This window comes from Vibrio sp. CDRSL-10 TSBA, from assembly GCA_039696685.1.
Classification (GTDB): domain Bacteria; phylum Pseudomonadota; class Gammaproteobacteria; order Enterobacterales; family Vibrionaceae; genus Vibrio.
On sequence record CP155566.1, the window covers coordinates 2,364,533 to 2,479,875 of the forward strand.

The window sequence follows — 115,343 nt, forward strand, 5'->3', positions numbered from 1 at the left end:
GTGTTCATATCTAATCTGCATCATATTCACATACTCGGTAAGGTGATGAAGGAAGCTTATGGCGACGCTGGAAAATCTGGACCTCAATCTGATCAAGGTCTTCTATTACATTTATCAGACACAGTCTGTTCACCTGGCGGCAGAGAAACTGCATCTCAGCCAGTCGGCCTGCAGCCATAGTCTGGCTCGTCTGCGTGAGCGACTTGATGATGAGCTGTTTATTCGTATTAACGGCAAAATGGTGGCAACAGAGCGCGCCATGTTACTGGCGGAATCGGTATTACCGGCTGTCAATTTGCTGCAGTCCGGCCTGAATAATGCCGTCCCCTTTGAACCAGCCATCGGGCAACATCAGTTCATTATTTCCGGCTACGATTTCAGTATCTGGTGTGTATTGCCTGAATTGAATGCTTACCTTGCCAGACACTACCCGAATATCAGTGTCCGGGTCGTGCAGAGTAGTGAACAGATCCCAGCAGAAAAACTTGAATCCGGAGACGTCGATCTGGCGTTAGGATTTGACCATGCAGCGGAACAATCTGCCCATATCGGTAATGCGGTCTGGAGCTCAGGTCGTTACTGTATTGCCATGGACAGACAACATAAAATGGCCGATGTAAGGAAAGGGCTGCGGATTGAAGACTTTCTGGACTATCCGCACATTCTTGTGACTCCCTGGAATGAGTCACGAGGAATTGTCGATAGTGCGCTGGCAAAAATAAACAAAAAACGCCAGGTAGCGATGACACTGCCCAGCGTGCTCAGTGCCCCTTATTTGCTGAAAAACACCCCGTATTTTCTCGCGATACCAGAAGTGTATATTCAGACGGTGAGCGACTCGATCGGTCTGATTTATCGTGAACCGCCCATCGCTATCCCAGACTTCCAGATAAAATTATATTGGCATAAAGTGCGTGAAAAAGAGGCCAAAGTCAGTTGGTTGATTCAGTTACTCTGCCGACTATCGACTCAAACAGCATGACGCTCACTAATACCAGCAGATAAAGACAGCACTGATATCCGTGGTTGGCATAACAGTCCCTGACCAGCATCAGGGACTGTAACCCATCGCCATCAGTTAACCAGTGGCGGCTCATCACTGCTTAAGGTTTCAAGAAAATCAACGATGGCGGTAATTTCCGAAGCGGTCAGGCTCAAAACATGCAATTTATCGGATCCCGGCGGGAACAGAGGGTCATAGCGGTATTCATTGATTTTGAGCTTACTGGAAACAATATGAACACCCATCGCATTGTTATAGGCGGTGACGGCTTCTTCTAAATCAAACCGGCCGGTGTGCATATACGGTGCGGTGTGCAACAATTCCCGCAGCGATGCCACCTTAAATTTGCCGGAGTCTTCCGCTGCCAGAGTCACGGCGTAGCGCCCCAGATCCTGATTGCTGCGGCCGTAATCAGATAAGCCGATATCTTCAAACTCATTATTGGTAAAATTAGGGCCCGAATGGCAATTCATGCATTTGGCTTTAGTGCGAAACAGATGCAGCCCCCATAACTCACGGTTAGTCAGATTAGTCTCATCGCGCAGGAAACGATCAAATTTGCTGTCACGCGAGACCACAGAAACGCTGAAAAGTAGCCAGTGACTGAGCAATCATCTCCGTGGTCAGTTGATCTTGTCCGAACGCCGCCTGCACATCGGCCTGATAATCGGCAAAGTCACCCTGATGAATACGGGCTTCGAGCTCCTCAAGAGACAGGTTCATCTCTATCGGGTTAGCGATCGGTTGCAACGCCTGCTCTTCCAGACTGGCTGCTCGCCCATCCCAGAACAGTGAATGCTGGAAGGCGGCATTGATGATGCTTTGCGCATTGCGTGTGCCCTTTTGCCCCTCATGGCCGACAGAGACGGTGAGGTTGTCATCCCAGCCCTGCGCCGGCGCATGACAGGTGGAGCAGGAAATGTCCCGGTTTTGTGATAGCCGGGCATCAAAGAACAGGCGTTTACCCAGATTATGGGCAGCCAGAGAATACGGATTATCACTGGGATATTCGACTGCCGGCAACTGACCAAGCGGCGTCCATGTGACTCCGTCATCCACACTCGGTGCAGGCCAGGTCGCCGGATCGCGGCTGGCGTAGAGAGCCGTAACCTCTGCGTATGCCTGACTGATTTCATCACTGGTTTGGTCGGTCTGACGTTGCAGGCTATCTTTATCGAGACGAGTAAACGACTTATAAATAACAGCAGCACTGCTCATTGTAACATCAGCAGTTATCGCGCCGCTGGCCACATCGAAAATAGCCGCATCCAGCGTCGCGCGCGAATTGTCGCGGTTGACCCAATAATAAGCAGCGTTCATAAATGGAAAAGACAACGGATACTGGACCTGATTATCCTCAATCACGGACTGCAGCTCTTCAACCGTAGGCACAGACCAGTTCACCACATTACACATGGCCTGATCATTTAAGTCCTGAATGCCTTCTTCCACCTCGGCCCACTCCTGAAACAAACTGGCGCTGGCAGCATCCGGATAGTGCCAGATGTTGACACCGTAACCGTAATTACGTAACGGTCTGGAACGACTGCGCAGATCATCCACGCAGCTCCACGGTTCCTGAGCATAATCAGCACTTTGTGAGGTCAGCAAATTACCGGCTTGGTCGATACGGAAGAAATCTTCCGACTCCGGGTTGGGATCACCCACTGACACCGCTGACGGATAATCACGATCCATGATCGCTTTTATCGCACTCTGGTTACTGACTTTAACCAGATTAGTCAGGTTTTCAGAGCGATACATATCCAGCGCCAGTTGATAACTGCTGTGACTTTGTGTTCCTTCCACCGAGCCATTGATGGCATAAATTTCCATCGCGGCGACGACATAAAGTAAGCCCTCTTCTTCCGCTTGCGCCAACTTCATGGTTCGGTCAGTCAGTTCGCTGCTGCTGAGTTTGCCGTCCGCGTCCGTATCGAGGTAGGCAAATTGCGCGGTCGATTCCGGCGTAATCGTCACGGCGATATTATTTTGTTCTGTCCGGGCCTGTTGAGCCACCATCACGCTGGTACTGCTCGACAAGCCTTTCAATACCTGACTGCCATTGCTGATGGTAATTTCCAGCGGATCATTACTGTCATAAGCCGCCACAGAAAATGTGGCCAGCGCATCTGAGTCCATTGTACTGAGATAAGTCAGGCCTGACTCTATCTGGCTGGCGCTCACCGAAGCATTGGCAAACACCGCCTGTAAATTTTCTGACACTGTCACACTAAAGGTGATGTCCGCTGCTGAAACATTCTCGTCAGCGTCTTGTTCATTTAAAGCATCACCACACCCCGAAAGCACAGCCGCCGAGAGCATAAAACCCAGATAATTACGCACCACTACCTCAATAAAAATAATTATGATAATTGTTATCATTAACTTTAGTCGACGTATCTTATTTAAAGCAATAAAATCAATCAATAAAATAATTAAGATAAGTTGCTTGAATATTTAATTTTTTTCTTGGGCTCACACCCATTTCACCGTATCAGCAGGAACACGCCTGTCCAGTCGGTTAAGAACACCGTCCACAACCGTGTGTCCCGTTTATTACCGTTTATTATGGTTCTGCGCCGATAAAAAAAGCGCCTCAAGAAGGCGCTTTCATATGGATATTGGTGTGGGTTACACGATAGGACGCTGGCCACGGCTGACCAGTTTCAGCAGCACACTATCTGCAGTTTCAGCGGCTGCGCCAGCCAGTTTGGCGGTCAGTTTTTTCTTCTGCACGTAATGGATAGCCAGTACGGTTTTGTCTTTGCACGCTTCAACTATCAGATCGTCTGAAGTTTTGATCTCATCGACCAGACCCAGTTCTTTGGCCTGAGTACCAAACCAGTGTTCACCGGTGGCGACTTTATCCAGCTCCAGCGCCGGGCGATGCTCACGAATAAAATCTTTAAACAGAACATGAGTCTCTTCCAGCTCCTGCTTAAATTTATCACGCGCTTTATCCGTGTTTTCACCAAACATGGTCAGAGTACGTTTGTACTCACCGGCGGTCAGCTGTTCAAACTCAATATCGTGCTTTTTCAGCAGCTTGTTAAAGTTTGGCAACTGAGCGACCACCCCGATGGAGCCGACAATCGCAAACGGCGCAGACACAATTTTATCAGCGATACACGCCATCATGTAACCACCGCTGGCAGCAACTTTATCGACCGAGATCGTCAGCGGCAGGCCGGCTGCTTTAAGACGATCCAGCTGAGATGACGCCAGGCCGTAACCATGCACCATGCCACCACCGGTTTCCAGTCGCAGCAGTACTTCATCGCCGGGTTTAGCCACCGCCAGAATCGCGGTGACTTCTTCACGCAGCGCTGAAACTTCTTTCGCATCAATGCTGCCGTGAAAATCCAGTACGAACAGATGAGGCTCATGTTTCGCCTCCAGTTCACCACTTTTGGCCGCTTTTTTGATCTCTTTTTCCCGTGCCTTGGCTTTTTCCTTTTCGCTTTTTTTGTCCGCTTTATGGCGGGCTTTCAGGAAGGCGTCGTCATGAAGATGCGATTCCAACTGCTCAACGGTTTGTTTATGTTGCTCAGTCAAATTCGTCACTTCCAGTTCACCTTTGGCTGAGCTTTGTCTTCCGCCGCTGGATTTAACAATGACTAACACTGCCACGATAGCGACGACGACAGTCGCAATCTTGGCCAAAAACAGGCCGTAGTCTAATAAAAATTCCAATGTGTTCATCCTCTTCAATGCGAATTGGTGTATTGTAACCACCTTGTCACGAAGACTTAAAGCAAATCATAAGAATAAGGAAACGTAACGTGGATTATTCAGTTTCTGCAGATGCCCTCAAAGATAAAGTCATTCTGGTCACCGGCGCAGGTGACGGCATCGGTAAACAAGCGGCACTCTCTTATGCCGCACACGGCGCGACCGTGATCCTGCTCGGCCGCACAGTGAAAAAGCTTGAACAGACTTACGATGAAATCGAAGCCGCAGGCTACCCGCAACCGGCCATCATTCCGCTCGATATGAAAGGCGCGAGCAAACAGAATTATCTCGATATGGCCGATACGATTGAAGGTCAGTTTGGTCGTCTGGACGGCGTGCTGCACAATGCCAGCCTGCTGGGTGTGCTGAGCCCGTTCGATCAAATTGGTGAAGAGACTTTTGATGAAGTGATGCAGGTCAACGTCAGAGCCCAGTTTCCTGATGACCCAGGCACTGCTGCCACTGCTGCACAAATCAGACGATGCACGCCTGGTGTTTACCAGCTCAACCGTAGGCCACGTTGGCCGCGCTTACTGGGGCACCTATTCTATTTCCAAGTTTGCCACCGAAGGCATGATGCAGGTGCTGGCCGATGAGCTGAGCGATACCCGGATTCGTGTCAATGCCATCAACCCGGGCGGCACACGTACCGGCATGCGCGCCAAAGCATTTCCGGCGGAAGATGCTAATCAGTTGAAGACACCACTCGATATTATGCCGCTCTATCTGTACCTGATGGCGCCGGAAGGCAAAGCTGTACACGGCGAATGTATCGACGCGCAGCCAAAAAAATAAGTCACAAAAGATCTTATTAATTCAAAGCTTTGCTCTATGAGCAGGGCTTTGTGTTTTTCAGAGCCGACATTTTTCTTGAATGTTCAACACAACAAAATATACTGTATATATATACAGGTAAATTGTTATGTATGAACTGATCGAACACCTCAAAAATAAACACTGGCTCTGGCAGGGTTCGCAAACCCAGACTGAGCCGGATGCCCATTCAACCGGCTTTAGCGAACTGGATAGCAAACTGTGCGGCGGTTTTCCGGCACACGGTGTAATTGATATCCAGTCCAAGAGCGGGATTGGTGAACTGCGCCTGCTGTATCCTTACCTGCAGCAACATGGTGAGCGCCTGACCGTGCTGATCAATCCGCCGGGCATTGTCGATGCTGAAAGTCTGAAAAATGACGGAATTAACATCGAAAACGTACTCATTGTGACGCCAAAATCAGCCAAAGAAGCATTATGGTCAGCTGAACAGTGTGCCAGAAGCGGAGCCTGCAGTCAGGTTCTGCTGTGGCAGGATAAGCTGGAAGTGCATCACGCCCGTCGCCTGCAAGTCGCCTGCGAGTCCGGAAGTTGTCTTAATTTTATCTTCCGTTCGGCGCAAGATAGCCTGTTTTCACTACCAGTCACTCTCACGTTAACTTTGAGCCCTCATCCGCAGGGGCTTGAAATCCGGGTACCAAAACGTAAAGGCGGCTGGCCGCTGGGTGCGTTTGCGCTCTCGATGGCAGAACGCTGGTCGCATCTTGCTCTGCCGCTGCCATCCTCGGTGGTTGTGCCATTTCCGCTGCGTAAACAGGGCTGACCATGACTCTATGGATCTATCTGCATTTTCCTAACCTGCAGCTCGATACGATGTTTGCGGAGGCCCCCTTAGCCGAGAATATGACGGCCGTCAGTATGCCCGCTGAGAACATGTCCGCAGATACGGCACAGGCTGCGTCTGCAACAGCAGCAGACCGGGCTGCCGCACCGGTGATAATCGTCGACGGACCTGCTCATCAGGTGGTGCAGGCCAGTCAGGCCGCGCTTAAGCAGGGCATCATACCGGGCATGGGACTTGGCAGTGCGGCGGCCTTGTGCAGCGACCTTCAGGTCTACCCGTATGAAGCGGACAGAGAGCAACAAGCAATTGAGGAATTGGCTCAGTGGCTGTATCTGCTGACGTGCGATATCGTGCTCTGTCCGCCGCAGGGACTGCTGCTGCGAGTAACCAATATGCTGTCGCTGTACGCCGGACTGGATAATTACTGGCAGGCACTGAGTCAGCATCTGAACCAGCGTCAGGTGCGTTATCACTACGCCAGCGGTTTCTCTCCTCTTGCCGCGATGTTACTCGCCAAAAGCGCTGCCGACTGGATCTGCTGCGAAGAGCAAGCGCTGCTCCAGCGACTGGAGCAGTATCCCCTCAGTGCTACCGAGCTGGATGCCAAGCAGATCGACAAACTGGCCCGGGTGGGGATGCGCGATATTCAGGCCCTGCTGGCGCTGCCCATGCAAGAGATAGCCCGCCGTTTTGATATCGACCTGGTCAACTATGTCGGCCGCCTGCTCGGACGCTTTAAACACCCGCTCAGCTTTTATCATCCGCCGCAGGCTTTTCATGCCCATCTCGATCTGTTGTATGAGATAGACAATGTACAGTGGCTGGAAAAGCCCCTCCAGCGCCTGCTCAAGCGCCTGGAAGCCTTTCTCACCCTGCGTAATCAGGTCGCGTTTGAATTGGAGCTGACGCTGCAACAGCGTGATAACACCAGTGAACTGATGCGCTTTACTTCCGCGCAAGGGGAATATCAGGCGCAAAAGTGGGCCTTGTTGTGCCGCCTGAATATGGAGTCGCTGCAACTGGCACGGCCGGTACTCAGCCTCAGTCTGCGAGTCATTCGCTCCGGCCTGGCCGAGCAGACGCCCGGCGATTTTTTTCGGATCCGCCAGGGCCAGCAGAGCCCCGCAGAACTGATCACTGTTTTACAGGCCAAACTGGGTACAGATCAAGTATGTAAACTGCAGTTAAGTGACGATCCCCGCCCTGAGCTACGCAGTCGTTATCTTACCGCCGATCAGCCATTCAGCCCGGGAAACGAAACCACTCAAGCGGCCAAGGCAGCCCGGAATAACGGCGGCGTCCGTTTAAGGCCCAGTCTGCGTCTGCCTGAGCCGCAACTACTGCACGAAACCGGTCTCGCTTATCCATGGTCCGGAGCGCATCGCGACCGGATGGTGGGACGGCCACAACATTATTCGTGACTATTTCATTGCCCGCACTCCTCAGGGACGCTGGTTATGGGTATTTCGTACCCCCGAACAGCAGTGGTTTGTGCACGGGCAGTTCAGTTAACTTCACAACCTGTTTAAATTGAAGAGGCAGCATGGCTTACGCAGAATTGTTTTGTCAGAGTAATTTCTCTTTTTTGACCGGCGCGTCCCATCCGGAAGAGCTGGTGATGCAGGCTGATTTTCTGCGTTATGATGCGATTGCCATCACTGATGAATGCTCACTGGCCGGCGTAGTACGTGCTCACACAGCGATCAAGCAGCATCAGCTTGGCATCCGGCAAATTGTCGGCAGCGTATTTACGCTCCATGATGAGTGCCGCTTCGTGTTGCTGTGCCCGGATCGCGAGGCATACACTGAATTGTGCCGCATCATTACCAACGCCCGCCGCCGCAGCGAAAAAGGCCACTATCAATTGTCCGAATGGGATGTAATGTCCGCGCGCCACTGCCTGCTGGTATGGTTGCCGGGACATCATCAACGTGACACTCACTGGGGACACTGGCTGACACAGCATCACAACGGCCGGTTATGGATTGGAGTACAGCGCCATCTTGGCCCGCAGGATCAGGTATATCTGAGCCATTGCCGGCAACTTGCCCAGCAACTGACTCTGCCGCTGACCGCCTGTGGTGGCGTGCTGATGCACAGCGCAACCCGCTTGCCCCTGCAACATGTGCTGACCGCCGTCTCACATAGCCAGCCGCTGGAAAAAGTGCAGGCTCATCTGCTGAGCAATACAGAGCGGGCACTGCGCAGTCAGAATAAACTCAGCAAGCTGTTTCCCGCCGAATGGCTGGCAGAGAGTGTGCAGATTGCCAGGCGCTGCCAGTTTCAGCTTAGCGAGCTGCACTATCATTACCCCAGCGAACTGGTGCCGCAAGATACGACGCCAATCGCCTATTTACGTCAGTTGGTGGCGCGCGGTAAAACTCTGCGTTTCCCGGACGGTGTGCCGCAAGACATTGATGAGCTGATCGAAAAAGAGCTGACTGTGATTAATGAGCTTAACCTGGCCTACTATTTTCTCACCATCCATGACATTGTGATGTTTGCCAAACGCAGTGGCATTCTCTATCAGGGCCGTGGTTCAGCGGCCAATTCCGTGGTGTGCTACTGCCTGGAAATCACCTCGGTTGATCCGCGCCAGATCAGTGTCTTGTTCGAACGTTTTATCAGTAAAGAAACGCGACGAGCCGCCCGATATTGATGTCGATTTTGAACATGAACGCCGTGAAGAAGTGATTCAGTACCTGTATCAAAAATATGGCCGTGAGCGAGCCGCACTGGCAGCCACCGTCATTTCCTATCGCTTTAAAAGTGCGGTGCGCGATGTCGGCAAGGCACTCGGCATCAATCAGGCACAGCTCGACTTTTTTATCAAAAACGTCAATCGACGGGATAAAGCCCTTGGCTGGCAGGCACAACTGACCGAACTGGGGCTGGAGCCGCAATCACTCAAAGGTGAACAGTTTATTGAACTGGTCAGTGAGCTGATCGGTTTTCCTCGTCACTTATCTCAGCATGTCGGCGGTTTTGTTATCTCTTCCGGACCACTGCACGAGCTGGTGCCGGTCGAGAATGCCGCCATGCCGGAGCGCACCATTATTCAGTGGGATAAGGACGATTTGGAAAGTCTCGGACTGTTTAAAGTCGACGTCCTGGCGCTGGGCATGCTGACTGCAATTCGAAAATGTTTTGCCCTGATTGAAGAGCACCACCAGCGCAGTCTGAGCATTGCCGCTATCACCCGTTTGCAGGATGACAGCAATGTCTATGGCATGATTCAGCGTGCTGATACGGTCGGGGTATTTCAAATAGAATCACGCGCACAGATGAGCATGCTGCCGCGCCTTAAACCGCGCTGCTATTATGACCTGGTGATCCAAATCGCCATTGTCAGACCCGGGCCGATTCAGGGAGATATGGTGCACCCGTTTCTCAAACGGCGCGATGGCCTTGAGCCCATCACCTATCCGTCCCAAGAGGTGGAAGCGGTGCTGACACGCACCATGGGTGTGCCTATCTTTCAGGAGCAGGTGATCAAACTGGCCATGGTTGCCGCCGGATTCAGCGGCGGTGAAGCCGATCAACTGCGCCGCGCCATGGCATCCTGGAAAAAAAACGGCGAACTGGCCAAGTTCAAACACAAACTGGTCGATGGCATGCGACAACGCGGCTATCAGCAAGACTTTGCCGAACGGATTTATCAACAGATTTGTGGGTTTGGTGAATACGGCTTTCCGGAAAGCCATTCAGCGTCTTTTGCCGTGCTGGCCTATTGTTCCGCATGGCTCAAGTACCATTACCCGCAAGCGTTCTACACCGCGCTGCTCAATAGCCTGCCAATGGGGTTTTACAGCGCTTCACAGCTGATTCAGGATGCCCGTCGCCATGGCATCTGTGTCCTGCCGGTGTGTGTTAACCATTCCGCCATTGATCATCAGGTCGTGCAGCATCAGCAGCAATTGGCAATACGGCTGGGTCTGCGCCAGATTAAAGGGCTCAGCTCGGGTGGTGCTCAGGCACTCATTGAGCAGCGCCCGCCTCAGGGCTTTCATCATCCGGGGCAGCTGAAACGTTGTGCGCTTAACCAGCGCGATCTCGAAGCGCTGGCTTCAGCCAATGCGCTGCACGCTATCGCCGATAACCGCTATGCCACGCGCTGGGCAATAATGGACTCACTCAGCGATCTGCCGCTGTTTGCCAACCTGGAAGAAGAAGCGCCGCCGCTGGCTCACCAGCCGAGTGATTTCGACACCCTGCTGGAAGACTATGCCGCGTTAGGACTGTCGCTGACTCAGCATCCGGTCACCCTGCTTGACCAGGCCGGAGAAACTGGGGCGCTTTACTCGCCAGCGCGATCTGACGGGTCTGGCTCATCAGTCTCTGGTAACCGTGGTCGGTGTAGTCACGGGTCGTCAGTCACCGGGCACCGCCGCTGGCGTGACCTTTTTCACTCTGGAAGACGATACTGGCAATATTAATGTGGTGGTATGGCAGGCTACCGCACGGGCACAAAAAAGTGCTTACATCGGTGCTAAGATGCTGATGGTAAAAGGGATATTAGAGCGGGAAGGCAGTGTGATTCACGTCATCGCCGGACGTCTTATCGATCTGACCCCTAAGCTGGAGCAGTTACAGACCCGTTCACGCGATTTCCACTGACAAGCTGGTAATAAAAAAGCGCTGAATATCAGCGCTTTAAAAATAGCTTCTGCAAATAGCGCTTAAATGAGTTCGCGCAGGCGATCCTGCACCGCTTCCACCAGCAAATCCGGCTGGAACTTGGAGATAAATCGGTTACAACCGACTTTCTGCACCATGGCTTCATTAAAGCTGCCACTTAACGAGGTATTCAGAGTAATAAACAGATCGGCCATACGCGGGTCATTACGTACTTCATAGGTCAGCTTGTAGCCATCCATCTCCGGCATCTCTGCATCGGTGATCAACATCAGCAATTCCTGGTTGATGTTCTTACCTTTATCGCACAACCCCTTAAGGAAATTAAGCGCTTCCAGGCCGTCACTGCATTCAATGATGTTGAGACCGAGCTGAGACAAAGTCCCCTTGATCTGGTTGCGCGCTGTCGAGGAATCATCCACGATCAGAACGTTGCGACCGACCATTTCATTGACCAGGGTCGGATCCAGAACCTCTTCGGAGATCGACACATCATACTCAATGATTTCGGCCAGCACTTTTTCCACATCAATGATCTCGACGATCTTGGTCTGATCCTGTTCTTTGATTTGGGTAATCGCGGTCAGATAGTTCGAACGCCCGGCCGATTTTGGTGGCGGCTGAATTTCGGTCCACGCGGTATTAACAATATTACGCACCTGCCCGACCAGGAAACCCTGCACGGTCCGGTTGTATTCGGTGATGATAAGGTTCTGCTCCGGGTTTTCCTCGCGCGATGGCGGGAAACCAATCGCCTGCCTCAGGTCAATAATCGGTACTGATACCCCCCGTAAAGAGGCGACACCGATAATGTTAGGATGAGAGCCTGGCATCTTTGTGGTTTTCGGAACTTTAATCACTTCCCGAACTTTAAACACATTGATAGCAAACACCTGGCGGCTATTCAGACTGAACAATAACAATTCCAGGCGGTTCTCACCTACCAGATTGGTACGCTGATCGACCGTATTCAAAATACCCGACATACAAAATCCCAATAAATAGACACATGACATCGCTACACAGTATAGCCATATTCACGCAGGTAAATATAATCAGAGTGGCAAATGTAAACCGGAGAGATGAAAAAACGAAGAAAAACTTACCCTTCGACCACTTTCATCAGCAACAAACCATCGTATAACGCCTGCTTGATCAGTGCAGCTCCCGGCATGGTCGCCTGTTTGTAGAAACGTGATTCCACCAGTTGTAAATCCTGATGATAAACCGGCAGACTTTGTTCTTCGATACAGCGCTGGATGGCCGGATACAAAACACTCTTCGCCTGGTTAATCACACCACCAATCAATATTTTTTCCGGGTTAAACAGGTTGATGACGATGGCAATCGCCGAACCCAGATAACGTCCCAGCTTTTCAATCACATCGACCGCTAGCGGATCGCCCTCGGCCGCTGCCAGACAGATGTCTTCGATACTGATCTCTTCCTGCTCACTCAGACACGAGGCTTCTCCGGCCGCAATGCGCTCGGTAACTTGCTCACGAATTGCCTGAGAAACTAGCGACCGTTTCCAGACAACCGATATTGCCACAATGACAACGCTTGCCGTGCGGATCGATCTGAATATGCCCCAGTTCACCGATGTTGCCGTGTCTGCCCTGCAGGACCCGGCCGTCAAGAATAATACCAGCACCTAAGCCGTGGTGAATTGATATCAGTACTGAATTGTCGACATCTTTGGAATGACCGAACAATTTTTCTGCCAATGCCCAGGCACGGGTATCATTGGCGACAAAGACCGGTAAGCCGGTCGCCTGAAAAATCGCTTCACCGAGAGCCAGATTTTCCACGTTGTAATGCGGCATTTGCAGCACCACACCCTGCTCTGAATTGACCAGACCCGGCAAAGTAATCGCGATACTGGTTACCCGTCCGAGCTGCTCGGCGTAAGTCTGAAAAAATTCGTCAATTTCAAACAGCAGACGCTGCAAAACGTCATCCTGGTCAATTTCATGGATGTCTATTTTTGTATCGATCAACACCTCGCCGCCCAGTTCATGCAGCGCGATGGTCAGATAACCGCGCCCAAGACGCATGGATAAAAACTGCCAGCCTTGGTTGTTGACCTGTAATCCGACCGCCGGACGACCACGACTGATCGCTTCCTGGACCGTCGTTTCATGAATCAGATGGGCATCAATTAATTCGCGGGTAATTTTAGTAATGCTGGCGGGGGCGAGTTCACTCTCTTTCGATAAGTCGATACGAGAAATGGGACCTTTTTGATCGATAAGTTTATATACACGGCCAGCATTGACCTGTTTGATGTGATCAATATGGCCTGGTTGAGCCATATACATAGGGCGCTCCAGAATTCAACAACATGCTAATTTTTTTACTTTGCGAACTAATTGTGAAGCGCTTTGGTGAATAGCCGTGACAAGCATCACGCATATACATAGAAGTTTGTGTTTTCAGTCAAAATGTCGATTCCTTACCCGTACTCAGGCTGGCCTGGCATTGGATGAAATAGCAGCAACAGGGCGATGCGCTATCCGGGTCAAAGCCGCGCTCTTAACGGCCGGATTCAAGCCCATCAGCAAACTTAACTGACGGACCTGCGGTTGAATCGGTATCCACTCGACCAAGCATGACACAGTGCAAATATCCGCCATAAAAGACAAACAATTCCAATATCTTGCATATACTTAAACACAGTTGAACTTTTATCACGCCCGAACATTTCAGGAGATCACTATGACCTCAGCTTTACGCAGAACGAAAATTGTCACAACTTTAGGGCCTTCAACCGATAAAGGGGAAATACTGGAAGCCATCATTCGTGCCGGCGCGAATGTGGTACGCATGAACTTTTCCCACGGCAGTGCCGATGATCACAAACTACGCGCGCAGAAAGTGCGTGAAATTTCCGCCCGGCTAGGTAAACACGTCGCCATTTTAGGTGACTTACAAGGGCCAAAAATCCGCGTCTCGACCTTCAAAGAAGGCAAAATCGAACTGGTCGAAGGCGAACGATTCATTCTCGATGCCGAACTCGCGCCGGGTGAAGGCGATCAGGATGCAGTGGGCATCGACTACAAAGCGCTGCCCAATGACGTACAACGGGAAGATATCCTGCTGCTCGATGACGGCCGGGTACAGCTGCAGGTGATTGCCGTTGAGGGCAATAAAATCCATACCAGCGTTCTGGTCGGTGGACCATTATCAAATAATAAAGGCATTAATAAGAAAGGCGGCGGACTCTCTGCCCATGCATTAACCGAAAAAGACAAACGCGACATCCTGCTGGCGGCAGAAATCAAAGTCGACTACCTGGCGGTCTCTTTCCCACGTAACGGCACCGATATGGATTACGCCCGCCGTCTGGCACGTGATGCTGGCCTTGAAGCGCGTATGGTCGCGAAAGTCGAACGGGCCGAAACGGTCGCCAGCGATGAAAACATTGATGACATTGTCCGGGCATCCGACGTCATTATGGTCGCGCGCGGCGATCTGGGGGTTGAGATTGGTGATCCGGAGCTGATCGGGGTGCAGAAAAAACTGATTACCCGCGCTAAATCGCTCAACCGTGTGGTCATTACGGCGACCCAGATGATGGAATCGATGATCGCCAACCCGATGCCAACCCGCGCGGAAGTGATGGACGTCGCCAACGCGGTGCTGGACGGCACCGATGCAGTGATGTTGTCAGGAGAAACGGCGGCCGGCAAATATCCGGTAGAAACCGTCAAAGCCATGGCCGAAGTCTGTATCGGCGCAGAAAAAATGTTTGAAGCTAATCAACAGAAACTACCGTATTGACCGCTCATTTTCGACCGCCGAAGAGACGGTAGCAATGTCGACAATATACGCGGCGAACCATTTGGAAGGGGTTAAAGCCATGGTCAATCTGACTGAATCCGGCCGGACCTCACTGATGACTTCACGTCTTAATTCCATCTTGCCTATCTTTGCCATGTCACGCAATGACAGTACACTCAATCGTTGTGCTCTGTACCGCGGCGTCATGCCATTTTATTTCGACAGTAAACAAGGTGAAGGCTTTGAAGTGGCTCAGGCTGCGCTGGAAGCCCTGAAAGAGAAAAAACTGCTGGCGTTTGGTGACCTGGTGATTATTACTCAGGGCGATATCATGGATGTAGAAGGCTCTACCAACTGCATGCGTATTTTACCGGTCCTGTAGCATCCGTAATAACTGAAACAGGGGCTCAAAGCCCCTGTTTTTTTTACAGTGAAAGCAACAGCTGCGAGATGCTGACTTATTGGTATCGAGCGGGCTATTCATCCAAATCCGGCTGTACCGACTTGTGCTGCTTGATACGTTCACCTTGCACATCTTCAGCAATCTGATACATGCGAACAAAACGATACCCTGCTTCAAGCCCGAGTTCATAATCGTGCAGCAGATCATCCTTATTGCTGAGCAATGAACTGGAACGCAGTGGTTCGCTCGGAGCGACCTGGACAATAAAACTATCGTCGGGCGGATGGCGCAAAAAGTCACAGGTCAGTGAATAGGTCTGATAGTGCACCATCAGCATATCGGCCAATCCTGAATCAAATTTATCACCAATCAAATGGCTGAGACGATAAATGTCGTCCGCACCGAATAGCCAGCGCCCGCCATTGAGGGTACTGAGATGCTTCTGCTCAATTTTCTGCTGTTTCGCCTTTTCGATCTGCTGGTTAAAAAATCCGTTCCAGTCTTGTTTCCATTGCAGCAGTTTAGTCTGCCACTGAGTCTGGATGGTGTTGACCGAATCACGAAACCATTTCACCGGCTCTGTCGGCTGCACCGATTCCAGCGGTATGTCAGGTTCTTCGGAAAAACTTTCCGTGCGAATGACGCCAATAAAACGCGCTTCACGCCGCCAGGCTTCCTGAACCGGTATGGATGCAGAGACCCCGCCATCAATATAATGTTGATTAGCAAGTTCCACTTCACGAGGATACAGACCGGGAATAGCGCACGTTGCAATCAGTACTTCACGCCATTCCGGGCCGAGAATCGGAAAATAAAAATCGCTCAGCGTCCGGGTCGACGTCACCGCGGCAAACGCCTTACGTTGCCCCAGCACCCGACGTCCCATATCCATATCCAGCCGATAAGGAAAATCACAGATTCTGTCCAGCGCCCAGTCAAGATCCATATGTTGCTTACGGCGGATATAACTGAACAGATGGAAAAAACGAGGGTCAGTGGTCAGATCAACGATAAAAGATTTGCCCAGCTCAGGCTGACGACACAAAAACGAGCTGAGATTTAATGCGCCCGCCGAGGTTCCGTAAAACTCGTCAAACGGGTCAAAATTGGACAGCATAAAGGCATCAAATACCCCGGCTGTGAAGATACCGCGTTGTCCACCGCCCTGTGCAACCAACGCTTTTTTTCCGCCAATAAATTTAGACAACCGGCTGATATCAACCTGAGTATCCAATTCAGAGACTGTTCCACTATTTTTCATCAGCAGAACCCTTTTACTTAACTTGAAATAGCTATCGTTTCCAAAGCCAATCAGTACCACAAACACGGTCACCACCACACCCAGTGCAAATTTGAAATCGTATTCCATACACACCTCCACGCGTTAGTCAGACAACGCTATCCTGACCCCGCTAACACTTTGATAGCTAACAAGGAAAGTCGAGCCGGGTTGGATACAGGCACGCGATAGCGTCTGTTAAAGCATAAGCCGTGGTGCGACGCATGTTCAAGAATTGCTGGTTTTTCGTGCATGATTATGAAGTTACTATCACAATTACTCAACCATCCGAAAAAAATTTTGAGGTTTGTGATGCGCTCGCTTCAATTTATTGTTTTTGTGTTTGGTTGCTGGTTTTCCGCCGCAGCATCCGCTGACGTTTACCTTACGCCTGCTGCCGGTTATGTACTGGGCGGCAAAGTGGAAGACAATACCGGAGAGTCCTACGACATCAACGCCTCTTCTGCTCTGGCCATCACGTTGGAAGTGCCGTTTGAGACCGGCCGGATAGGCCTATTCTACGCCCGGCAGTCTGCCGATGTCGATATCGTCCAGGATAAGGCGACTCTGCACTACCTGCTGTTTCAGAGCCGGATCAATTATCCGTTTGCTCCCGACTGGAGCAGTTATCTGGGCGCTGGCCTGGGCGCTTCTTATTTTGATGTCAGTTGGGTCGACAACAAATCCGGATTTGCAGCCAGCATTTTCACCGGGCTCGACTATCATATGACTTCATCCGTATCACTCAGCAGTCAGATTCGCTGGCTCGGAACCGTGGTCGATAATGAAACCAGCGCGTTGTGCAGCCTGCCTGAGCCGGGACGCTGCATCGTGCGCTTTAAATCTGACTGGATGAACCAGTTCTCCGCCAATCTGGGACTGACCATACGCTTCTGAGTTAATAGCACCGGATTGGAGAGATTCACTAGTGTGTGTATATATTTCAGTCATACGCTCTAGCGATAAATACAGTTTTATCAATTGTTATAGCTCCTCAGTCCAGTTTCATGGTCTGGATATTTTTAATTGTATAAAACTTTTCACTAATCAAAGAACAAAAAAAACAACAAAAAAACCACTAAACCAGCACAACATCATGTTTACAATCTATTGCCATGAGCGGCAGATATCTGTAGTCTCGATAGCAATGCGTAGCTGATTATTTCAGATTCCGCAAACACACATCGTAAAACTAAGAACAATATTCTGAGATCTCGACTAGCTTACAAAACTTATAACTAACATTTTGCTAATTACTGGATGATAGGCCATTTTTTTAACAATTTAGCCATATTCTGATTGGTTATATCCTATCCTAGTCCTTATTAGCTGTAGTGAAAGAGATGCTTCATACCTCAGGGATTATTAAGGAGTAACTTATGAAGCGAGAACAATGGGGTTCCCGAGCCGGTTTCATTCTGGCTGCTGTGGGCTCAGCAGTGGGACTGGGAAACATCTGGCGTTTCCCGTACATGGCCTATGAAAACGGCGGCGGCGCCTTCTTCATTCCTTACCTGTTTGCCATGATCACCGCCGGTATTCCGTTTATGATCCTGGAGTTCTCTATGGGTCAGCGTAACCGCGGTTCAGCTCCGGCAACTCTGTCACGTATTAACGCAAAATTTGAATGGCTGGGCTGGTTCCAGGTTGGTGTTGCCGCTGTGATTGGCGTTTACTACGTCGCTGTTATCGGCTGGGCGATCTCCTACTTTGGCATGTCGTTTGACCAAAGCTGGGGTACAGATACTAACGCCTTCTTCTTTAGTGAATACCTGGGACTGGGTGACAACTCCCCGACCAACCTGGGCGGCATTCAGTGGAAGATCGTGCTGGCGATGGTGATTGCCTGGGCTGTTACTTACGCTGCAATCGTTGGCGGGGTTAAATCCGGTATCGAACGTGCTTCTAAAGTGATGATGCCGGTACTGTTTGTCATGGTACTGCTGCTTATCGGTCGTATGCTGTTCCTGCCGGGTGCACTGGATGGTGTGAACTACATGTTCCAGCCAGATTTCAGCAAAATCTGGGATGTAAAAGTATGGGCAGCCGCTTATGGTCAGATCTTCTTCACCCTGAGTATCGGCTTTGCCATCATGCTGGCTTACTCCAGCTACCTGCCGGAAAAATCAGACATCACCAACAACGCATTTATGACGGTGTTGCTAAACTGTGGTTTCTCGATTCTGGCCGGTATCATGATCTTCTCGGTACTGGGCTACATGGCTCAAGAGCAAGGTAAACCGCTGACAGAAGTCGTCTCTGCCGGTGTAGGTCTGGCGTTCGTTACTCTGCCAGCAGCGATTAACCTGCTGCCACTGCCTTACGTATTTGGCCCGCTGCTGTTCCTGGCACTGATCGTCGCCGGTCTGAGCTCACACATTTCGATTCTGGAAGCCGTGACTTCAGCCGTGATCGATAAAATGAGCTGGAGCCGTAAGAAAGCAGCCAACATTGTTATCGGTGTCAGCTTTATCGTATCCATGGCTTTTGCAACCAACGGCGGCCTGCTGCTGCTTGACCTGGTTGACCACTTTGCTAACAACATCGGCATCATGTCGAGCTGTCTGGTTGAGCTGGTGCTGATGACCTGGCTGGTTAAAGTGTCTGATGCGCGTAAATACGTTAACTCAGTATCAGATTTCGCAGTTGGCGTTTGGTTCGATATCTGTCTGCGCTTTATCTCACCAGTCATTCTGGCCATCATTGTCGTGACCAAGGTGAAAACTCTGATGACCGAAGGCTACGGCGGTTACGATCTAACACTGGGCTGGGCGCTGATTGGCGTACTATTTATCATTGGTGTCGCTGTGAACGCGATGAGCCGCAAGGAGAATAACGCATGACCACTGGTGCAATCATCATGATGATTCTGGGCTTAGGGATTACCTGGGGTGGCGCAGCCATCTGTATCCGTAAAGCGATGAATAAATCAGAGTAATCACGTTTATTGAACGCTAAGTTCCATTGAACGTAAAAAGCCGGCAACCCAGTTGCCGGCTTTTTTATTAATTCGTATCTTAAGTGGTTGTGCTCTCTGACTCGTAGTGACATGACCTGTCATACAGTCAGAGCCAACCACTCAGAAACGGTATGTCACACCCAGAGCTGCGCCAAGTTGAAGCTCGGTATCATCATGCAACTGAAGTTCAGGGTGAACCTGACCATAAACATTCAGATTCTGGTTAATTTGCCAGTCCAGACCCAGCGGCACACGTGCACCAAAGTCATCATCCCACTCAGCCCAACCACCGACACCAACATACCAGTCAAAAGGGACATCCGGGTTATTAAAGCTGCCACGTTTTGCAATGTAATCGAACGCAGCACCTTGGTTACCCAGAGTAAAACGATATTGGTTGTTGACTTCCAGCACAGCACTTAACTGCTGATCGACCGCCAGGCCGACTTTCAGGTTAGGATCCTGCTGAGCATACGCTGCGGCCGATAAGCTAAGCAGTGCCACTGTCATCCCTAGTTTTTTCATTTATTGATACCCTTTATTAATTGTTCTAACACTACAAACTTTAGTTCAGGTCCGGCGGGGATATGTCAACCAAGGGTAAAGGGAATTCAAGGCTCCTGTAGAGAAACCATCAGAGTAGCATCAGGGTTTTTACAAGGGTTGTTGAGGGGTAACTAAGGCTATTACTAACGCCAGAACTGGTATCGCTGAAACAGAAAAGGAGGCCAAGCCTCCTTTCAACATTACTGCATATTGAACACCACCAGGCAGATTCAGCCCGGCAGTGAACACGGCTTAACTGTGGTTACGAATCCACTCATCCATATCGGTTTTCAGGTTATCTGACTTGGTACCAAAAATCGCCTGAACTCCGCCGGATACCACAACCACACCCGCTGCGCCGAGTTTCTTCAGCTTGTCTTGATCCACTGCGTCAGTATCTGCCACTGAGACCCGCAAACGAGTGATACACGCATCCAGATTGGTAATATTGGCTTTACCACCGAAAGCCGCCACCAACTCACCAGCCATTTCTGTGCCTGATGATGTGGTGGTGTCCGCACTTTCATCTTCACGCCCCGGCGTTTTCAAATCCAGTGCGCGAATAACAAAAGTAAATACCACGTAATACAGCACCGCATAGGCCACACCCAGACCGACCAGCAGTAACATGTTATCTGCACGGGAGGACTGCACGACAAAGTCAATAAAACCGTTCGAGAAGGTATGACCATGCACCACGCCCAGAGAGTTAGTCAGCACGAATGCTAACCCCGCCAGCAGCGCATGAATGCCGTACAGCACTGGTGCAATAAACAGGAACGAGAATTCGATCGGCTCTGTAATACCGGTCAAAAACGACGTCAGTGCCGCTGAAGCCATGATACCCATGACTTTAGCCCGGTTTTCAGGCTTGGCACAATGTGCTATCGCAAAGGCAGCGGCAGGCAGACCAAACATTTTAAACAGGTAACCACCCGCCAGCTGACCAAAACCATTCCCGGCAGCACGAGATGCATCGTCGGCGGTCAGGAAACAAGTCATGATGCCGTGTACTGTTTCACCAGCACCGTTAACACAAGTCCCGGCTTCGTAGAAGAAAGGGACGTTCCAGATATGATGCAGGCCAAACGGGATCAGAGAGCGCTCAACCACACCGTAAATACCGAATGCCAGAACAGGGTTTTGATGGGCAGCCCAGTCTGAGAAACGAAGCGATCACAGCACCGATTGGCGGCCAGATAAAAGAGAGGATGACACCCAGAATAATCGATAAGAAGCCGGTGATAATCGGCACCGCGCGTTTCCCGGCGAAAAAGCCCAGGTACTCAGGCAACTGAATCTTATAAAAGCGGTTAAAAGCCCACGCAGCGACACCACCAGCAAGAATACCCCCCAACACACCGGTATCTATGCTGTCGACCCCCATAGCAGCTGCCATTACTTTAAGGGTAGCGACCATAATACCGTATCCGACGATGGCCGATAAACCTGACACACCATCGTTGTTGGTGAAGCCCAAAGATACCCCCACCGCAAACAATAATGCCATCTGGCCGAATACTGAACCACCGGCCTGCTCCATCAGATGGGAAACGATTTCGGGTAGCCAGCTAAAATTAGCCGCCCCTACCCCAAGCAGAATACCCGCAACCGGCAGAACTGATACTGGAAGCATCAGCGCCTTACCGACTCTTTGCAGGTTAGCAAACGAGTTCTTTAACATGTTTATGCTCCTGAACGAATTATTAGAATTGTTGGGTTCTATACGTCTTGCCCCATAGCCTAAATGTTAGCACCCGGTAAAAATGTAACCACCTGTGTATTATATTTTCCGGCGCCAGCCAATTAATGATAATTCTCAAACTTTGCTCAGGATGGGCGCTATTTATGACAACTTTTTTGTCTGCATCACAATTTCGGGGATTTTATGTGCTTGACGTGGGCAGGTTCACAAACCGAAGTACTGGTCAGGATGTCAGCGGGACAGCAATAAGACTGGCGAAGATACCAAAAGAGGTACATAAGACAAAAAAAAGCCCGCAATTAAGCGGGCTTGTTACTACTGAGTCAGTCCTTTTTCCGTGCCCGGGTTTCATGCAACGGCTCAACATTGTACATGTAGAGCTGAATCGCCGAGTAGGCGGCATACAATCCCAACGTGGCACAAAAAAAGACGATTTTCTCTTTTTCGCGCGATAAGTACGTCGACAAATCCTTAGCTTTGATCCACTGACCACTGTCGACCCGCAGCAGGTATTTTCCCAGAGACTTCCCTATCAGCTTAAAACAGAGAGTACTGAATCCAAGATATATCCCGATAAAGATTAACAGCATCGCCAGTACAATCAGTAACAGAACTGGCAGAGCCATATTGTCATTCAATGACATGCCTCCGCTCTTCTCAGCGAAGACACCTGTTACCACCACCATCAGAACCGACATCACCGCTTGCGTGAACATCTTGGCCACCATCAAATCGATGATAAAGGCGCCGGTTCTTCTGAATTTGTCTCCGCTATTCATTACTTACCAAGCAGAGAGTTGATTTGTGCTTTGTAACCTGCAGCTTCTGCGCCGTAGATTGCCTGGATACCAGTTTCACCAACTTTAACCAGACCACGAGCACCCAGCTCTTGAGTCCAGTGTTCGTTGCCTTTCACCTGTGCACCATCTTTAACAGTGATACGCAGACGAGTGATACATGCATCCACATCAACGATGTTTTCTGCGCCACCCAGAGCTTCGATCATGTCTTTCGCTTTCTGGTTGTCACCAGCTGCACCACCTTTTGCTGCGTGGTAGTCTTTCTTAGAAACCACTGCAACTGCGCTGCCTTTACGACCTGGAGTCTTGATGTCGAACTTCACGATGAACCAACGGAACACGAAGAAGTAAACGAACGCGTAAGCGATACCAACTAGTGGGATGAAGTACCAGTTGTTCTCAACACCAGTCACGCCTGGCAGTACACCAAACAGAGCGAAGTCAATGAAACCGCCACTGAACGTCATACCAACTTTAACATTCAGCATATCCATCAGCAGGAATGACAGACCTGCCAGAGGCACGTGCACTGCATAGTACAGAGCTGGAGCCAGGAACAGGAAGGTAAATTCGATTGGTTCAGTGATACCAGTCAGGAATGCTGTCAGAGCAACTGAGAACAGAAGACCACCGGCTGCTTTTTTGTTCTCGTCATCAGCCAGAGTGTACATCGCGTACGCTGCTGCTGGCAGACCGAACATCATGAACGGGAACTTACCAGTCATGAAGTTAGTTGAAGTAAATTGAGAGAAGTCACCGCTTGCCAGAGAAGCGAAGAACATGTTCTGTGTACCCTTGATCACTTCACCAGCGATAGTTGCAGTACCACCGATTTCTGTTTGCCATAGTGGCAGGTAGAATACGTGGTGCAGACCAACAGGGATCAGAGAACGCTCGATGATACCGAAGATCAGAGACGCAACGTAACCGTGGCCACTTGCAGTCATCTCACCCAGAGCCGCACCGATTGCGCCGAACGCAGCACCAAAGAATGGCCAGATAAAGGTCAGAAACGATGCCGTAGAACAGCGCAGCAAATGCACTAATAATTGGAACAAAACGTGCGCCACCGAAGAAACCCAGGTAATCCGGTAGTTTTGCGTCGTGGTATTTGTTATGCAGAACAACAGTGATAGCACCTGCGATCAGACCACCAAACACACCCATACTCAGTGTGTTGCTGATACCCAGTACATCAGCCAGTACGCCCGGGTATTCGCTGCCCATCAGTACTACTGTGTTAGAGTCCAGGTTGATCATGTTCGCTACAGTCAGCGTTTTCGCGATTGCAACGTTCATTACCAGGTATGAGATCAACGCAGCCAGTGCAGCAGCACCTTTTTCAGCACGCGCAAAACCCACGGCGATTGCCAGAGCAAACATAACTGGCAGGTTAGCAAATACGATGCCGCCAGCAGCAGTCATTACTTGCAGGAAGCTATTCAGAATAGTTCCGTCCTGAAGCACACTGATGTTGTACGCTTCGATCATTGTTGGGTTAGTAAAACTACCCCCGATACCCAGCATGATACCCGCCGCTGGTAACAGCGCGATGGGTAACATAATGGACTGTGAAAGTTTACTAAAGAAACCTTTCATACGTTTATGCTCCTGATTAAGTTATTAGTATTCTTGAGTTCCAACGGCACACCCCCGTAGCCTCAGTGTTGGCTCTCAATGAAAATGTAACGCGAATGTCATTATATTTTCCGGCTCTAAATATATCTTGATGCCCCTCAAGCTTTCTAGCGACTAATGAAATTTAGTTTCAAATTATTAGACAGATCACAATACCTGTCACAGAGTGAAATCCTTTACATTCCACCTATCTCGCTGTTTTTAATGATATAAAAATAACTAACCATTAATTTTATGCAGTAAATAAAATAGAGCTAATTGTTATTTTACGTAACAAAATTTCATTTCAGCATTTTAGGACCGTATTTCCAACATTTTTGGTGAACAACAAGTATAAAAATGCACACCAAGACTATCAGGTATAAAAAACGGCCCCAAAAAGGCCGTTTTTTATACCGATTTATTTTTCATCGTAAAAAAAGTTGCTGAAAATTTTGGGTGGTTTTTTCGGCAACTTCCTTAAGAGATACACCTTTGAGCTGCGCAATATAAGCCGCGACTTCAACCACATATGCCGGTTGGTTTTGCTTACCGCGGTGTGGCACCGGAGCAAGATAAGGCGAGTCTGTCTCAATCAGCAGACGTTCCAGTGGTAATTGCTTCACCACGTCTTTCAGTTTCTTGTGCCTGACGGAAGGTAACGATGCCTGAGATGGAAATGTAAAAACCCAGCTCCATCGCCGCTTCAGCAAACGCCAGATCCTCAGTAAAACAGTGAATGACACCACCACAGCGCTCCGCTCCGCCTGCACGCAGAATATCCAGTGTATCCTGACGGGCATTTCGGGTATGAATAATCAGCGGTTTGTTGAGTGCTACCGCTGTTTCAATATGCTGCTTAAATCGCTCCTGCTGGAGCGGCGCCGTCTCCGGCTCATAATGGTAATCCAGGCCGGTTTCACCAATCGCAACCACTTTGGAATGTGATGCATACTCCTGAAAACGAGCGAGTTCAAAATCACTCGCAACATCGAGCGGGTGTACGCCACAGGAAGCGTAAACATTATCGTAGGGCGTGATCATTTCCAGCATGCCGGAAAATGAATCCAGGGTTACGCCGACCGAAAGCAGCTGTTTTACGTTAGCCTGTCTGGCCTTTTCTATCACATCTTCGATGCCGTTATGTAATTCATCATAATCGAGTTTATCGAGATGACAGTGCGAATCTACAAACATGCTTCCTCATTTAATTTCAGTAACCAATCAGTGATCAGCAGCTCACCGTTCAAACCGGTGAACGTTCTTAGTTGTTCTATCAGTTTAGCCAGGCGGTCAGTCTGTTGCTGTAACTGAGCCAAGTTCATCAGCCCGGCAACCTGTTCACAGCCGGGCGTAAAGTACGCCTGACGAATGCCAAACTGCACTTTCTGCGCATCCGTCAGCAAATACCATAACCAGCTTAAGCGTTGCACCGGCTGCGCTGCCGCCGCTTTGGCGCAATTGAGCAATGCACTGACATCACCTTGCAGCGCAGCAATAAACTGACTTTCCAGCGTGCCGTAATCCGCCACTCCGCCTTCGGCGATGAATGCCTGAGTAGTCAGCGGCGCATTGGCATGTATGTGCGCTGCATAAGGCGGCACGGTTTTATCCAGAGTCTCACTCAGCCAGCCAGACACCATTTGTGTCGCTGGCTCTGCGACGTTGATTTGCTGACAGCGGCTCACTATGGTCGGCAGAATATGACTGATGCGCGTCGTCACTAACACAAACACGCACTTACCTGCCGGCTCTTCCAGCGTTTTGAGCAGCGCATTGGCCGCCGATTCATTCATCGCTTCGGCAGGTTCAATCACAATCAGGCGGTAGCCGGACAGTTGCGACGATTCCTGCGCCAGACGATTACAGTGACGGATTTGCTCAACACTGATGGAACGGCCCTCTTTCTCCGGCCGCACCACATGGTAGTCAGGATGATTGCCCGACTGCATCAAATCGCAGCTGTGACAAAACCCGCACGCTTCGCCGTCCTGGGCGGAACACATCAGTGCCGCGGCAAACGGCTCAACCAGCTGAAATGCGCCCACGCCAGCCGGCGCTGCAATCAGGGTCGCAGCAGAAAAGGTCTGGTTTTTAAGCCGGGCCTGCCAGGCCTGCCAGGCATCATTCAGCCAGGGATAAATCGGTTGCATCGCCTAAACCGCCTTGAACCAGGAGTTCAGCGCCTGGCGAATGCTGCTGGCCACGTCTTCCATGCTCTGAGCGGCATCGATGATCACCACCGAATCATCCGCGCGGGCAATCTGCAGATAACGCTCGCGGGTACGTTCAAAAAAGCTGATGTCCATTTTTTCTATCCGATCCAGTTCGCCACGGCCGCGGGCGCGTTCGAGGCCAAGCTTAGGGTCAATGTCCAGATACAGCGTCAAATCCGGCTTAAAATCACCGAGCGTGGTCTGTTTAAGATTATGCAGGGTCTCGGCTGCTATTTGCCGACCGCCGCCCTGATACGCTTGTGAGGACATATCATGACGGTCACCCACTACCCAATCGCCTCGGGTTAACGCCGGCTTAATCACGTTTCTCAACTAACTGCACACGCGCTGCGTACATCAGCAGCAGCTCTGTAATGTCCTGCAGCACTTCACCGTCATGCTCTTCCTTAACCAGCGAGCGCATTTTTTCCGCCAGCACAGTACCGCCCGGCTCGCGGGTACGGGTTATATTGTCGATACCCTGCGCGTGCAGCGCTTCAACCACAGCCTGAATGGCCGTGCTTTTACCGGCCCCTTCCAGGCCCTCTACTACGATAAATTTTGCATTCATGGGTTTTATCTTTGCTAATCGCTATGTTTACTGCTGTCTGAGCTGTTTCAGATACGCACGCACCGCGCGATTATGCTCGGTCAGACTTTTAGAAAATACGTGGCCACCGTTACCGCTGGCGACAAAATACAGATACGCGCTTTGCTCCGGATTCAGAGCTGCCGCGATAGATGCCTCACCCGGCATCGCTATCGGTGTTGGCGGTAAACCGTTAATCACATAAGTATTATACGGGGTGGCTGTGCGCAAATCTTTACGACGGATATTGCCATCATAACTCTCCCCCATTCCATAAATTACCGTCGGATCCGTCTGCAAACGCATCCGCTTGTTAAGACGGTTAACAAACACCGAAGCAACCCGGGTACGCTCTTCTTCCAGTGCCGTCTCTTTCTCAATGATGGACGCCAGTATCAATGCCTCATAAGGCGATTTGAGAGGTAAATCAGCCTGACGCTGCTGCCAGGCGCTGTCCAGAATGGCTTCCAGTTTAGCGTGTGCCCGTTTCAGAATGTCCAGATCGCTGGTGCCCTTGGTAAAGTGATACGTCTCGGCCAGAAACAAACCCTCCAGTTTTTTCTGCTCGACACCCAGTAACTGCGCAATCTCGGCTTCTGATTTGCCGGCCAGTGTATGTTCCAACTGCTCATCATGTGCCAGCATCGCCAGCCACTCATTAAAACGGCTGCCTTCAACAAAGGTGATCGCAAACTGGTGCTCTTTGCCGGATACCAGCAAATTCAACGCATCACGCAGAGTGCTTTGCGGCTCTACCTGATAAGTACCTTTCTTTATCTGAACCAGTTCCGGATGGAAACGACGCACCAATTTGGCGGCAAAACTAGGCGCAATCCACTCGTCGCGAGTCATCTGAGTCAGCGCACTATTGAGACTGGTTCCGGCGTTGACCGTGAACAGTTGTTTACCTTCGATACTCAGAGGCTGAGTAAGATAATCTTCAACTTGCTTAGTGACATAGAAATAGCCGACTGCTGCCAGTGCCAGCAGGGTAAACAGCAGTGAAACAATTTTTTTAATCACGAATGAAAGCTCTCCTGAAAGCGTCGTGTGTAGTGACCGATTGGGTATGTCTGTCCGGATATTTCAATTACCGGAGCGGTTTCCATAATAGCATTAGAGATAAACACCTCTTCGGCATCCGCAAGATGGTCGAGCTTAAACGCCCCGCTCTCGAGGTTCAATCCCAAATCGGGCGCTTGCTCAACAATCAGCCGCCGCGCAACACCAGCTACCCCGGAGTTGCTGAGATCCGGTGTATACAAGGTATCGCCTTTACGCCAGAATAAATTCGCCATGGTGGTTTCGACCACATGCTGATTGAGGTCAAGACAAACGCCGTCGGCATAACCGGCCTGGTCCATTTCGCCTTTGAGCAGCACCTGCTCCAGGCGGTTATTATGTTTATGACCCGCCAGCATCGGGTTGAGCCCCATACGATGGTGGCAAACGCCGAGACGAATCCCCTCTTGCTGCCAGGCAGCATAGTGAGCAGGATATGAAAAATGACTGATGGTCACGTCAGGATGAAGTAAATTGGCCGGGCTGTAACCACGTCCGCCTTGGCCACGACTGATATGCAGCTTAAGTCCCGCTTTGTCATCAGCCAGCATCGCCTGCTGCAGCCACAGGCTGATCTGCTCCCAGTCTGGTAGGGGAATAGATAACACGTTCAGGCACGCTTCCATCCGTTCAACATGATAGCCCCAGAGCTCAATCTGGCCCTGCCTCGTCAGCATAGTGGTGAAACAGCCATCACCATATTGAAACGAGCGATCCGAAACCGAGACCACATCCGTCAGTTCGCCATTGTGCCAGAACATATTCTACTCCCTGAAAAAAAGAAACGGCTTAATGCTAAGCATCAAGCCGTTTCAACTCAAATATTTTCGCTAACTGTTGCGGTCAGGATTTTATACGCGTTTGAAAATCAGTGAACCGTTTGTGCCACCAAAGCCAAACGAGTTACACATAGCGTATTCCATACCTTCAACCTTACGCGCAGTATTTGGAACCAGATCCACACCCAGACCTTCTTCTGGATTTTCCAGGTTGATGGTCGGTGGAACAATCTGATCAACCAGAGACATCACAGTAATGATTGCCTCTACTGAACCCGCAGCACCCAACAGGTGACCGGTCATCGACTTAGTCGACGAAACCAGTACTTGCTCAGAGCCTGCTTCGCCCAGTGCACGCTTGATGCCTTTCACTTCCGCAACGTCACCAGCTGGTGTAGACGTACCGTGTGCATTCACGTAACCGATTTGCGTACCAGTTAGCTGAGCATCACGCATCGCCGCTTCCATTGCCAGCGCACCGCCTGAACCATCTTCACTTGGTGAAGTCATATGGTAAGCGTCGCCAGACATACCGAAACCAACGATTTCTGCGTAGATCTTCGCACCACGAGCTTTCGCGTGTTCGTACTCTTCGATCACCATCACGCCTGCACCGTCACCCAGTACAAAACCATCACGGTCTTTATCCCAAGGACGAGACGCTTTCTGTGGTTCATCGTTACGAGTAGACAGCGCTTTTGCTGCACCGAAACCCGCCATACCCAGAGGGGTTGACGCTTTTTCGCTGCCGCCGGCTACCATGGCGTCTGCATCACCGTATGCAATCATACGAGCAGCGTGGCCGATGTTGTGCAGACCTGTAGTACATGCAGTTGAGATCGCGATGTTAGGACCGCGCAGACCACGCATGATAGACAGGTTACCCGCAACCATGTTAACGATGGTAGAAGGAACGAAGAAACGGGCTCACTTTACGTGGACCTTTCTCCATAAGCGCCTGATGACCTGTTTCGATCAAATCAAGACCGCCGATACCAGAACCGATGGCAACACCAACGCGAGGCGCGTTTTCTGCAGTGATGACCAGACCTGAATCGTCTAGCGCTTGGATACCCGCGGCAATACCGTACTGGATAAACAAATCCATTTTACGGGCATCTTTTTTAGACATGTACTCTTCGCAGTTAAAATCTTTTACCAGACCTGCGAAACGAGTAGAAAAATTTGTTGTATCAAAGTGCTCGATATTCACGATACCACTTTGACCAGCTAGCAGGGCTTTCCAAGAAGATTCTACTGTGTTGCCTACCGGTGACAACATACCCATGCCAGTGACAACGACACGACGCTTGGACACGATCATATTCTCCGGAAATGAAAATTCTATGAGAGATAATAGATGAGTGAGAAAAACTCAGGCGGCCAGAGGGCCGCCTGGGGAGAGCATTACTGAGCGCTGTTTACGTAGTCGATCGCAGCTTGAACAGTAGTGATTTTCTCTGCTTCTTCATCAGGAATCTCAGTGTCGAATTCCTCTTCAAGAGCCATAACCAGCTCAACAGTGTCAAGAGAATCAGCACCTAGGTCTTCAACGAAAGAAGCTTCGTTTTTAACTTCTGCTTCGTCTACACCCAGCTGTTCAACGATGATTTTCTTTACGCGTTCTTCGATGTTGCTCATTTTTACTTTTCCTTTACAGATTTCGCCTAATGCGATGATGCCGTAGTTTATTCGAACTAGTGAAAGTTGCAAGGGGCACCTTGCTGGTCAAACCACAAAATTGGCGATTTTAACCGAAATTCACACCATTTTTGACTTATATCATGCACAAATCTTGCGCATTTAAACGTTAAGTTTCAGACGAAGTCAACCATTAACTTCACAGTTTGCGCTCACTTCGCCGCAAACTTAGCGTTAAACCATGTACATTCCGCCGTTAACGTGCAGAGTTTCGCCAGTAATGTACGCAGCTTCCGGAGATGCCAGGAAAGCCACTGCTGAAGCAATTTCACGTGGGTCACCCAGACGACCAGCCGGCACTTGTGCTAGTGTAGCAGCACGTTGCTCGTCATTCAGCGCTTTTGTCATATCAGTTTCGATAAAACCTGGTGCAACTGTGTTCACAGTCACACCACGAGAAGCAACTTCACGTGCCATTGACTTAGTAAAGCCAATTACACCCGCTTTTGCTGCTGCGTAGTTAGTCTGACCTGCGTTGCCCATAGTACCAACAACAGAACCTACGTTGATGATACGGCCATGACGTTTTTTCATCATACCACGCAGAAACCGCTTTAGACAGACGGAAGATAGATGTCAGGTTAGTATCCATGATATCTGTCCATTCATCATCTTTCATGCGCATCAGCAGGTTATCACGGGTGATGCCCGCGTTGTTAACCAGGATGTCTACGCCACCGAATTCGTCATTGATGTTTTTCAGTACTGCTTCGATAGATTCAACATCGGTCACGTTCAGTGCCAGACCTTTACCATTGTCGCCCAGATAAGCGCTGATCGCTTCTGCACCGCTTTCGCTGGTTGCAGTACCAATCACTTTCGCACCACGTGCTACCAATAGTTCCGCGATCGCTTTACCGATACCACGGCTTGCGCCAGTAACCAGGGCAACTTTGCCTTCCAGGTTCATGAAATCACTCATGTCTATTTCCTACTTTTACTTAACTGCGTCCAGTGAAGCGATATCGTTCACTGCTTGCGCGTTCAGCGTTTTCACAATACGTTTAGTCAGACCAGTCAATACTTTACCCGGGCCAACTTCAATCAGAGTCTCGATGCCTTGCTCGCTCATCTTCTGCACGCCTTCAGTCCAGCGAACCGGGCTGTGCAGTTGGCGAACCAGCGCATCTTTAATTTTTGCCGGATCCGTTTCAGCCGCAACATCTACGTTGTTGATCACCGGAATTTGTGGCGCATTGAACTCAAGTGCTTCCAGTGCCACAGCCAGTTTATCGGCTGCAGGTTGCATCAGAGCGCAGTGTGACGGTACTGAAACCGGCAGCGGCAGTGCACGTTTGGCACCCGCTTCTTTACACAGTGCACCGGCACGTTTCTACTGCGTCTTTCTGACCAGCGATAACCACCTGGCCTGGTGAGTTGAAGTTCACCGGAGACACAACGTCACCTTGCGCTGCTTCTTCACACGCTTTCGCAATCGCTTCATCGTCCAGGCCGATGATAGCAAACATAGCGCCAGTACCTGCTGGAACGGCTTCCTGCATCAGTTGACCACGCAGCTCAACCAGTTTGATGGCCGCTTTAAAGTCAATCACACCGGCACAAACCAGTGCCGAGTATTCACCCAGGCTGTGACCGGCCAGCACTTGTGGCTGTTCCAGGCCCAGCTCCTGCCATACGCGCCAGATAGCAACGGATGACGCCAGCAATGCAGGCTGAGTGCGGAAAGTCTGGTTGAGATCTTCTGCAGGGCCATTTTGAACCAGAGCCCAAAGATCGTAACCCAGAGCGTCAGACGCTTCTGCAAAAGTTTGTTTAACTACATCATACTGTTCGCCAAGCTCAGCAAGCATACCCACTGCCTGAGAGCCCTGACCTGGAAATACGATAGCAAACTTGCTCATGTTTTTTTCCTTAACTTAATAATGAATAAGGAGTCTTGCGACTCCTTAAGTCTGAATATTTATCGCGCGTTGCTGCTAAGTTCAACCGTCAGCTCTGAATCAATCAGAACTTAACCAATGCAGAACCCCAGGTGAAACCACCACCAAAGGCTTCCAGCAGCAGAGTCTGGCCACGTTGAATGCGTCCGTCACGAACCGCTTCGTCCAGTGCAGTAGGCACAGTAGCAGCAGAGGTATTGCCGTGACGGTCCAGAGTGACCACAACTTGATCCAGCGACATCGACAGTTTTTTCGCCGTCGCTGAAATAATTCGATAGTTCGCCTGATGAGGCACTAACCAGTCTAGTTCAGACTTGTGCATATTGTTGGCAGCCAGTGTATCTTTCACCAGCTTTGACAATTGTGTCACGGCGACTTTAAACACTTCGTTACCGGCCATATGCAGCCATTTGTCTACGTCACCACCGCGCTCCGGGACTTCCAGGCTCAGCAGATCGCCAAAACGGCCGTCAGCGTAGATGTGGGTCGACAGAATACCCGGCTCTTCGCTGGCACCGACAACCACGGCACCGGCACCGTCACCAAACAGAATGATGGTTGAACGATCGGTCGGATCACAGGTTTTTGACAACGCATCTGCGCCAATCACCAGCACATTTTTACACATACCCGATTTAATGTGTTGATCTGCCACCGACAAACCGTACATAAAACCCGAACAGGCTGCAGCCAGGTCAAACGCCGGACAGCCCTGAATCTCCAGTTTCGCTTGTACCTGACAAGCAGAAGACGGGAAAGTATGACTGCCGCTCGTGGTGGCGACAATGATCAGATCGATGGCTTCTTTATCAATACCAGCCATCTCAATTGCATTCTGAGCCGCATAAAACGCCATATCGGCAACCGTTTCATTTTCGGCAGCAATCCGACGCTCACGAATACCCGTACGAGTGACAATCCACTCATCACTAGTATCTACCATTTTCTCCAGATCGGCGTTGGTACGCACTTGAGATGGCAGGTAGCTGCCTGTACCTAAAATTTTGCTATACATGAAGACTAATAATGCCTCTCGAGTAAAACCGCTTCCAAACGATCGCTTATACGGCTGGGGACTTGTCGTTTCACTTCATGTACCGCTTCGGAAATGGCATTCACGACAGCGGATACATCAGCACTTCCATGACTTTTAATGACAATGCCGCGCAATCCTAGCAAACTTGCACCGTTATACTGGTCGGGGTTCAGTGTTTTTAGTTCAGTAAATAGTTCAGAAAACAGCTTTCTGGCAATCCAACCCTTTATGGATGAGGCTAAAAACTTACTTTTTAACTTATCGATAAAGAGTTGCGCAGTTTCCTTCACAGGTTTTCAAACAGATATTGCCGACGAAACCGTCACAGACGATCACATCCGCTGCATCGGTCAGCAGTTGGTTACCTTCAATATAACCGATAAAATTCACTGCGTTAGTCTGTTGCAACATTCCTGAACAACGTTTGACAAGATCATTACCTTTTATTTCCTCAGCGCCGACATTCAAAATAGCGACCCGGGGAATGCGGGACAAATGTTGCTCCGCCAATGCAGCACCCATAACGGCAAACTGGAACAGAGAATCGGCATCACTTGACACATTGGCGCCTAAATCCAACATCCACACTTTACCGCCGGACGCGGTGGGTAACGCCGATACTAAAGCAGGACGGTCAATACCAGGTAACAATTTGAGTCGAAAACGGGATAACGCCATCAAAGCTCCGGTATTACCCGCACTGACACAGGCATGGGCCTCACCTTCAGCGACCTGATCAATGGCCATCGCCATCGAACTGCCCTGACAATGACGTAGTGCTAATGAAGGTTTTTCGGAGTTAGAGATAACTCGGTCACTGTGCAGAATGCACAAACGGGCATCTGATTCGTAACCTAGAAGAGAAAGTTGCTGGGCGATCTCAGTCTGATCACCGATGAGAGTCACTTTTAGCTCTGGGAAATGCGACAGTGCCTGCACGGCGGCAGGCACTGTAACGCGAGGACCGAAATCCCCGCCCATTGCATCAAGTGCAACGGTTAAATTTTGCAAAGGTCAACCTTACTTGTTGATAACCTTTTTGCCACGGTAGTAACCGTCAGCAGTCACGTTGTGACGCAGGTGAGTTTCACCTGAAGTCGCGTCTACAGAAAGTGCAGCTGTAGTCAGCGCATCGTGTGAACGGCGCATGCCACGCTTAGAACGTGTTTTACGGTTTTGTTGTACGGCCATGGACCCTACTCCTATGTTATTGCTTAAAGATTTACTTCTTTAAACTTTTTAAAACATCGAACGGATTCGGCTTCTCTTCCAACACTTCGTCTGGAAGTTCACCAAACACCATATTGTCTGAAGTAACGCTACAATCTGCTTCGTCGTGCATCGCAACCTGGGGCAAGTTAATGATGAACTCGTCTTCAACTAACTGAATCAGGTCAACCTCACCGTACTCGTTCAGATCTACCAAATCGTACTCGTCGGGGGCGTCTTCTTCACTTTGTTGCCCTTTATAAGGGGTATAAGTGAATTCAACTTCACACTCGTGTGTGAAAACCTCATTACAGCGTTGACACTCTAAATCGACTTCGATGTTAGCTTTACCAGAGATAACAACAAGTCGCTGTTCATCAAGCCCAAATGACAATGAGACTTGAGCGTCGCGTTTAACGCCTTCGACTGACTCCTCTAAGCGCTTGAAAAGACTCATTTGGATGATGCCATCGTAATCAAGTCGTTTCTGAGCGGCTTTACCCGGATCAATCGTTCGCGGTATTTTTACCTTTTGCATAGGGCGCGAATATTATCTTCCAAAATAGATTTAGTCAAAGAAAAAGGCAAAAAAGTTACTTTTTTTTCCCTTTCCGTATAGAGAATTATGAGCAGCCTGTTTGTTGATATAAGCTGCCGTAAAACCCGTGATAATTGTACAGTAAGAAGCGTATAAAAAGATGCAAAATTACCAACTTGTTTTAGCGTCAACATCCCCTTTCCGTCAACAGCTGCTTGCCAAACTGCAGATCCCGTTTACCACTGCCACCCCGGATTGTGATGAAACCCCGCTGGCCGGTGAGAGTCCGGAGCAGTTGGTATTGCGCCTTGCGGAGGCGAAAGCGCGCTCCTGCCAGGTAACCGACAACAGCCTGGTGATTGGCTCGGATCAGGTGTGTGTGATTGACGGCCAGATTGTCGGCAAGCCCCACACCCGTGATAAAGCCATCGCACAACTGCTCAGTCAGAGCGGTCAGGCAATCACCTTCTACACTGGCCTGGCACTCTATAACCGCAGCACCGACAAGGCTCAGGTGGTTTTAGATACCTTTACCGTTCACTTTCGCCAGCTCACCCCGCAGATGGTCAGCCGTTACGTTGACCAGGAACAGCCGCTGCACTGCGCAGGCAGCTTCAAAAGTGAAGGACTCGGTATCGCCCTGTTTGAACGCCTGGAAGGCGACGATCCGAACAGTCTGGTCGGACTGCCGCTGATTCGCCTTATCCGCCTGCTGGAAAACGAACAGTTTCCGGTACTGTAAGCATTAAGCGAAGCTGAAATCTGATTCAGCCACATATCCTAATTCCGCTGCATATTTTAATTCAGCCACAAATAACGAAGGCTTGTCATCCGACAAGCCTTTGCATTGCTAAAACACCAGTCGCTCTGCTACACCATCAGTCGCCCGGACTGAAAGAATTAGCCTTCCTGACGCATTTTGGCCAGTGCCTGCTCCAGTTTATCGTCAAGCGGCGCATTAATTTCCATTTTTTCGCCGCTGCCCGGATGAACAAACTGAATGTTGGCGGCGTGTAAAAACAGGCGGTCAATGCCAAACTTAGCGGTATAGGCGTCAAAACGGCGATCACCGTAACGATCATCCCAGGCGATCGGGTGGCCCGTGTACTGAGTGTGCACGCGGATCTGGTGAGTTCGGCCGGTAATCGGACTTGCCTGCACAAGCGTCGCTTGTGAAAACTTCTCAAGAATTCTAAAACGGGTCTCTGACGGCTTACCGTTCGGGTTAACCCGCACAATACTGTTCACTTCGTTTTTCAGTAATGGCGCATTGACCGCTTTGCAGCTGGCTTTCCACTCACCCATCACCAACGCGAAGTAGTACTTCTGCACCGTTTTTTCGCGGAACTGGCTCTGCAGGTGACGCAGCGCCGAGCGCTTCTTAGCCACCAACAAAATGCCTGACGTATCGCGATCAATCCGGTGCACCAACTCAAGGAAGCGGGCCTGCGGACGCAGCGCACGCAGCGCTTCAATCGCGCCAAACTTTAAGCCGCTGCCGCCATGCACCGCTGTACCGGATGGTTTATTGAGCACCAAAAGATGCTCATCTTCATACAGTACGCAATGCTCGAGTTTCTGCGACCTTATTGAGCTTAGTGCTCGGTGCCGCGACCTCTTCTTCTTTCACTTCCATGGTCACCGGCGGGATACGCACCATGTCGCCGGCTGCCAGCTTATATTCGGCTTTGACGCGCTTTTTATTGACGCGCACCTCGCCCTTACGCAGGATTCGGTAAACCACGCTTTTAGGAATGTTTTTTAATTGGTTGCGCAAGAAATTATCAATGCGCTGACCAGCCATGTCTTCGTCGATATCAACGAACTGGACTTGGGTTCTTATTTCGCTCATGGCGGCTATTCTAACCGTAATAGGATGAAATTCACATTTTCTTGGTAACAAAAAAAACGCTTTCAGCTTAAAACTTAAGCTAAATTGTTGAAACTCACATCAATGCGACGCACTGCTCCGACAGTTCAAGCCTGGAATACGCGCAAAACTCAAATTTGTCACTGCTTTTCACCGAGAATTTTGCGTGTTCACTGACATTTTTTATACAGAGCCCCAAAATTTTAAGCGCTTTCTAATAAAGCAGATTGCTGAGTTTACCAGTCACTGCTATAGTTCACAGCTGCAATAATCGAACAGGTGGCAAATTATCTGTAGCCGTTTGATTAACGCAAGTTTATGAGTAGCTAAGCCAAAAACCGATGTGCTGCACACGGCGTAAGACACAGTTGATTAAGGCGTTCTTGTTGCTCTACTCATCGTCATTTCATGTTGAGTATCCTCCGCCACTACGCGGATCACAGGCGAGTGAAACGCTTGTGATACTGAAGTGCCCTCAGAGCATCCCCCTCCAGCCGGGAGGCTGTAATAACCAAGCCATGGGATCAGGCACCGTGAAAACGAAACAAAAGCAATAAGAACAACAATCAAAATGAAGAAAAGATAACGAGATTTTTAAATGAAAAGAATGTTAATTAACGCAACTCAAAAAGAAGAGTTGCGTGTCGCGTTGGTCGATGGCCAGCGACTGTTCGATTTGGATATCGAAAGTCCTGGACATGAATCTAAAAAAGCGAATATCTACAAAGGACGTATTACCCGCATTGAACCAAGTCTGGAAGCCGCATTCGTCGACTACGGCGCTGAAAGACACGGTTTCCTTCCTCTTAAAGAAATTGCCCGCGAATACTTCCCAGAAGGTTACAGTTACCAAGGCCGACCAAGCATTAAAGAAGTGCTGACGGAAGGTCAGGAAGTGATCGTACAGGTAGAGAAAGAAGAACGTGGCAGTAAAGGCGCGGCTCTGACTACCTTTATCTCACTGGCTGGTAGCTACCTGGTTCTGATGCCAAATAACCCTCGAGCCGGCGGTATTTCACGTCGTATCGAAGGTGATGAACGCACTGAACTTAAGGCAGCACTGAGCACACTGGAACTACCGCAAGGTATGGGTCTGATTGTTCGTACCGCAGGTGTAGGTAAAAGTGCGGAAGAGCTGGAGTGGGACCTGAATGTGCTTATCAATCACTGGAGCGCAATCAAACAGGCATCTGACTCTAACCCGGCCCCATTCCTGATTCACCAGGAAAGTAACGTCATCGTACGTGCCATTCGTGACTATCTGCGTCGCGATATCGGCGAAATTCTTATCGACAGCAACACCATCTATGAACGCGCTCTGGAGCACATCCGTTTGGTGCGTCCTGACTTCATTAACCGAGTCAAGAAATACGATGGTGAAGTGCCACTGTTCAGCCACTTCCAAATCGAGAGCCAGATCGAATCTGCTTTCCAACGTGAAGTTCGTCTGCCTTCCGGCGGTTCAATTGTTATTGACCCGACTGAAGCTCTGACCTCTATCGATATCAACTCAGCACGCGCAACCAAAGGCGGCGATATTGAAGAGACGGCTCTGAACACGAACCTGGAAGCGGCCGATGAGATTGCTCGTCAACTGCGTCTGCGTGACCTGGGCGGCCTGGTTGTTATCGACTTTATCGACATGACGCCTGTTCGCCATCAACGCGAAGTAGAAAACCGTCTGCGTGAGGCCGTACGTCTGGATCGTGCCCGCGTGCAGATCGGTCGTATCTCCCGCTTTGGTCTGCTGGAAATGTCGCGTCAGCGTCTGAGCCCGTCACTGGCAGAAGCAAGCCACCACATCTGTCCGCGTTGTACCGGTACTGGTGTGGTGCGTGACAACGAATCTCTGGCGCTGTCTGTACTGCGTCTGATTGAAGAAGAAGCTCTGAAAGACAATACCTCTCAGGTACTGGCTGTTGTGCCGGTCTCGATCGCTTCTTACCTGCTGAACGAAAAACGTCGTTCAGTTAACCACATTGAGCGTCACCAAGATGTGAAAATCACTGTGGTACCAAACTCTGATATGGAAACTCCGCACTTCGAAGTTATCCGTATCCGTGAAGGTGAAGAGCAGGAAATGCTGTCTTACCTGATTCCGCGTAAGCTGGAATCAATGAAAGAAGCAGAAGGCAAAGATCTGGGTGATGCCGATATCAAACCTAAGCGTCTGGAAGAACCAGTACTGAAAGGTTTTGCAGCTCCGACTCAATCGGCTCCGATTCCTAAACCACAGCCGGTAGAAGCACCACAACCTGCGCCTGCTGCTCCTGTACAACAACAAAAACCGGGCCTGATTTCCCGCTTCCTGAAAGCTCTGTCAAACCTGTTTGCAGCGCCTCAGGCAGAAGAGCCAAAACAAGCTCAGGAGACTGAGGAAAAACCACAGCAGAAACCGCAAGGTGACCGCAACAAGTCTTCCCAGCCTCGCCGTGAACGTAATAACGATCGCCGCCGCAACCCGCGTGATAAAAACAGACGCAAAGCGGATGACGTGAAAGATGCGAAACCACAAGAGAGCAATAAGCCTGCGGATAAAGACGCGCAAAGCAATCGTAAGCAAGAGCGTAAACCGAAGCAGGAAACGCACAGATCGTAACGAGCGTAGCGAACGTAACGACCGCAATGCTAACGATCAGCGTCGTAACAAACGTGACGACAGCAAACGCGATGAAGCGAAATCCAGTAAGGTGATGGAACAGGGTCGCAAACTGGCGACCGATGCTCAGCAACAAGACGTAACCGAAGCGCCTCGTCAGGAAGCGCAAGAGGAAAAAGCGGCCGTTGTGAAAGAGCGTCGCCAGCGCCGTAAACTGACCAAGCAAATCCGTATTAAGGATCAGACTGAAGAAGCCATCACTGCAGCCGCTCAACCAGAGCAGGCAGCAGAGGCAGAATCAGTGAAAGATAACAATACCTCGGTAAAAGATAACAATACCAAGGTTGCTGAAACTGACGCGGAAAACACTGAAAAAGACGAGCAGAAACAACGCCGTAACCGCCGTTCACCACGTCACCTGCGTGCCAGTGGTCAGCGTCGTCGTCGCGGTCGCGATCGCCGTCCTAACCCATTCCGTCTGCGTAAAGGTGGTGTAGCATCACCGGAAATGGCGATGGGTAAAGTGATGCCTCGTTATGACCTGCCGAAGCCGAAGAAAGCAAAAGCAGAACAACAGACGCAAACTAATGTCACGCTGGGCGGTTTCGCTTGTCCGGAAATGGCAATGGGTAAAGTGATCATCCGTCGTGAAGCGCCGGTGGCAGAGCTGGTAACAGACAATACAGCGCTTGAAGCAGCCGTGGTTGAAACTGCAGCTGTTGCGACTCCGGTTGCCGAGACTCCAGTCGTTACAACTCCGGTAGTTGAAAGCCCTGTGGTAGAAGCACCTGCCGTTGAAGCCAGTGCTCCGGAAGCCGCACCAACGGTAGCGACAGAAGAAGTCGCTGTGGCAGAAGTGGCACCTGAAGCAGTAGTGGCACCAGCAACAGAAGAAGTTGCAGTTGCACAAGCCGCTGCTGAAGAGGCGACTACGCAACCAAGCGCAAAACCAGCGCCTGTTGCAGAAGTGATCGAGCCAGTGATTGAAGAAGCGCCTGTGATTATTAAAGCGCCGAAAGCGATCGCCGTGACGTCCGGCCGTGCATCAGCACCAATGGCCAAAGCGCCAGGCAGCAGTGAACTGAAAGAGATTGCCGTCGTGGCAGCGCCATTCCGCGTTGAACGTTACCAGCCTCGCGGAGCCGGCAGCCAAGTTGCCCGCAACCAGGCCGGTGCAGCAATGACTAAGCCACAATAACTGGCTAAAGTTGCGGTTTACGCACTAATACGTTGAAAAGTAAAAGCCCACCTGAGAAGGTGGGCTTTTTTATTAAGACTTGTCGCTCAGAAACCAGCGATGTCTCTTTAAACGAACTGCGTCGCAAAGTACGGGACAAATACGCCGATTAGAAAGCGTAATTCAGACTGATGGTACTGTAGATTTCATCATGGTCTTTGCCAGACGCAACTTCCGTGTTGTAGATGTACTCTGTATCCAAAACCAGGGCCAGTCTCTCGGCCAGTTTGTTTTTCAGATACGCATTGGCTGTTGTGGTTGTGTTTGAATCACCGTAGTCCATCCGTACACCGCCACCAATATCGAGTGCGTCACTTACTTTCAAGCTGCCATTAATAAAGCCGTTGGCAATGATTTCATCCTCTGAACGGTTCGGATGGTCTTCATCAAAAGACTGACGTTTCGAATAACGGAAACCCGGACCAGCACCAACTTCCAGTTTTGATGTTTCGGTATCAACTAAGGTATAACCAAAACCACCGACTAACAGCGCCTGGTGACGATAAGTCGCATATTGGTCATGCTCGTACTTGGCGTTACCAAACACAAAAGAGCTTTGCGATAAGGTGTGTTTGATATCGTAGATCACACGATATTTGTTGGTACCGTCATCATCATCGTCACTATCGGACTTATGTGAATAGTAGGTCGCCAGAGAGAGCTTTTGCTTACGCATCTCTTCATCATAATTAAGTGTGGCGCCCGAGTTGATCGACATCGAAGTACTATCCGTTTTGGAATAGATAAAGCCTAGTTTGGCATCCCCGCTAAATTGTCCCCCTTGTGTCTCTTCTGCGCTTTGCTCCTGAGCAGCATAGGCAGAACAAGACAGTGCACTGATTAACGCCGTCAGTGCCGTATTTCTTGCTGACAATGGCATGGATAACCTCCAACTGAAAAAATGGCAAAGTCATCACTATATGACACCAGTCACATCACTCCGTTAATTTTCAGTCAGAACTTTACTTAACTGACGAGAAAATAAGCAAAAAGCCTTACAAACATCGCTATCGGCACACTCTGATCTGACACGCGACGTAGTTTCCCATCCCTCACCCTCGCAAGAATGTGTGTCCTGATAATGCATCTGATAACTGCACATGCAAGGATGTGTGTCCCGATAATTGCTTCCTGATAACTGCTGCTGATCGACCATTCATCACAGTGATAATTCCATCCCTGCTCAGACATTCGGCCGGTTAATTGTTGAACTTAATCACACTATTCAGTACCATTCTGCGCTCAACTAGCGACACCTAAACGCTGCTACTTTTTGATTTCCCAGTTTCGGTTGGTCCCGGATGATGCCAGTTGTCATCAGGCACTGCTAAACACAGCACGCACTAGTGTCGCCGTTCATTTAACGACAGCGAAAAACTGAGTACTCATGTTTGAATTCCCACAATTTTCCAAGCATTCGGTAAAAAATGACGTGTTATCCGGTCTGACGGTTGCACTGGCATTAGTTCCCGAAGCCGTCGCGTTTGCCTTTGTGGCAGGCGTGGATCCTATGGTTGGTCTGTATGCCGCCTTCATCGTCGGTCTGGTCACCTCTATTTTTGGTGGTCGTCCGGGCATGATTTCCGGCGCAACCGGCGCGATGGCTGTGGTCATGGTCAGCCTGGTAGCTGCCCATGGTATTCAGTATCTGTTTGCAACCATTATGCTGGCGGGTGTTTTGCAGATCTGTGCCGGTCTGTTTAAACTCGGCAAGTTTATCCGTATGGTGCCGCACCCGGTGATGATTGGTTTCGTCAACGGCCTGGCTATCGTGATTTTCCTGGCTCAGCTTGGCCAGTTTAAAGCACCGGATCTGAACGGCATCCTGACTTGGCTGCCGCAAGATCAGATGATGCTGATGCTGGGTCTGGTCGCACTGACCATGGCTATCATTTACTTCCTGCCAAAGCTGACCACCGCAGTGCCGTCTTCCCTGGTTGCGATAGTCACTATTACCTTACTGGTACAAGGCCTGGGTCTGGAAACTCGTACTGTAGTCGACTTCCTGCGCTCAATGTCAGGTAATGATGCTGCTACCCTGGCTGGCAATCTGCCGATTTTCGCTCTGCCAACAGTTCCTATGACACTGGAAACGCTGCAAATCATCCTGCCTTATGCGGTTATTCTGGCAGCAGTCGGTCTGATCGAATCCCTGCTGACACTGACGGTTTCTGGATGAAATGACCAACACACGCGGTCAGTCAAACCGTGAATGTATGGGTCAGGGCCTGGCGAATATGACCTGTTCCGTCTTCGGCGCTATGGGTGGTTGTGCCATGATTGGCCAGTCTATGATCAACGTTAACTCAGGCGGCCGTGGCCGACTGTCAGGTATCGTTGCTGCAGTCATGCTGCTGTTCTTTATTCTGTTTGCTTCCTCACTGATTGAAATGATCCCGCTGGCTGCGCTGGTTGGTGTGATGTTTATGGTCGTGATTGGCACTTTCGAGTGGGCCACCTTCAAACTGGCACGCCGCGTACCAAAACAAGACTTTTTTGTTATCGTACTGGTGACCGTGGTAACAGTGTTTACTGACCTGGCGATTGCAGTATTGGTGGGTGTGGTTGTCTCGGCTCTGATGTTTGCCTGGGAGCACGCCAAGCACATCTATGCCAGCACCCAAATCAACGAGGAAGGTTCAAAAATTTACCTGATCAACGGCCCGGTATTCTTTGGCTCTGCGGCTAATTTCCTCGAGCTGTTTGATGCCCAGAAACGACCCGCAAGATGTGATTGTTGATTTCGCCCAGTCACGCGTCGCCGACCATTCCGCGATTGAAGCGATTGAGACGATCGCCGAGCGTTACGCCTCGGTCGGTAAAACCCTGCACCTGCGTCACCTGAGTGAAGATTGTCGTGCCCTGCTGCACAAAGCAGGCAGCCTGGTCGAGATTAACGTCAAAGAAGACCCAAGCTACAAGGTCGCGACCGACACACTGGCTGGCTAATCAACCTCGCTGGCACTTGATGAGTAAAGTTAGTACGTAACAAAGTACGTACGTAAGTAAATAATTAGAAAGCCTCTCGGTTTAACGCCGAGAGGCTTTTTTAATTTGTTGCATCCTGAAAGAGACTGACTGGTTAAAGACTAAGCATCAGGTCCACATCACTAATACTGCAGCCAGGGCCACTAAAATCAGTCCCAGCCCGTCTTTAATGCGTACTTTCTGTCGTAACCAGAATACAGAGATCAGCATGGTGAAAAAGATCTCCACCTGGCCCAGCGTTTTCACATACGGTACCGCTTCCAGCGACATCGCACTAAACCAGCCGAGCGAACCGATACAGCTGCACACACTGGTCGCCACGACAATTTTAGGCCGCTGCCACAGAGCTTTGAGCGTCGCCGGATCGCGCACCAGCAGATACACCACCAGCATCAGAGTCTGGAGCGATATGACCGACAGCAACACCCAGGCAGCGCTGTACGGGAAAGGTAACCCGAGTGCAAGACTGGCTTCACGAATCCACAATGACGTTAACGCAAAAGCGCTGCCGCTGCCGAGGCCAAGTAAAATAGTCGGTACCGACAACTGACGCCAGCCGCCCTGAGTACTCATCATGAACACTCCGACACCACCAATCACTACCCCGCTCCATCCGAGCAGGCTCAGGTGGGTGCCAAAGAAAATCATCCCCAGAATGGCGGCCACCAAGGCTTCACTTTTGGCAAGTCCGGCCCCCACTGCATAGTTATTGAATTTAAACAGTTTCACCATCAAAGCCGTGGCGATGATTTGCATCACGGACGCTCCGATCACAAAGCCGGTAAAGCTGAGATTAAAAGTCGGCAGAGCTGCATCGGGTTGGTATTGATACAGTCCGAGCAGATAGAGCGCAGCGATCGGGCTTGCCCACAGAAAACGCGCCAGGGTCACACCAGCAGTTTTCACATCGCCGGAAAGACGGCTTTGAAAGGCATTACGCCAGGATTGCATGAAAGCAGCGAGAAAAGTAAAGAAAATCCATGTCATGGGCGATGATCCGATAAAGAGCGAAAGCGCTATGCTATGCAAACTGTGGTTTATCGGCAACCTAAATCCGGCCAGATACAGTAATAACGCCAGCCAACCGCTCCTCTTGCCCCTATCTGACGTCAGTCGGCCCAAGGCAGAGGAAAGCTCTCACCAGCGCATGAAGCGATGGTTTAACACTGACAATAAAAAACCCGCCGGATGGCGGGTTTTTAGTTTCATGGCTAGGTTTTCGTGCTAGCGAAAACTTATCTCATTACGCTTCAGCTTTGTCTTTTTTCGCTTTAGGCGCTGCGGCTGGAGCAGCTACTTTTGCAGCTTCCTGATCCGCTTTTTTCTTGATAACAGTGGTACCTTCGAAAGTTTCACCTTCAACGAACGCTTTACCGTAGTAAGAAGCAGACAGTACTTCTTTCAGCTCTGAAATCAGAGGGTAACGTGGGTTCGCACCAGTACATTGGTCATCGAACGCTTCAACCGCAAGCTCATCCAGTTTCGCCAGGAAGTCAGCTTCGTTGACACCTGCAGCCTGGATAGACATTGGGATATCCAGATTCACTTTCAGCTCATCCAACCATGCCAGCAGACGTTCAATCTTCTGCGCAGTGCGGTCGCCAGCCTGGCTCAGACCCAGGTGGTCTGCAACTTCTGCGTAACGACGACGTGCTTGCGGACGGTCGTATTGAGAGAATGCAGTCTGTTTAGTCGGGTTATCGTTCGCGTTGTAACGTACCACGTTAGAAATCAGCAGTGCGTTCGCCAGGCCGTGTGGCAGGTGGAACTCAGCACCGATTTTGTGTGCCATTGAGTGACATACACCCAGGAATGCGTTAGCAAACGCGACACCTGCGATAGTCGCTGCGTTGTGTACTTTTTCACGTGCAATCGGGTCTTTAGAACCGTTTGCGTAGCTTGATGGCAGGTATTCTTTCAGCATTTTCAGCGCTTGCAGAGCCTGACCGTCAGAGTATTCGTTCGCCAGAACAGATACATAAGCTTCCAGAGCGTGAGTCACCGCGTCGTAACCACCGAAGGCAGTCAGAGACTTAGGCATGTTCATCACCAGGTTAGCGTCAACGATAGCCATGTTAGGAGTCAGTTCGTAGTCCGCCAGTGGATATTTCGCACCAGTTTTGTCGTCAGTTACTACGGCAAACGGAGTGACTTCTGAACCTGTACCTGAAGTGGTAGTGATACATACCAGCTCAGCTTTCTGACCCATTTTAGGGAACTTGTAGATACGTTTACGGATATCCATAAAGCGCATTGCCAGTTCTTCGAAGTGAGTCTCTGGGTGCTCGTACATTACCCACATGATTTTCGCTGCGTCCATTGGAGAACCACCGCCCAGCGCCAGGATAACGTCTGGCTGGAAGCTGCTCATCGCTTCAGCACCTTTCTTAACCACAGACAGAGTTGGATCTGCTTCTACATCAAAGAAAGTCTGAACTTCCATACCCTGCGCTTTCAGCAGTTGTACTACGTCATCAGCATAACCGTTGTTGAACAGGAAGCGGTCAGTTACCAGGAAACGCGCGTTTTTTACCTTCCAGGTCGCTCAGTGCGATTGGAAGACTACCGCGACGGAAGTAGATTGACTTAGGTAGTTTATGCCACAACATGTTTTCAGCTCGTTTCGCTACAGTTTTCTTGTTGATCAGGTGCTTAGGACCTACGTTCTCAGAGATAGAGTTACCACCCCAAGAACCACAACCCAGAGTCAGAGACGGCGCAACGTTGAAGTTGTACAGGTCACCGATACCACCGTGAGTGGTTGGGATGTTGATCAGGATACGTGCAGTTTTCAGCTTGTCACCGAAGTAACGGATACGGTCTGCGTTCACGTCTTGGTTAGTGTAAAGACCTGAAGTATGGCCGATACCACCGATTTCAACCATGGTTACTGCTTGTGCAACCGCATCTTCGAAGTCATCAGCACGGAACAGACCCAGAGTCGGAGACAATTTCTCATGCGCAAATTCGTCGTCGTGAGAGACTTTGCCCAGACCTTCACCAACCAGTACTTTAGTGTCAGCAGGAACAGTCACACCCGCCATTTCCGCAATTTTCGCTGCTGGCTGACCTACGATTTTCGCGTTCAGTGCGCCGTTAATCAGCAGTACTTTACGTACTTTTTCCGCTTCAGCTTTGCTTAATACGTACGCTTTGTGAGAAGCAAAACGTGCTTTCACTTCATCGTATACTGAATCAACCACGATAGCGGCCTGCTCTGAAGCACACACTACGCCGTTGTCGAATGTTTTAGACATCAGGATTGAAGCCACTGCACGTTTGATATCGGCAGTTTCGTCAATCACAACCGGTACGTTACCCGCACCCACACCGATAGCTGGTTTACCTGAAGAGTAAGCCGCTTTCACCATGCCCGGACCACCAGTTGCAAGGATCAGCGCAATACCATCGTGTTTCATCAGCGCGTTAGACAGCTCAACAGATGGCTCATCAATCCAGCCGATGATATCTTTTGGCGCACCCGCTGCTACTGCAGCATCCAGAACCAGTTTCGCTGCATCATTAGTAGAGTTTCTTCGCACGTGGGTGTGGAGAGAAGATGATACCGTTACGTGTCTTCAGAGAAATCAGAGACTTGAAGATCGCAGTTGAAGTCGGGTTAGTGGTTGGTACGATACCGCAGATAATGCCGACAGGCTCAGCGATAGTCATAGTGCCCAGGTTGTCATCTTCTTCCAGAACACCACAAGTCTTTTCGTCTTTGTATTTGTTGTAGATAAACTCAGACGCAAAGTGGTTCTTGATTACTTTATCCTCAACAATACCCATGCCAGATTCCGCTACCGCTTGTTGCGCCAGAGGAATACGAGCTTGGTTAGCTGCCAGCGATGCTGCACGGAAGATTTTGTCTACTTGTTCCTGAGTGTAAGTAGCAAATTCGGCTTGTGCCGCTTTCACACGTGCTACAAGAGCATCAAGTTCAGCCAAGTTAGTTACAGGCATAATGAATCTCCTAAAAATATAAAAATGTTAAAAACTCTTTATTAAGCATGTGTCTTTAAGTTTTGGCCATTTCGTCAATCATTTATCTGACGACAGGCTTAGTAAATTGCTTTCATGGCTGAGTATAATCTTTCACTGTGTGACAAATATTGACTCAGATCAGTTATGAAAAAGTAATTACTACTCTAGGGGTATTTACCCAGAAAAAACAAACTTAAATTATTGAATTTTATATACAAATAAAAAATCACCACTCACTAAAATATTGCTTCACCCGATAAGAAAAACTAAAAAAACTACACAGCTTTGTAAAAAAGTTTCATTTTTGTACAACCGCACTACATGTACCCGTGGATTGATGTGCCACTAAGCAGTATATCTTTTCAGCGATATGCCTCCACACCACTGGATAAATTTTAGCCAAACTGTGCTCTGGTTAACATGCCAGCCTCAAATTGAATACAAAACCAACAATAACGAAACTCTTGGTTCACACTGAGTCATAATGATTAGTTTTTCTTAATCATCAGAGGCCTGCAGCGATACTTTTTTTCATTCGTGCTTTAACAGGCTTTGCACTACATTAAGCCTGTTTTTTATGTCAACCCTGTGATTTCAAGAGAATCCTTAATGCAATTTGAGTTCGCTATTTTTCTGCAGTTTTTTCTCGGCCTTGTGGCCGCCGTTAACCCGGTCGGTATCATGCCTGTGTTTGTGTCGCTGACCGGCCACATGACACCGGAAGAAAAGAATAAAACCGCAGCCACTGCCAATACAGCCGTTGCGGTCATTTTGATCATTGCATTGCTTGGTGGTCAGATGCTGCTGGATATGTTCAGCATTTCACTCGACTCTTTCCGCGTGGCAGGTGGTTTACTGCTGCTGAGCATCGCATTTTCGATGATGAGCGGTAAACTGGGTGAAGATAAGCAGAATAAACAGGAAAAGACCGAATACATCAGCCGTGAGCAGATAGGTGTGGTTCCTCTGGCCATGCCGCTGATGGCAGGTCCGGGTGCGATCAGTTCGACGATTGTTTATGGTTCGCGTTATCCGGCGATGATGGATACCTTAGGTATCGTCGTTACCATTATTTTGTTTTGCGTGGCATCATGGGTTCTGTTCCGCTCCGCACCTTATATCGTGCGCTTATTAGGCCAGACCGGGATCAACGTCATCACTCGTATCATGGGCCTGATTCTGGGCGCATTGGGGATTGAATTTATCGCCAACGGATTACGCAGCCTGTTTCCGGGACTGGCGTAAACCGCTGGCCGGATTAGCCTAACGCCCGACATAACGTTATGATATTGCAACGAGTGACACAGGTTGCAATATCATGACGGACAATACCTTTAAACACCAGCTTTACGTCGTTATCTTCGGTACTCACACCCGCGGCGGGCGTATTTTTGACATCGCATTGATTATTGCGATTCTGACCTCCATTCTGGCGCTGATACTCGAATCCATCCCCGAGGTGGCCGCCGTCTGGAAGCAGGAAATCCGCATCATCGAATACGTCTTCACTGCATTATTTACCATCGAATATCTGCTCAGACTGTATTGTTCCCCTCAGCCCAAAGCCTACGCAAAAAGTTTTTACGGCGTCATCGACCTGGTGTCTATCCTGCCGACTTACTTCAGCCTGCTGTTTCCTTCCGCCACCTTTATGGGCGCAATCCGCTTATTACGTGTAATGCGTATTTTTCGGATCTTTAAACTGGTGCGCTATCTGCAAGACTCCAACATTCTGATGCGCTCCATGCTGGGAGCCCGACGTAAGGTTCTGATCTTTTTCAGTACTGTGGCGGTTTTGGTCACCATTTTTGGATCTATCGTGTACGTAATTGAAGGACCGGAAAACGGCTTTACCAGTATCCCGCAGAGCATCTATTGGGCGATAGTCACCATTACCACCGTCGGCTATGGCGATGTCGCACCACAAACTCCGCTCGGAAAAGCAGTGGCCGCTCTGACCATGCTGCTCGGTTATTCGATCCTCGCGGTACCAACCGGCATTATTACCGCAGAGCTCAATCAGGAAATGAACTCACATCGTGAACTGGTGAAGTGCCCCAACTGCTCCCATGCAGGCCATGATCCGGATGCCATGTACTGTAAACATTGTGGCAGTGAACTGGCTGACCCGGATAAACGTGTGGTACCAACCAGGCTGCCACCAAAAGTTACCGCAGGCTCAGAGCAAAAAAACGTGCAGCCACCCGATGACTAACTGAGGTAAGTACGGTCAGTCATGACCACTTCGCCCAGTTGAGGATGTTGAGCGCCGTGATGGGGTGAACACTCGGTATGCCAAAGGAAAGGTATGCCAACGAAAGGGATCGTAACCAAAGGAATGGCAGGCCGTAACCAAAGAGAGTTACGAACTGTTAGTCATAAAAAAAGCGCCCGCAGGCGCTTTTTCCGAAACAGACTTGTTTTTCAGTCTGGGACGAAGTGTTATTACTTCTCAGCCAGAATGATACGCAGTGTACGACGCAGTGGTTCTGCCGCACCCCATAACAGCTGGTCACCAACGGTGAACGCGTTAAGGAAATCGTCACCCATCGACATTTTACGCAGACGGCCAACTGGCACAGACAGTGTACCGGTAACTTTCGCTGGGCTAAGCTCGCGTGCAGTGATGTCACGTTCGTTCGGGATAACTTTAACCCAATCATTGTGAGTCGCGATCATCTCTTCGATCTCATCCAGTGGCACATTCTGTTTCAGCTTGATAGTCAGTGCCTGAGAGTGACAACGCATCGCACCGATACGGACACAAGTACCGTCAATTGGCACCGGAGAATTAGATGAGCCCAGGATCTTGTTCGCTTCAACGCCTGCTTTCCACTCTTCTTTGCTCTGGCCATTGTCACGTTTAACATCTATCCAAGGGATCAGAGAGCCGGCCAGAGGTACACCAAACTGGTCAGTCGGGAAGCTTGCAGAACGCATGGTTTCCGCTACTTTCTGGTCAATATCCAGAATAGAGCTCGACGGGTTCGCCAACTCAGAGCTGACGGAGTCATTGATCACGCCCATCTGGGAGATCAGCTCACGCATATTCTGTGCACCGGCACCAGACGCCGCCTGGTAAGTCATGGCACTCATCCACTCAACCAGACCGCGCTCGAACAGACCACCCAGCCCCATCAGCATCAGGCTGACAGTACAGTTACCGCCAACAAAAGTGTTAGTGCCGCCATGGATACCTTGCTGGATTTGATTCAGGTTAACCGGATCCAGAGTAATGATGGAATCTTCAGCCATACGCAGGGTAGAAGCTGCATCGATCCAGTAGCCTTTCCAGCCAGCCTGACGCAGAGCAGGGTACACTTTCTCTGTGTAGCTGCCACCCTGACAGGTGATAACTGCGTCCAGTTGCTTCAGGCTATCAATATCAAATGCGTCTTGCAGTAAACCCGCTTCTTTACCAAAATTAGGAGCAGGGATACCGATTTGAGACGTACTGTAGAATACCGGCTCAATCAGGTTGAAATCGCCTTCTTCAACCATACGTTGCATAAGTACAGAACCAACCATACCACGCCAACCCACTAAACCTACTCTCATCGCACTAACTCTCCGTGTATTTCAATTAAAAATTCAGTCTACCATCTATAAGTGGTTCAGAAAAAAATCTCAACCCTTTCTTGGCAAAAGTTGTAACTTTTTCTTTTTCAGCCTCGCTATTTACGCCAATTTCACATTCAAGCCACAGAAATCAGCAATTTTTTGCCACAGTTTGCACAGTCAGTTGACCCGCGTGTCAGAGTTTGAATCCCCTTATCACCTCAACAAGATTATTATGTAAGGCTGCTTGTCCGGGTTGTCATCCGATACCGCGCACCGTTGTGGAACGCCGGTCAGGCGCTCTAACGGCAGGATCTTTTTACGGGTAAAGCGTAGAAGTCACCGTTTTAGTGCGCGACAGCGCAAATTCCGTTCACAGTGAAAAAGCCACGCGAAGAACTAACATACCTTCACCATTAAATTGAGGATGTTAGATAGAAAAAACAACGGGCGTTTTTTGCGCACAATTTATTTAAGGCTCTGGGAAAATGGCTTTAATCACGACAAAGAATCGGAAAAACTAGCATTTAAAGCAAAAACACGCAAAATAAAGTCTATTTTGAGTATTTTAGCCATCCGTCTGCAAGCTCAGCAAGCTTCTGGCACTGGCGAGAGTCTGCTGCAACTGTTTGGCTAAACTCTGTAATTCACCACCCGACGGTGTACCGCCCCGTTTAAGCTTGAGTTCGATGTCGGTGGCAATCTCTTTCAAACCCTTGGCTCCCAGGCTACTGGCGACGCCCTTAAGACTATGTACTTTCCGCTCGGCAGCTTCACGATCTGAGGCCAACAATTGACTGATCTGCTGATCATCATGCTGGTGATCTTCGACGAACACCGCCAGCAACAGATAAACCGATGCCTGATCGTTATCCAGAGTATTCAGCATCGCCTGCATATCCACTTCTGAGGACAATGCTTGCGGCTCGATCAACCCGGCATTGTCACTGGCTACTGCAGAAAAAGTCGGCGCTGCGTTTCCAGTTGCTGTCACCTCCGTTTGAGACACAGGGCTTTGGCTTTGCTCATTGCTGGCTGGTGAAGCATGACTTTCCACAATAAGCTGCTTCTCGCGTCTCATCAGCAGCCACACCACCAGAACTAACGCAGCGACACTACTTGCCATCGCCAGTATGGTTAACCACTTGAAATCCTGTTGCAGTTTGATTGCAACCAGCGTGACTTCATCATGCACCTGATGCTCGAGCAGTTTATTGACCTGATTGTCTGACTCTGCGTATTTACTCAGCAATGAAGAAACTGATGCCAGAGAGCGTTGCAGTTCGTTTCTCTCCTGCTCCGGCAATTGGTAGGAATACTGCAAAATGTCGTCGAAAGTGCGATACAGTTGCGGACTTTGCTGCCCTTGGGTATACAGAGCCTGCAGCACATAAGAGCCAATCTGCCAGTAACGCCGCTGTAATTCAGGCTGCGACACATACTTATCTCGCGACTGATTTAACCGACTGACAAAGTCACTGACTGACAGCTCAATCGCAACAAAGCTTTGAGTCAATTCAACGAACCGGTCAGTCACATACAGCAACTGAGACATATCCGGTTGCAACCAGCGTCCTTGCCAGTCGAGCTCAAGCTGACGGCGTAACGAGTAAATTTGCTGAATATTCAAAGCCAAATCGCTGGAACGGTTGGTTCGGTAAGGCTCTCGGAAATAGAGCATACTACGTAGATGAAAGACGCTATCCTGCAGTTCAGTCACACTGCGGTTACTGTTCTCCAGCGCCCGGTATTGCAGCACCACAAACAGCATCACCACGGCCCAAAGCGCCATGATTGCAAAATACCACTTACTTTTAAAAAAACCACCGAGCCTTTGCCTGACCATCTGTGAGCCTGCTGAACGATTTATTATTAAATACAAGCATATATCTAAATAGATTCACTGTCGTGCTACAGGCCGCAAAGGGGATAAAAAAAGAGCGCCGCAGCGCTCTTTCTGTCAATTCGGGATTTAGCTCATCTGGATCTGACTCAATCAGCCGTTTTTACGTGTCAGCTGGTCACGCAGGTTAGGCGGTGTGCCTTTGATGGTCAGGGTATCCGTCTCCGGATCGTAGAACACCCGTTCGCCCATCAGCAGACTGTCAAAACTGATGTTGAGACCGCCGCCGGCGCCAACATATTTGGTCAGCTTGCGAACGGTACTGCGATCGCCAGGGAAGCTCTCTTCCAGCTCATACCCGTGCTCACGGGTAAAATCCAGGAAACTGGTGCCGGTCTCGCTGGCTGGCAGCTCACCGGACAGCTCCTGAATCTGCACTTCTTCACCAGATTTAATCTGGTCATTACAGTAATCGTAGACCTGCTTTTTGTAGCTGATGGCGTCATCTTTTTCCAGCTTGGCATCAGTCACGAAGTCCTCAACCGCCTGCATCAGAACCTGGTTCTGCTGCTTAGGATCAAGGCCAATGTCAGCCTGCAGAAAATCAAGGAAGAAGTCGGCAACTTTACGACCCACGCGACCTTTAATGTAAGACAGGTAGCGGTTGGAGTCTTTATCCGTCTCATAACTCGACAGGTCGATGCGTGCCGCGATATCCATCTTATTGATATCGAGATAATCCGTCGCACTGATATCGAGTCCTTCGGTCACTTTCAGGCTCTGGTTAGACGGCAAAAGTGCGATAAACAGATAGTCCGTCGCCAATGACTGATACTCAGCCATGACCAGAATACCTTCGTCCGCGAACGGGTATTTGCTCAGCTCATCTTTAAGACGCTGGGCACTGACCTGGGAAAAGTCGTAAAAATTACGCTCTCCCTTACGTAACTCCTGCAACCAGTGCTGAAATTCGCTGTCCGATTTAAACGAACCGAAGCCTTTGCCCGCTTTCGAATTGAAAACACGATGTAACTCAGCGACTAAGTTTTCGGTTGAGGTATCATTATCAAGAGATTGAGCGCGGTAGTTAACCATCAGCTCGTCATTATCATTTTTGCGCAACTGATGCAAAATGACATTAGAAAGGTGCAAACTCATAGTGAAATAATCGTCGTACTGGTTTCAGTTGTAAGGCATAGTAGGTTATCATAAGCCGCTTTTACTATCATCATTAGAGTCTTTATGCCTATTACATCTAAATACAGTGACGAAAAAGTTGAAACTATCCTGACTGAAATCGCTGCCGTTCTTGATAAACATGATGCATCACCAGAGCTTACCCTGATGATTGCAGGAAACGTAGCCACCAATGTCATCAATCAGAACGTAGCTAAGGCACAGAGAAAAGCGATTGCAGAAAAGTTTGCGCAAGCTTTAATGTCTTCGCTGAAAGATTAATTTCATACTTAACACCGGATAAATAGAAAAATTCATGGTAGATAGCGGAAACACATACGGCGAACGAGTATCACGTCTGGTTGGTTGGGGACACTGGTTTGCGTTCTTCAATATCATCGCTGCGATGCTGATCGGGACACGCTACATTGCCCAGTCTCCTTGGCCGGACACCTTCCTGGGTCAGTTTTATCTGACTTTTTCCTGGGTCGGTCACTTTGGCTTTCTGGTTTTCGCCCTCTACCTGTTGATCCTGTTTCCGCTGACGTTTCTGATTCCGTCGCGGACACTGTTCCGGTTTGTCGCCGTCTGCTTTGCCACCTTTGGCCTGACGGTTCTGCTGATCGATACTCAAACCTATCAGACCATCAATTTGCACCTTACCCCTGTGGTGTGGGAACTGCTGTTCGCTGACGACAGTAGTGTCAGTGCCGATCTGCAGCATCTGTTCGTGGTTTTGCCGCTGATTTTCCTGCTGCAGCTCGGACTCTCCGAATGGGTCTGGCGCAAACAGCGTAAACTGTCGCATAAGCGTATCGGTCGGCCTCTGGCTGCGGTGTTCTTCGTTAGTTTCATCGCCAGCCATCTGATTTATGTATGGTCGGATGCGTACCTGTACACGCCGGTTACCAGCCAGAAATCTAACTTCCCGCTTTCTTACCCGATGACGGCTAAATCCTTTATGGAAAAACACGGCCTGCTAGATCGGGAAGAGTACCTCAAGCGTCTGGAAGAGAAAAACCGCACCAATGTGGACTTAGTCAGTTACCCGCTGGAAAAAATCCGCTTTGGCCGCCGGGCGAATAATCTCAATATTTTAGTGGTCAGCGTCGACAACCTGCGCGCTGATGCCCTGACCAAAGAACTGATGCCAAACATGTATCACTTTTCGCAGAACAACCTCAACTTCAGTAATCATTACAGCTCCAGTAATGACGCCTTCGGTATCTTTGGCCTGTTTTACGGCCTGCCAAGCAGTTATGCCAGCAGTATCAAGGTGCAGGGTACCTCTCCGGTACTGATTGACGTGCTGGAATCTCAGGATTACCAGTTTGGCTTGTTCAGTGGCGATAACTTCAGTGATGATCTGTACCAGGAAACCATTTTCCGTGGTCTGCCTCTGTCACAGGCTCCGTTCGAACCAACTCAGTCGGCAGATGAGCAAACCATTCAACGCTGGGCGCAATGGGTCAGTGAACAGAACCGCGCGCCATGGTTCAGCTATCTGGAACTGACCACAGTCGACAATTTCAGTAACTACGCACCGAACCAGGACAGCAAAGCGTCTGCGACGGACAAATTGCGTAACAATTACCATCACTCGGTCAATGTAGCCGACCAGGAGTTGTCACAGCTGTTCAGCCAATTGCAAAACCTGCAACTACTGGATGACACTGTCGTGGTCATTACCTCCAATCATGGTACTGAATTCAACGAAACCAAAACCAACAGCTGGGGCGCCAACAGCAACTACAGTCGTTACCAACTGCAGGTCCCTATGGTGATCCACTGGCCTGGCAAAATTGCCGCCAACTTCACCCATAGATCCAGCCATTTGGATCTCAGTGTCACTCTGTTACAGGATTTACTGGGCGTTTCCTCCAATCCGAATGATTTCAGCAGCGGTCGTAACCTTTTCAACGAAAGCAACCGCAAATGGATTCTGGCCGGTGATTCACGCGAATTAGCGCTGATTACCGATAAAGAAACCACAGTTATTGACAAGTTCGGTAACTTCAAGTTATTCGATGATAACTACCAACGCCTGAGCGAAGAGAACCCAACTCTGCCTATTCTGATGCAAGGTCTGACTGAATTGCAGCGTTTCTACTCAAAGGACAATTAAATCAGAATCTTATGGCGATAGTCAGTTGACGTTCAGGTAAAAACTGATTAGATTAATGTCATCGGACTGTAGCGCAGCTTGGTAGCGCACCGTCATGGGGTGTCGGGGGTCGGAGGTTCAAATCCTCTCAGTCCGACCATACACCTGAAAAAGAGAGCTTCGGCTCTCTTTTTTGTTTTACGCTGCCACCAACTCCCCTTTCTAAGCAGGACACTCACCCTCTGTGTTATCCAGATACGCCCAAGCTCATTCTCTTCTTTAACCGGGACACTCACTCCATTTCGCCTTATATTTTACGCGCTGGTTGGTATTTCACCATGCTCACTCGACACCCGATATTACAGACTCACGGGACACCTCTCGCTTAAACCTAGAGTCACCATTGCCATTACCGCCATGTCAGCCACAATCACTGCATGTTTCACCATGAATTACGCTTGTGACGACTGCCCGATCTCAACTGATATGCCCTGATATCACCCCTTATTATCACTGCGTGTCTCGCTGTGTACGACGCTCATTTCTATGTGGCGACGATCCACTCACCGGCGTTTCCTATTCACATCGACGCGACTGGGTTGAGCAGCGTTTGCTCGACCTGGCCTCCATCTATTGCATTCAGATTTGTGCTTACGCCGTGATGAGCAACCACTACCATCTGGTCGCTTTTATCGATAAACAAAGCGCTCTCGCTTTGTCTGATCAACAAGTTATCGAGCGCTGGTCGAGAGGTCATCATATTCCCGCACTGCTCCAACGTTTCCGCAATAATCAGGTGACGGCTCAAGCTGAAATCGACGCCTGCCATGAGATGATTGAAATATGGCGTGCACGGCTCTATTCACTTAGCTGGTTTATGCGTGAACTCAATCAGCACGTAGCCACTCATGCCAACAGAGAAGACAACTGTACCGGACGATTTTGGGAAGGAAGATTTAAATCACAGGCGCTGCTGGACGAAAAAGCTCTGTTAGCCGCAATGGCTTATGTTGACCTTAATCCGCTGCGTGCCAATATTGCCGCGACACCGGAGCAATCAGAGTACACCTCAATCAAAATGCAGTTGGAAAAATTACAACACAATCAGCTCTCTAACCCACCATTGCTGGATTTTATCGGTTATGACAATCATGACAAAACAGGAATCCCATTCCGCCTGATGGACTATCTACAATTGCTCGACTGGTTGGGGCGACAAGTTTCGCGTAGGGAAAGCAGGTTATATTGCGCCCAATACACCACAAATCCTGACCCGGCTATCTTTACCGCATAAGGAATGTCTTACCCTCTGCACGGCGTTAGAAATGCGCTCACGACTCTGGATTGGAACCAAAGAAAATTTAACCATAGCAAAGACGCGATTAAATCGTCAGCGTATGACAGCCATTACCATTTCTTAATAAAGGGAAGGTTATATTAATAGACTAGCCAAAGAATATTAATCGGGCACAGGCAGTTAATAAAAAATACCTGTACCCTAAAAATTATATATTTTGATTAGAAACGATATTCTGCACCGACAGAAACCTGATTAAAATCAGTATTAGTATCAGCACCATTCAGCGCATCATTCGCATCAAGATCAACGTCATACCAGGTATATTCAGCATTGACGAGGAAATTATTGGTCACTTTAAAGCCAACACCTGCACCAGCGAATAACGCTTCATCATCTTCATCACCATGCACTCCGGCAATATCGTAATCCGTGGTGTACCACAGCTGACCGCCTTTCGCATACAACTCAACACGTTTCTGCAATTGGCGCAGTGAGTTTTAAAGCGGCTGTGTAACCATCTGTTTCAGCTTTGGCAATACCACCACCATATTTACCAAAATCGATGTAGCTTCCCTCAACCGCTACATAGCGGTTAAGTTTGTAACCTGCCAACGCCTGCATGACATCATTGTCATCATCAAAATCATCTTGCCCGTCTACTTTTACATAACCGTAGTTACCACCTACATAAAAGCCACTTTCATCATCCATTACCGCAGCTTGTGATGCCGCGCTGAATGCAGTTAATGCCATGGCACTCGCTAGAATTGGAAGGTATTTATTCATCTTTTACTCCTAGTGATTTTGTCAAAATATTATTGGCGTGCTCTGTTTATCAATTTCGTTGTTCACACCAGCATGGTTGTGATTAATGATTAAAAAGTTTATTCAATCAATATAACGCTTTAATAAGTTAGCTGAATCAGATAGGGAATTGTTATTGTAAGGTTACTTTTAAGTCAGGGCTTAAACTAAAAAGCAAACATAACATTTAAATAAATTAACCAATAATTCGGTTTTAATTAGTGAGTTTGTTTAAAGCAAAGATCCAAAATGATATTAAATCCTTCCAAACAGAATGGTCTTAGAAAAAATTAATAGTATGAATAAATCCAACCATATATGAGATCAACATCCCATCATTTTTTATGAAGTGATGTGTGTCCCGGGAATAACAACCGAAAGAGGTCAGAAAAGACCATGCCGTGTGGATGTCGCTTATACAGGGGCGGACCTGCTTGCTCAGTGCTACAAGCGAAGATAACGGTGAGTGTCCTTGTAAAGAAAACGTCAGGGCAAAGAAAATGGTATGAAGTCAGGAGCGACTTCATACCATTGCGGTGGAATTAAAATTAACGACAATTACAGCGCTTTTTTATACAGCTCAATCACCTGTTCACGGGTCATCAGTTGATTGCGAACGATTTCGCGCATGATGGCCTGCGTTTCGCCATCAGATGCAAGACTGCGCCGTTCTTATAAGTAGTTGGTTCTGAGCCTATTGGACTCTGATAGCGCTTAAGTGGGCTAAGGTGATTCTTTTTCGTGCCAGAGAATGAGAAAAATGCCAGTTAGAACAAGTTTTTTGGCTCAAATGCGCATAATTTCAGCAAACGATTCAATTGGCTCTTTACAACATTTTATCGGGTCGCTAATATGCGCCTCAACAACGGAGAGATGGCTGAGTGGTTGAAAGCACCGGTCTTGAAAACCGGCGTACGTTAATAGCGTACCTAGGGTTCAAATCCCTATCTCTCCGCCACATTCGAAAAGCCGCTGATTTATCAGCGGCTTTTTTCGTTTCTGCCTGTCGCTAACCGTGTGTGTCCTACTTACATTCTTCCCGTTCAAAATTCTGCCAAGAGTTACGGTGTGTGTCCTCGCAACAAAAAGCATCTCGTCAGCCCTATATTCCCTAACCGGTGATGTGTGTCCTTTTTAAAAAGGTACTAACGGTGTGTGTCCCGTTAAGCATAAAAAGGTCTCGAAAAAAGTGCGAAACATCACCAAGGGATGGGTTGACCGTCATAGGCCAGGAACGAACCGCTTTGCTCAGGGGTGGCGTTTGCAATGATATCAATCAGTTGCTGTGCGACATACGCTGGGGTAAACAGCTTGCCGGGCGGTACGTTAGTCTGGAACGGCTCAGAGAGCGCAGTGTCTGTCGTGCCGGGATGCAGCGCCAAAACCGTGCCGTGTTTGAGGGTGCGCTGCCACTCTATCGATAAGGTTTTGAGCACCATATTCAGCGCCGCTTTCGAGGCGCGATAACTGTACCAGCCACCGAGACGGTTATCGCTGATGCTGCCGACTCTGGCCGACAAAGCGGCAAACTTGGGGGCCGGACTACGTTTTAGCAGCGGGGTAAAATACTTAGCCAGCAGCAACGTGGGTAACGTATTCGCCATCATAGTGTGCTGAAAAAACGCCGTGTTGAGCGCATTGAGACTCTTCTCCGGCCCCTGCTGTTCGGTGTGCAGCAATCCGACCGCGTTGATCAGCCAGTCGACCGAGTCCGTTGTATCACTTAATCTGCGTACCTCCTCTTCGTTACTGGCATTAAGCGGCTGCCAGTTAACGCGCGGATGCTGCCAGTCCGGCTGGCGACGGCGAAAGGTGGCGGTAATTCGCGCCTCAGGAAAACGCTGCAGCACTTGCTGCAGCATGGCAAATCCAATTCCGCCGTTACCGCCGATAATCACAATATGCATTACAGCTGCTCCAGATTAGCCAGATAAAATTCAGCCGTGTCAAGAATCGCGCTACGCTGCTCCGGATCCATGTTGTCCCAGGAGCGAAAAATCATCCCGGTTTCTCGGGTTCGTGGCGAGGCGCTTAGCGTGTTTATCCATAAACTGCCAGTACAAACTGTTGAACGGGCAAGAGCCCTCTCCGCTGCGCGCTTTATGATCATAATGACAGCTTTTGCAGTAGTCACTCATCTTGTTAATGTACGAGCCGCTGGCTGCATAGGGTTTGGTCCCAACAATCCCGCCATCGGCAAACAGCGCCATCCCACGAGTGTTCGGCATTTCCACCCATTCAATCGCATCGACATAAATTCCTAAGTACCATTCGTCGACCTGATCCGGGTCGATTCCGGTCAGCAGGCAGAAATTACCGGTCACCATTAAACGCTGGATATGATGGGCGTAAGCATAATCGAGTGACTGCCCTATCGCCTGCTGCATGCAGGCCATCCTGGTCTTAGCGCTCCAGAAATAGTGCGGCAGCGGCCGCGCGGCCTCCAGTTCGTTTTTAAGCGGGTAAGCCGGCATATTGGCCCAGTAGACACCGCGAATGTATTCGCGCCAGCCGAGGATCTGACGGATGAGGCCTTCGACCTGAGCGATATCGACTGCACGACTGGCGCGAAACATCGCCAGCGCCGCGTCGATTACCTCGCGAGGGTGCAGCAGCTTGGTGTTCAGCGCGAAAGATAAGCGGCTGTGGTACAAACTCCATTTGGCCTCATGCTGCGCCGTCATCGCATCCTGAAACTGACCAAAATGCGGCAGGCACACCCGGCAGAAATGCGCCAGCAGTGACAGGCTCTGCGCCCGGTTGACCGGCCATATCAGCTTGCCATCCAGGCGTCCGATGGTGTTGATTTGATGGCGCTGTAAGCGCTGTTGAATCTCGCTCACATCCAACGCAAACAGCAGTGGTTGCGGCAGTTGTTCAATATCTTTCGCTTTCAGTTTGTTGCGGTTACTGGCGTCATAATTCCATTGACCACCCTCTGGTTTCCCTTGCTGCATCAAGATCTCGAAACGCTTGCGCATCCGGCGGTAAAAGTGCTCCATCAGAATATGCTTACCGGGTGGAAACTGTTGCTCTATCTCGGCAAAAGGCAGCAGGAAATGCTCAGTATCAACACAATTCATCACTGCTTGGTTAAGTTTCAGGTTGGCCAGCTGCTCTAACAAGCGGTACTCATCCGGGCGCTGGTATTCAAATTTTGTCGCCCCCACTGCTCGGACGTAATGCTGAAGCAGTGCGGCCAAATCGCTAAACTGCGCCGTGTCATCCAGGGTGAGATGCAACACCTGATGACCTTCACTCTGCTTTTGACGGGCAAACTGCTCCATAGCGGCAAAAAACGTACAGCTCTTCTGAATATGATGTTTAACGTAGGTATTCTCTTGCCTGAGCTCGGCTATCAGGTACAGCACCCGCTCATCGACCTGTTCGAACCAGGAATGCTCGCTGTTGAGTTGGTCGCCCAGAATCAGGCGTAAAGTATCAAACTGCATTTATCCGTCTCTTCTTATCGTAGCAATCGGCCAATCCACCATATCGACAGAGTCTAGCTCCGCCTGTAAAGAATCCCCGTGCCAGCGGCGGATAAAATGCCCCTGCGGATCGTACAGCTCGGTCTGCTTTTCCAGATTAAACTGGCGTGAGCCGCGCGGATCGGCGCCGACACCTGCCAGATACTGCCAATTACCCCAGTTTCGAGGCGACATCATAGTCCAGCAACTGGGTTTCAAAATAAGCCGCACCATAACGCCAGTCGATCTGGAGTTCATGGATCAGGCAACTGGCCACCAGCTGACGACCGCGGTTAGACATATAGCCGGTCTCACGCAACTGATGCATACAGGCGTTAACGATAGCAAACGGCGTAGTCCCCTGCTTCCAGGCCTGAAAACGCTGCGCATAGTAGCTGGTAAGCGGTGCTTTATCGTCGATCCCACCAAACTTGAACAGCCGCTCGGCATAGCGCAGGGCGTAAAAATAGAAATAGTCACGCCACAGCAGCTCGAAATAAATCCAATACGTTGACTCGTTCGCACCATAAAGACCTTCGTAGCTCTTAAGCATCGCGTTGAGGGTCCGCGGCGAAACACAACCCAGTGCCAGCCAGGGCGAAAACTTGGTGGAATAGTCCATGCCATCGAGGCCATTACGAGTCTGTTTATATTCAGTCGGCAACCGCGAGTCAAAATAGCGCTGGCAGTGCTCAAGTCCGGCCTGCTCTCCGCCGCTAAACGACGTCATGATTTCAGGCTCTGTAAACCGCTGCCCTCTGCGATCAGGGATTTGCAGCCCATCCGGCATCGGCGGCAGAGATAACGGGCTGTCGATTGGTAAATCCACCGCCAGAGATTCCACCTGCTTGCGAAAACGGGTAAAAGTGGCAGGCAAGTCAGCTAACTCAAATGGCAGTTGCTGTGGCTGATAAAGATGATTTATCACCTTCTGCTCAACCGTTAAATGCGGCCACTGCTGTTCATCACTGCCTGGCTGCTCACACACGAAAAGGTGAGTCGCATCCAGATGTTCAACCAAAGATACAAGCGCAGGCAGGGCGGGCGCATCCAGCACATACAGACATTGCTGCAACTCACCCAGCGATTGATTAAGACAATTGAGCGACTGGTCGAGAAACTGACGCCGCAGCGGGTTAAGCCCAGCTTCCTGACTATAATGACGCACAAAAGGCGTGACCTGCAGATAGCAATAAACACACACCAGCTCGTCCACCTCTGCCGCGGCTTGATGCAGCAGTCCGTTATCACCCAACCTCAAATCGTTGGTAAACCAATACAGCCCCAGAGTGCGTTTCACTGTGCGCTCCTTCTCTCACATCAGACAGCAATGCCCTGTTTTACGGCCGTTAACTTATTGAGATCACATAAGCTTGGCGATTTTTCCCTTGCCCGGACTACATTTCAAAACACAGTGCGATGGCATCGGCCAGTGGCTGCACCAGTTCAGGGGTCAGCAAACTGGTTGCAAGCCGGATATATTCACTGTCACCGCTCTCAACCGATAAAAAGCGCGAACCGTGAAATACCGCAAAGCCGTGCACCGCCAGGGTCACTAACGCATAACGTTCAGAAGGAACCGGGATCCAGACACTCAGACCTTCATGGCCTGAATAGGTGATACCCCGTTCATCCAACGCATCGGTCAGCAAGCGGCGCCGGTTGGCATATTCACGGCGTACACGGGTGACATAATCCGGATAGTCAGGTGCACGCAACAGATAGGCCGCCGCATTTTGTAAAATACGACTGGTCCAGCTGGCACCGAAATTACGGTAAGCCTGAATCGCCTGGGCATTTTGCGCCGTGGTCGACATCACCGCCAGGCGCAAATCCGGCCCCAGTGATTTCGAATAGCTGCGGATATGGACCACTTTATCCGGGAATCGCTCGCCAAAGCTGATATCAGGGGACTCTGAAATGGGGCCAAGACCATCATCTTCAATAATCAGCGGTAAGGACTCAAGCAGCGGTGTCAGTTCGTCCATCCGTTGCGCAGAGAGCGAAATACCAAGCACCGAGTGGCTGCGCGGCTGAAACAGAAAACCGCTCAGTTTACGCTCCATCGCCTGCTGCAATGAATCCGGCTTCGGCCCCTGCTCATCACAGGCGACCGGGATGACACGAATACCCAGATTATCCAGAATATCCAGCAGGCGCGCCGTCGTCGGCTCTTCCACCGCCATATAGGTACCGGGTTGCACCAGAGCACTCAGCACTGCCTGAAGCCCGTCAAAACCGCCATCACTGGCAACAAAAGCTTCCGCCGCATACGGCCAGCTCCCTTCTACCGCCAGCTTGAGTTCTTCGGTAATCGCTTCACGCCGATAACTGTGTAAGTTTGGAGTCTGACAAGCGCTGACCAGAGCCTGCTCCAGCGATGGCAATAAGGCTGGATCCGGCCCGGAGTAAGTCAGGTCAATTTTTGCTTTTTTACCGAAGTTACCTACACTTTCGAACCTTTTCGGTCTTGGTGACGGATCATTACCACTCACCCACACACCATTGCGTCCGGCGCTCTCCACCAGACCACTTTTTTTCAGGCTGTTCCAGACATTCGAGATAGAAGTCGGGCTGACCCCAAGCTCTTCCGCCAGTCCTCTTACCGAGGGCAGTTTACTTCCCACCGGCAATGCTCCGGAGCGGATCAACGCAGTCATTTCAACCGTCATATCCTGCAGATTCAGGCCTTTGAGGCTTTCTACCAGTTGCTTATCAATGATTTCTCGGCTCATAAAATTATTTTTGTACAGTAACAATAAACACATTGTACATGCAAAAAATCACAATTAGTATGATTTTAAACCACATGTTGTGTAATTGTTAAAGGAGATGACATTGAGCAAGCACGTTAACCTCGCGGTGAGAGACTGGGACTACCTGACTCCGCTTCGGCTGAATGAAGTGAACAGCCCGGATCTGGATATGACCATTACCCGGGTCAACACTCTGGTCGATGACTGGTATCAGCATCCGGAATTTGATGGCGGCGAGATGTCTCTAAGCCGTTACAGCCAGATGAAAGCTAAGGGCGACGACAGCCTGATTGGTATTCCCCACTTTCTGATGCGCGGGTTCCGACACCGTTGCATCCTGACGACCAAGTCGAGCCCGCTGACGGATATCGCCTCTCTGGCAGGCAAAAAAATTGGCCTGACCGGCTGGCAGGATTCCGGTAATACCTGGACCCGGGCGATTTTTCGCCAGGCCGGGATTGATATGAAAGATATCCACTGGTTTGTCGGACGCCTCACCCATGACCACCCGATTACCGATCGCCTGGCGGGCTTTGGCCAACCCGGCTGGATCGATAACTGTCCTGACGACTTACCTATGATGGAGCTGCTTGAGCTGGGTGAACTGGATGCGGTATGTACGCCGTTCATGCCGAAAGGTTTCTTCTCAGAATCGTCACCATTTCGCCCGCTACTGACCGACTATCGCGCGACCGAAACGCGACTACGCCGCACAGCATGGTTATGTACCCGGTATCCATATTCTGGTGCTGAAACGCGACTATGTCGCCGCCAACCCGCACATCGGCATCGCTATCAGCAACCTACTGACAGACGCTTATCACCTGTGGATGGAAAAACGGACTAAGTATGCCGATACCACGCCGTGGCTGCTGGATGATATTGCCCGCATGCACAGCGATCTGCCGGCCAGCTGGAACGACAATGGCTTAGTCGCCAACCAGAAGATGCTGACTGACTGGTGCCAGGAGCTGTTTGAGCAAGGCATCGTCGCCCAACCCATCACCCCGGAAATGTTATTCCCAAGCGAAAATTGGTAAGGATTTAAGATGAAATTAGTTGTTGGTTTAGGTCAGTTTTCCGTCGCCAAGACCTGGCAGGAAAATTTGGAGACCTGCAAAAAGTACATGGAACAGGCCGTTGAGCAAGGGGTTGATTTGCTGGTGCTGCCTGAGGGTATTCTGGCCCGCGATATCGCCGATCCGGATCTGGTGCGCCGCGCCGCACAAAACCTGGACGGCCCGTTTGTCAGCGAACTGCTGAAATTCTCCCGACCGTTGCCAATCACTGTGCTGATGACGATACATGTGCCGAGCGACGAAGCCGATGAAAAAGTATGGAATATTCACTTAGGCATACATCGTGGCCAGATTATTGCTAAGTATAAAAAGTTACACCTGTACGATGCATTTACCATGAAAGAATCGACTAATGTTGTACCGGGCAATGAAGTTCCGCCGCTGGTTGAAGTCAATGGATTCAAGCTTGGCCTGATGACGTGTTATGACGTGCGCTTTCCTGAGCTCAGTCGTCGTCTGGTCCTTGATGGTGCAGATGCACTGGTTCTGCCCGCCGCCTGGGTCAAAGGCCCTCTCAAAGAACACCACTAGGACACACTGATCACCGCCCGTGCGTTAGAAAATACCTGTTACATGCTGGCCATTGGTGAGTCCGGCCCGCGTAATATCGGCCTGAGTAAAGTGATTGATCCGCTCGGCGTCACCATCACCAGCGCGACCGAACAAGATGGCCTGGTTATCTCCGTTATCAACAAAGAACGGATTGAGTACGCACGCTCCATTTTGCCCGCACTGGAAAACCGCCGCTTCGACAAGCCGGAACTGATTCAACTTTAAACTTCAAATCTACAAGGATAGTAGCGATGAAAAAACACATACTCGTTCGCGCCGCAGTGGGCGCGTTGATGACCATGTCGTCTCTTAGTTTCGCAGAAACCGCCAGTGTGGCGGAAACCACAAATGATGCAGCAACCGTCATTCCGCAGCAGACTTTTAACCCGCAGCTCAACGCCATGCTGCCACAGGACATTCGTGATGCCGGCGTGATGACGGCCGTGGTTAACGGCTCGTTTCCTCCTTATACCATTGTCGAAGACAGCAACAACATCAAAGGGGCTGCTGTCGATTTTGATAACGCGATTGGCGAACTGCTGGGCATCAAAATCGAGCATAAAAGCGTTAGTGGCTTATCGGCGATTCTGATGGGGATCAAAGCCGGACGCTACACCTATGATTCAGGCCCGGTCGGCGACTTTCCTAATCGTCAGGAAAGCGTTGATTTCGTCGACTATGTACAGGAATACGTAGTGTTCGCGGTCAAAGCCGGTAACCCGGCGCAGATTAACGGCCTGGAAGACACCTGTGGCAAACGTATCTCAGTCATGGCGGGCGGCTCTGCAGAACGGGTCATTAAAACCCAGTCACAAAAATGTGCTGAACAGGGGCAGCCGGAAGTTAAAGTGCTCTCTTACACCGACCAACCGACCTCCATTCTGGCGGTCAAATCGGAACGCGCCGATGCCTTTTTCTCCTCGCAGGCCCCTCTGTCTTATTTTGTCAGCATCTCCAACGGTGAGCTTGAGCTGACGGCAACCGGCAAAGCCAATGGCTTTGGTGATCTCTACCAAGGCGCTGTAGTCGCCAAAGGTTCACCTCTGGTCCCCGTGATTAAAGCCAGCTACGAAGAAACTGCACCGCAATGGGACCTACGATGCGATTTTGCAAAAGTGGGGACTGGAAGGTAACCGCCTGGAACAACCGGGTGTAAATCTGGCAACCAGTAAAACCCAATAAGCAAGAGGATTAAGGCATGTTTAATGAATACTCAAAAAATATCGCCAGCCATCCGCGTAATGTAGCAAATGTAAAACGTAAGGTGCCGTTTGGCACTTTACTTGCCGCATTACTGGTCTCTGCCCTGGCTGTTAAGACACTCCATCTGATAGCGACGAACCCGAATTTCGACTGGCCTACCGTTTTCCAGTATCTGTTTAACCCATCGATCATCAGCGGACTGGAAATGAGTCTGGCCCTGACCGTGGTCGGTATGATCATCGGTATCGTGATTGGCCTGTTTCTGGCAATTGCCAAGATATCGCGCAATCCGGTGCTGCAAGCGATAGCCTCCGGCTATATCTGGGTCTTTCGTGGTACGCCGCTGCTGGTGCAACTTCTGCTGTGGTATAACCTCTCCAGCCTGTTTCCGCAAATTAGTCTCAGCATTCCCTTCGGTCCGGATCTCGCGGTCTGGAAAACCAATGACTTAATTACTCCGCTGACCGCCGCGATTGCCGGCCTGGCATTAAATGAAGCCGCTTACATGGCGGAAATCATTCGTGGCGGTCTGATCTCAGTTGATGACAAACAGTTTGAAACCGCGCACTCATTCGGCATGTCACGCGCCAGAGTCTACCGCCGAATAATCATTCCTCAGGCGATGAAGTCTATCGTACCGCCCACCAGCAACCAGTTGATTAACATGGTTAAAGCCACCTCTATGGTCAGCATGATTGCCATGGGCGACCTGCTGTATGAAGTGCAAAACATCTACAACAGCAACTTTAAAGTCATTCCGCTGCTGATGGTGGCTGTGCTCTGGTATCTGCTAATCACTTCAGTACTCAGCGTGGTGCAAAGCAGTGTGGAAAACTACTACAACAAGTCTGACCGCTACGGCGATAAAACGTCCTGGCTAGCGGCTCTGTTCGGTAATGTAAAAAAAGAGAAGCCCCTGGCAGTCAAAGGAGTCGCCCATGAGTAATCCGGTCATTGAAGCACGGGATGTGCATAAAAACTTTGGCGATCTGGAAGTGCTGAAAGGCATTAACCTCGATGTGCAGCAAGGCGAAGTGGTGGTCATCCTTGGTCCGTCCGGCTCGGGTAAATCAACCTTCCTGCGCTGCATCAACCAGCTGGAGATGATGGACAGCGGCTATATCACGGTCAGTGAAGAGCAGATAGGTTACACCCTGAAAAATGGTCAACTGCATCAGGCCTCCACCAAGCAGATTGCCCGACAGCGGGAAAAAATTGCCATGGTGTTCCAGCAGTTTAATCTCTATCCGCATATGACGGTGCTGGAGAACATTATCGAAGCACCGGTCGGGGTTCATAAACACCCGAAGCAGGAAGCCATCAGCTACGCACGTGAACTGCTGCGCAAAGTGGGTCTGGCCGATAAAGAGAGTCACTATCCCGGTCAGTTGTCCGGTGGTCAGCAGCAACGCGTTTCTATTGCCCGGGCGCTGGCCATTAAACCTGACGTGATTTTGTTTGATGAACCAACCTCGGCACTCGACCCGGAGCTGGTCGGTGAAGTGCTGGAAACCATGCGTTTCTCTCGCCGATCAGGGACTAACCATGATTGTCGTGACCCATGAAATCGGCTTTGCCAAAGAAGCGGCGGATAAAGTGATGTTTATGGATGGTGGTGTGGTGGTCGAAGAAGGACCGCCGAGCGAAGTCATACTCAATCCACGCGAGGAACGCACTCAAAGTTTCCTGGCCCGATTTATCTGATCCTACCCGGCCGGCTGTTTTACCGGCCGGCCTTTCTTTCAATATCATTGTTGTTAATTGCTACATAAGCATATATTCACACCCCTGATTCATCGTTACTTCATAAAACTTGCTCATCTTAAGGATGTATTAAGAAACCAGCGCTAGCATGCCCTTAATGCAAAGTGTTGTGGTAAACATCTGGAGAGCAAGTCATGATGCAACTGGTCGGCGATATCCCTAAACTCAGGCTCAAAAATGAGCTGCGTAAATTTGACCGTGTGCGTAAAAACAAGATGGCCCATAGCGCGAATATGTTGCTGTCCGCCCTTGGCAACAAACGCCATTGCCAGTCACAGTTACTGCCTGTCAGCGAAGTGAAAGACATTATCATAGTGCGCAGTAATGATCGGGTCGGTAATACGGTATTCCTCATCCCGTTTATTCGTCAGGTACAACAGATCTATCCGGACGCCAAGATAACCTTACTGCTCAACAAGCCTTGGCAGCAGCAGATGTTCGAGCATCTCGGCATCGATCATTTTGAATTTGCCCGCTTATCAAAATCGAGCCTGCTACCCTGCCTGAGCTCCCTCAGGAAGCTGCGCGGTAAAGTGTTTGATCTGTGCTTATCACCGAGTGTGTCCGCTCAGTCCTCTGTCTTATCGGCCCTGCTCAGCGCGCGGAATAAAATCTCCTACAGCAGTAAATACGATCATGCATTTACCCATACCTACCCGCGTCGTCACCACCATAACCATGCGGCGCTGTGTAACCTGAGTCTGCTGGCTCAGGTTCATCACTCGAACGTCGCTAGCCGCCAGGCCTTCAGCCATCAACTGGCGATCAGCGCTGACGAGTGCCAGCAAGGGAGAGAGGCAAAAGAGCAATTAACTACGGAGCAAGGCTTGCTGGTTGCCTTTTTCCGCGGCGCCCGCGGTGATAAAAAACTGAGTGAAAGCCAGTGGGTACAGATTCTGAACCAGATTGAGCTCAGCACGGATCAGCCTGTCAACTGGGTTGAGATTATGGGACCGGAAATTGAAGCGCCGCTGTTTGCGGGTTCACTGACGTACCGCAGTAACAGCCTGCGTGAGCTGGCCTGTTTCCTGCGCCATAGCGACGGATTCGTCAGCTGTGACACCGGGCCGTTGCACCTGGCCGATGCGGCGGGTGCGAAATGTATTGGTCTCTATACCCATACCGATCTCTCCGTTTACGGTTTGCTGGGCGAGCATTGCCTGCAACTCACTGATACAGAGCAGCTTGACCGTGCTGCCATTGCCCGCTGCCTCGAAGCAAAGTAGCACTCACGGCGGGTTAACGTGTTAAATCGCCCACGTGTAAATACAAAAGCCGCTCAGATGAGCGGCTTGCCTTTAGCATTGCGTGCTGTTAGCTGATGCTCATCATCACGATTGGCTTTGCACCAGGTTTAATGCTTGTTCGTCTGCGGTAAACAGGCGTTTAGCCTGATAGGCGATCGCCATCACCACCAGCCAGACCGGCAACAGATACACCGACAGGCGCATCCCCGGCGTCAGGTACATCACCACCAAAATGCCACATAAAAAGATCAGACATACCCAGTTAGTAAACGGGTAACCCCAGGCAGGAAAGCGGGTTTTCTCACGCTGCTTAATTTTGTGCAGCTTAAACTTCATATGAGTCACGGTGATAATGATCCAGTTCAGGATCAAAGCCGACACCACCAGCGCCATTAAGAAGCCAAAGGCATCTTCCGGCATCAGATAGTTAATTACCACACTCATTCCGGTTGAAAATGCCGACACCGCCAACGCCAGCAAAGGTACGCCGCGTTTATTGACTTTGAGCAGCGCTTTCGGCGCATTGTTCTGTTTGGCCAGACCAAACAGCATGCGGCTGTTGGAGTAAACGCAACTGTTGTACACCGACAGCGCCGCAGTGAGAATAATCACATTGAGCGCGCTGGCCACCCATTCACTGTTCAGGGCGTGGAAAATCATCACAAACGGGCTGCCCCCTTCTGCCACTTTTTGCCATGGATAAAGTGACAGCAAGACCACCAATGAGCCCATGTAAAAAATCAGAATACGGTAGATCACCTGATTGGTTGCCTGAGGAATACTTTTCTCCGGATTTTCCGCTTCCGCGGCGGTAATGCCGATCAGCTCCAGGCCGCCAAACGAGAACATGATTGCCGCCATCGCCATCGCGACGCCACCCCAGCCGTTGGGCATAAATCCGCCTTGAGTCCACAAGTTAGTGATGCTGGACTCCGGACCTCCATAGTCGGTGGTCAGCAAGAAACACGCCAAACGCGATCATCGCCAGAATCGCCATCACTTTGATGATCGAAAACCAGAACTCCAGCTCGCCGAACATCTTCACATTGGTCATGTTGATGAGGTTAATCAGCACAAAAAATACCAGCGCCGACACCCAGCCGGGTAAATCAGGCCACCAGTACTGAGCGTAGATACCAATCGCGGTCAGTTCCGCCATGCCCACCAGGATGTACAACACCCAGTAATTCCAGCCCGACATAAAACCGGCAAAATTACCCCAGTAACTCTTGGCAAAATGGCTGAAGGTCCCAGCGACCGGCTCTTCGACCACCATTTCTCCCAGCTGACGCATAATCAAAAACGCTATAAAGCCAGCCATTGCATAACCAAGCAATACCGCAGGCCCTGCACTCTGAATCGTTTGTGCGATCCCTAAAAACAGCCCGGTACCTATCGCGCCACCCAGAGCAATTAACTGAATATGGCGGTTTTTCAGGCCACGTTGCAGATGCTCAGGTTGTGAGTGTCCTTTCATAATTCTTCCCTAAAACTTGCTAACGATATGACGTCCATTCAGCGTCGTGCTGAAACGTTATTTAAATCTCAACCAAGGGCGAAGAGGCAAATCCTGTGCCAGCAAGCGTGATTCTCAAGTAGTCGCCCTGACGGTGAGTTGGTACACTCGAGCTCATGCACCGATAACAGCAACCGCTAACAGGGACACACAATGGTCAACACACTGGACGACTACGATGTCAAAATACTGCAACTACTGCAGGAGAACGGACGCCTAACAAATCAAGAGCTTAGCGACATCATCGGCCTTTCTGCCTCGCAATGCTCACGGCGCCGGATCAGTCTGGAAAACCAGCAACTGATCCTCGGCTATCACGCCCGTATCTCACCTCAGGCGTTAAAACAGGACATGATCGCCATGATTGAGATTAAACTGCTGAATCATGAACAGGAAAAAACACTTAACTTTCTGAATTTTATAAATAATGAGCCATCGATTATCGATGCATTTAAAACCACAGGTGATGCTGATTATCTGGTCAAAAGCCTGGTCTCAGACCTGGATACGCTTAACGCACTAATTAACCGTATTTTCACCACCAAACTGATTTCCCATATCAAAACCTCGGTGGTGCTGGAACGGGTCAAAGAGCACGGTAACGTCATTTCCCAATGAAGACCCTGCACCAAGATAGGCATCCTGGCGCGCATCTGGTGCAATAAACCGGCATAAAATGCACAAGTTGAGCTAAAATTGATTAGTTATTGCATGAATATTTCATTGTGCTATTAATAACGCACAATTCACGCATTTAGCTCAACATTAACATTAGGGATGATTACGATGTCGGGAGTCGCTGTCGCAAACACACATCATAAGTGGTTTGAAGATGCCATGGCGCTGGTGATGGGCACCAGCCTGGTCGCCTTTGGGGTACTATTTTTAAAGCAAGTCGGTATGGTCACCGGTGGCACCGCAGGCCTGTCGCTGTTTCTCAGTTACCATTATCATCTGGAGTTTGGCACCATCTTTTTCCTGGTTAACCTGCCATTCTACTATCTGGCTCTGCGCCGCATGGGTTGGCTGTTTCTGCCTGAAAACCTTTACTGCAGTTGGTCTGGTATCCTTTATCACCAATACCCAAAGCCATTTCATTCAGATCAGCAACCTCAATCCGGTTTATGCGGCGATTTTTGGTGGCTTTTTATTCGGGACCGGATTTATTATCCTGTTCCGCCACAAAGCCAGCCTGGGCGGCTTCAATATTCTCGCCTTATATGTGCAGGACAGATTTGGCCTGCGAGCCGGTTGGCTGCTGATGGGGATTGACCTGATCATCATGTTAGTGTCATTGTCCGTGGTCGGACTGTATGAGTTGGCGCTGTCTGTCGTTTGCGGCGTGGTGCTCAACCTGATCATCGCGCTTAACCATCGCTCAGATCGTTACCAAGTATAAAAAAATTAAGGAGAAACACTGTGCTTAACCATGTCACAGCATACGCCGGAGACCCTATCCTGTCTCTGATGGAAAAATTTATGGCGGATGACCGATCTGACAAAGTCAATCTGAGTATTGGTTTGTACTACGACCAAAATGGCAAAATCCCGACCCTGAAATCGGTGGCCGCTTCTCAGGTACAGCTGCAACAAGCCGAGGCCGAGCCATGTGTTTATCTGCCAATGGAAGGCCTGGCGCCATACCGTGCAGGTGTACAAAACCTGGTGTTCGGCGCTAACCATCCGGCGCTGGCTGAGCAGCGCGTAGCGACAATTCAGTCGCTCGGCGGTTCAGGTGCATTGATGATCGGTGCGGATTTCCTGCATTACTACTTCCCTAAATCCACCGTCTGGGTCAGCAACCCGACCTGGGAAAACCACAACGCGATTTTTGCTGGCGCCGGTTTCCAGGTTGATTTTTACCCTTACTTCGATCCGCAGAGCAAAATGCTGGATTTCGACGGCATCATCGCGGCTTTAAGTCAGCTGCCAGCTCAGGACATTGTCCTGTTGCACCCTTGCTGTCATAACCCGACCGGTGTTGATCTGACCAACGAGCAGTGGGACCAGGTGATTGAAGTGATTAAGCGTAACCAGCTAATCCCATTCTTTGATATGGCTTATCAGGGATACGGTGACACCATGGCCGATGACGCTTACGTGATCCGTAAAATTGCCCTTGAGCCTAATGTAGTCAGCTTTGTGTCCAACTCATTCTCGAAGATTTTCTCTCTGTATGGTGAGCGGGTCGGCGGTTTATCAGTGGTGTGTAACGACAGCGAAGAAGCCTCACGTGTTTTGGGCCAGTTGAAGGCAACCGTACGTCGTAACTACTCAAGCCCGGCTAAATATGGCGCGAAAGTGGTATCAAATGTGCTGAACACGCAGCAACTGAACGACCTTTGGTTGAGCGAAGTGGAAGAGATGCGCAGCCGTATTCTCACCATGCGTGAAACCCTGCACAAGACTTTGCAGCAGCTTTGTCCGCACAAAGACTTCAGCTTCCTGGTGAAACAGAAAGGCATGTTCAGCTACACTGGTTTCAGCGCCGAGCAAGTGGATACCCTTCGTGAAGAAACACGGCATCTACCTGATCAGCAGCGGCCGCATGTGTCTGGCCGGACTGAATGAAAGCAATGTGGCTAAAGTGGCCGCGGCTTTTGCTGCTCTGTGATACAACCCAATTAGCAAGCCGGTACTTCGGTTTGCCAGCCTGACTGCGCTGCCTGACAGCGCAGTCCCTGTCTCTTTCTCTCTCTACCGCCAGTCCGCCAGCAGATAAAACCATATTAATCTATAACCCGACCAGCGCCTTTATTGGCAGGAAAATACCTTTCCTTAGGTTATTTAAATCACTTCTTTTATTGGTTATCTAAATATTTTCAACTCTGTTTAAATCCATTTTTATTTAATGGGTACTCTCTATTACTTACGCTCATCCCATTAACCGCACACTCAATATCCGCCTCACTGACGGTGTCAATACGCTGATGCCAAGCTATTGCCGCGAATAATTTATAGGGCTAATAAGTCTTGTTAATTAATAGTAATAAAAGCAGTGAATTAGTTGAGGGGCTATTTTAACTATGCTTAACTAAATTATTATCACTGGGTCTTTTACATTCCTGGTGTCACCACTTTTTCACATCGACACGTAAATATATTGGCTAAGCTAATATATGGTGCATGGTATTCGGCGCATCATTTCAGCCACGCATGAAGCGTGCATGACTCATAACAATTATTCGCGCCTCAATTACACGGAGCTTTGATAACAGCATGAAATTACAGATTAACAACCAAACCTATGATGTTGATGTTGCAGAAGATACACCGTTGCTGTGGGTTATACGCGACAACCTTGGCATGACAGGGACCAAATTCGGCTGCGGCCTGGCACAGTGTGGGGCCTGCTCGGTCATGGTCGATGGCCAGGTGATGCGCTCTTGTGTCACACCAGCGGCTGCCGTTGCCGAGCGTGCGATCACAACCATCGAAGCCATTGAACAGGATGATGTCGGCAAACGTGTCGTCGCCGCCTGGACCAAAAACCAGGTCCCGCAATGTGGCTACTGCCAGTCCGGTCAAGTCATGGCCGTTACCTCGCTGTTAAAATCTAACCCTTCGCCGAGTCAGGCCGAGGTTGATGCCATCGTCAGCAACTTATGTCGCTGTGGCACTTACAACGCGATTGATGTCGCGATTGAAGATTTGACCGGAAAACCAGCGGAGAGTAACGCATGAAAAAGACGATAGATGAACAAACTCTGGCTGAGATTAATCAGGACACCCCGGTCAACGTATCACGCCGCCGCTTCTTACTCTCATCGGCGGGTATCGCCGCCGGGGCATTTGTACTGAGCGTGGGCATCCCGCTGCGCCAGGCGCGCGCAGCCAATCCGGAATCGATGGCGGCCGGCACCCGGGTACCGGCATTTTTACGTATCACACCGGATAACCAGATCTACCTGCAAAGCCCCTTTGTTGAGGGCGGACAGGGTATTTTTACAGCCATGGCACAAATCGTCGGTGAAGAACTGGACGCCGAACCGGCCAGCTTCATTGTCGAAAATGCGCCAACCGGCCCGGACTTTCAACTGATGACCAACGGTGCAGGCCGTATTACCGGCGGTAGTATGTCGGTGCGTTTCAGCTATCCGGTGATGCGAAAACTGGGCGCGTTAGCACGTAATATGCTGCTGCAGGCGGCGGCCAAACAGTGGAATGTCAGCATCGAAACGCTGAGCACCGAGCCGGGTAAAGTCATTCACGCCCCGACCGGCCGTTTCACTGACGTACGGCCAACTGGCGCAGACAGCGATGGAAATTTCCGTTCCGGATCCAGACAGCATTGCACTGCGCGATCCAAAAGATTTCCGCTGGATTGGCGAGTCCGTTGATCGTCTCGACGTATATATGAAATCAACCGGTAAAGCCGACTTTTCAATCGATATGCAGGTTGACGGCATGCTGCATGCGGCTGTTCAGCATGCTCCGCGCCTCGGTATGACTGTCGGTGAAATCCTCAACCTGGAGCAAGTCAAAGCCATGCGCGGCGTGCACTCAGTACACACGCTGGAAGGTGCTGTTGCTGTGGTGGCTTCGCACTGGTGGGACGCCAAACGCGCCGTGGAAGGAGCTCAGGTTAAGTGGCTGGAGCCACAAGGCGAAGAAAAAAACAACCTGCGCCACATGCCAGCTGATTTCTCGACCCAGGACTTTAACGACCTGCTGGCCAACCGAACAGAAAGTGGTCTGGATGCAGAAACCAAAGGTAACGCAGCGCAAGTTCTGGCTCAGGCCGAGGATGATAACCTGCTCAGTGCCACCTACCGCACCCAGTATGTTCACCATGCCCAGCTGGAGCCGCCATCTGCTCTGGCTCGTTTTAATCAGAATGGCACCCTGGATATCTGGCTGCCTAACCAGGCCCCGGACATGTTCCTGAGCGATATCGCCAAACGTACCGGCCTGGCGGAAGAGAAAATCAATCTCCACTCTTCAATGCTGGGCGGCTTTTTTGGCCGTCACTTCCTCTATGCGGGCGGCAGCCCTTACCCACAGGCGATTGAACTGGCTAAAGCGGTCGGCCAGCCGGTCAAACTGATCTGGAGCCGCGAAGAAGAGTTTCCTGCGCGATCCGATGCGTCCGATGGCCGCGGTGAGACTGCGTGCGGCGATTGAAAACAACCAGCCGCAAGCACTGGAAATCGTCTCTTCCACCGAAGGACCGACCGACGGTATTGCCGGCCATACCAAGGGTAAAGTCGACCCGACAGCTGTCGAAGGACTGACCGGTAAAGAGTACGCGATACCTAACGTGCGTGTCGGTTACGATTATGTCAAAAACCCGGCCACGCTGGCTTACTGGCGCTCAGTGGGTAACTCGATGAACGATTTCGTTTACGAATGCTTTTTTGACGAAATCGCCGACAAAACCGGCACAGATCCATACCAGATGCGTAAGCAGCTGCTTAAAGACAATGCCCGCCTCTCCCATCTGCTCGACACCGTAGTCGAGGCATCCGGGGGCTGGAAACGTGGTCCTTATACCGCCGAGGACGGCACAACGCGCGCGCGCGGGATTGCCATGGCATCGCCATTTGGTTCTCATGCCGCAGCGATTGCCGAAGTCTCTATCGAAAACGGTCAGGTTCGGGTGCACCAAGTGTGGGAAGCTCTGGATCCGGGTTCAGTCGTCAATCCGGCCATCGTCGAGGCCCAGGTTAAGTCTGCGGTTGCTCTGGGGGTTTCCCAGGTTCTGTTTGAAGAAGCCGTTTACAAAGACGGTAAACCAACGGCACGCAACTACGACATGTACCCTATTTTACGTCGTAACCAGATGCCACAAGTTCACGTCAGCATTGTCGAAAGCGGTGAGAAGATGGGCGGGGTCGGTGAACCAGGGCTACCAGCCGTGCCACCATCCGTGATCAATGCCGTGTCGCAGTTACTCGGCCGACGTATCCGCAGCATGCCGTTGTCCAGCGTCTCTCTGGACGCCTGAAGATCGGTTTCTAAGCACTGACTTTCCTGACCCATGACGGGTCATATTCTGGTCCGCCCGGCTCTTTGCCACACGTGCAGAGCCGGGCTCAGACAGACAAAAAGAAAGAGGATTTTGTGAAAAAATCAACCACTACACTGGCGGTGATCGTTGCCCTGGCCGCAATCACCGGCTGGTTTGTTACCCGAACACCCGAATCAGCCTTCGATACGACTCAAAGCAGCCAACCTCCCTCTGCTGAACTGATTGCCCGTGGTGAATACGTCGCCCACCTCAGCGATTGTGTTGCCTGTCACACCGTACCGGGTAAACCAGCCTACAGCGGTGGCCTGGCGATGGGCACCCCCATCGGCGCTATTTACACCACCAATATTACGCCGGACAAAGAGACCGGTATCGGCAACTACTCACTGGCTGAGTTTGATCGTGCAGTACGCCACGGCGTCGCTAAAGAGGGTGAGCGTCTCTATCCGGCGATGCCTTATCCGTCCTACGTCAAAATGCCGGACGCTGATATTGAAGCCTTGTACGCCTACTTCATGAATGAGGTCAAACCGGTTAAACAGCAAAATCACAGCTCAGATATTCCATGGCCGCTCAACATGCGCTGGCCGCTGGCGCTGTGGAGCGCAATGTTCACCGAACCGGGCGTCTATCAGGCCAAAAGCAGTGAAGATGAACAGTGGAACCGCGGGGCGTATCTGGTGCAAGGTCCGGGGCACTGCGGAAGTTGTCATACCCCACGTGGCCTGGCGATGCAGGAGAAAGCTCTGGATGAGAGCAGCAACCAGTATCTGGCCGGTGCCACACTGGATGGCTGGTATGCGCCGAGCCTGCGAAACGACCCGAATGCAGGGCTGGGACGCTGGAACGAAAATGATATCTACCAGTTTCCTGAAGAATGGCCGCAATCAGCATGCGGTGGTTTATGGCTCAATGACGGATGCCTTCAATAACTCAACTCAGTTTATGAGTGATGAAGACCTGTTTGCCATCGCCCATTACCTCAAATCCCTGCCGGGTAACCCGGTGCAGGTATTTATATGACCCGCTGCAGCGCCTGTCACGGTGATGACGGTATGGGCCAAAGTCCGTGGATTCCGCCTCTGGCCGGTGCAACCTCGATGCTGGTCAGCGATGATTCGTCAGCGGTTAACGTGACATTAAACGGCTCCGGCCGTGCGGTGGCTCATGGCGTCCCGGATGCTTACCGGATGCCGCCTTTCCGCCAGCAATTGTCGGATAAAGAAATTGCCGAGGTACTGTCGTTTGTGCGCAGCGCCTGGGGCAACCACGGCACCACGGTGAAAACTGAAGACGTCAAAGCGATGCGCCATGACACCGATCCGGCCAGCAGCGAAGTGATTATCCTGCAGATGCGCTGATAAGTGCCTTACTCAATCAGGCTGCACGCAGCTATAGATAAAAAGGGGGGAATACCGTTTGGTATTCTCCCCTTTCCTGTCCCGGGTCTGCGCTTGGCAAAAATAACGGCTCACAGATGATTGATATCTTCTGCATTGCCCTGAATATAGCTGCCCAAGTGCGTGCTGAAACGGCGCTGGCGGGTCCATTCAATCAAGGGGCCATGCAGCTCCGCCGGATAGACCCGCAAGGTTGGCAGTGTTGCGATAGGCACCCATTCCACCGACTGAATCACTGCTTCATCATTGAGTCCTTTCAGGTTGTCCGTATTGGGCGTGCCCTGATAACGGTCAATCGCATAGAAAAATTCAGCGTGGTAGCGTTTGGGGTCATGCTCAAGGAACTCACGCACACAAATCAGTTCACCGACCTCAACCTCAATCCCCGCTTCCTCACGAAATTCACGCTGCACACACGCTTTGGTGCTGCGGTCTCCCTCTTCAAACCCACCACCGGGCGGGATCCAGTACTCACCGGTAAAGTCGTGAATTTTCACCAGCAGCACCGCATCATTATCAATCAAAATACCGGCACCACGAATACGATGTTGCATAGTTACTCCTTGTAGCGGTCAAATGCGGCTTTAAACAGTTGCAGATGAATTGGCACCAGGGTCTGATGATCACTGCGGTAACCACCGCCGACCACACACGCCATCGGCAGGCGCCGCTCGCGCGCCAGCTCCATCATAAAGCAGTCACGCTGATAGATCGCCGCCGTCGAGACATTAAGGTAGCCCAGTTCATCGTCCTGATGAATATCGATGCCGGCATCGTAAATAATCAGATCCGGCTGATGCAGATTGACCGCCATGGTGACGACAGAGACAAAGTGGCTAAGAAATTCATCATCACCAGCTTCACGGCTTAAGGCGACATCAAGATCAGACTCCGGCTTGCGAGCCGGGAAGTTTTTATCACAGTGAAAAGATAAGGTAATGATGTCGTCACGCCCGGCGCACAAGGTCGCGGTGCCGTCGCCATGATGCACATCACTGTCAACAATCAGAACTTTGTCGACCCCCTCGAGCTGCAAGGCGCGATGCGCCGCCAGCACCAGATCGTTATACAGACAGAATCCGCTGCCAAAATCATGGTGCGCATGGTGATAGCCACCACTGAGATGAATCGCCAGACCATGCTGCAGCGCCAGTTGTGCGGTCAGCGTGGTTCCGCCTGCCGAAGTCAGGGTGCGCTCAATCAGCGCCTCACTCCAGGGAAAACCGATACGACGCATTTTCGCCGCCGGCAAACAGCCCGTCGCCAGTGCCTGAACGTACTCAGCATCATGGACCTGGAGAATATCATCCAAGGTCAGCGCCTGGGGCGCAAAAAACTCAAACGCGGCTAACCAGTCAGGTGCTTGTTGCTGCAGCGCCTCATACAATAAACGATATTTATTGATCGGATAACGATGCCCTGCCGGCAGCGGCAGTTGCGAATAGATGGGGTGATAAATCAGCGGAATCATGTCCACGCCCGACAAATAATCAATAACCGGATGGTAACAGTTTGCCGCCTCGCTTCACAACATCTCTGCTCGGGCACCTTAGCCGCGCGCCAGCCACCAGCCGGCAATGCTCAGCATCATAGGAATCGTCACCAGAGACGCAGCGGTCGCCACCAGCTGCGCTGTGGCGCAAAAAGAACGCCGCGCATACACTTCACCGACAACCGCATAAATGCTGAACATCGGCACCGCCGTGATAACCACCAGAGTCATGGTCAGTGCGGTTTGTCCCGGCAACAACCAGGACATCAGCAGCAGTGCCACCAGAGGATGCACCACCAGCTTGACCGATACCGTGGTCAGCAACGGCCACCAGCGGGTCTCTTTAATCGCGATCGTAGCCAGTGAACCGCCAATCACAAACAGCGCTACTGATACCGCAGACGGTGCCAGCAGGGTCAGCGTCTGATTGACAACATCCGGAAGCGGTATGGCCAGGATATTACCCGCAACACCGAGTACAATCGAAATCAGCAGCGGGTTTCTTACTGGTACGTTTTAGTACACCCATTATCCGTGAGCGTAAGCCGCTTTGACTGCTGGTTGCATGAAAGTCCATTAAAATAAAACAGACGGGTAAGATACACAGATTTTCGATGATCAACGCCATGGCAAAACCACTCACCGGCGGTGAGTCCATCAGCTGTAACATCACCGGATAACCGATAAATGCACTATTAGGCACGACCATGCCGGTCATCATCAGCGCGCTGTCGAGCCCGCCCTGCTGCATACCACGTCGTAACAGATAGAAACCCGCCACCATCACCGATAAGGACGTCAGCAGATAAGCCAGCAGATAGCGGGGATTAAACAGTTCGCTCAGCGGCAGTTCCATCAGAGTTTTTATGATCACCGCCGGTAATGCCAGATACATAACATAACGTCCCATTTCCGCCACCGCGCCGGCAGAGATTAATCCGCGCCGCACACACAGGTAGCCGAGAAAAATAATCACAAAGATGGGAAACACGACGGATAACACGTTCAAGATAGACTTCCTTATAATTCAACAACAAAAAGGGCGATACCCAGCGGCATCACCCTTTCCCCTTCACCAGCGGCTGACAGATATCACAGCTTAGTTGCGACGCTGTTGCCGAGCCTGTGCAGCAAGACGGATATGGGCGTTCGGTTCACCGTACCCCTGATAATTCACCCGCTGCACCACTTCAAAGAACACACCAAAGTGCTCTGTGGTATAGAAGTGGAAGAAGTGCCCTTCCTCATTCTGGTCATACAGAATGTGGTACTCCTGCATCAGGGCCAGTAACTCGCTATCAAGCTGGAAGCGCGCTTCCAGATCACGATAGTAGTTAGCCGGGATAGGCAGGATACAATCGCGGGATACTTGCTGTACTGTCGCAAAAATATCGTCACAATTAAAGGCAATTTGTTGCACACCTGCACCTTGTGCCTGATTAACAAAACGCTGCGCGGAAGAATTACGCGCTGACGAAGTATTAAATGGCATGCGGATATTGCCAGCCGGACTCTTGGCCACACGACTGGTCACCAGTCCGTTAATATCCGTCATGTCCTGACTTGGCTCGATGTCAAAGCCGAACAGGGCTTTAAAGAAGAAGGTAGCCGACAACATGTCGGTATCGAGCACTGTCTGTCCGACGTGATCAAACTCACGCAACCCGGCTCCCGCGTGGGCATGGTTAGGATCGCTGACCGGAACAAAGTCGATATCATAGAATTCCGGTACCGACTGGCTGTCGACAAAGTAAATCAGCTGATCACCGACGCCCTTGATGGCCGGAATGTTCAGCTCCCCCGGGCCAGCCTGATTATTAAAGCGGGCACAGTCATAGTGCTTGGTGCGTTTGATCATCTGTGCCACGCTGCTGGTACCAAAGCCCAACGCACATACCGACACCCCATGGGAAAGAAAATAATGGTGCGCCTGACTTTGTGGCTCATAATTGAGCACCAGATTAATCTTACCCTGACGCATCAGATCTACTTTTTTAGAACGGTGGCGATGCGTGATGGCGAAACCGAGTTGCTGCAACAGCTTAACCAGCTTCTGGCCATCTTCACCCTCGATGGCAAATTCGATAAAGGCCAGTGAATCTATAGTCGGCTCCGGCACTTCCGGCTCCTTGAGCTGCTCACCAAGCCAGATCAGTGAACGCATACCATCAGTCGCTTTTTCGCTCGCCAGCGAAGCTCGGAACTCATCGTTAAAGATCTCATGGGAGATATAGTCACGATAACCCTTCTCTTTAAGACACTGCATAAATTCGATAATTGGCATATCGCCCTGCCCCGGGAAGCAGCGGAAATGGCGGCTGAAATTGAGCACATCCATCTGCAGGCTTGGTGCATCCGCCAGTTGAACCAGAGCGATTTTATCGGCCGTGATCTCATTGCGCATGGTATCGAGGGTATTATTACGCGCGTACATATGAAAGGTATCCAGCACGATACCCAAGTTGCGGTGATCCGCCTGCTTAACGATATCCCACGCCTGATCGTAGTCATGTACATAGCGTCCCCAGGCCAGCGCTTCGTAGCCGATTCGGAAATTCTCCCGCGCAGCCAGCTCTGCCAGCTGATGCAAATCGGCCGCTGCTCGCGCCGGGTCATCAATCACATGCGGCGACACGTTCGAGCACACCATCAGACGTGACGTGCCCAGTTCATGCATCAGTTCGAACTTTTTCTGGGCCTGATAAAAGTTCTGTTTGCGTATCGCCTCCGGCATCGCTTCAAAATTACGAAACGGCTGTAAGGCAATAATTTCCAGACCAAGACTTTCTGCCAACTGACGTACCTGACGCGGTGACAGATCGGACTGGGTCAAATCGTTTTCAAAAATTTCCACACCGTCAAAACCGGCGTTGGCTGCCGCATGCAGTTTGTCGACCAGCGATCCGGAGATACTGACGGTTGCAATACCTGTTTTCATACTCTTGTCCTTGTTTGTGCTTTACCGCGCATTAACCGCGGTAAAGTTACTCCACACTGATTTCACCGCTGAGCAGCTGACTGTCGACCGGGCGCTGGGAAAACCACTCGTAGGCATCGACTCCCTGGTGTATAAACAGCTCAAAGCCACTGATCACACTCATATTTGCCTCGCGGGCCAGACAAATAAACTCGGTTGCAACCGGCGTATACACTGCGTCAAAAACCCAGCGCTGGCCCTGCACCTGCTCTGCGCTGAACGATGCGCCCGGCGTGGTGTAGTGGCCAACCGGGGTGGCATTGACCAGACCATCACAATTGAGTGCACATGCCGTCACTTCATCAGCGGTAAGCGCGCTGCACGCCACACCGGCCTGCTGCAGATCGCCAACCAGCGCCCGCAGGCTGACTGCGTTTTCATCAAAGATGTACAGGTGTTCCACTTCGAGCATACCCAGACCAAAGGCGATCGCGCGTCCGACACCACCGGCGCCTTTCATCAGCACTTTGCCTGGCTTGAGATCTGAACACTCTTTTTGATAGGCACGCACAAAACCGCTGCAATCGGTGTTGGTGCCACTCAGCTCTTCACCGTCAATGATCAGCGTATTAAGGGCCCCCAGCCCGGCACTGGTCTTAAATTTATTCGCCACGATATTCCAGGCCCACACCTTATAAGGGTGGGTGACGTTAACACCGCGATAGCCACGCTGTTTGAGATCCTTGAGTAATTCATACAAGGCCTGCTCGTTGTCGAGTTTGCAGTCAAACAGATCGTAGCTGGTCGCAATATCGAGCTTTTTACCCAGCAATTCATGAAGTTGAGGAGATTTACTTTTTTGAATATGTTGACCAATAAGTCCAAGTTTCATCGGGATTTCCTCTCATTTTGCGGACAACAGGCAGCAGCAAACCGCAGCACAGCCCGATAAGGCTGTGCTGAAGGCTGTCTCTGTTATCTCTTGTTATTGTTTTGCGAACGTTTTGCGCTGCGCGCAGTTGTGCTTAATCTTTTTCCACACCGGGGTCTGCGACAGATAGATCAGGGCGATCACCACCGCCAGCACGGTTGAGATCGGACTGGTAAAAATGCCCTGGATAAAGGACAGAATATTGTCCTGCTCGGACAACATCGCCCGGCGCCAGTTCTGATCCATCAGATCGCTCAGGATCACACCCAAAATAACCGGCGCTATCGGGTAGTTATACTGACGCATAAAATAGCCCAGCACACCGAACGCCATCATCCACCACACATCGGTGATCGAGTTGTTGATCGCGTAAGCCCCCACTACTGACAGCACCACGATAAGGGGCATCAGGATCCCTTTCGGACAACTGACCATCTTGCTGAACACCTTGATTCCGGTCAGACCAAACACCAGTACGCACAAGTTAGCCAGCGTCAGGTTACCGACGGTAAACCAGAAGATACTCGGGTTTCTCGACCAGCAGCAGCGGGCCCGGATTAAGGCCGTGAATAAACAGCGCGCCGATAAATACCGCCGTTACCGCATCACCCGGAATCCCCAGCGTCAGCATCGGAATGTAGGCTCCGCCTACCGCTGCATTATTGGCCGCTTCCGGTGCCACCAGACCCTCTTTTGCGCCCTGGCCGAACGGCACTTCCGGATTCTTGGTGGTGCGTTTAGCATAGTCGTAAGCCATCAGGGAGGCGATATCACCACCGGTGCCCGGCAGCGCGCCAACCACAACCCCCATCAGCGAGGACTTAATACTCAGTGGCAGGTAACGGCGGACATCCATCCAACCCGGAATGATTTTGGTCAGCTTCTGTTTGATGACCGCTTTGTCAATGTTGTGCAGCTGGCTGAGCACTTCAGACAGACCAAACATACCGATCATGACGGCAATCGGGTTGATGCCATCCCACAGTTCGACCACACCGAAGGTAAAACGCTCTTCCGCTGTCAGCGGATCGAGGCCGACCGTACCGATCAGGATACCGATCGCGCCGGTAAACATCCCTTTGGCAAAACTACCTTCGGATAGTGAGCTGATCAGCATGATGCCAAGCATACCTATCATCAGATAGTCACGCGGCTGGAACTGAATCGCAAATGTACTCACTACCGGCGCGGCAAACGACAGGACCAGAATCCCGACAAAGCCACCCACAACCGACATGATCGTGGTCAGGCCGATTGCACGCCCGGCTTCGCCTTTTTCAGCCAGCGGATACCCATCGATTGCGGTAGCGATGGCCGATGGCGAGCCCGGAATGTTAAGCAGAATAGCGGTTCGTGAGCCGCCATATACACCGCCCATGTAAACACCGACCATCAGACACAAGGCGTTATTCAGATCCCAGGGGAAAGTAAACGAAATCAGGATCGATACAGCCATAGTGACGGACAAACCGGGAATCGCGCCGATGTAGATGCCGAGAAATGTCCCCAGAGCGGTCAGCAAAAACAGGTTCATTGATGTCCATGACATCAGAAAGTAGTTGAGAGATTCCAACATATCAGGCGCCTCCGCTAAATAATGAAGAGAGATAAGACAGCACCTCACCTTCTGGAATCACCCCTTCTGGCAGGATAACCAAAAAGACCAGACGGAAAATAATATAAATGACCACCAGTGCCAGCAGCGCAATGCTGACCGCTTTAACCAAGTTACGCTGATGCAACAGCAGCAGGGTCACGGTCAGAAAAACAAACGTGGTAATCACAAAGCCGATGCTTTCCAGACAAAAAGCAAACAGGCCAATCAGCACCAGCATGATCACTACATTAGTCGGTACAATCTGCTGCAGAAAAGCACGTAACGCAGAGGGAACCGGCGTTTTTTTCAGCGTATCGAATACCGTGATAGACGAGAACACCAGCATGATCGCCGCTGCACTCATCGGAAACGCGCCAGGTGAACTCAACGCATGGGAGTCGGAAATGAAAAAGGCCTGATACAACAAGCCAGCACTCAGTAATACCATCAGCACACTGAATACCAATTCTCCCGGTTTTCTGGATTTAACCTCCATGGTCAATCTCCTCACTCACATATTATTATGGGTGCACGAATACAGGCACGCCGTGTATGCCTGCATTCGCTACCTCATTATTGACTGACTTTTTTGATGTTAAATTTTTCCGGAGAGAATTTGGCAATGCCGGAATCGTAAGCAATCCAGGAGGCCACTGAGCGGAAACGTTCTACATAATCACCCGCTTCCTGACCAGACAGACCCAGATAGTTAAAACCGCGCTGCTCCATCAAGTTTCTTGAACTCAGCGCTGCTGGCGGAATGATTGAATGCCGCAGACAATTTGCTCACCACATCATCCGGTGTGCCTTTTTTGACGAAAATACCAAAGAAGGAGTTATAAGGCAGCTGTGAGGCCAGTTTCGGATAGTAGTCCGTCACCGGTTTAACGTCCGGAAAGTGAGCATTCGGCTCTTTGTCCATCAGACCAATCACTTTCATCTGACCGGCGCGAATGTACTCTTTGGCCGGGCCGTATGCAGTCGGCATCACATCAATTGCGTTACCCAGAATGGCGGTCATACCCGGGCCGTCACCGTTATACGGGATCTCAGTCACTTCAAATGGTTCAGCGCTTTTCAGAATCGCCAGCAAGACCGAAGGCAGGCCACCCGGTCCGGTTGAACCCAGTTTGATCTCTTTCGGATGGGCTTTGGCGTATTCGATAAACTCGTGCAGGTTGTCGTATGGAGCATCATTGCGCGCCACAATGATTGAAATCCCCTGCGCCAGAACCGAAATCGGCACCATGTCGCTGTAATCGAGTTTGCCCAACCCCATGACTTTGGCCATTTGGGTCGGCTCAGCGCCCATCAGCAGAGTGTAACCGTCAGCACCACGGGCATTAACGTATTTGGTCGCAATCGCACCGGCACCGCCGCTGCGGTTGGTCAGAATGATATCGGTACCCAGTTGCTTTTCTGCATCCGGCGTAACCGAACGCATGATGCTGTCAGTAGCTCCGCCGGCGCCCCACTGAATAATGCCCTGGATGTTTTTGGTCGGATAATCGGCAGCCATCGCCAGTGATGAACTCATCATCATCATGCTTACAGCCAGGCGTTTGAGGTAAGTCTGTTTCATGTTCTGGTCCTGTTGTTATGTTATTTCACGTCGTAGGAATAATTATTCAAGTAGTAGTAACCCGGCACCGGTATTAGAAATCGGCACGTGGTAATTACTGTGCAGCACCGTCAGTTGCGGATTAAGTACACCACGCATACCAAGCCACATGTTGAGTTTCCGGACCCTGAGAACCAGCTTGTTCAACCAGATCACGTACAGACAGTTTGGTTAACGCTTCTGGTTCGCTGACAATTTTGTCCATGCAGTAGAGGTCAAACTCTTTATTAATGAATCCGGCGCGCTCACCATCCAGTTGATGGGACAGACCACCAGTACCCAGCACAACCACCTTGAGATCCTGATCAAAACTGCGTACCGCATCGCCGATCGCTTTACCCAGGTCATAACAACGTTTTGGTGATGGCATCGGATGCTGTTCGATATTGATACACACAGGGATCACTTTGATATGGTCGTATTTATAACCCGGCCACATCAGTTGCATCGGAATGGTCAGACCGTGGTCGACTTTCATTTCCTGGCAAATGGTGATGTCAAATTCGTGGTCCACCAGTTCATTACAAATATGCCATGCCAGCTCAGATTCGCCTTTAATGGTCGGAATCGGTTTAATCCCCCAGCCTTCATCGGCATTGTGGTACTCTTCTGCCACACCAATCGCAAACGTCGGTTTGCGGTCGATAAAAAATTCCAGGCCATGGTCGTTGTAGAAAATAATCGCCACATCCGGTTGCTTTTCACTCAGCCACTCACGCACCGGTGGGTAAGCATCAAAGAATGGTTTCCAGTACGGAGTCTGCTCTAGCCCCTGATCAATCGCTTTACCAATCGCCGGAATGTGTGAAGTGGTAATGCCGCCTAAAATTTGTGCCATCTGCTTATCTCCCTGCATCGACCAGTTTCTGTTTAAACGCTTCCAGTGACATACCGGTTTGCAATGCACCGATATCCTGCATGTTCATCCCCAGTGCGCCGGCAAATTTCGCCAGATAATAGATGTTGCCGCCCAGCTCAATCATGCGCAGCACATCGCGATCGCGTACTGCCTGCTTCTGCTCTTCGCTCATGTTGAAACGGTCGCAATAAGCCATCTCATCGGCAAAAAATGCTTCGCGCGCTGAGGCTTCGTTGAGGGAGAAACACATTTTGTTCAGGCCATAACCTTTGCGTGCCATGTTGCCGTCGAAAAACGTGGTACCAAAAATAGGAACTTCATTTTTTACGTAAGCCATCCTTGCTTCTCCTTTATTGCCAGTAAAGTTTCATCGGATTATCGACCAGCAGTGTCTGCTGCAACTCCGCTGTCGGCGCGATAAGAGGAATCACATCAACCAGGTGGCCGTCATCAGGTACATGCGATTTCATATTCGGATGCGGCCAGTCAGTGCCCCACAGCACCTGATTAGGAAAACGTTCCACCAGATGTTTGGCAAACGGCACCACGTCACTGTAATCCGGCGCGGTCTGAGTCAGGCGCTCCGGACAGCTGACCTTGGTCCAGATTTGCGGATTATCAGCCAGTAACTTGGCAAATTTTTGGAAGTCAGGATGGTCGACGCCGAGAGCAACATCGGGACGGCCCATATGATCGATAACGATCTGGGTATCGAGTTCGAGCAAGAACGGGGCGATATCGTCAAAATCCTGCGCTTCGAAATAGACCACAATATGCCAGCCCAAAGGACGAATCTTTTGCGCGATATTGAGGAATACTTCTTTTGGTGTCGCATCGACCAGACGTTTGACGAAGTTAAAACGCACACCTCGCACGCCCAGATCGTGCATCTGCTGCAGCTCTTGCTCGCTGATGTCCGGTGAGACGACCGCCACACCGCGCGCTAAATCACCCGCGGTTTGCAAGGCATCCAGCAACGCCGCGTTATCCGTGCCATGACACGAAGCCTGCACGATCACATTACGGGCAAAGCCGAGGCGGTCACGCAGTGCGAACAATTGATGTTTCGATGCATCACACGGGGTGTATTTACGCTTGGGCGAGTAAGGAAACTGCTCTGCCGGACCAAAAACATGGCAGTGGGCATCCACCGCACCAGCGGGTGCAATGTAAGTAGGCTTGCTCGGGTCGGGATGAAAAGGTAAGTAATCTTTATCCATCTTATCGTCCTTGTTATTGTAATCTTTCTAGTTATGTTTCACGTTTCAGTCGTCTTAGCGACCAAATACTACGCCGTCGAACAGCTTGCGTGCCGTACGCAAAATCGCGGCGCTTTTTACGTTATCTTGTTGGTCTAAACTGACCACAACACTTAATTCACCGGTTGGATGCTCAACGGTGAGGGTCATACGCTGCGCTTTCTCCAATCGTGCCAACTTGCTAGCCGGTGAGTGTGGCAACAGGCAGGCTGTCGCTACACTCACCGCCCCCAGCACACCAATGGCGTCATGGCAGCGATGAGGAATGAAAGTGCGGGTATTGATCGCGCCCTGTTGTGGTGCACTGACAATACTCAATTTCGGCACCGAGAGTTCAGTGACATCTCCCAAATTCATCATCGGTCCGGCTTTAAGTCGCAGTTGTTCGAGTTGCAGCCGCAGTTCCTGATTATTTTCCAGATCTTGCGGGCTTTCTGAGCCAGATAAGCCCAGCTCGTCTGCTGCAATCACCACCACCGGCATGCCGTTATCAATCAGAGTGACATGCAGTCCGTTGATTTCATCCACCTCATTTCCGGTTGGCAACAAGGCTCCACAACTGGAACCGGCCGTATCCTGAAACTCAATCTCAATCGCGCTGGCCGTCCCCGGTACACCATCGATACAGGATGACCCACGGTAAGTTACCTGACGTTGCGGAGTCGGCACACGACAAATTGCGATTTGTCCGGTGTTTTCCATAAACACAGTGACTTCGGTCACCAATTCAGCGGCATCAACTAACCCATGCTCAATCGCAAAAGGCCCGACGCCGGCCAGAATGTTGCCGCAGTTTCTGCTTGTCTGTGACCAGCGGTTGATCGACAAACACCTGCAGAAACAGATAATCGACATCCACCCCCGGACGCTGGGAAGCCTTGATGACCGCCACCTTGGAGGTCAGCGGATTGGCTCCTCCCATACCGTCAATTTGCTTGAGGTCAGGCGAACCCATCATTTGCAGCAAAAAAGCGTCACGCTGTGCCACGTCAGCCGGCAGATCCGATGCCAGGAAATAGCCCCCTTTCGATGTGCCGCCACGCATCCACATGCACGGTGCTGAGAAAGGCTGCTCAGACATATTTCAGGCCTTCTTTTTCCAGACGCTCGCGCATCTCATAGATATCCAGGCCCAGTTCACCGTTGGCAAGACGCACGCGTTTAACCTCTTCCCGCTCCTCGCGGGCACGCGCTTCACTCAGAACCCAGGCGGCCTCTTCGCGGCGCACCACACACACGCCATCATCATCGGCAACAATCACATCGCCCGGGTTAACGACTTCATCGGCACAAACCACAGGGACATTAACGGAGCCCAGAGTGGACTTGATGGTGCCCTGAGCAAAAATATGCTTAGACCAGACCGGGAAATTCATCTCTTTCAGTGTGCGCACATCACGTACACCACCATCAATAATTAATCCGACCACACCGCGTGATTGGGCAGATGTTGCAAGCAGGTCACCAAAAAAGCCGTGATTTGACGGCGAGGTTGGCGCAAACACCAAAATATCACCGGCCTGAGCCTGTTCCATCGCGACATGCATCATCCAGTTATCACCAGCCGCACCCGAAATGGTCAGGGCCGAACCAGCCACCGCCACATCGCTGTAAATAGGACGCATATAATCAGCCAGCAAACCTTTCCGACCCTGCGCCTCATGCACGGTGGCCACACCACACTGCGCCAGACCTTGTACAATTTCAGGATCGACGCGTTCAATGTTCTGTACTACTACATGGTTCTGTACTACTACGTGATTACTCATCTTTCTCTCCTGAATTAAGCCTGGTTAAGAATGCCATCAAGACGGCTGAATACCCGGCGAGCATTGCCTTCGAAAATCATCGATTTTTCCTGCTCTGACAGCTTAGTGTTGGCATCGATATAGCGTTTAGTGTCATCGAAGTAATGACCGGTTTCCGGGTCGATGCCACGCACTGCGCCAATCATTTCCGATGCAAACAGGATGTTTTTGGCCGGCAGCAGATCAAGCAGCAGGTCGATGCCTTTCTGGTGGTAAACACAGGTATCAAAATAGATGTTGTTGAGGACTGACTCTTCCAGCGGTGGCAAGCCCATATCCTGAGCGATACCACGGAAACGTCCCCAGTGATAAGGAACGGCACCGCCGCCGTGCGGAATAATGATCTTCAGTTCAGGAAAATCTTTAAACACGTCAGACATCAGCAGCTGGCTGAACGCTGTGGTATCAGCCCCCAGATAGTGAGAACTGGTGGTGTGGAAACAGTGATTACAAGCAGCGCTGACATGAATCATGGCCGGAACATCCAGCTCGACCAGTTTTTCATACAGCGGGTAAAAACTGCGATCGCCCAGCGAAGCATCCTGCCAGAAACCGCCTGTGGTATCCGGGTTGAGGTTACAGCCGATAAAGCCCATCTCTTCGACACAACGCACCAGTTCAGGAATGGATTTGCTCGGTGTAATCCCCGGAGATTGAGGCAACTGGGCTACCGGAGCAAAGTTATTCGGATACAGGTCGCACACGCGGCGAATCAGATCATTCTGATGCTCGGTCCAGTAACGGCTGGTGTATTCGTTGCCAATATGGTGTCCCATCCAACTGGCACGCGGGGAAAAAATCGTCAGGTCGGTTCCGCGCTCTTGTTGCAGACGCAACTGGTTATTATCAATGCTTTCGCGGATTTCATCATCGCTGATGTGGATAGTCCCTTTCTCGCCACGATAGGCTGGGTCTTGTTTTAATGCGGCTTTTTGTGATTCACGATAATCACCGACTTGTGGCGGCGTTGTCGTGTAATGGCCATGACAATCAATAATCATACTTAGTCTGCTCCCTTGTCACTAAGCAATTGGACTTACTCAATGCGTGGATCACAGTATTTACATTTGCGTTACGTTTTGGCTATTTCAATTTACACCAACGGTATTGGTTTTTGATATAGTATTAAAAATCGAGATAGAAAGATTACGCATAAAATGGAAAAGATACCCAACCTGCGCCACTTGGTCGCGTTCGTTGCTGTGGTCAAAAACGGCAGTATCAGCAAAGCATCGGAAAGCATTTTTTTATCCCAGCCAGCCATCACTCAGGCTTTGGCCAAAATTGAGAAGTCGCTCAAAACTTCGCTGTTTGAACGCAAGACCGACGGGATGAATCTGACTGAGGAAGGTGAATTATTCAGTTTCCGCATCGAGCGGGCTCTGGAGATGCTGAGCCTGGCGATCAAGAAAAGTTACCGCCTGGATAAATCCGCCGCCACTGCAGCCACACCCAGTTTATTTGCACTGACCACCACACAACTGCGCGCTTTAGTCGCCGTATCCGAAGCACAAAATTACTCGGCGGCCGGGCGTAATATTGGTGTATCCCAGTCCTCTCTATATAGAGCGTGTAAAGATCTCGAAGAGTATCTGGGCACAGTTTTATTTGAAAAAACCAGTCTGGGAGTTAGCCCGACCAAAGCGGCCCAAGCCCTGAGCCGGGCGGTAAAACTGGCCTTTAATGAAATCAACCAGGGCATTGCCGAAATCGATGCCAAGAATAATGTCAGTGCCGGCAGTATCATCATTGGTAGTCTTCCACTGGCAAGAACCTGTATTTTACCTAGTACAATCAATGAGTTTACTCAAAATTTCCCGGATTTTAATGTCAGCGTCCTTGATGGGTTATATGAGGATTTACTCGAACACTTACGGCGTGGCGAGCTGGACGTGATTGTCGGCGCACTGCGTTTTCCGGTGCCTTCCTACGATGTACATCAGGAAACACTGTTTTTTACCTCTAACGTCATCCTGGCTCGCAAAGGTCACCCGCTGGGAAAAATGACAAAAGTGACTCTGGATGATTTATGCCACTATGGCTGGGTTATTTCCCGTAAGAAACACCCCCGGACGCCACATGTTCGAGCAGCTCTTTCTCAGTAAAGATCACCCACTGCCACAACAGATAGTTGAAGCCAGCTCACAGATGCTGGTGCGTGAAATCGTGGTCGGCAGCGACAAACTGACCATGCTGCCCAAACACCAGGTGCACAGAGAGTTGAGCGAAGGCGCATTTGAAATGATCGGTTACGACACTGAACAACAAAAACGTGCGATCGGTATCACGGTGCGTAAAAGTTGGCGCGGTACCACGACGCAGGAAGCCTTTGTTGAAACCATACGTCGCATTGGTCTCTCACTGATCAATCTATAAGAAAATGATATAGGCCATCCAAAATTGGCTATTCAGAATTTGAATAGCCAATACTAAATTTCAATTATCCCGATGCCATTCCGTTTGCTAACTTAGCCATCAATAAAACAACTTCAATACACTCCATCAACATATTTGCTACCTGAACGTTTAAGGAATGTGTATGGCAAAAATTTCGCGACTGGCGCTGATTGGTTTCGGACTTACCGCACAGAACATGCTCAGACTCGGGGTTAACCAGGCCGAGCGTGTCATTACGGCTTTTGACCCGAACACGTTACATGATGACAGCTGTAAAACTCAGCTGGAGCGCTTTATCATCTGCGGGGTGCAAGGCTGCTTTTCAGTGGCGGATGCCATTAACAGCGCCCATCTGATCCTGCTCAGTGATGCAGAGCGTGACCTCTCCCCCTGGCTGGAAGAGCTTGTGCCGCAGCTCAAACCGGGCCAGGTTGTCGCCGATCTGCGCAGCGGCAACGTCGATAAGGCCCGTTTACAACAAGAGGTCGAGGGCCGACAAGCGGCCTATATAGATGGTGAGATTGATATCCATCATGACAACCTTGTGATTCGCAGCACGCAGCATTCAAGGCTACTGGAGATCTTTAAATCTTTAGATGTCAGAACGGCTCACCTGGATCTCAACCGCGCCGGCTAGCGAGAGATGGTTGCAAGAAAAATATCTCTCAAAAAATCGCAACTGAACAATATAGCAGTTCAATATAGCAACCCAATATAAACAATATAAAAACTCAAGATAACCAGTCAGTGGGCAAACCACTCCGGAAACAGAAAGGAAACGTTATGAATATTTGTGTCGTTGGTGCCTCTGGCGCTTTTGGAACTAAACACCTGGAAGCCTTAAGTCAAATTGATGACGTTCAGGTTTCTGCACTGGTTGGCAGTGAAGTGGATAAAATGACCGCGCTGGGTGAGAAATACCCGGGAGCCGTCATCAGCGACAGCCTGAGCGAAGTGCTGGCGCTTGATACTGTCGATGCCGTCATTCTGGCGACTCCGACCCACATGCACGCCAGACAGGCGATTGAGTGTCTCGAAGCAGGTAAACATGTCCTGGTTGAAATCCCGATGGCCGACAACATCGAAGATGCCCGCCGTCTGGTTGAAGTGCAGAAACAGACCGGACTGGTGGCGGTTGCCGGCCATACCCGCCGCTTTAACCCAAGCCATCAGTGGATTCACAACAAAATTGCTGCTGGTGAGCTGCATATCCAGCAAATGGACGTGCAGACTTACTTCTTCCGTCGCACCAACACCAACGCCAAAGGTGAAGCGCGCAGCTGGACCGATCATCTGCTGTGGCACCACGCCTGCCATACCGTGGATCTGTTCCAATACCAGACCGGTCAGACCGCCAGCCAATTACAGGCGATGCAGGGCCCGATTCATCCGCAGCTCGGGATTGCGATGGACATGAGTATCGGTCTCAAAGTGCCATCCGGCGCTATCTGTACCCTGTCACTCTCCTTCAACAACGACGGGCCTTTCGGCACCTTCTTCCGCTACATCTGTGAAGAAGGCACCTACATCGCCCGCTACGATGACCTGTTTCGATGGCTACGACAACCCAATCGACCTGTCCGGCGTGACCGTGTCCAACAACGGCATTGAGCTGATTGACCGTGAATTTATCGCTGCCATCCGTGAAGGACGCGAACCTAACTCATCGGTGCTGCAATGTCTGAGTGCAATGGAAACGCTGCACAAGCTGGAACAACTGTTAGAAAACAACGGGTAATCAGATGAAAAAGATCGGACAACTGACCAGTCGTGCAGTCGGGTTAGGCTGCATGAACCTCTCACATGCTTACGGACCGGCGACTCCGGCTCGTGAAGCCTCAGCCCTGCTTAACCAGGCGCTGGACTTGGGGTATGACCATCTCGATACCGCAACCTTATATGGGGCGGGTGCCAACGAGACTCTGCTGGGTCAGGCCGTTATGCATCGACGTGATGAATTTTTGCTGGCCAGTAAATGCGGCATGTATATCGACCCGCAGGGAACCAAACAGATCAGTGGTGACCCGGCATTGATCCGCCGCCAGTGTGAAGACAGCCTGCGCCGTCTCAATACCGATGTGATTGATCTCTACTACCTGCATCGCTGGGATAAAACCATCCCGATAGAAGAGACCGTCGGTGAACTGAGTCGTCTGGTCGAGGAAGGCAAAATTCGTGAAATCGGTTTGTCCGAAGTCTCTGCCACTACATTACGTAAAGCGCATGCGGTGCACCCGATTGGCGCGGTCCAGAGCGAATATTCACTCTGGACCCGCAATCCGGAAATCGCTCTGCTTGATGCGTGCCGCGAGCTGGATGTCACCCTGGTGGCATTCAGTCCGCTGGGACGCGGCATGCTGACCGGCACCCTGCGCGACAACCAGGCACTGGCCGACAAAGATATCCGCCGTGCGATGCCGCGCTTCGATGAGAGTAACTTCGCCCGTAATCTGAGCCTGATTGATGGTCTGCAACAACAACTCGATATCTGGCACGCAGAAGGCAAACTGGATCTCAACCTGGCGCAGTTAGCTCTGGCCTGGCTCAACAGTCAGCAGGTTGAGCTGGTTTCGATTCCGGGTACCACCAACCCTGACCATCTGGCGCAAAACATCGCCGCCAGTGAAATGACACTCAGTGCTGATATGGTTGCCGCGCTGGATGATCTCATCAACCACAACCGGGTTGCCGGACCGCGCTATAACGCCGCCACCCAAACTGAAATTGATACCGAAGAATTTTAATAACCGCCAACAGCTGCATGGATGCAGCGCCGGGACATCTGCCGTCCCGGCCCCTGTTTTCAGCCTGTAGCTGGCGAGCTGACCGCCTGGCGATAACGTGAAAATAAACATGAGTATGGATGCGAATGATGAAAAAGATAACAACCCTGACTGCCTGCACAATCGGCACTTTACTCGCGGCTTCATCAGCTCAGGCTGCGGACGTTAACCTGCGTTTTGGCCATTTCTGGCCGGCGGTGTCGGCGATACACACCGATCTGTTCCAGGCTTGGGCCGACCAGGTCGAACAGGACTCCAATGGCCGGATCAATGTCGATATCTACGCCAGTTCTACGCTGGCTAAAGCTCCGGCGCAATACGACGCCGTCAGTCACCAGATTCTTGATATGACCGCCACGGTGCAGGGCTATACCGCCAACCGCTTTCCGCTCACCCAAATCGTCGAGTTGCCGGGCGTGGTCAAAAGCGCCGTGCAGGGCTCCTGTGTGATTGAAAATCTCTATACCGAAGGTCTGATCGCATCCGAATACAAAGATACCCGACCACTGTTCATGTTTACCCATGGTCCGGGTCTGCTGCATACCAAAGACAAGAAGGTCGAAACCCCACAAGATCTGGCCAACCTGCGTATCCGCCGTCCGACGTCAGTCGTCGCCGGTTTGCTGGAAAAACTCGATGCCCTGCCGGTCGGCATGCCGGCACCGGACTCTTATCAGTCACTGCAACGTGGTGTGATTGACGGGGTCGCCCTGCCTTGGGAAGGGGCCAAAGTATTTAAAATCAATGAACAGGCGAATAACCACACTGATCTGGGCGGCCTGTATTCTCTGGCGTTTCGTTGTAACCATGAATAAAAACGTCTACAACCGCCTGACACCGGAACTGAAAGCCGTGATTGATAAAAACTCCGGCATGTCATGGACATTAAAAGCAGGTGAGACATTCGATGCACTCGATAGCCAAGGCATGGCCGAAGCCAAACAAAAAGGCCAGCAGATCACCACCATCAGTCCTGATCACTTCAACAGCGAGTGGAAACCGGTACTCGACAGTGTCACCCAGCAATACCTGGATGATCTCGAAGCCAAAGGTTTACCGGCCAAAGCGGTTTATCAGCGTGCCATGGCGCTGTCTGCCGGCAGCTGTGCGAATCCGGTTTAAGCGATACCTGTCGGGAGTAATGTTATGACTGCACTCAGAAATCTTATCAATCAGATAGCAAATGCCATGCACATGCTGAGCGGTGTATTGCTGATCAGCATGATGCTGGTGACATTGATTGATGTCCTGACCCGTACCCTGTATGGCCTCAGTGACGGTGCGATTGCGCTGACCTTTATCGGCGGCGTGGAGCTGATCAAATACGGCCTGTTGTTTACCATTTTGTTTACCCTGCCTCAGTCGGTCGGTGATTCTCAGGTCGTGGTCGATCTGTTTACCGATCGCATGTCCGAGCGGGCAAAAATCTATCTCGAATCCTTCTACCTGCTTGGTTTTGCTCTGCTCGGCGCTGGCATGACCTACCGTTTTTACGACGCCATTGAGGGCGCCATCCTGAGTGGTGAAACCACCCAGGACCTGATGATTCCGATGCCATGGGTTTATCGCATTGTGGTGTTCGCGACCGCTATGCTGACCCTGCGCTGCCTGCTGCTGACCTGGGATCTGATCCGCTCTCATCACCGCAACCAAGGCACCACCACTGAAGCGCATACCACGTCGCTTCCCCAATCGAATCAACAACATAAAGAGGTGATGTAATGGACGCACCTGTGATTGGTTTTATCTGCATCGCCATCATGTTGATCATGATAGCGTTTCGCGCCCCGATTGCGTTATCCATGGCGGTAACCGGCTTTGTCGGTTTTGCCTCAATCGTTGCGTTTCAGCCGGCAGTGGCGATTTTAGACAGTGCCCCGTTTGATGCCCTGTCCAACTACAGCTTCAGTCCGATCCCGATGTTCATTCTCATGGGCGTATTCGCTTCCAAAGCACGAATGTCACAAGAGCTGTTCAACGGCGCTAAGACCCTGTTCGGCTCCTGGCGCGGCGGCATGGCGCTGGCTGCAGTGACATCGTGTGGCATCTTTTCGGCCATTTCCGGTTCATCGCTGGCGACTGCGGCCAGTATGTCACGCGTCGCTCTGCCGGAGATGAAACGCAACGGCTATTCAGTCTCTCTGGCGACAGGCACTCTGGCAGCCGGCGGTACGCTGGGCATTATGATCCCACCTTCCATTGCCCTGCTGCTGTATGCCTTAATCACCGAACAGTCGGTCGGTGATATGTTTATCGCCGGGGTGATTCCGGGCCTGCTCGGTCTGGCGTTTTATTGCCTGGCCGTTGCGGTCACCGTATGGCTGTTCCCTCATCTGGCAACGCCGGGAGAAAAAACCACCCTGATGCAAAAACTGGCCGGTCTGAAAGGACTACTGCCGTTCACGGCCATCTTTGCCTTTATCATCGCCGGGATTTACGCCGGGTTCTTTACCCCGACTGAAGCTGCGGCCGTGGGCGCCGCACTCACCTTGGCAATTGCGTTGCTACGCGGTATGACCTGGGCGATGTTTGTTGAAGCGATTAACGAAACCTTATCTATCTCAGCGATGATTTTCTTTATGATCATCGGCGCCGAAATTTTCGGTTTCTTCCTGTCAGTATCGCGCATTTCTTATTCTCTGGTCGACTATGTGCAAAGCCTCAATATGTCGCCTTACATGGTGCTGTTTGCCGTCCTGATGCTGTTTATTCTGATGGGCTGTGTCATGGACAGCATCGCTATGCTGCTGCTTACAGTGCCCGTGGTGTTTCCGCTGATTCAGGCGGCCGGTTTCGACCCTATCTGGTTTGGTATCGTGGCGGTGATTACCGTCGAAGTCGGCCTGATTACGCCGCCGGTCGGTATGAACGTGTTTGTCATCAAATCCTTGGATAAAGAGCTCAATGTCACCGACATCTTCAAAGGCGTCGTGCCTTTCATCCTGTCGGATGTGGTCCGGCTGGGCCTGTTAATCGCCTTCCCGTCCCTGGCGCTGGCATTACTATAAAGAGAAAGGAGCACAACATGAAAACGTTGCAAACCAAGGTAGCCATTATTGGCTCCGGTCCTTCTGGACTGTTACTGGGCCAACTGCTGCACAAGCAAGGCATCGATAACATCATTATCGAACGCAGCTCTGCGCAACATGTGCAGGATCGGATCCGCGCCGGCATTCTTGAACAGGGCTTTGTTGAGCTGCTGCAGCAAGCAGGCTGCGCACAACGTCTCGAGCAAGAAGGCCTGGTACACGAAGGGATCTACATCAGTGTGGAAGGCAAGAAGACTCACGTTGATCTGACTCAGCTGACGAACGGCAAAGTCGTCACCTGCTATGGACAGACCGAAGTGACCCGCGATCTGATGCAGGCCCGACAAGCGTCGGCACAAACCAGCTTTTATAGCGCGCCGGTAAGCCAGATTCACAATCCGCCCCAAGGCAAAGCCCGTGTCTGCTTTGAAATGGACGGCGAACCGTATCAGATAGAGTGTGATTTTATCGCGGGCTGCGACGGTTACCATGGCGTGTCACGTCCGAGTATCCCAGAAGACATCCGTACTGAATATGAACGGGTTTATCCGTTTGGCTGGCTGGGTGTGCTAGCCGACACTCCCCCTGTGTGTGATGAGCTGATTTACTGCAAACACTCACGCGGCTTTGCCCTGGCCAGCCAACGTTCGGAAACCCGTTCCCGTTATTATATTCAGGTAGCAAACAGTGAAAATGTCGAAGAGTGGAGCGATGAACGTTTCTGGCGGGAGCTGAAACTGCGTTTGCCAGCCGAAGAAGCCGCCAAGCTGCAAACCGGGCCCAGTATTGAAAAAAGCATCGCTCCGCTGCGATCGTTCGTGTGCGAACCGATGCAGCACAACAATCTGTTCCTGGTCGGTGATGCGGCGCACATCGTACCGCCTACCGGCGCCAAAGGGCTAAATCTTGCCGCCTCAGATGTGGCTGCTCTGTATCAGGTGCTGAGTGCTTACTTTGCTGGCCAGCCACGTCAGGTGGTGGAACAATATTCGGATGTCTGTCTGCGCCGCATCTGGAATGCGGAGCGTTTTTCCTGGTGGATGACCAGCATGCTGCATCACTTTGGCGAAGAGCATACAGACCAACGTTCGTTTGTGGAAAAGATGGCCGATTCTGAACTGGAATTCTACCTGCACAGTGAATCGGGCATGAAGCTGATTGCCGAGCAGTACGTCGGCCTGCCCTACGAGCAGATTAAACCGATTGCAAGTGAGGTAAAGCCACACACCGTCCAGGTCAACAGCTAGACAACAACGACTAAACCGAATCGCACTGCAGCAGTCTACTCTGTACGCCGCGCGACACAAGATAACTCAAGGCCTGTCCGGATCTCCCTCCGGGCGGGCCTTTCTTATTTACCCGCTAGCTTGTTACGCCTGGCCCTTCGGCTTAGCTTTAAAACTGCGTCGTTTACGTTTAAACGCCGGCCTTTCCACCGCAGGTAACGCGCGCAATGAGTCCGGAAACCGGGCCGCTTTTAACCTGCTGCATCAGAGTGTCGATTTGTTGCTGCAGTGCCTGCATAAACGGCTGATAAGCCTGGCCGCGCTCCGCCATCGCCTGCAACTGGTACTCCCAGTGGGCCGTCATATCCGGATAGGTTGATTCTTGCGGCAGCGCATGAATCAGACCGCGTCCGGCTGGCGAACTTTTGATGATTTTACCTTCCCGCTTGAGTAACTGGCGTTTGAACAAGGTATCGAGGATCCCGGCCCGGGTCGCCTCGGTCCCGAGCCCGTCGGTATCACGCAGAATTTTCTTCAGCTCTTTATCAGCCACAAAACGGGCAATGCCTGTCATGGCTTGCAGCAGAGTCGCTTCAGTAAAATGCCGCGGCGGCTCGGTTTTGCGATCTTTAATCTCACCTTCACGACAGGTAAGCACGGTGCCGACCGGTAGCGGCGGAACGGTATCGACGCCTTCATCCTGCTCATCTTTATGTCCGGTCAGGGCTTTCCATCCCGCCGACATCAACTGACGACCTTTGGCGACAAAGGTGCCACCGGCAATATCAAACACCAGCTTGGCTTCAGCGTAGACCGCCGGCGGGTAGAACTGGATCAGGTACTGACGCGCAATCAGTTGATAGACTTTCATCTCCTGGGCAGACAAGGCATTGACTGACGCCTGTTTCGGGGTAGGAATAATCGCGTGGTGAGCATCCACCTTGGCATCATTCCAGGCTTTGGATTTACGGCTTAAATCCGCACCGCTCACCGCACTGGCCAACTCACTGGCATTATGTGCGACCGCCGTAGTCACCGACCCCGCCTGAGCAAAATGCTCTTTAGGCAGGTAACGACAATCGGAACGCGGATAAGTAATCAGCTTATGTTTCTCATACAGCGCCTGACAGATATCCAGCACCTGCTGGGCACTGAGATTAAAACGTTTCGCCGCATCAATCTGCAGAGCGGATAAAGAATACGGCAGCGGCGCTGCCTGCTTAGTCTGATTCTGCTCGGATTCAAGCACCTTGGCCGGCTGGCCGGCAATCCGCCCGGCCACATTTTCCACCAGCTTACGGCTGAGCACCCGCCCTTCTTCATCTTGCCAGGGTTTACACGCTTCACTCGGCTTCCAGCGTGCGCGGATATCAAACGCCCCGCTGCTGTCCTGGTAAGGAATCAAGGCATCCAGGGTAAAGTAATCTTTCGGTACAAACTGCTCAATTTCTTCATCACGCCGCACCACCAGCCCCAGAAACCGGCGTTTGCACCCGACCAACCGACAGCACGCCCTGATAACCAGCCTTCTGACCGAGCAAGGTATAGGCACGCGACATATTCATCCCGTACAACCAGTCGGCTCGTGAGCGGGCCAATGCCGAAACCGACAACGGAATAAACTCGCGGTTACTGCGCATCGATGACAATGCTCGTTTTACTGCCGGTAAGTTCAGGTCGCTGATCAGCAGACGCTCCATCGTCTCTTTTTTGCTTTTGCTGACTTTGCAGTAATCAATCACCTCATCCACCAGCAACTGGCCTTCGCGGTCCGGGTCGCCCGCATGCACGATCTGAGTGGCTTCTTTAAGCAGTTTACGCACCACACTCAATTGCTTACTGGCGGATTTTCTCGCCCTCAGCTGCCACTGTTCGGGCACGATGGGCAGATCAGCCAGATTCCATTTCTTGTAACGTTCATCATAAGCATCCGGCTCGACCTGTTCGAGCAGATGGCCGATACACCAAGTCACCACATCCCCGTTGGCGCAGCGAATAAAACCTTGATCCTTTTTATGCGGTTTGGGTAATGCGTCGGCAATGGCTCTGCCTAAGCTGGGTTTTTCTGCAATAAATAAACGGCTCATAACCTGACGGACGACAAGAAAAAATTAAGGCCACATTATCGAATGTGGCCTTAGGAAATCAAGAAAAACTGTAGTTTTATACAGTATTTTCGACGAATATCAGTCTTCGCTGCTCGCTGCGCGTGCTGCCGCTTCTTTGATCAGTGGCTGAAGTTCACCCTTCTGGAACATCTCAATGATGATGTCACAACCACCAATCAGCTCGCCTTCAACCCACAGCTGCGGGAAAGTTGGCCATTGAGCGTAAACTGGCAGTTCAGCGCGGATGTCAGGGTTTTGCAGGATATCAACGTAAGCAAATTTTTCACCACAAGCCATCAGAGCCTGAGATGCCTGAGAAGAGAAACCACAGCTAGGTAGCTTAGGTGAACCTTTCATGTACAGAAGGATCGCGTTCTCTGAAATTTGCTGTTTGATTTTATCGATGGTTTCCATTGCTTCCTCTTAATGGAGTTTAATTTTCATGAGCCACATTCTAAATCATTAATAGAGAATAAAAAGCCCATTATCATTATGGTTTCTGGCGCAGCTTTGTACAAACTGCAAAATTAACTTTCTGACTTGCCTTTATCGCAGAAGGCGCCTACTTTGCCAAGAGTCGGTTTACGCTCAGGATCGATTTACACTGTTGATCGATTTACCACTTGATCAATTGACCTGCGTGGCTGGATAAACGATTTTTCTCAAGATTGGGCTTTTAATAAAGTAAAAACTTGCTAAAATAGATCGCAAGTCAGTCGTATCGACGAAAATAAAAACACTGGAAGCAATCCGAAAGAGATAACTCTTTCAAATATATGGAGAATCGAGTAATGGCATTTGAACTACCAGCTCTTCCTTACGCAAAAGATGCACTGGAACCACACATCTCTGCAGAAACTCTGGACTACCACCACGGTAAACACCACAACACTTACGTGGTTAAGCTGAACGGTCTGATCCCAGGTACTGAGTTTGAAGGTAAAACTCTGGAAGAGATCATCAAAACGTCTACTGGCGGCGTGTTCAACAACGCAGCACAGATCTGGAACCACACTTTCTACTGGCACTGCCTGTCTCCAAACGGCGGCGGCGAACCAACTGGCGCAGTAGCTGACGCTATCAACGCAGCATTTGGTTCTTTCGAAGAGTTCAAAGCGAAGTTCACTGAAGCAGCAATCAACAACTTCGGTTCTTCTTGGACTTGGCTGGTTAAGAAAGCTGACGGCTCTCTGGCTATCGAAAACACGTCTAACGCAGGCACGCCAATCACTGAAGCGGGTACGACTCCGCTGCTGACTGTTGACCTGTGGGAACACGCTTACTACATCGATTACCGCAACGTACGTCCAGACTACATGAACGGTTTCTGGGCTCTGGTTAACTGGGAATTCGTAGCAGCGAACCTGGCGAAGTAATCGCAGCTTACTGATACAGTAATCTTGCTTAAAGCCCGCTTTTGCGGGCTTTTTTGTTGGTTTTTTTCACTAAATATATTGGTTTTAAAGCAAAAATCACCTAAAGCTTTGCTGACCGCTGCCGCTACATAGGGCATCAAGCGGAGAGCAGCATGCAAGTACACACCTTAGACAAAGCCGGTATTATTAACGAACTGCAGTTCGGCCGTGGCATCAGCCATGCCGTCGAACAAGGGCGTCGTGCTGACTTTTCTCTGCTGCTTGCGATGTTTTCAGCTGATGTGCGTGACAACACACCAGTCGAGCAGGTTGAACAACCGCTGACCAGCGATGATATTCTGCGTAAACGCTTTGCCCTGCAGACACCGCAAGCGCTGCGTAATGACCAGAGTTCATACGCTATTTCAGCCCGTCAGGCGGACATGTTCCATCACGGCGGACTGGCCAGTGCCAAACTTGCCCATTACCTGCAGCCGGAAGTATTGACCTATCTGCCTGAAGATACTCAGGATCTTCCTGAAGAGGTTTACCTCAACCTGTCTGGCCACGAACGGCGTCATCTGGCGCAGAAATCTGCGCCAAGCCTTATCCCGGCGGATCTCTACCCGCAACTCAATACCGCTTGGCGTCAGGATCAGATTCACGCCCAGGTTTAATTGCCTTGCCGCCTATTAAATCACGTCAATGCAGATTTAATCTCCTTATCACGCACCATGCTGCGATCCCGTCCCAGCGCCGGATGTAATTCGTTACGCTGCTACCGACGCGGAGTGTGAATAAGTGCAAACATTTGATCATGATTAAGCCGCCACCCCGGGTTCTTTGACTTTATTCACATCGCTATGGCATCTCTTCAGCCATCCTGAAATGACCTGTTCCATCGCCAAATCGATAATAACATTCAAAGGCAGGCTCAAGATGAATATTGGAAGTTCACTGGTGTTGATTACTTCAGCAAGCTCACTACTCGGCAGTACCTTGGCGCTGCATTTTGCCCGACTTGGCGCAAGCGTAGTACTGTGTGATACCGACAGTGCCGGGCTGGAAGAGACTCGTAAGCGCTGTCAGGACATCAGCGGACATATTCGGACCTATCCGTTAAGCGATTATGGCTTACCCAGTATTCAGGCCATGCTGGACGATATTGAACTGCACTATAAAACCGTACCGGATGTACTGATCAACAACTGGCCCAATGCCCCGCTGCCTGCGTTAACCGACCACCAGCCAACCGAGCGCTTTATTGAGAAACTGGCCTTGATGGCGGCATCGATGTTCACCTTTGGTCAGGTCTGTTCGGAAAGAATGCGCAAACATAATACCAAAGGCGTCATCGTCAATGTGCTGTCCTACAACTCACCACAGGATATGCCGGGGATTGAAAATGCGACCTCAATGGTATCCGGTTTTACCCAGAGCTGGGCCAGAGATCTGACGCCGTTTAATATCCGGGTTGGCGGCGTGGTGCCGATGATTTCAGCCAACGACGAAACCGTCCACTGGGCCGAGGTCAATGATGAGCTGATTCGCAATACAGAATACATTGTCGCCAATGAGTATTTCAGTGGCCGGGTGATGTCAGCCTGAGCCTTGATGCAAGGCACTCAAACAGAGCGCCTGAAACCGAGGCAATAGCAGCCAAGAGCATGCTTCAGGCCGACACAGAAAGGGGCAGATCAGAAACCTTCATCCAGGTAGTCGTCGAGATACTCTTCTTCTTCCGGGTTATATTCAGGTTGTTCGATTTCGGCTTTGAAGTCACGACGCTGCAGATAGACCTCGCGCGTCAGCGCGTAAGGATCCGGAGAATTATCCAGCATCGCTTCCTGCGACACCAGCGCGGCGCGGTTTTCCATGCCTTCAATCGCCCACTTACCGATACTGGCCCAGATATTGAGATAAGATAACGGGGCATAAGTGCTGTCAACCAGGTCGGTGGTTTCCCGTACGGTCAACGGACCATAACCCGGCGCCATCACATAAGGGCCGTTGCCGACACCGTAATGTCCGACCGCATCACTGAACGACTTCTCTTCATGCTTGCTGATGCCGGCCTCAGACGCGATATCAATCAAGCCCAGCAGACCAAACGTCGAGTTGAGCCAGAAGCGGTTAAAGTGGTCGAGTGCTTTTTTACCATTACCCATCAACAGGTTGTTGATCATGCTGGCTGGCTCATCAAGGTTGGAGAGAAAGTTGGACAGGCCAGTGCGCACCGGTGAGGGTACATAATCAACATACGCCAGCGATACCGGGCGTACCACGTACGGGTCAAGATAATCGTAGTTCACCGTCCACATGGCACGGTTAAATCCTTCCAGTGGATCATTTACGTCGGAATCCGCGTTAGCGGCATCATCGGGCGCTGAACTGCACCCGACCAGAATCATCAATACGGATAGGGAAAAAATCCGTGTTAAACGGCTCAGCATCATCATAGTCCATAGCTAAAGGCCGATGATGTCATCGGCCTTTAATACATCAAATCAAGCAACTATACCCAAAAAGTAGCACATGGGTATACAGGTAGGTAATTAATACTGCTTATCAATCACAACTTCAACCGGTTGGCCTAAATTAACCGCACCGCTCTCGCCAAACCAATCGCCCTGTTTTGTTGCTACGTTACCATCACGGTCAACCCGCGCCCGCACCATCAGCGAATCAAGATCAGACAGTTTACGCCCCTGAATCATGCTGTTACTGTCATCAAGCACTACAGTCCGCGGAAACTGACTCAGCGGATAACGCGCAGCCGCGACCGGCATCGGCGCGCCATCGGCGGTATGCACTGAGACAATCAACACCGCGTCGGCCGGCAAACTGACATTATCGCCGAGCGAAATTGTTACCTGTACCGAATCGGCAGCGGCATCAGAACCTTGTCCAAGGCTGCGTTTCTGCGCTGGCAATACTGCGCGTCAGCATCTCGTAGCGGGCGTCATTCGGACCTATCATCTGCTGCATACGGCTCCAGTAATCGATAGCCGCCTGATATTCCGCTCGTTCAAAAGCATCAAAAGCAAGCAATGAATAGACCCGTAAATCCACGTAATCACGGCTGGCAAGGCGTTGCAACATAGTACGCGCCTGGTTCTGATCCATTTCATCATCCGACAGCATCAGGGCCTGGGCATACCCAAGCTGGATATCGCCATCCGTTGGTTTAAGGGCATACGCATGTTTCATAGCACCAACCGCGGTTTGCATGTCGCGGTTCGCCAGTCCTATCCGGCCGAGCAGCAACCAACCGGTCGAGTCTTCTGGCTGATAGTATAGGCGAGTACGCAGCGACAGAGTTAGGTCCTGCATTTCCTGATCCGTCAGTTGCACGCCCTGTCCGGCAGGAGCCATCAGCTTACGGGTCAGTTCCGGTAAATTAGCGCTGACATTTTGCCACTGCTCGACTTTATCGTAATTACCAAATTTGGCATACAGACCGTAACTCAGCACAACCACCACCAGCACGGAAGGGATCAGCACTGCCAGCGTCGACATCTGACGGGCTTCAACATCCTTACCTTGTTCTGGGATATCATCGAGCAGAGACTGCTTCAAATCAGCAATCAGTTCGCTCTGATCGCCAACCAGACCTTCCTGGGTCTCTTCTTCCAGTTCACTAAGGCGGTCCTTGTAAAATGCTTTGTTCAGCTCGTCACGCAGGACGGTGTCATTATTCGCTTTGCGCTGGATAAGCGGTATGGCGAGAAACACACAGGCAATCGTTACCAGGATAAGCGTCGCAATCCAGAATAATATCATTTGTGCTTATCTCCGTTTTCATCTTCTTCCAGCAACGCATTAAGGCGTGCTTCTTTGGCACTGTCCCATTGTTGCCCCTGGCCAGCGGCCGCTTTGCTGCGGCTACGACTGCGCACAACAATGACGCTAAAGCCGATAGCCAGCACGGCCAGAGGACCGAGCCACAAAATGGCGGTACTAGCGGTAAATGGCGGGTTATAAGTGATAAAATCACCGTAACGGGCGGTCATGTAGTCGATAATTTCCTGCTTTGACTGCCCTTGCTTAGTCATTTCATACACTTTATGACGCAGGTCCTGAGCCAGAGCCGCATTCGAGTCTGCAATAGTATTGTTCTGACATTTCGGGCAGCGCAGTGTATTACTTAGCTCCTGAAACTGGCTCTCCTGCTCCGGACTGTCAAAATCATACACTTCGATTGCCGCCAACGCTGAGGCCGAGACAATCAGGCCGGCCAGTGCCGCAAGGATCCAACGTTTCATTGTTTTGCCTCCTGCAGCAGTTGCTGATAAAGCGGCTCCAGGGTGTCCTGCCAGTTACGAGGATTGACATCACCGACATGGCGGTAACGGATCACTCCGTCAGCATCAATCAGAAATGTCTCCGGTGCGCCGTACACGCCCAGATCCAACCCCAGCATACCATTACCGTCAAACAGACTGATCAGGTATGGATTACCCAGATCGTTGAGCCATTTCACCGCTTTATCGCGCTGGTCTTTATAGTTCATACCGATAATTTTCACCCCCTGACCAGATAACTGGTTCAGGTACTGGTGTTCGGCATAACATGTCGGGCACCAGGTTGCCCAGACATTGAGCAGCAGCGGCTCGCCTTTAAATATCGATTGGTCGTACAGTTTGCCGGGCTCAGCCAGATCCTCGAGACGGAAAGTTGGCACCTTTTTCCCTACCAACACTGACTCAAGTTTGGTCGGGTCATCCCCTTCCGAGTTTCTGAATAACTGGGTGGCAAACACTGCGGCCAGAATCAGAAATGCCAGCAGCGGAATAAACAGAATCTTCTTATTCATGCCTTATGCCTCCTTTGCCGATGTCTTTCTGAAACGGTAGCGCTTATCACTGATGGCCAGCAATCCGCCAATCGCCATCAACAAGCCACCGGCCCAAATCCAACGCACAAACGGTTTGTAGTAAATGCGCACCGCCCAAGAATGATGGTCATCCAGGCGTTCACCCATCGCGATATACAGGTCGCGCGTCAGGCCGCGATCAATCGCCGCTTCAGTCATCATAGAGCGCGCGGTACGATAGAAACGCTTCTCTGCGTGCATGGTGTTGAGATACTTGCCTTCCTGAGTAACCTCAAAGTCGGCAATATAACCATCGTAGTTCGGACCATCTTTATCACGCAGCCCTTTAAAGTAGAACTCGTAATCATGCAGTTGGAAACGTTCACCAGGTGCCAGGCGCACATCACGTTCAATGCTGTAATTCTGCACCATCGCGATACCGATAATCGTCACCGCCAGACCCAGGTGTGCCAGCATCATCGCCCAGTGGCTGCGCTGCAATTTGCCCAGACCGGTCAGGAAACTGTGACGATGAGTCGCGCGTTCATACAGCTCCACCGCATGCAGACACACAATCCATAACGCCATTACCCAGCCCATATAGGCCATGGCACTGAAATGCAGCATAGTCATTTCAACCACTAACGCGCCGAGCAGCAGGGAAATCAGGCCGGAAATCACCATAGGTTTGATAAGTTTACTCAGGTTGTCACGCTTCCAGCGAATCAGCGGACCAATACCGAGCAGAAACGCGAACGGCACCATCAACCAGGCAAACAGCGAGTTAAAGAATGGCGCGCCGATAGAAACCGACCCCAGCCCGAGCTGTTTATGCACCAGCGGCAGCAGAGTACCAACCAGTACCACCACCAGGGCAGCGATCAGTAATACGTTATTGGCCAGCAGGGCATTTTCACGCGATACCAGCTCGAAGTTGCCTCGCACCCTCACCGATGCGCCTTTGAGAGCAAAGAGCAGCAGCGAGCCGCCAATCACAATCACCAGAAAAGCCAGGATAAAGATGCCGCGCGCCGGGTCGGACGCAAACGCGTGCACCGAAACCAGGATACCTGAGCGCACAAGAAACGTCCCCAGCAGACTCAGTGAGAAGGCGGAAATCGCCAGTAACACGGTCCAGGCCTTAAACGTGCCGCGCTTTTCGGTCACCGCCAGTGAGTGAATTAAGGCAGTACCAGCCAGCCAAGGCATGAAGGAAGCGTTTTCGACCGGATCCCAGAACCACCAACCGCCCCAGCCCAGCTCGTAATAAGCCCACCACGAACCCAGTACGATACCGACGGTCAGAAATAACCACGCCGCCGTCGTCCACGGACGCGACCAGCGTGCCCATGCCGTATCCAGACGTCCGGTCATCAACGAAGCAATCGCAAAGGAAAACGCCACCGAGAAACCGACATATCCCATGTACAGCATAGGCGGGTGAATAATCAGTCCCGGATCCTGCAGCAGCGGATTGAGGTCGCGGCCATCGATCGGAAAGTATGGCAGAGTACGAGTGAACGGGTTCGATGTTACGATGATAAACAGCAGGAAACCGACGCTGATCATACCCATCACGGATAGTACCCGCGCCACCGATTCTTGCGGCATGCCGCGACTGAAGGTCGCAACAGCCAGAGTCCAGCCAGCCTGAATCAGTACCCACAGCAGCAGCGAGCCCTCATGAGCCCCCCAGACCGCGGTCAGACGGTAATACCACGGCAGCTGACTGTTGGAGTTACTGGCCACATATTGCACGGTAAAATCGTTGCTATAGAAAGCCCACATCAGGATGCCAAACGACAACGCCAGCATCGCGAACATGCCCAGCGACAGAGGACGCGCCGCATTCATCAGCGTCGCGTTGTTTTTGGCAGCGCCGACCAAAGGCAATACACTGAGCAGTAATGCCAGCGACAGTGCCAGGATTAGGGCAAAATGTCCTATCTCTGCAATCATTGCGCACTTCCTTGTATCTGTTGCTCAGAATAATTCATCGGAGAATGGTTTTTCTGCATCGCTTCAGCAATTTCCGGCGGCATATACTCTTCATCGTGCTTGGCCAGAACTTCGAATGCTTCCACGGTAGTGGCGTCTTTCAGCACCCCCTGAGCAACGATACCCTGCCCTTCGCGGAACAGGTCCGGCAGAATGCCGTCGTAAAGAATAGTCACGGTCGGCCCGGTATCACGCAGCAGAAAGCTGACTTTTAACGAGTCAGAATCGCGTTTCACCGAACCTTTCTGCACCATACCGCCAATACGCAGTCGCTGGCCGACTTGTGGTTTCTTACCGTCTTTACCGTTCACCAGCTCAGTCGGAGTATAAAACAGGTCCATATTCTGGTTCAGTGCGTACAAAATCAAGCCAATCGTCGCACCCAGACCAATCAGAATGGCCAGCACAATACCGAGGCGCTTTTTTCGTCTTGGGTTCATAATGTGTTCTCCATATTTTTTGCCGCATCAATCCGAGCCTGACGCGCGATTTTCGCCTCGACCTGCTTGAGCAGCGTCCGGCTGCGACGAACACTCGCCACCCACAAAATTAACAATGAAACAAAAGTAATACCAAAGGCGCTCCACACATAACCGGCATAGCCCCCCATGGCAAAAAAGTCGCTGATTGAGTCAAAATACATCTCATTGCCCCCCGTGCATTTTACTGGTTGCCAGCTGAATCACCCATGGACGGTGAGTCTCTTTACTGATGATCTCGTTACGGGTACGAATCATCGCCAGGGCAGCGAACAAGAAAGCAAACCCAAAAATATTCAACAGCAGCGGCCACAGCATATCGTTGGAAATGGATGGCTTGGCAAATTTGGTGATCGTGGCGCCCTGATGCAGGGTGTTCCACCATTCGACAGAAAAGTGAATTATAGGCAGGTTGATGACACCGACAATAGCCAGAATACCGGCGGCTTTTGCGGCCGTTTTCTGGTCATCAAACGCATGATACAAGGCGATGACACCCAGATAGAGGAACAGCAGAATCAATTCGGAAGTCAGACGCGCGTCCCATACCCACCAGGCGCCCCACATCGGCTTGCCCCACACCGCACCGGTGATCAACGCGATAAAAGTATACACCGCACCAATCGGCGCCATAGCTGAAGCGGCCATGTCGGACAATTTTACCTGCCAGACCAGGCCGATAAAGGCCGCGATCGCCATCGACATATACACCCCCATCGACCAGATAGCGGCGGGAACATGAATATAGATAATCCGAAAACTATCGCCCTGCTGGTAGTCAGCCGGCGCAAAAGCCAGTCCCCAAATGGTACCGGCAGCCAGACATAACAGCGCTAAAATCACAAACCACGGCTGCAATTTACCGCATAAACGGTAAGCAGCTTCTGGCTTGGCATAGGGATGGAGCCATTTCCACATTGTTTTTTCTCACTTTGCTTCCGACACCGAATCTGTCTTGTCCGGTTTGCCAGTATGTAACGGATACAGGAGTCCGCAATCTGTCAATTGACGCTCACTCTGAGCGCTGCACTGATAGCAAATGGGGTCAGGGTCAGTGCCCCCATAAACATGGCAGCCAGAATCGCCAATTGTCCGTTAAACGCCATCCCCAGCGAAGCAGCATCGATCGCTGAAGTGGCAAAAATTAAAATTGGAATATACAGCGGCAGTACCAGCAGACTCAGCAGCACCCCGCCCTTCTGCAGTCCGACGGTCAGCGCCACACCTATGGCACCAATAAAACTGAGGGTTGGAGTCCCCAACAACAACGTCAATACCACGGCCAGCCAGGTATCCAAATCCAGCGACAGCAAAATCGCCAGCAGCGGACTAATCAGAATCAGCGGGACGCCGGTTAACAGCCAGTGCGCCAATACTTTAGAAATGACGACCACAGGTAACGGAGCCGGCATCAGCATCATCTGCTCCAGTGAGCCATCCTGAAAATCATCACGAAACAGACGCTCGAGTGAGAGCAGCGCGGAAAGCAGCGCCGCTACCCAGACAATCCCCGGCGCAATGCGCGATAACAGCCCGGGTTTCAGGACCGATGCTGAGCGGAAAGAGGGTAATTACGATGATAAAAAACCACAGCGGGTTAAAAATATCCGCCTGACGCCGAAATGCAATCAGCAGTTCACGCCGGATCACCGTACCCATAGTCGATAACATCAGGCATCCCCCAGTTTAATTTTACGCAGCTTGGGATTATCAGCAAACATATCCTGGTGAGTGGTCAGAACCACGATACCGCCTTGCTCAGCGTGTTTAAGAAACAACGCTTCCAGCACTTTGACACCTTGCTTGTCAATAGCAGTCAGGGGTTCATCCAGAATCCACAGTTTCTGCCGGCTGAGCCACAGTCGCGCCAACGCAACCCGTCGCTGCTGTCCGGCAGAAAGTTGTGCCACCGGCACATCTTCTCGTCCTGCCAGCCCTACCTGAGTCAGCGCCTGATAGAGATCTTCACGTACTGTCGACCTGGCGTGGACTGACTGATAAAAATGCAAATTTTCCAATGCGGTTAACTCACGTTTAATCCCGGTCTGATGACCAAGGAACAGTAAGTCCTGATGATAGCTGTCGCGATCCGCTTCGATATTGACCTGGTTCCAATGGATAGTCCCTTCATCACGGTCACCAAGGCCGGTGATTATGCGCAGTAATGTCGTCTTACCCGTACCGTTACGTCCTTCGATCTGCACCAGTTCACCGGATTGAATGGTAAAAGACAATCCTTCAAACAGCGCTCTGTCATCACGAATTGCAGTGAGGTTCTTTACATCCAGCATGGGCTTCTGTATCACTATTTTGGGGCGTTTATATTACCACACCCAGAAAGAGACTAAATAGACCAAGGGTATTACGAATCACGAAACTAGGTAAGAAACTGTTAAATTTTAACAGCTTCTTACACCAACTAACCCTAAGGTATTAAGCGCATACCCTGTCATAACCCAATAAAAAAAGGAAGCCTTATGCTTCCTTGTTAAGTTTGTGTCCGAGCCTATTGATAAGCTGAATTATTATGCTCAAATCAGCAGCAAATATCAGCTGCGCCGCACCGGTTTACGCGCGCTGCGCTGCTGATTACCGGCAGACGAACGCTGTTCCGGGTCACTGCTTAACGGCGGAATAGCCTCGCGACCTGACATTTTTTTCTGCAATGACAGCATCAACTCAGCTTCTGCCTTGGGCAGTTCACACTCTTCAATCAGCTCGTTAATATCAGCGCCCAACTTGACCATTTTCGAGGCGCGACTGTACATACGCCCGTCAGTATCGGCATTTTCGAGCTCTTTTAACCGTTCACTCAGATGTAAAATAATATCTTGTTGCTCAGAAACCTGCTGACCAAGCCCCACCATCACCGAACGCACTTCCAACGCTTGTTTATTGGCTTTTTGCAGTTCTTTATCAAGATGGCGGATTTGCTGGCGCAGCATATCTGAATGACGCAGCTGAGAGCGACGTACCATCAGCAGTGCGAGCAAGAGCAGAAAGAATAGAATAGCGCCGCCAGCAGCCAGTACTGACGGCGTTAAGCTGACCAAATCACTCATTACAGATGAGCCATTTCGTCCCATTCTTCATCGCTAAGCAGCTTGTTCAGATCAACCAGAATCAGCAGCTT

General features: G+C 50.7%; 95 protein-coding genes, 2 tRNA genes and 24 pseudogenes (1 of these 121 cut by a window edge). 49 read left to right on the forward strand and 72 right to left on the reverse strand.

Annotated elements, in window-relative coordinates; all coding sequences use genetic code 11:
- Nucleotides 1-58: 58 nt before the first annotated feature.
- Complete coding sequence (locus tag ABDK09_18510) at nt 59-982, forward strand: LysR family transcriptional regulator (GenBank protein ID XAW88947.1); 924 nt, start codon at nt 59-61, stop codon at nt 980-982.
- A 92-nt stretch (nt 983-1,074) separates the two neighbouring features.
- On the opposite strand, the gene ABDK09_18515 is transcribed toward ABDK09_18510, so the two are convergent.
- The 3 genes from ABDK09_18515 to sohB all read right to left on the reverse strand — a co-directional run bounded on the left by ABDK09_18515 (nt 1,075) and on the right by sohB (nt 4,699).
- Nucleotides 1,075-1,614 (reverse strand): hypothetical protein, encoded by a 540-nt coding sequence (locus ABDK09_18515; GenBank protein XAW88948.1) that lies wholly within the window; start codon nt 1,612-1,614, stop codon nt 1,075-1,077.
- Nucleotides 1,568-3,349, reverse strand: a complete 1,782-nt coding sequence (locus tag ABDK09_18520; GenBank protein XAW88949.1) for a cytochrome c peroxidase — start codon at nt 3,347-3,349, stop codon at nt 1,568-1,570. The genes ABDK09_18515 and ABDK09_18520 overlap by 47 nt, the downstream gene beginning before the upstream one ends.
- Nucleotides 3,350-3,637: 288 nt before the next feature.
- Nucleotides 3,638-4,699 (reverse strand): protease SohB, encoded by a 1,062-nt coding sequence (gene sohB, locus ABDK09_18525; GenBank protein XAW88950.1) that lies wholly within the window; start codon nt 4,697-4,699, stop codon nt 3,638-3,640.
- Nucleotides 4,700-4,788: 89 nt separating this feature from the next.
- Between sohB and ABDK09_18530 the strand changes: the two are divergent.
- From ABDK09_18530 to ABDK09_18545, 4 genes and pseudogenes are all read left to right on the forward strand, one after another.
- Nucleotides 4,789-5,533 (forward strand): annotated as a pseudogene (locus tag ABDK09_18530) (YciK family oxidoreductase).
- A gap of 127 nt (nt 5,534-5,660) precedes the next feature.
- Complete coding sequence (gene imuA / locus ABDK09_18535) at nt 5,661-6,335, forward strand: translesion DNA synthesis-associated protein ImuA (protein ID XAW88951.1); 675 nt, start codon at nt 5,661-5,663, stop codon at nt 6,333-6,335.
- Nucleotides 6,336-6,337: 2 nt separating this feature from the next.
- A pseudogene (locus ABDK09_18540) lies at nt 6,338-7,868 on the forward strand (DNA polymerase Y family protein).
- Between the two features lie 31 nt (nt 7,869-7,899).
- Nucleotides 7,900-10,973, forward strand: a pseudogene (locus ABDK09_18545) (error-prone DNA polymerase).
- Nucleotides 10,974-11,035: 62 nt separating this feature from the next.
- Here ABDK09_18545 and ABDK09_18550 read toward each other — a convergent pair.
- Together ABDK09_18550 and ABDK09_18555 are read right to left on the reverse strand one after the other, a co-directional pair.
- Complete coding sequence (locus ABDK09_18550) at nt 11,036-11,977, reverse strand: chemotaxis protein CheV (GenBank protein XAW88952.1); 942 nt, start codon at nt 11,975-11,977, stop codon at nt 11,036-11,038.
- Nucleotides 11,978-12,093: 116 nt separating this feature from the next.
- A pseudogene (locus ABDK09_18555) lies at nt 12,094-13,312 on the reverse strand (ROK family protein).
- Nucleotides 13,313-13,709: 397 nt separating this feature from the next.
- Here ABDK09_18555 and pyk point away from each other — a divergent pair.
- Nucleotides 13,710-15,156: pseudogene (pyk, locus tag ABDK09_18560) on the forward strand (pyruvate kinase).
- Nucleotides 15,157-15,250: 94 nt separating this feature from the next.
- Here pyk and ABDK09_18565 read toward each other — a convergent pair.
- Nucleotides 15,251-16,438 carry a patatin-like phospholipase family protein gene (locus ABDK09_18565; GenBank protein XAW90777.1) on the reverse strand — a complete coding sequence of 396 codons (1,188 nt, stop codon included), beginning with the start codon at nt 16,436-16,438 and terminating at the stop codon, nt 15,251-15,253.
- 330 nt (nt 16,439-16,768) lie between these two features.
- Between ABDK09_18565 and ABDK09_18570 the strand changes: the two genes are divergently transcribed.
- The 3 genes from ABDK09_18570 to ABDK09_18580 all read left to right on the forward strand — a co-directional run bounded on the left by ABDK09_18570 (nt 16,769) and on the right by ABDK09_18580 (nt 19,394).
- Complete coding sequence (locus tag ABDK09_18570; protein ID XAW88953.1) at nt 16,769-17,353, forward strand: porin family protein; 585 nt, start codon at nt 16,769-16,771, stop codon at nt 17,351-17,353.
- A 482-nt stretch (nt 17,354-17,835) separates the two neighbouring features.
- Nucleotides 17,836-19,299 carry a sodium-dependent transporter gene (locus tag ABDK09_18575; protein XAW88954.1) on the forward strand — a complete coding sequence of 488 codons (1,464 nt, stop codon included), beginning with the start codon at nt 17,836-17,838 and terminating at the stop codon, nt 19,297-19,299.
- The gene (locus ABDK09_18580) at nt 19,296-19,394 is read left to right on the forward strand and encodes a MetS family NSS transporter small subunit (GenBank protein ID XAW88955.1); all 99 of its coding nucleotides are present in this window, start codon (nt 19,296-19,298) and stop codon (nt 19,392-19,394) included. The genes ABDK09_18575 and ABDK09_18580 overlap by 4 nt, the downstream gene beginning before the upstream one ends.
- Before the next feature lie 141 nt (nt 19,395-19,535).
- On the opposite strand, the gene ABDK09_18585 is transcribed toward ABDK09_18580, so the two are convergent.
- From ABDK09_18585 to yceD, 18 genes and pseudogenes are all read right to left on the reverse strand, one after another.
- The gene (locus ABDK09_18585) at nt 19,536-19,940 is read right to left on the reverse strand and encodes a hypothetical protein (GenBank protein XAW88956.1); all 405 of its coding nucleotides are present in this window, start codon (nt 19,938-19,940) and stop codon (nt 19,536-19,538) included.
- A gap of 273 nt (nt 19,941-20,213) precedes the next feature.
- A pseudogene (gene ptsG / locus ABDK09_18590) lies at nt 20,214-21,645 on the reverse strand (PTS glucose transporter subunit IIBC).
- A gap of 344 nt (nt 21,646-21,989) precedes the next feature.
- Nucleotides 21,990-22,445 (reverse strand): hypothetical protein, encoded by a 456-nt coding sequence (locus tag ABDK09_18595; protein ID XAW88957.1) that lies wholly within the window; start codon nt 22,443-22,445, stop codon nt 21,990-21,992.
- The gene (locus tag ABDK09_18600) at nt 22,445-23,524 is read right to left on the reverse strand and encodes a PTS transporter subunit EIIC (GenBank protein ID XAW88958.1); all 1,080 of its coding nucleotides are present in this window, start codon (nt 23,522-23,524) and stop codon (nt 22,445-22,447) included. The genes ABDK09_18595 and ABDK09_18600 overlap by 1 nt, the downstream gene beginning before the upstream one ends.
- Entirely contained in the window at nt 23,415-24,065 is a 651-nt protein-coding gene (locus ABDK09_18605) for a PTS transporter subunit EIIC (GenBank protein ID XAW88959.1), read from the reverse strand. Before ABDK09_18605 ends, ABDK09_18600 begins: the two co-directional genes overlap by 110 nt.
- A gap of 446 nt (nt 24,066-24,511) precedes the next feature.
- Nucleotides 24,512-25,280, reverse strand: a pseudogene (locus ABDK09_18610) (YchF/TatD family DNA exonuclease).
- Entirely contained in the window at nt 25,271-26,236 is a 966-nt protein-coding gene (gene holB, locus ABDK09_18615; protein ID XAW88960.1) for a DNA polymerase III subunit delta', read from the reverse strand. The pseudogene ABDK09_18610 and the gene holB overlap by 10 nt, the downstream one beginning before the upstream one ends.
- A 3-nt stretch (nt 26,237-26,239) precedes the next feature.
- Nucleotides 26,240-26,870: pseudogene (gene tmk, locus ABDK09_18620) on the reverse strand (dTMP kinase).
- Between the two features lie 27 nt (nt 26,871-26,897).
- On the reverse strand, nt 26,898-27,911 hold the full coding sequence (gene mltG, locus ABDK09_18625; GenBank protein XAW88961.1) for an endolytic transglycosylase MltG: 1,014 nt from the start codon (nt 27,909-27,911) through the stop codon (nt 26,898-26,900).
- Nucleotides 27,908-28,711, reverse strand: a complete 804-nt coding sequence (gene pabC, locus ABDK09_18630; protein ID XAW88962.1) for an aminodeoxychorismate lyase — start codon at nt 28,709-28,711, stop codon at nt 27,908-27,910. The genes mltG and pabC overlap by 4 nt, the downstream gene beginning before the upstream one ends.
- A gap of 90 nt (nt 28,712-28,801) precedes the next feature.
- Nucleotides 28,802-30,047 (reverse strand): annotated as a pseudogene (gene fabF, locus ABDK09_18635) (beta-ketoacyl-ACP synthase II).
- An 89-nt stretch (nt 30,048-30,136) separates the two neighbouring features.
- Nucleotides 30,137-30,370 carry an acyl carrier protein gene (gene acpP, locus ABDK09_18640; protein ID XAW88963.1) on the reverse strand — a complete coding sequence of 78 codons (234 nt, stop codon included), beginning with the start codon at nt 30,368-30,370 and terminating at the stop codon, nt 30,137-30,139.
- 234 nt (nt 30,371-30,604) lie between these two features.
- Nucleotides 30,605-31,340, reverse strand: a pseudogene (gene fabG / locus ABDK09_18645) (3-oxoacyl-ACP reductase FabG).
- Between the two features lie 27 nt (nt 31,341-31,367).
- A pseudogene (gene fabD, locus ABDK09_18650) lies at nt 31,368-32,292 on the reverse strand (ACP S-malonyltransferase).
- Between the two features lie 103 nt (nt 32,293-32,395).
- Nucleotides 32,396-33,346: a beta-ketoacyl-ACP synthase III gene (locus tag ABDK09_18655; GenBank protein XAW88964.1), complete on the reverse strand. Its 951-nt coding sequence runs from the start codon at nt 33,344-33,346 to the stop codon at nt 32,396-32,398.
- Between the two features lie 5 nt (nt 33,347-33,351).
- Nucleotides 33,352-34,378 (reverse strand): annotated as a pseudogene (gene plsX, locus ABDK09_18660) (phosphate acyltransferase PlsX).
- Nucleotides 34,379-34,387: 9 nt separating this feature from the next.
- On the reverse strand, nt 34,388-34,558 hold the full coding sequence (rpmF, locus tag ABDK09_18665; GenBank protein ID XAW88965.1) for a 50S ribosomal protein L32: 171 nt from the start codon (nt 34,556-34,558) through the stop codon (nt 34,388-34,390).
- 31 nt (nt 34,559-34,589) lie between these two features.
- The gene (yceD, locus tag ABDK09_18670; protein ID XAW88966.1) at nt 34,590-35,114 is read right to left on the reverse strand and encodes a 23S rRNA accumulation protein YceD; all 525 of its coding nucleotides are present in this window, start codon (nt 35,112-35,114) and stop codon (nt 34,590-34,592) included.
- A 160-nt stretch (nt 35,115-35,274) separates the two neighbouring features.
- On the opposite strand from yceD, the gene ABDK09_18675 reads away from it, so the two are divergent.
- Entirely contained in the window at nt 35,275-35,856 is a 582-nt protein-coding gene (locus tag ABDK09_18675; GenBank protein ID XAW88967.1) for a nucleoside triphosphate pyrophosphatase, read from the forward strand.
- 158 nt (nt 35,857-36,014) lie between these two features.
- Here the strand turns inward: ABDK09_18675 and rluC are convergent.
- Nucleotides 36,015-36,966: pseudogene (rluC, locus tag ABDK09_18680) on the reverse strand (23S rRNA pseudouridine(955/2504/2580) synthase RluC).
- A gap of 616 nt (nt 36,967-37,582) precedes the next feature.
- Between rluC and rne the strand changes: the two are divergent.
- Nucleotides 37,583-40,781 (forward strand): annotated as a pseudogene (gene rne / locus ABDK09_18685) (ribonuclease E).
- Nucleotides 40,782-40,929: 148 nt separating this feature from the next.
- Here the strand turns inward: rne and ABDK09_18690 are convergent.
- Entirely contained in the window at nt 40,930-41,700 is a 771-nt protein-coding gene (locus ABDK09_18690) for a DUF481 domain-containing protein (protein XAW88968.1), read from the reverse strand.
- A gap of 507 nt (nt 41,701-42,207) precedes the next feature.
- Between ABDK09_18690 and ABDK09_18695 the strand changes: the two are divergent.
- Nucleotides 42,208-43,769, forward strand: a pseudogene (locus ABDK09_18695) (SulP family inorganic anion transporter).
- A gap of 147 nt (nt 43,770-43,916) precedes the next feature.
- Here ABDK09_18695 and ABDK09_18700 read toward each other — a convergent pair.
- The gene (locus tag ABDK09_18700; GenBank protein ID XAW88969.1) at nt 43,917-44,795 is read right to left on the reverse strand and encodes a DMT family transporter; all 879 of its coding nucleotides are present in this window, start codon (nt 44,793-44,795) and stop codon (nt 43,917-43,919) included.
- A gap of 256 nt (nt 44,796-45,051) precedes the next feature.
- A pseudogene (gene adhE / locus ABDK09_18705) lies at nt 45,052-47,771 on the reverse strand (bifunctional acetaldehyde-CoA/alcohol dehydrogenase).
- Nucleotides 47,772-48,401: 630 nt separating this feature from the next.
- On the opposite strand from adhE, the gene ABDK09_18710 reads away from it, so the two are divergent.
- Together ABDK09_18710 and ABDK09_18715 are read left to right on the forward strand one after the other, a co-directional pair.
- Nucleotides 48,402-49,037 (forward strand): YchE family NAAT transporter, encoded by a 636-nt coding sequence (locus ABDK09_18710; GenBank protein ID XAW88970.1) that lies wholly within the window; start codon nt 48,402-48,404, stop codon nt 49,035-49,037.
- A gap of 73 nt (nt 49,038-49,110) precedes the next feature.
- On the forward strand, nt 49,111-50,007 hold the full coding sequence (locus ABDK09_18715; GenBank protein XAW88971.1) for an ion transporter: 897 nt from the start codon (nt 49,111-49,113) through the stop codon (nt 50,005-50,007).
- Between the two features lie 230 nt (nt 50,008-50,237).
- Here ABDK09_18715 and asd read toward each other — a convergent pair whose 3' ends face one another.
- The 3 genes from asd to yejK all read right to left on the reverse strand — a co-directional run bounded on the left by asd (nt 50,238) and on the right by yejK (nt 54,351).
- Nucleotides 50,238-51,350 (reverse strand): aspartate-semialdehyde dehydrogenase, encoded by a 1,113-nt coding sequence (asd, locus tag ABDK09_18720; protein XAW88972.1) that lies wholly within the window; start codon nt 51,348-51,350, stop codon nt 50,238-50,240.
- 568 nt (nt 51,351-51,918) lie between these two features.
- Entirely contained in the window at nt 51,919-53,142 is a 1,224-nt protein-coding gene (locus ABDK09_18725) for an Hpt domain-containing protein (protein ID XAW88973.1), read from the reverse strand.
- A gap of 204 nt (nt 53,143-53,346) precedes the next feature.
- On the reverse strand, nt 53,347-54,351 hold the full coding sequence (gene yejK / locus ABDK09_18730; GenBank protein XAW88974.1) for a nucleoid-associated protein YejK: 1,005 nt from the start codon (nt 54,349-54,351) through the stop codon (nt 53,347-53,349).
- A gap of 84 nt (nt 54,352-54,435) precedes the next feature.
- Between yejK and ABDK09_18735 the strand changes: the two genes are divergently transcribed.
- The 4 genes from ABDK09_18735 to ABDK09_18750 all read left to right on the forward strand — a co-directional run bounded on the left by ABDK09_18735 (nt 54,436) and on the right by ABDK09_18750 (nt 57,767).
- Entirely contained in the window at nt 54,436-54,651 is a 216-nt protein-coding gene (locus tag ABDK09_18735; GenBank protein ID XAW88975.1) for a YejL family protein, read from the forward strand.
- 34 nt (nt 54,652-54,685) lie between these two features.
- Complete coding sequence (locus tag ABDK09_18740; protein XAW88976.1) at nt 54,686-56,494, forward strand: DUF3413 domain-containing protein; 1,809 nt, start codon at nt 54,686-54,688, stop codon at nt 56,492-56,494.
- A 62-nt stretch (nt 56,495-56,556) separates the two neighbouring features.
- Nucleotides 56,557-56,633: transfer RNA gene (locus ABDK09_18745), tRNA-Pro, on the forward strand.
- A gap of 300 nt (nt 56,634-56,933) precedes the next feature.
- Nucleotides 56,934-57,767: a hypothetical protein gene (locus tag ABDK09_18750; GenBank protein ID XAW88977.1), complete on the forward strand. Its 834-nt coding sequence runs from the start codon at nt 56,934-56,936 to the stop codon at nt 57,765-57,767.
- 224 nt (nt 57,768-57,991) lie between these two features.
- On the opposite strand, the gene ABDK09_18755 is transcribed toward ABDK09_18750, so the two are convergent.
- Both ABDK09_18755 and ABDK09_18760 read right to left on the reverse strand, forming a co-directional pair.
- Nucleotides 57,992-58,255: an outer membrane beta-barrel protein gene (locus ABDK09_18755; protein ID XAW88978.1), complete on the reverse strand. Its 264-nt coding sequence runs from the start codon at nt 58,253-58,255 to the stop codon at nt 57,992-57,994.
- Nucleotides 58,239-58,559 carry an outer membrane beta-barrel protein gene (locus tag ABDK09_18760; protein ID XAW88979.1) on the reverse strand — a complete coding sequence of 107 codons (321 nt, stop codon included), beginning with the start codon at nt 58,557-58,559 and terminating at the stop codon, nt 58,239-58,241. Before ABDK09_18760 ends, ABDK09_18755 begins: the two co-directional genes overlap by 17 nt.
- Before the next feature lie 885 nt (nt 58,560-59,444).
- Here ABDK09_18760 and ABDK09_18765 point away from each other — a divergent pair.
- Nucleotides 59,445-59,535 (forward strand) — tRNA-Ser (locus ABDK09_18765).
- A 241-nt stretch (nt 59,536-59,776) separates the two neighbouring features.
- Here ABDK09_18765 and ABDK09_18770 read toward each other — a convergent pair.
- The 4 genes and pseudogenes from ABDK09_18770 to ABDK09_18785 form a co-directional block, all read right to left on the reverse strand.
- On the reverse strand, nt 59,777-60,484 hold the full coding sequence (locus tag ABDK09_18770; protein XAW88980.1) for an SDR family oxidoreductase: 708 nt from the start codon (nt 60,482-60,484) through the stop codon (nt 59,777-59,779).
- Nucleotides 60,484-62,029 (reverse strand): annotated as a pseudogene (locus ABDK09_18775) (cryptochrome/photolyase family protein). The gene ABDK09_18770 and the pseudogene ABDK09_18775 overlap by 1 nt, the downstream one beginning before the upstream one ends.
- Nucleotides 62,030-63,347 (reverse strand): annotated as a pseudogene (locus tag ABDK09_18780) (DASH family cryptochrome).
- Between the two features lie 97 nt (nt 63,348-63,444).
- Entirely contained in the window at nt 63,445-64,782 is a 1,338-nt protein-coding gene (locus ABDK09_18785; protein ID XAW88981.1) for an aminotransferase class I/II-fold pyridoxal phosphate-dependent enzyme, read from the reverse strand.
- A gap of 103 nt (nt 64,783-64,885) precedes the next feature.
- Between ABDK09_18785 and ABDK09_18790 the strand changes: the two genes are divergently transcribed.
- From ABDK09_18790 to ABDK09_18825, 8 genes and pseudogenes are all read left to right on the forward strand, one after another.
- Nucleotides 64,886-65,650, forward strand: coding sequence for an ABC transporter substrate-binding protein (locus ABDK09_18790; GenBank protein ID XAW88982.1), 765 nt, complete (start codon nt 64,886-64,888; stop codon nt 65,648-65,650).
- Complete coding sequence (locus ABDK09_18795; protein ID XAW88983.1) at nt 65,634-65,843, forward strand: hypothetical protein; 210 nt, start codon at nt 65,634-65,636, stop codon at nt 65,841-65,843. Before ABDK09_18790 ends, ABDK09_18795 begins: the two co-directional genes overlap by 17 nt.
- 9 nt (nt 65,844-65,852) lie before the next feature.
- Nucleotides 65,853-66,413, forward strand: coding sequence for a nitrilase-related carbon-nitrogen hydrolase (locus tag ABDK09_18800; GenBank protein XAW88984.1), 561 nt, complete (start codon nt 65,853-65,855; stop codon nt 66,411-66,413).
- Between the two features lie 42 nt (nt 66,414-66,455).
- Nucleotides 66,456-66,659, forward strand: coding sequence for a hypothetical protein (locus tag ABDK09_18805; GenBank protein ID XAW88985.1), 204 nt, complete (start codon nt 66,456-66,458; stop codon nt 66,657-66,659).
- Between the two features lie 26 nt (nt 66,660-66,685).
- The gene (locus ABDK09_18810) at nt 66,686-67,567 is read left to right on the forward strand and encodes a transporter substrate-binding domain-containing protein (protein ID XAW88986.1); all 882 of its coding nucleotides are present in this window, start codon (nt 66,686-66,688) and stop codon (nt 67,565-67,567) included.
- A 65-nt stretch (nt 67,568-67,632) separates the two neighbouring features.
- The gene (locus tag ABDK09_18815; GenBank protein ID XAW88987.1) at nt 67,633-68,583 is read left to right on the forward strand and encodes an amino acid ABC transporter permease; all 951 of its coding nucleotides are present in this window, start codon (nt 67,633-67,635) and stop codon (nt 68,581-68,583) included.
- A pseudogene (locus tag ABDK09_18820) lies at nt 68,576-69,341 on the forward strand (amino acid ABC transporter ATP-binding protein). The gene ABDK09_18815 and the pseudogene ABDK09_18820 overlap by 8 nt, the downstream one beginning before the upstream one ends.
- 194 nt (nt 69,342-69,535) lie before the next feature.
- Nucleotides 69,536-70,627, forward strand: a complete 1,092-nt coding sequence (locus ABDK09_18825; GenBank protein ID XAW88988.1) for a glycosyltransferase family 9 protein — start codon at nt 69,536-69,538, stop codon at nt 70,625-70,627.
- A gap of 105 nt (nt 70,628-70,732) precedes the next feature.
- Here the strand turns inward: ABDK09_18825 and ABDK09_18830 are convergent, their stop codons facing one another.
- Both ABDK09_18830 and ABDK09_18835 read right to left on the reverse strand, forming a co-directional pair.
- A complete protein-coding gene (locus tag ABDK09_18830; GenBank protein XAW88989.1) occupies nt 70,733-71,542 on the reverse strand; it encodes an amino acid permease in 810 nt (269 codons plus the stop codon).
- Between the two features lie 22 nt (nt 71,543-71,564).
- Complete coding sequence (locus ABDK09_18835) at nt 71,565-72,125, reverse strand: amino acid permease (protein ID XAW88990.1); 561 nt, start codon at nt 72,123-72,125, stop codon at nt 71,565-71,567.
- A gap of 192 nt (nt 72,126-72,317) precedes the next feature.
- Here ABDK09_18835 and ABDK09_18840 point away from each other — a divergent pair, with 192 nt between their 5' ends.
- The 9 genes and pseudogenes from ABDK09_18840 to ABDK09_18880 all read left to right on the forward strand — a co-directional run bounded on the left by ABDK09_18840 (nt 72,318) and on the right by ABDK09_18880 (nt 79,496).
- Complete coding sequence (locus ABDK09_18840; protein ID XAW88991.1) at nt 72,318-72,782, forward strand: Lrp/AsnC family transcriptional regulator; 465 nt, start codon at nt 72,318-72,320, stop codon at nt 72,780-72,782.
- A 168-nt stretch (nt 72,783-72,950) separates the two neighbouring features.
- Nucleotides 72,951-73,563: pseudogene (locus tag ABDK09_18845) on the forward strand (YitT family protein).
- Between the two features lie 20 nt (nt 73,564-73,583).
- The gene (locus ABDK09_18850) at nt 73,584-74,735 is read left to right on the forward strand and encodes an amino acid aminotransferase (GenBank protein ID XAW88992.1); all 1,152 of its coding nucleotides are present in this window, start codon (nt 73,584-73,586) and stop codon (nt 74,733-74,735) included.
- 648 nt (nt 74,736-75,383) lie between these two features.
- Nucleotides 75,384-75,848, forward strand: coding sequence for a (2Fe-2S)-binding protein (locus tag ABDK09_18855; protein XAW88993.1), 465 nt, complete (start codon nt 75,384-75,386; stop codon nt 75,846-75,848).
- Nucleotides 75,845-76,504: a molybdopterin cofactor-binding domain-containing protein gene (locus ABDK09_18860; protein ID XAW88994.1), complete on the forward strand. Its 660-nt coding sequence runs from the start codon at nt 75,845-75,847 to the stop codon at nt 76,502-76,504. The genes ABDK09_18855 and ABDK09_18860 overlap by 4 nt, the downstream gene beginning before the upstream one ends.
- Nucleotides 76,425-77,288, forward strand: coding sequence for a molybdopterin cofactor-binding domain-containing protein (locus ABDK09_18865; protein XAW88995.1), 864 nt, complete (start codon nt 76,425-76,427; stop codon nt 77,286-77,288). Before ABDK09_18860 ends, ABDK09_18865 begins: the two co-directional genes overlap by 80 nt.
- Entirely contained in the window at nt 77,257-78,111 is an 855-nt protein-coding gene (locus ABDK09_18870; GenBank protein ID XAW88996.1) for a molybdopterin cofactor-binding domain-containing protein, read from the forward strand. Before ABDK09_18865 ends, ABDK09_18870 begins: the two co-directional genes overlap by 32 nt.
- Before the next feature lie 116 nt (nt 78,112-78,227).
- A complete protein-coding gene (locus ABDK09_18875) occupies nt 78,228-79,067 on the forward strand; it encodes a cytochrome c (protein ID XAW88997.1) in 840 nt (279 codons plus the stop codon).
- 87 nt (nt 79,068-79,154) lie between these two features.
- Entirely contained in the window at nt 79,155-79,496 is a 342-nt protein-coding gene (locus ABDK09_18880; protein ID XAW88998.1) for a cytochrome c, read from the forward strand.
- 110 nt (nt 79,497-79,606) lie between these two features.
- On the opposite strand, the gene ABDK09_18885 is transcribed toward ABDK09_18880, so the two are convergent.
- The 18 genes from ABDK09_18885 to ABDK09_18970 all read right to left on the reverse strand — a co-directional run bounded on the left by ABDK09_18885 (nt 79,607) and on the right by ABDK09_18970 (nt 93,020).
- Nucleotides 79,607-80,089 (reverse strand): NUDIX domain-containing protein, encoded by a 483-nt coding sequence (locus ABDK09_18885; GenBank protein XAW88999.1) that lies wholly within the window; start codon nt 80,087-80,089, stop codon nt 79,607-79,609.
- 2 nt (nt 80,090-80,091) lie between these two features.
- Nucleotides 80,092-81,006, reverse strand: a complete 915-nt coding sequence (locus ABDK09_18890; GenBank protein XAW89000.1) for a histone deacetylase — start codon at nt 81,004-81,006, stop codon at nt 80,092-80,094.
- Between the two features lie 78 nt (nt 81,007-81,084).
- A complete protein-coding gene (locus ABDK09_18895) occupies nt 81,085-81,522 on the reverse strand; it encodes a hypothetical protein (protein ID XAW90778.1) in 438 nt (145 codons plus the stop codon).
- On the reverse strand, nt 81,488-82,030 hold the full coding sequence (locus tag ABDK09_18900) for an AEC family transporter (GenBank protein ID XAW90779.1): 543 nt from the start codon (nt 82,028-82,030) through the stop codon (nt 81,488-81,490). The genes ABDK09_18895 and ABDK09_18900 overlap by 35 nt, the downstream gene beginning before the upstream one ends.
- Nucleotides 82,031-82,126: 96 nt before the next feature.
- Nucleotides 82,127-83,965: a TIM barrel protein gene (locus tag ABDK09_18905; GenBank protein XAW89001.1), complete on the reverse strand. Its 1,839-nt coding sequence runs from the start codon at nt 83,963-83,965 to the stop codon at nt 82,127-82,129.
- A 46-nt stretch (nt 83,966-84,011) separates the two neighbouring features.
- Nucleotides 84,012-84,836 (reverse strand): quinate dehydrogenase, encoded by an 825-nt coding sequence (locus tag ABDK09_18910; protein ID XAW89002.1) that lies wholly within the window; start codon nt 84,834-84,836, stop codon nt 84,012-84,014.
- Nucleotides 84,837-84,929: 93 nt separating this feature from the next.
- Nucleotides 84,930-85,358, reverse strand: a complete 429-nt coding sequence (locus ABDK09_18915; GenBank protein XAW89003.1) for a tripartite tricarboxylate transporter permease — start codon at nt 85,356-85,358, stop codon at nt 84,930-84,932.
- Nucleotides 85,359-85,374: 16 nt separating this feature from the next.
- A complete protein-coding gene (locus ABDK09_18920; protein ID XAW89004.1) occupies nt 85,375-86,451 on the reverse strand; it encodes a tripartite tricarboxylate transporter permease in 1,077 nt (358 codons plus the stop codon).
- Nucleotide 86,452: 1 nt separating this feature from the next.
- Nucleotides 86,453-86,968, reverse strand: a complete 516-nt coding sequence (locus ABDK09_18925; GenBank protein ID XAW89005.1) for a tripartite tricarboxylate transporter TctB family protein — start codon at nt 86,966-86,968, stop codon at nt 86,453-86,455.
- Between the two features lie 77 nt (nt 86,969-87,045).
- On the reverse strand, nt 87,046-87,201 hold the full coding sequence (locus ABDK09_18930; GenBank protein XAW89006.1) for a hypothetical protein: 156 nt from the start codon (nt 87,199-87,201) through the stop codon (nt 87,046-87,048).
- Nucleotides 87,182-88,054 (reverse strand): tripartite tricarboxylate transporter substrate binding protein, encoded by an 873-nt coding sequence (locus ABDK09_18935; GenBank protein XAW89007.1) that lies wholly within the window; start codon nt 88,052-88,054, stop codon nt 87,182-87,184. Before ABDK09_18935 ends, ABDK09_18930 begins: the two co-directional genes overlap by 20 nt.
- Nucleotides 88,055-88,175: 121 nt before the next feature.
- Nucleotides 88,176-88,931 carry a class III extradiol dioxygenase family protein gene (locus tag ABDK09_18940; protein ID XAW89008.1) on the reverse strand — a complete coding sequence of 252 codons (756 nt, stop codon included), beginning with the start codon at nt 88,929-88,931 and terminating at the stop codon, nt 88,176-88,178.
- 4 nt (nt 88,932-88,935) lie between these two features.
- On the reverse strand, nt 88,936-89,289 hold the full coding sequence (locus ABDK09_18945) for a protocatechuate 4,5-dioxygenase subunit alpha (protein XAW89009.1): 354 nt from the start codon (nt 89,287-89,289) through the stop codon (nt 88,936-88,938).
- Between the two features lie 13 nt (nt 89,290-89,302).
- Nucleotides 89,303-90,172: an amidohydrolase family protein gene (locus ABDK09_18950; GenBank protein XAW89010.1), complete on the reverse strand. Its 870-nt coding sequence runs from the start codon at nt 90,170-90,172 to the stop codon at nt 89,303-89,305.
- A gap of 54 nt (nt 90,173-90,226) precedes the next feature.
- Nucleotides 90,227-91,066, reverse strand: coding sequence for a PrpF domain-containing protein (locus ABDK09_18955; protein XAW89011.1), 840 nt, complete (start codon nt 91,064-91,066; stop codon nt 90,227-90,229).
- On the reverse strand, nt 90,963-91,292 hold the full coding sequence (locus ABDK09_18960) for a PrpF domain-containing protein (GenBank protein XAW89012.1): 330 nt from the start codon (nt 91,290-91,292) through the stop codon (nt 90,963-90,965). The genes ABDK09_18955 and ABDK09_18960 overlap by 104 nt, the downstream gene beginning before the upstream one ends.
- Entirely contained in the window at nt 91,285-91,980 is a 696-nt protein-coding gene (locus ABDK09_18965; GenBank protein ID XAW89013.1) for a 4-carboxy-4-hydroxy-2-oxoadipate aldolase/oxaloacetate decarboxylase, read from the reverse strand. Before ABDK09_18965 ends, ABDK09_18960 begins: the two co-directional genes overlap by 8 nt.
- A gap of 14 nt (nt 91,981-91,994) precedes the next feature.
- Nucleotides 91,995-93,020 carry an amidohydrolase family protein gene (locus ABDK09_18970; protein ID XAW89014.1) on the reverse strand — a complete coding sequence of 342 codons (1,026 nt, stop codon included), beginning with the start codon at nt 93,018-93,020 and terminating at the stop codon, nt 91,995-91,997.
- A gap of 156 nt (nt 93,021-93,176) precedes the next feature.
- Here ABDK09_18970 and ABDK09_18975 point away from each other — a divergent pair, with 156 nt between their 5' ends.
- The 10 genes and pseudogenes from ABDK09_18975 (at nt 93,177) to pobA (ending at nt 101,475) form a co-directional block, all read left to right on the forward strand.
- The gene (locus ABDK09_18975) at nt 93,177-94,124 is read left to right on the forward strand and encodes a LysR family transcriptional regulator (protein ID XAW89015.1); all 948 of its coding nucleotides are present in this window, start codon (nt 93,177-93,179) and stop codon (nt 94,122-94,124) included.
- Nucleotides 94,099-94,395, forward strand: a complete 297-nt coding sequence (locus tag ABDK09_18980; protein XAW89016.1) for a hypothetical protein — start codon at nt 94,099-94,101, stop codon at nt 94,393-94,395. Before ABDK09_18975 ends, ABDK09_18980 begins: the two co-directional genes overlap by 26 nt.
- A gap of 163 nt (nt 94,396-94,558) precedes the next feature.
- The gene (locus tag ABDK09_18985) at nt 94,559-95,053 is read left to right on the forward strand and encodes a hypothetical protein (protein ID XAW89017.1); all 495 of its coding nucleotides are present in this window, start codon (nt 94,559-94,561) and stop codon (nt 95,051-95,053) included.
- Nucleotides 95,054-95,199: 146 nt separating this feature from the next.
- Nucleotides 95,200-96,154: pseudogene (locus ABDK09_18990) on the forward strand (Gfo/Idh/MocA family oxidoreductase).
- A 4-nt stretch (nt 96,155-96,158) separates the two neighbouring features.
- Nucleotides 96,159-97,160, forward strand: coding sequence for an aldo/keto reductase (locus tag ABDK09_18995; GenBank protein XAW89018.1), 1,002 nt, complete (start codon nt 96,159-96,161; stop codon nt 97,158-97,160).
- A gap of 125 nt (nt 97,161-97,285) precedes the next feature.
- Nucleotides 97,286-98,014, forward strand: coding sequence for a TRAP transporter substrate-binding protein (locus ABDK09_19000; protein ID XAW89019.1), 729 nt, complete (start codon nt 97,286-97,288; stop codon nt 98,012-98,014).
- Nucleotides 98,007-98,321, forward strand: a complete 315-nt coding sequence (locus tag ABDK09_19005) for a hypothetical protein (GenBank protein XAW89020.1) — start codon at nt 98,007-98,009, stop codon at nt 98,319-98,321. Before ABDK09_19000 ends, ABDK09_19005 begins: the two co-directional genes overlap by 8 nt.
- 24 nt (nt 98,322-98,345) lie before the next feature.
- Nucleotides 98,346-98,921: a TRAP transporter small permease gene (locus ABDK09_19010; protein XAW89021.1), complete on the forward strand. Its 576-nt coding sequence runs from the start codon at nt 98,346-98,348 to the stop codon at nt 98,919-98,921.
- Complete coding sequence (locus ABDK09_19015; GenBank protein ID XAW89022.1) at nt 98,921-100,207, forward strand: TRAP transporter large permease; 1,287 nt, start codon at nt 98,921-98,923, stop codon at nt 100,205-100,207. The genes ABDK09_19010 and ABDK09_19015 overlap by 1 nt, the downstream gene beginning before the upstream one ends.
- A gap of 17 nt (nt 100,208-100,224) precedes the next feature.
- On the forward strand, nt 100,225-101,475 hold the full coding sequence (gene pobA, locus ABDK09_19020) for a 4-hydroxybenzoate 3-monooxygenase (GenBank protein ID XAW89023.1): 1,251 nt from the start codon (nt 100,225-100,227) through the stop codon (nt 101,473-101,475).
- A gap of 123 nt (nt 101,476-101,598) precedes the next feature.
- Here pobA and ABDK09_19025 read toward each other — a convergent pair.
- Both ABDK09_19025 and ABDK09_19030 read right to left on the reverse strand, forming a co-directional pair.
- A pseudogene (locus ABDK09_19025) lies at nt 101,599-103,541 on the reverse strand (DNA topoisomerase III).
- Nucleotides 103,542-103,640: 99 nt separating this feature from the next.
- Nucleotides 103,641-103,976, reverse strand: coding sequence for a Grx4 family monothiol glutaredoxin (locus ABDK09_19030; protein XAW89024.1), 336 nt, complete (start codon nt 103,974-103,976; stop codon nt 103,641-103,643).
- A gap of 377 nt (nt 103,977-104,353) precedes the next feature.
- Here ABDK09_19030 and sodB point away from each other — a divergent pair, with 377 nt between their 5' ends.
- From sodB to ABDK09_19045, 3 genes are all read left to right on the forward strand, one after another.
- Entirely contained in the window at nt 104,354-104,938 is a 585-nt protein-coding gene (gene sodB / locus ABDK09_19035; GenBank protein ID XAW89025.1) for a superoxide dismutase [Fe], read from the forward strand.
- Between the two features lie 152 nt (nt 104,939-105,090).
- Nucleotides 105,091-105,594, forward strand: a complete 504-nt coding sequence (locus tag ABDK09_19040) for a VC2046/SO_2500 family protein (protein ID XAW89026.1) — start codon at nt 105,091-105,093, stop codon at nt 105,592-105,594.
- A 262-nt stretch (nt 105,595-105,856) separates the two neighbouring features.
- Nucleotides 105,857-106,525, forward strand: coding sequence for an SDR family oxidoreductase (locus ABDK09_19045; protein ID XAW89027.1), 669 nt, complete (start codon nt 105,857-105,859; stop codon nt 106,523-106,525).
- An 89-nt stretch (nt 106,526-106,614) separates the two neighbouring features.
- Here ABDK09_19045 and ABDK09_19050 read toward each other — a convergent pair whose 3' ends face one another.
- From ABDK09_19050 to ABDK09_19110, 13 genes and pseudogenes are all read right to left on the reverse strand, one after another.
- The gene (locus ABDK09_19050; GenBank protein ID XAW90780.1) at nt 106,615-107,370 is read right to left on the reverse strand and encodes a VacJ family lipoprotein; all 756 of its coding nucleotides are present in this window, start codon (nt 107,368-107,370) and stop codon (nt 106,615-106,617) included.
- Nucleotides 107,371-107,472: 102 nt separating this feature from the next.
- Nucleotides 107,473-108,700, reverse strand: a pseudogene (gene ccmI, locus ABDK09_19055) (c-type cytochrome biogenesis protein CcmI).
- Nucleotides 108,697-109,182, reverse strand: coding sequence for a cytochrome c-type biogenesis protein (locus ABDK09_19060; GenBank protein ID XAW89028.1), 486 nt, complete (start codon nt 109,180-109,182; stop codon nt 108,697-108,699). Before ABDK09_19060 ends, ccmI begins: the two are co-directional and overlap by 4 nt.
- Nucleotides 109,179-109,733 (reverse strand): DsbE family thiol:disulfide interchange protein, encoded by a 555-nt coding sequence (locus ABDK09_19065; protein XAW89029.1) that lies wholly within the window; start codon nt 109,731-109,733, stop codon nt 109,179-109,181. The genes ABDK09_19060 and ABDK09_19065 overlap by 4 nt, the downstream gene beginning before the upstream one ends.
- Nucleotides 109,734-109,736: 3 nt before the next feature.
- Nucleotides 109,737-111,692: a heme lyase CcmF/NrfE family subunit gene (locus tag ABDK09_19070; protein ID XAW89030.1), complete on the reverse strand. Its 1,956-nt coding sequence runs from the start codon at nt 111,690-111,692 to the stop codon at nt 109,737-109,739.
- Nucleotides 111,689-112,171 carry a cytochrome c maturation protein CcmE gene (ccmE, locus tag ABDK09_19075; GenBank protein XAW89031.1) on the reverse strand — a complete coding sequence of 161 codons (483 nt, stop codon included), beginning with the start codon at nt 112,169-112,171 and terminating at the stop codon, nt 111,689-111,691. Before ccmE ends, ABDK09_19070 begins: the two co-directional genes overlap by 4 nt.
- Nucleotides 112,168-112,374: a heme exporter protein CcmD gene (gene ccmD, locus ABDK09_19080; protein ID XAW89032.1), complete on the reverse strand. Its 207-nt coding sequence runs from the start codon at nt 112,372-112,374 to the stop codon at nt 112,168-112,170. The genes ccmE and ccmD overlap by 4 nt, the downstream gene beginning before the upstream one ends.
- 1 nt (nt 112,375) lies before the next feature.
- On the reverse strand, nt 112,376-113,128 hold the full coding sequence (locus tag ABDK09_19085) for a heme ABC transporter permease (GenBank protein ID XAW89033.1): 753 nt from the start codon (nt 113,126-113,128) through the stop codon (nt 112,376-112,378).
- Between the two features lie 83 nt (nt 113,129-113,211).
- Entirely contained in the window at nt 113,212-113,754 is a 543-nt protein-coding gene (ccmB, locus tag ABDK09_19090) for a heme exporter protein CcmB (protein XAW90781.1), read from the reverse strand.
- On the reverse strand, nt 113,660-113,881 hold the full coding sequence (locus ABDK09_19095) for a heme exporter protein CcmB (GenBank protein XAW89034.1): 222 nt from the start codon (nt 113,879-113,881) through the stop codon (nt 113,660-113,662). Before ABDK09_19095 ends, ccmB begins: the two co-directional genes overlap by 95 nt.
- A complete protein-coding gene (ccmA, locus tag ABDK09_19100; protein ID XAW89035.1) occupies nt 113,881-114,501 on the reverse strand; it encodes a cytochrome c biogenesis heme-transporting ATPase CcmA in 621 nt (206 codons plus the stop codon). The genes ABDK09_19095 and ccmA overlap by 1 nt, the downstream gene beginning before the upstream one ends.
- A gap of 258 nt (nt 114,502-114,759) precedes the next feature.
- Nucleotides 114,760-115,272, reverse strand: a complete 513-nt coding sequence (locus tag ABDK09_19105) for a DUF2802 domain-containing protein (GenBank protein XAW89036.1) — start codon at nt 115,270-115,272, stop codon at nt 114,760-114,762.
- Nucleotides 115,272-115,343, reverse strand: a pseudogene (locus tag ABDK09_19110) (chemotaxis protein CheW) (it continues 424 nt past the right edge of the window). The gene ABDK09_19105 and the pseudogene ABDK09_19110 overlap by 1 nt, the downstream one beginning before the upstream one ends.

Excerpts from the sequence above, each read along its gene's own strand:
- ABDK09_18510 (XAW88947.1), top strand. The coding sequence starts at position 59 with ATGGCGACGCTGGAAAATCTGGACCTCAATCTGATCAAGGTCTTCTAT.
- imuA (XAW88951.1), top strand. The coding sequence starts at position 5,661 with ATGTATGAACTGATCGAACACCTCAAAAATAAACACTGGCTCTGGCAG.
- ABDK09_18550 (XAW88952.1), bottom strand. The coding sequence starts at position 11,977 with ATGTCGGGTATTTTGAATACGGTCGATCAGCGTACCAATCTGGTAGGT.
- ABDK09_18565 (XAW90777.1), bottom strand. The coding sequence starts at position 16,438 with ATGAAAAATAGTGGAACAGTCTCTGAATTGGATACTCAGGTTGATATC.
- ABDK09_18570 (XAW88953.1), top strand. The coding sequence starts at position 16,769 with ATGCGCTCGCTTCAATTTATTGTTTTTGTGTTTGGTTGCTGGTTTTCC.
- ABDK09_18575 (XAW88954.1), top strand. The coding sequence starts at position 17,836 with ATGAAGCGAGAACAATGGGGTTCCCGAGCCGGTTTCATTCTGGCTGCT.
- ABDK09_18580 (XAW88955.1), top strand. The coding sequence starts at position 19,296 with ATGACCACTGGTGCAATCATCATGATGATTCTGGGCTTAGGGATTACC.
- ABDK09_18585 (XAW88956.1), bottom strand. The coding sequence starts at position 19,940 with ATGAAAAAACTAGGGATGACAGTGGCACTGCTTAGCTTATCGGCCGCA.
- ABDK09_18595 (XAW88957.1), bottom strand. The coding sequence starts at position 22,445 with ATGAATAGCGGAGACAAATTCAGAAGAACCGGCGCCTTTATCATCGAT.
- ABDK09_18605 (XAW88959.1), bottom strand. The coding sequence starts at position 24,065 with ATGAAAGGTTTCTTTAGTAAACTTTCACAGTCCATTATGTTACCCATC.
- holB (XAW88960.1), bottom strand. The coding sequence starts at position 26,236 with ATGCAACCGATTTATCCCTGGCTGAATGATGCCTGGCAGGCCTGGCAG.
- pabC (XAW88962.1), bottom strand. The coding sequence starts at position 28,711 with ATGTTCTGGCACAATGGCGAACTGACGGATGTGGTCTCGGTTTCGGAT.
- acpP (XAW88963.1), bottom strand. The coding sequence starts at position 30,370 with ATGAGCAACATCGAAGAACGCGTAAAGAAAATCATCGTTGAACAGCTG.
- ABDK09_18655 (XAW88964.1), bottom strand. The coding sequence starts at position 33,346 with ATGTATAGCAAAATTTTAGGTACAGGCAGCTACCTGCCATCTCAAGTG.
- rpmF (XAW88965.1), bottom strand. The coding sequence starts at position 34,558 with ATGGCCGTACAACAAAACCGTAAAACACGTTCTAAGCGTGGCATGCGC.
- yceD (XAW88966.1), bottom strand. The coding sequence starts at position 35,114 with ATGCAAAAGGTAAAAATACCGCGAACGATTGATCCGGGTAAAGCCGCT.
- ABDK09_18675 (XAW88967.1), top strand. The coding sequence starts at position 35,275 with ATGCAAAATTACCAACTTGTTTTAGCGTCAACATCCCCTTTCCGTCAA.
- ABDK09_18690 (XAW88968.1), bottom strand. The coding sequence starts at position 41,700 with ATGCCATTGTCAGCAAGAAATACGGCACTGACGGCGTTAATCAGTGCA.
- ABDK09_18700 (XAW88969.1), bottom strand. The coding sequence starts at position 44,795 with ATGACATGGATTTTCTTTACTTTTCTCGCTGCTTTCATGCAATCCTGG.
- ABDK09_18710 (XAW88970.1), top strand. The coding sequence starts at position 48,402 with ATGCAATTTGAGTTCGCTATTTTTCTGCAGTTTTTTCTCGGCCTTGTG.
- ABDK09_18715 (XAW88971.1), top strand. The coding sequence starts at position 49,111 with ATGACGGACAATACCTTTAAACACCAGCTTTACGTCGTTATCTTCGGT.
- asd (XAW88972.1), bottom strand. The coding sequence starts at position 51,350 with ATGAGAGTAGGTTTAGTGGGTTGGCGTGGTATGGTTGGTTCTGTACTT.
- ABDK09_18725 (XAW88973.1), bottom strand. The coding sequence starts at position 53,142 with ATGGCGCTTTGGGCCGTGGTGATGCTGTTTGTGGTGCTGCAATACCGG.
- yejK (XAW88974.1), bottom strand. The coding sequence starts at position 54,351 with ATGAGTTTGCACCTTTCTAATGTCATTTTGCATCAGTTGCGCAAAAAT.
- ABDK09_18735 (XAW88975.1), top strand. The coding sequence starts at position 54,436 with ATGCCTATTACATCTAAATACAGTGACGAAAAAGTTGAAACTATCCTG.
- ABDK09_18740 (XAW88976.1), top strand. The coding sequence starts at position 54,686 with ATGGTAGATAGCGGAAACACATACGGCGAACGAGTATCACGTCTGGTT.
- ABDK09_18760 (XAW88979.1), bottom strand. The coding sequence starts at position 58,559 with ATGAATAAATACCTTCCAATTCTAGCGAGTGCCATGGCATTAACTGCA.
- ABDK09_18770 (XAW88980.1), bottom strand. The coding sequence starts at position 60,484 with ATGCATATTGTGATTATCGGCGGTAACGGCGGAATTGGATTTGCCATG.
- ABDK09_18785 (XAW88981.1), bottom strand. The coding sequence starts at position 64,782 with ATGAGCCGAGAAATCATTGATAAGCAACTGGTAGAAAGCCTCAAAGGC.
- ABDK09_18795 (XAW88983.1), top strand. The coding sequence starts at position 65,634 with ATGGAAAAACGGACTAAGTATGCCGATACCACGCCGTGGCTGCTGGAT.
- ABDK09_18800 (XAW88984.1), top strand. The coding sequence starts at position 65,853 with ATGAAATTAGTTGTTGGTTTAGGTCAGTTTTCCGTCGCCAAGACCTGG.
- ABDK09_18805 (XAW88985.1), top strand. The coding sequence starts at position 66,456 with ATGCTGGCCATTGGTGAGTCCGGCCCGCGTAATATCGGCCTGAGTAAA.
- ABDK09_18810 (XAW88986.1), top strand. The coding sequence starts at position 66,686 with ATGAAAAAACACATACTCGTTCGCGCCGCAGTGGGCGCGTTGATGACC.
- ABDK09_18815 (XAW88987.1), top strand. The coding sequence starts at position 67,633 with ATGTTTAATGAATACTCAAAAAATATCGCCAGCCATCCGCGTAATGTA.
- ABDK09_18825 (XAW88988.1), top strand. The coding sequence starts at position 69,536 with ATGATGCAACTGGTCGGCGATATCCCTAAACTCAGGCTCAAAAATGAG.
- ABDK09_18830 (XAW88989.1), bottom strand. The coding sequence starts at position 71,542 with ATGCCCAACGGCTGGGGTGGCGTCGCGATGGCGATGGCGGCAATCATG.
- ABDK09_18835 (XAW88990.1), bottom strand. The coding sequence starts at position 72,125 with ATGAAAGGACACTCACAACCTGAGCATCTGCAACGTGGCCTGAAAAAC.
- ABDK09_18840 (XAW88991.1), top strand. The coding sequence starts at position 72,318 with ATGGTCAACACACTGGACGACTACGATGTCAAAATACTGCAACTACTG.
- ABDK09_18855 (XAW88993.1), top strand. The coding sequence starts at position 75,384 with ATGAAATTACAGATTAACAACCAAACCTATGATGTTGATGTTGCAGAA.
- ABDK09_18860 (XAW88994.1), top strand. The coding sequence starts at position 75,845 with ATGAAAAAGACGATAGATGAACAAACTCTGGCTGAGATTAATCAGGAC.
- ABDK09_18865 (XAW88995.1), top strand. The coding sequence starts at position 76,425 with ATGGAAATTTCCGTTCCGGATCCAGACAGCATTGCACTGCGCGATCCA.
- ABDK09_18870 (XAW88996.1), top strand. The coding sequence starts at position 77,257 with ATGGCCGCGGTGAGACTGCGTGCGGCGATTGAAAACAACCAGCCGCAA.
- ABDK09_18880 (XAW88998.1), top strand. The coding sequence starts at position 79,155 with ATGACCCGCTGCAGCGCCTGTCACGGTGATGACGGTATGGGCCAAAGT.
- ABDK09_18885 (XAW88999.1), bottom strand. The coding sequence starts at position 80,089 with ATGCAACATCGTATTCGTGGTGCCGGTATTTTGATTGATAATGATGCG.
- ABDK09_18890 (XAW89000.1), bottom strand. The coding sequence starts at position 81,006 with ATGATTCCGCTGATTTATCACCCCATCTATTCGCAACTGCCGCTGCCG.
- ABDK09_18905 (XAW89001.1), bottom strand. The coding sequence starts at position 83,965 with ATGAAAACAGGTATTGCAACCGTCAGTATCTCCGGATCGCTGGTCGAC.
- ABDK09_18910 (XAW89002.1), bottom strand. The coding sequence starts at position 84,836 with ATGAAACTTGGACTTATTGGTCAACATATTCAAAAAAGTAAATCTCCT.
- ABDK09_18920 (XAW89004.1), bottom strand. The coding sequence starts at position 86,451 with ATGTTGGAATCTCTCAACTACTTTCTGATGTCATGGACATCAATGAAC.
- ABDK09_18925 (XAW89005.1), bottom strand. The coding sequence starts at position 86,968 with ATGGAGGTTAAATCCAGAAAACCGGGAGAATTGGTATTCAGTGTGCTG.
- ABDK09_18930 (XAW89006.1), bottom strand. The coding sequence starts at position 87,201 with ATGGAGCAGCGCGGTTTTAACTATCTGGGTCTGTCTGGTCAGGAAGCG.
- ABDK09_18935 (XAW89007.1), bottom strand. The coding sequence starts at position 88,054 with ATGAAACAGACTTACCTCAAACGCCTGGCTGTAAGCATGATGATGATG.
- ABDK09_18940 (XAW89008.1), bottom strand. The coding sequence starts at position 88,931 with ATGGCACAAATTTTAGGCGGCATTACCACTTCACACATTCCGGCGATT.
- ABDK09_18945 (XAW89009.1), bottom strand. The coding sequence starts at position 89,289 with ATGGCTTACGTAAAAAATGAAGTTCCTATTTTTGGTACCACGTTTTTC.
- ABDK09_18950 (XAW89010.1), bottom strand. The coding sequence starts at position 90,172 with ATGGATAAAGATTACTTACCTTTTCATCCCGACCCGAGCAAGCCTACT.
- ABDK09_18955 (XAW89011.1), bottom strand. The coding sequence starts at position 91,066 with ATGTCGATTATCTGTTTCTGCAGGTGTTTGTCGATCAACCGCTGGTCA.
- ABDK09_18960 (XAW89012.1), bottom strand. The coding sequence starts at position 91,292 with ATGTCTGAGCAGCCTTTCTCAGCACCGTGCATGTGGATGCGTGGCGGC.
- ABDK09_18965 (XAW89013.1), bottom strand. The coding sequence starts at position 91,980 with ATGAGTAATCACGTAGTAGTACAGAACCATGTAGTAGTACAGAACATT.
- ABDK09_18970 (XAW89014.1), bottom strand. The coding sequence starts at position 93,020 with ATGATTATTGATTGTCATGGCCATTACACGACAACGCCGCCACAAGTC.
- ABDK09_18975 (XAW89015.1), top strand. The coding sequence starts at position 93,177 with ATGGAAAAGATACCCAACCTGCGCCACTTGGTCGCGTTCGTTGCTGTG.
- ABDK09_18980 (XAW89016.1), top strand. The coding sequence starts at position 94,099 with ATGTTCGAGCAGCTCTTTCTCAGTAAAGATCACCCACTGCCACAACAG.
- ABDK09_18985 (XAW89017.1), top strand. The coding sequence starts at position 94,559 with ATGGCAAAAATTTCGCGACTGGCGCTGATTGGTTTCGGACTTACCGCA.
- ABDK09_18995 (XAW89018.1), top strand. The coding sequence starts at position 96,159 with ATGAAAAAGATCGGACAACTGACCAGTCGTGCAGTCGGGTTAGGCTGC.
- ABDK09_19000 (XAW89019.1), top strand. The coding sequence starts at position 97,286 with ATGATGAAAAAGATAACAACCCTGACTGCCTGCACAATCGGCACTTTA.
- ABDK09_19005 (XAW89020.1), top strand. The coding sequence starts at position 98,007 with ATGAATAAAAACGTCTACAACCGCCTGACACCGGAACTGAAAGCCGTG.
- ABDK09_19010 (XAW89021.1), top strand. The coding sequence starts at position 98,346 with ATGACTGCACTCAGAAATCTTATCAATCAGATAGCAAATGCCATGCAC.
- ABDK09_19015 (XAW89022.1), top strand. The coding sequence starts at position 98,921 with ATGGACGCACCTGTGATTGGTTTTATCTGCATCGCCATCATGTTGATC.
- pobA (XAW89023.1), top strand. The coding sequence starts at position 100,225 with ATGAAAACGTTGCAAACCAAGGTAGCCATTATTGGCTCCGGTCCTTCT.
- ABDK09_19030 (XAW89024.1), bottom strand. The coding sequence starts at position 103,976 with ATGGAAACCATCGATAAAATCAAACAGCAAATTTCAGAGAACGCGATC.
- sodB (XAW89025.1), top strand. The coding sequence starts at position 104,354 with ATGGCATTTGAACTACCAGCTCTTCCTTACGCAAAAGATGCACTGGAA.
- ABDK09_19040 (XAW89026.1), top strand. The coding sequence starts at position 105,091 with ATGCAAGTACACACCTTAGACAAAGCCGGTATTATTAACGAACTGCAG.
- ABDK09_19045 (XAW89027.1), top strand. The coding sequence starts at position 105,857 with ATGAATATTGGAAGTTCACTGGTGTTGATTACTTCAGCAAGCTCACTA.
- ABDK09_19050 (XAW90780.1), bottom strand. The coding sequence starts at position 107,370 with ATGCTGAGCCGTTTAACACGGATTTTTTCCCTATCCGTATTGATGATT.
- ABDK09_19060 (XAW89028.1), bottom strand. The coding sequence starts at position 109,182 with ATGAAACGTTGGATCCTTGCGGCACTGGCCGGCCTGATTGTCTCGGCC.
- ABDK09_19065 (XAW89029.1), bottom strand. The coding sequence starts at position 109,733 with ATGAATAAGAAGATTCTGTTTATTCCGCTGCTGGCATTTCTGATTCTG.
- ABDK09_19070 (XAW89030.1), bottom strand. The coding sequence starts at position 111,692 with ATGATTGCAGAGATAGGACATTTTGCCCTAATCCTGGCACTGTCGCTG.
- ccmE (XAW89031.1), bottom strand. The coding sequence starts at position 112,171 with ATGAACCCAAGACGAAAAAAGCGCCTCGGTATTGTGCTGGCCATTCTG.
- ccmD (XAW89032.1), bottom strand. The coding sequence starts at position 112,374 with ATGTATTTTGACTCAATCAGCGACTTTTTTGCCATGGGGGGCTATGCC.
- ABDK09_19085 (XAW89033.1), bottom strand. The coding sequence starts at position 113,128 with ATGTGGAAATGGCTCCATCCCTATGCCAAGCCAGAAGCTGCTTACCGT.
- ABDK09_19095 (XAW89034.1), bottom strand. The coding sequence starts at position 113,881 with ATGTTATCGACTATGGGTACGGTGATCCGGCGTGAACTGCTGATTGCA.
- ccmA (XAW89035.1), bottom strand. The coding sequence starts at position 114,501 with ATGCTGGATGTAAAGAACCTCACTGCAATTCGTGATGACAGAGCGCTG.
- ABDK09_19105 (XAW89036.1), bottom strand. The coding sequence starts at position 115,272 with ATGAGTGATTTGGTCAGCTTAACGCCGTCAGTACTGGCTGCTGGCGGC.